Below are 111,618 nucleotides of genomic sequence, written 5' to 3'. Positions count from 1 at the left end.
CAACATCCTGCCGATCGACGTCACCGGCCGCCGTTTCAAGGACGCCCTGCCCAGCGCGGAATACTTGGAAATCGAAGGCGCCCCGCATGGTTTGCTCTGGACGCACGGCGCCGAAGTCAATGAGGCGCTGCTGGCATTCCTGAAGAAGTAGCCCAACCCAAACTGATGGGCCCGACGCACGGTTGTTCCGGCGTCGGGCCTTGTCATTTCCTGAGCCGCAGCTTCCGCGCCTTGGCGCCGTTCTGCAAATACTCCTGCTCCGTAGCGTCGGCAGCATAACGTTCCATCGCATGGAGCAGTCCGTACGTGAAAGCACTGTTGCCAACGTCAGGGGCCGAGCCCAGCTTCAGCAGTTCAGCGCGGGCCATCACGCTGTCCTGGTGTTCACCCAGTATCGACTGGACTTTATGCGCCGCATCCGCCAGCCGTTCGGCCCGCTTACCATGGACGCCCACCGCGGCCTCTGCTGCAAAGCGCAGCTTCTTGGCGGACTTCCGCACCTCATGAAACGCAGTGTCACGTTGAGGCCCGACGGCGGCGCCCACCGCGGCTTCGTGGCGTTCGCCAAGCCTCTTGGCGGCCTTGTTGACGAGCTTGGCGGTGGTCTTCGTGGCCCGCTTCTTTCCTTTGGGAGCCAGCGGCGGGGCGTCGATGAACGATTCCAACTCGTCCAGGAGCCTGAAATAGCGGGGGCTGTTCAGCCGGTTCTTGACCGCCGCCATGGCAGTATCCGCCCTGATGGCCATCCGTTGATCGAGGTGATCGTGCAGTGGACCCACAACGAGCTTTCCCGGGAGCTCCTCAAGATCGTTCCTGAGCCGGTGGTGCAGGACTTCAGTATCGCGATAACGGCCCAGTGTTTTGGCAAGCGACTTCAGCCCGGTCTCGACGCTACCGGAAGAATCTTTGGTGAAGAGATTGCGGTACGTGTGCAGCACCGACCGGATCCGGCGGATGATTGACCGCATTTGATGGACCGAATCATCGCGGCCCAGCCTCACGTGGGCGTCCTGAAGAAGGAGATCGGCAACTTGCGTTGCGAGGTAATCGAGGACAGGAACCACAGCGGCGCTCTTGCCTCCCGGTTTTTCCTGGTCGGCTCCCTTGGCTTCGGGCCAGGATTCACCCAATGCAGTGGCCAGCTTGGACGTTCGTTCGCTGGGCTTCGCTCCCGCCGCTGAGAGCTGTTCGGTCATGATGTCCAGCGGGTGGAGGTCCATGTCAGCTGCGCCGTCCTGCGCAGCCAGTTCCACCTCCCACTCCCTCCATCGCAGCTCCCGTGGCTCACCGACCACCACATGGGCGCTGACATGGTCATCAACAAAGTCAGCCACCCGCTCTCCGTTGCTGCCGTACAGGGCGTACGTGGTGCGGTCTGTGGTGAGGGTGGCGATTGCCGCCACTGCATGCCCACGGGTGTAGGCGAGAACACGGTCCATGATGTCCACCGGGACAGTCTCGGCATTACCCAGAGGCGCGTGGATCTCGGTTCTCTTGCCAGGGCCGAGCGGGAGTTTGAGATGCCAGCCGGCGTCCAGGCCTCCCGTGCGGCGCCGCAACGTTATGCCCCGGGCGGCGAGGGCCAAATGGCGGGTGTCAAAGTAGATGGCTTCCAGGCTGTGGCTGGTGGGGTCGCCAACTTTTCCAATCCCGTCGATCTTGTGGAGCGCCGGAAGCGGAGTTGATGCATCGGCGTCGAATTTCCGCTCGGCCTCCACGTTGCTGGACGTTGCCATGGCCGTCAGAACTCCTCACTCGTGGTTGTTTCCGGTATGCCAAGAGGGCCGGCCCGTTGTGGTGGCCGGCCCTCGTTGGAGCTATCTATTGGTGCTGTATCCAGTGTGGGTCAGGAAGAACCCCAGCGCTAGATGTCGATGGAGCGAGGACGGGTGGACTCACCCGTATCATCCACATCGCCACCTGACACCGTGCCACGCCAAGCCCCGGTGGCATGGCCCTGGGCTTCGATGAACTTCTTGAATTTGTCCAGATCTGCACCAACCCGCATGCCGTCCACGCCCAGGGCGGATCCAGCTTTCTCCGCTAAGCCTTCCGGCTCCCAGACAATCTCGACATCGACGCGTGTCCGGGCTGGCCCAAGGGGTTCAAAGCGCACAGTGCCGCCATTGCGAGGACCGTCAACACTGGCCCAACTCACCAGGGAGTCCGGAGCTTGCTCAATGATCTGGGCATTGTATTCGCGCTTCACACCTCCCACGTTGGTGGAGAAGTGAAGGGCCGTCTCATCGATCTGTTCAACGGCCTCCACCCCGTTCATAAACTCGGGGAAGGCTTCGAACTGCGTCCATTGGTTGTAGGCAACAGATACGGGGACATCTACTTCGATTGACTTATTGACGGTTGCCAAGGTTTTGCTCCTTCGATCGTGTCTCGGGTGCTGTTTCGTCAAGTGGGGCGGCGCGCCAGCCAGCTGGCTGCTTAACCAGTGGCGCGCCAGTTCAAGCGCGCCAGCCAAAGCTCTTAGCCGGCGTCAAAACTTTCTTCGTCATCGTCATTCGGTGACTGTTCCTGCGGGAGATCGTTGCCGCTGCCATCCGGCAAGTCCTCGGCACCGCCATCGGGCTGCAAGGATTGCTCGGCGTGCGACTGCTCGTCGATCCCGCCAAAGCGGCCTGCGCCGGGTTCCCCCGCGCTGTCTGAATTCTCAGGATCCAGATGGCTGAGGTTGGGTGCGCCTGTGGCGTACGTTTCGCCGTCGGGACTGTCTTGGCTCAAACCGGCTTCAGACAGGTCCTCTTCCACGCGGGGCTGGGCTTGCCCTCCGCCTGCTTCCTGCTCTGCGGTTGGGGTGCCATAGCCTCCCACTGCCTCTTCCGGTGTGGCGTCTTTCTTGTCCATGCGACCTGTCCTTTCCTCAGCGGTGAACGTGTTTATGGAACTCTTCGAACCTATAAGCGCAGTTGACGGGATGTCCATGCCTGCACGAAATTAATCAGCAATCTTAGCAATATCTGAATAAACGCGCTAAGGTACTGCCTCTGAAATCACGAGGGCTGCGGAATTTCACATCCCCCTTGGGGATCCAGTCCCGTGTAATTCAAGGGACCCGCAACGATATTCAACGCAATCGTCGCGAACTGCGAACACTGCGCCGGCGGAGCCGTGAAATAGCCCCGCTGCCCGGCGGCCACGGCCCCGATAACGAGCCATACCACCACCAGCAATCCAATGATTGAACCGATTCGCATCACTGCTCCAATCGCTGAACCAACACCCCCAGCTATTAGTAAGCATACTGACAAAACCCCTGGTAGCCAAAGAAGTGCGGCCGCGGATCGGGATTGCTCCCGCCGCGGCCGCACGTGGCCCGATCAATCCGTGGGATTGGTTTCGGTTGTCAGACCCCGGTTGTCCGCAGTCTTTCGTCCTTTTGTTCCGCCGGACCAGGCGGGGTGGCTGATTCGCTGGGACCAGCATCGACGGCGTCGTCCGGACTTTCCGACGATGCGTCACCGACTGAAGGCTGGCGGCCGGTCTGAGCTGATGCGGGATCCCGCGGGATGGGATTTCCCGGGGTTGTGGTTCCATCGCGAACCTGATCGAAACCGGCTACCTCACTTGGATCAGTTGTCATACGCGAGACCGCCCGCGGCCCAGAACCCAGCCAAGAACTGCCAGGACGAGCAGGATGATGCCAACCCACAGCAAGAAACTGAGAGCCTGGTTGAGTCCTCCAACCAGGAGCAGGATGATCGCAATAACACCGGCGATTATCAGGAGTGTGTTCATTGAGCTACGCGTCCCTTCAATAACTGTTGTTTATTCAGGAAGGCGTCCGCTGACACTCCGCTAACGGAGCGCCACCCATGCCAACGGGCACCGAATGGAGACATGCATCTCCATTTTCGTTACGCACCCACCCGGATAGGGTTCAAAATCGAACTGATGCCCGGGCGGAGCACGTTCACAGCATCATGATAAGCACCCTTTGGGTCGCCGCGAAGTAGTTTGGTCAGGAAACTTAGTACCCCTTTGTGGAGAAGGCCCCCAGGGCACGGCTGATTTCCAGGGCAGTCCCCGCAGCAGCCTCGCCGTACTCCTGATACTTCGCGGGCACAATCCTGCTTGAGGGCCCGGAGATGGAGATGGACCCGGCCGCCACACCGCCCGGGCCCAGCAACGGGACGCCGATCGAGGTAATGCCCGTGCTGAGACCCTGCTCATTGATGGAGTACCCACGGGCGCGGGTGTCCACGATCATCGCCCTGAGCACCGCGGGATCAACAACGGTTTGCGGCGTCAGCGCCTCAAGCGGCCCGGCCAGATACTCATTGACAAAGACCTCATCCGCGGCAGACAGGTAGGCCATGCCTGTGGAAGAGGCGTGCATGGGGAGCCGCGACCCCAGTGGCAGGAATGCCCGGAGGACGTGCTGGGTGTCCAGGCGCTCGATGATCAGCATGTAGCCACGGTCCGGCACCGCCAAGTGCACGGTCTCAGTGGTGTCCAACTGCAGCGCGTTGAGCGGGCCCATGGCGGCATCGCGGATCACGGAACCGCTGCTTCCACGGCTGGCTACAGCGAAGGCATGGTTGGTCAGCACCCATTTCCCGGCCTGCGCTTCTGACTGCGCAACCCAGCCAAGCTCGGCCAGCGTCCTGAGCATCCGGAGGACCGTTGCCTTGGGCACGTCCACCTCGCGGCTCAGCTCGGACAGCCCCGCAGGCTGGTTATCCGAGACGGCTTCCAATACGCGTATCGCCGTGACCACGCTCTGCGTACTCATTCATCCTCCCGCTTGACCGACTACTCCCAGTGCCCTACATTACAGGCGACTTCCCAAAATGAACCAATGGTTCATCCAGTGAACCGACGAAGTTTGATTGGAGAACGGGCTTATGGAATGGCAAATACTTGCCCTGGCCATCTTTGTGGGCGTCTTTGTCCTGGCAACACTGCGCAAGGTGCACATCGGAGTGCTCATGTTCGCAGCGGCTGCCGGGGTTGGCGTCTGGATGGCCGGGATGACAATCGACAAGGTGGTGGCGGGCTTTCCCATCGGAATCCTGGTCCTCCTGGTCGGAGTGACCTACTTCTTCGCGATCGCCCAGGCCAACGGCACCATCGACCGCATTATCGAAATGGCAATCACCAAAGTGGGTGACCGCGCCTTCTTTCTGCCGGTGGCCTTCTTTGCGCTGACCATCGGCATCTCGGCCATGGGTTCGCCCTTGGCCGGCCTGGTCATGGCGCCCATAGGAATGCCATTGCCCAAGAGATACGGCATCGACCGCATGCTCATGGGAATTGCGATCGGCTCGGGCCTCAGTGCCGGAGGATTTGCCCCCACCAGCCTCTTCGGAATCGTCACCTACGGCACGGCCCGGGCTGCCGGGATCGACCTCGACCCGTTGGTCCTCTTCAGCGTGGCGTTGGGCACCAACCTCTTGCTGTTGGCTACGGCTTACGTTCTGTTCGGCGGGTTCAAGCTACTCCACACGCGCACCGCTGACGGTTTTGGCACCACTGTGCCGCGCTTCAGCGCAAGCCGCCCGACGCCGTCGCACCCTTTTGAGCGTGAGGGCAACATTGCCCGGGGCCAGAAGGCGACCGCCAAAACCGTCCAGGTCCTGGAAGGCGGCGAACCGCCCACGGAGGCACCGGCGTCGAGCCTTCGGCTGAACCGCAACCAAATCATCACGGTGCTCTGCATGGCTGGCTTGGTGCTCACCGTCATCCTGATGTCCATCCTTGGCGCGAATCCGGACATCGGCGTCCTGTGCTTTGCGTTCGCCTCGGTCCTCACACTCTGTGATCCGCAATCGGGCAAATCTGCCGTCAGCAAGATCGACTGGTCCACCGTCTTGTTGGTGGGCGGGATCATCACGTTCGTCGGAGTCCTTCAGACCATGGGAGCCGTCGCCCTGCTGGGCGAAGCAGCCGGCGCCGTCGGAACTCCGTTGCTGGCCGCCCTGGTGATCTGCGCGATCGGCGGCCTGGTGTCAGCGTTCGCCTCCACCACTGGCATGCTCGCGGCACTGGTGCCGCTGGCCCTCCCACTGGTGGCGTCCGGGGACATCGCCGGGTGGGCTGTCATTGCCGCCTTGGGCGTGTGTTCTTCGATCGTTGACGTCTCGCCGTTCTCCACCGTAGGTGCCACGTTCGTGGCCACCGTCGACGCTGATGAGCGCCCCCGCATCACCAGACTCCTCACGCGGTGGGGGCTCTCCATGGTGGTGGCCGGTCCCCTATTGCTTGTTGGCGCCCTTGTTCTTCCGTCCAGTCTCTAACCAGTCCCACGCACGAAAGGTGCCTACCATGCTCAAACCACTTCGCGGAATCACCGTGATCGATCTCAGCCGAGCTCTCGCAGGCCCCTACTGCACTGCACTCCTGGCCGATATGGGTGCCAGGATCATCAAGGTGGAAAGCGTCAACGGGGGCGATACCGCCCGGCAGTGGCCTCCCTTCCAGGACGGGCACAGCCTCTACTTCGACTCCGTCAACCGGAACAAAGTGTCAGTGTGCCTGGACTTCTATTCGTCCGAGGGACAAGACATCCTCTCCGGCCTGATCGCCGACGCTGATGTTCTGGTGGAGAACTTCAAGCCTGGCACGCTGGAGAAAATGGGTTTCACTCCTGCCCGGCTTGATGAGTTGAACCCCGGGCTCGTAGTGGGCTCCGTGACCGGATTCGGAAACACCGGCCCCCTCAAGGACGACGCCGGACTGGATCAGGTCATCCAGGGAATGTCCGGGCTGATGTCCGTCACCGGCCCCGGGCCTGGCTCGGCTTATCGTGTGGGCGTGCCGATCGTGGACATCACCTCCGGAATGATCTGTGCGTTTGGCATAGTTTCAGCTCTCTTGGGAGCCCGGAACGGCGAACGCCCCGGCCGGGTGTCAACGTCCTTGTTGGAGACCGCCCTGAACCTGTCCGCGTTCCAAGGGCAGAAGGCACTGAGCCTGGGCGAAGCACCCACGCCACAGGGCAACAACCACCCCGTCATTGCGCCTTACGGCATGTTCGCTACGGCCACGGACTCGATCAACATCGCGGTGGGCAGCGACAAGCAATGGCGGGCATTCTGCGGCCTGCTCAGCGTTCCATCAGCAATGGAGGATCCCCGTTTCATCACCGGGGCGGACCGGTCAGCTAACCGCGATCAGTTGTCGGGGCTCGTCGAAACTGCCTTGGCGGCCAAATCCGCCGCCGAGTGGGTTCCGCTGATCAGCCAGGCCGGCATTCCTTGCGGCCCTATTTATGACTACACGCAGGCCCTCGCCTCGGAACAGGTCGCGGCTTTGGGACTCGTGCAACGCCGCGAGCGCCTGGACGGCTCCGAGCTCCCCCTGCTCCGCGGCCCCCTCAGCCTGGATGGCGAGGCCAGCGAGATCCTCTCGCCCCCACCGCTTCTGGGCGAGCACACCGCAGATGTACTGATGGAGTTTGGAATGACGCACGACGACGTCACCCGGCTTGAGCGCGAGGGCCGCATTGTGTGCGGGCCGGCAAAGATTGGAGCACAGCGATGACCGTCCTCTCCTCCACCGAAAGGGTCCGCAGCGGTGCTTCCAGTGCAGGCCGCATCTCCGTCTCCATCGCCAATGGTGTGGCCACCGTGGAGATCAGCAACCTGGCACAGCGGAACGCCCTGACCCGGGATATGTGCTGGGAGATCCAGGAACTGATGCCGCGACTGGAGGCAGACGCGGACGTGGCCGTTGTTGTGCTGCGTGGTTCCGGGGACACGTTCTGCGCCGGGGCCTCCATCAGTGAACTCTCTTCTGTGCTGGTGGATCCCCAACCGGACGGCACCTCCGTGGATCATCTCAGTGGGGCCGATGCCGCCATCGCTTCCCTCTCCAAGCCCTCCGTCGCTTTGGTGGATGGTGCCTGCATGGGCGGCGGCTGGCAGATAGCCTCAGCCTGCGACTTCATCATCGCCAACGAACGTGCGGTGATCGGGCTGACTCCGGCCAAAATCGGGATCATCTACCCTCGCCCGGGCATGGAACGGCTGGTCCGGTTGGTGGGGCAAGCCAATGCGAAGTACATCCTCCTCACGGGACGGACGTTCAGCGCAACCGAAGCCCGGGCACTTGGCCTGGTGGCCGACGTCGTTCCTTCAGCGTCCTTTGAAGAGAAGTCCGCGGCGCTTGTCAGTTCACTGAGGAGCCGCTCGCGGTTCTCCATGCATTCCATGAAGCGACTGGTGGACGCCACGGACGCCGCACCGTCCGACGCTGATCGGGAATGGGCTGACGCCTGGGCTGCCATGCCGGACAGTCCGGACATGGAGATCGGCATCAGCGCGTTCCTTAACCGTGAGCAGCCGCAGTTCAGGTGGCGGCCTGTGGATTGACTCAGCGCAGCTCGCGGAAGAAGGCCCGGACATCCGCGGTCAGCAGTTCTGGTTCTTCCAGCGCGGCAAAGTGGCCTCCCCTGTCCACGTCATTCCATCGGACCACGGTGTTCTCCTTCTCGACGTACTTACGGATGGCGTAGTCGTGGGCAAAGTTGAGGACGGCCGTGGGAACGGCCGTGCGTTCCTTGGAAGTACCCCAACCGCTGTCCTGCGCGTAGCCCGTGAGCGCGGCGGATCCTGCAGTTCGGGTGAACCAGTACAGTGACACGTTGGCAAGGAGGACGTCCCGGTCCAGGATCTGGAGAACGTCTTTTTCGATGGGCCACGTCCAAGCTTGGAACTTATCCATGATCCAAGCCAGCTGGGCCACGGGACTGTCGCTGAGCATGGTGCCGATCAAGCCTGGCCTGGTGGACTGGAGGGAAATGTACGCAAACTGCTGCCACATGAATTGCTGGATATCGTCAATAGCGTGCCGTTCCCTAGGGGTCAATCCAGCAAGTTCCAGGTCTGTGAGCGGGAGCTCCGGCAGGGGACCCGTTGTGCCGTTGACATGGACGCCGATGACGCGGTCCGGGGCCGCCCGTGCAATTTCGGGACCGATCCCGGCGCCCGCGTCTCCGCCCTGGGTGCCAAACCGCTCATACCCGAGTCTCGCCATGATCTCTGCGAAAGCTCGCGCAATATGCCCGTCGTCCCAGCTGGCATCGGATAGCGGGCTGGAGAAGGCAAATCCGGGAATTGACGGGATCACCACATGGAAGGCGTCCTTCGCATCGCCGCCGTGGTCCTGAGGTTCCGTCAGGGGGCCCACCAGTTGGAGGAATTCCAGGAAGGAACCCGGCCACCCGTGTACCAGGATCAGCGGTGTGGCGTCCGGACTACTTGAACGGACGTGGGCGAAGTGGATGGGTTGTCCGTCCACCTCGGTGATGAACTGCGGGATGGCGTTGATTCTCTGCTCCATGGCTCGCCAGTCGAAGCCGTCCCGCAGTAGTCAACCAATTCGCGAAGCCAGGTATCAGGGATACCGCGCGACCACTCCGCGCCCACCGGTGAAGGCCAGTTATCGCTGGCCTCCGGCAGCGGATGAGGGTAGCGGGCCTCGCTGAGGCGGCGACTCAATCCGTCGATTTCGGATTGAGGGATTTCGATGCGGAAAGGGCGAATCTCCGATGTTGTCATGCATCCATTCTTCCGTTGGATGCGGACACTTTCGGTCCTCTTTTGACGGTTTTATGGGGCTTCATCCTCTGGCGAAAAACGTGACCTGCACCTCATGCAGGCACAATCCGGGCACTCGCCGCGTTGTAATGGTGACGAGGGGAGGCCTCATGCTCATTGTTCTGACGGGAATTGACGGCTCAGGAAAAACGACGGCGGCCCGCGCCTTGGTCGATTCGGCTCGCGCTGAAGGACGGAGCGCCCTGCTGCTCAGTAATCACGCTGCCCGGAGGCGAATGTCGGTGCTCAGCGAGCGCTTCGGCTGGCAGTTGCCGCCACGCATTGCCGACTTCATCGAGACCGGCGTTCGCCTGTTCAACGTACTGGTCAACCACGCCCGCGCCCAGCGATTCGACGGTTTAGTGGTGATGGACCGCCACCTGCACTGCCAACTGGCGCTGCGCCAGGCCAATGGGTTGCAGCGGGGCCGGTTGATTCCTCGGCTACTCGAGAAACTCCCAACCCCTGACCTGCACGTGCACTTCGACGTCGATCCCCGCCTCGCCCACCAACGCGTCACCGCCCGCGGAACCGATAAAGAGTCCCTTGCCCATCTGGAGGCATTCCGGGAGGCATACCGTTCTCTACCTGAGTATGAAAACTTTGTTGAGGTGGACGCCGACGGCGAGCCTGGCGAAGTCTTGGCCCAGCTAAACCGGGTCATCTCGGTCGCAAGCGAAGAAGCGGCCTTCCCCCGCCTCTAAACCTGGCTTGACTTGCTCCCCGTCGCTTGCCGGGTATGCTCGGCCCATACCAACTACGCGTTCTTGGGGGAAAATTCGTGAGCACCAAAACCAGACGCAGTCTGCTGATCTTCGTGTTCGGATTCGGGACGTACGCTTCATTGATGCGGCCGGTGGGCGCTATTTATGCCCTGCTGATCGGCCTCGTTGTAGTTGCGGCTGTTTTGTATGTCGAAAGGCTCGTGCAGTCGAAACGTGCGCAAAGGAGTTCCTTGCGTGAGATACACGATCTTGGGCGGCGCTAAAGTTTCAAGACTGATTTCAGAAGCTGGGATCAGTCGCGGCTCGCAGAAGGTCATCGCCAGCGTCATGGGACTGGCTTGCGTCTTCGTCATCGTGACCGCCATTCCCAGCGGTGTACTTCTAGTCAGCGCAGGCCTGGTTGCGGTCATTGCCCTCCTGACAGTCTCAGTACTTCGCATCACGGTGACTATTGAAGCCACAGATCAGAACCTGACGGTCAGATGCCGACCGTTCTACTCCAAGACGATCCCGCTGCAGGACATCGTTGATGCCGCCCCTGCACCATCCAGTTCGATGATCGAAGGTTTCGGCGTCCGGTACTTGGGCCAGAGAACGTGGGGGCTGCTGGTCGGCGGTCCGGCCATCGTCCTGGAGACCCCCAGCCGCACCTGGCTGATCTCCACGCCGGACCCCGAGTTCACAGCCGCGTCCATCCTCGCCCACGCCCGCAAGTGATTGGCAGATAACGGCGGGTGGCTTTCAACTCTCGTCGCAGTAGTTTCGCAATGAATACACATGGTGGGGCCAACTCGAAGAGCACCGCTACTTTCAAAGGGGACGTGTAGCGTTTAGGGCACCTTCACCGGGCAGTTTTGCGGGCGGGTCTTACGGGAATCCGAATGGCCCCGAAGTTACGGGGATTTGGCTAGGAGCTTCTCCGGAGTGAAACGCGGACCGTGAAGGACCGGCTAACGGGCGCCCAATATAGCCGACTTCGTATGCGACATACGGATCCGGGCAAGTGTCTGACCAAGAGTGTTCAAAACCAAGGATGTGGTAACGCCAGACTTCCAACTGGCAGCAAAGCTATGCTGAGCCGGTGTCCTACGATTTCTTTGTTTACGGTTCAGAGGCGCTCAGCCACGACGACGTCGCTACGCGCATCAGCAACATTCGCGGGCTGAGCTTCGACCTTGCTGAAAGCGGGCCTTCGGATGCACAGACCTGGGGCTTTTTGGTCCACCGTGGCACTCGACGGAACTATAGTTTCACAGTCGAGGGTCCTTACCCTGACAGTGGGGAGGACATTGACGAACGCCAAGCAAGCGTCGTCATCCGCGGCATTAGGTACCGGTACGACATCAGCGTCGAGGGCGGCGGTCCTGCAACGGAAATCCCCCATGCCTGGGCTTTCGCGAAAAAGCTGGCCAAGGCTGTCAGCGGGGTGGCCATAGATGCGCAGACCGACGGGACGTGGCCGGAGCCAAAGGCGCCGCCGCTCACCGCTTACGAAGAGTTCTACGAGCATCTGGCACCCGGGGATTACCTCAACTCTGTCACCGCACAGTGGTACTTCGTTCAGCACGAGGACCCTGCTTTGCTGGGGCAAAAGTACTTAGACGTGTGCCGGGAGCATCTTCCGCAAGCCCTGCCCAGCAATTACCAACGAGGTCTCGGCAGAACGCCTTGGGAGCACCCGGACGACGACGCATCGTTTCTGGAGGCGCTGCAGTCCAACGTGATGCCGTGGCTGCGGGCAACGGGCTCGGGCTTTGTGCAGAACCTCGGATTCTCGAAGCTCGTCGACGACGTGGATGCGGCGCCAATGAACGTCGGAACCATATCTCTGAGCCTGTCAGCTTATGGAGGTGCGGATGCAGGCACAGTGTCCCGGCTGAGACCGTTCTTCCTGGCACTTGCAGAACGCCTAGAGGTCTTCTTTGCAAGCGCCGAAATTACACGAAGCCACGTGACCGCCGAAAAGGTAAAGCAGGCCGAGGAGGCTTCGAACCAATGGACTCGGGGCATGTGGCGGGGGCTTCCTGCGCACCCCGTCTGGTGGAGCTATTTCGGTCCACTCTACGCTGAACTTGTCAGGCCTCACATGACGGGCAACGTCGAGGAGGCGCACGGGGCGTTGTTTCACAGCTACGGCGACAAACCCCTCAACCGCGATGAAATCATGGCCCTACTCCCAGGGCCTACCTCCAGTTGGTTGCCCGAAGACCTCACCGCACCCTATGACTTCTGCCTTCCCCAGCAGCCGGTAGCTGCCACCATACCGTCCCCACTGAGGGCGCCATGAGTCGGCCCAACTGCGATTCAGACCCAAGGCCCGGCACCAATCCAGTAACTAGACCGTCGAGGCAACTCAGACGCGCGTACGGTGAGGGATCCCTTACCGGGCGGTCGTTCATCGGACATGCCCTAGCGGAGCAATAGGATCTTCAAATGACGGAGCGGCAACTAGAAGACGGCGAGGCCTTGATACTGTCGGTGCTTTTGAAGCGGGCAAACGATTGGAACGGCGGACCTGTTGATCTGAGCGCGCTGAGAGTATGCGACATGGATGACGGAGGAATGGGCAGCCTTGGCTTCGTTTCCGGCAAGAACCATCCCCGCTATGGACGAACTGTCGCGGAAGGATGGTTCAAGGACCTGGACGGAGTGCCCGTCGCGCTGGCGTTGTTCGTAGACCGGGACGAGGACCTCTTTGAGCTCGATAGTTGGAAAGTCGACTTCACGCCGCGATTGCGGCTGCCGCAGGATGAGACCGAAGTCCGAGACGGCCCGCCAAGCGGTAACTAGTCACGGGGCTTACACGCCCGGAAGAACAGGCAGCCGGGCCGCTTTCGGTCGACCAATTTCAATCCGCCCGGTAAGGGATCGGCTTACGGCGCCGTTTCAGTCGGTCGCCAGCGCCACCCCACCTTTTGAGCCTCGCTCACTCCCCACATTGTCGATCGTCTGCCCAGGTCAGTCCTCCAGCCAATTCGGCAGAGGGATTCCGAGCCGCTCAAGAAGCCGGACGACGGTGTCCTCCACGAATATGTCGTCTGGTTCTTCAACGGCTTCAGAGGCCATGAATGCCCTCAGTTCTTCCGGGGAGACAGTAGTACCAACCTCTCTGGAAGCCCAGGAGGAAAAGCTGTTCGAAACGGCCACTAGGTCCACGGGCTCGCTGGCATCCGGATTATCGAAATAGTCCCGCGGCTGAAAGCCCAAATAGAACCGGCCCGAGGCTCCCTCATCGGAACGGTAGTCGATCGTAGCTATGTCGCTGTCATGTACCGAAATCCGAAACAGCCAGTCATTCGACTCTTCGTTCCCGGACCACGACCCCGCTTTGTAAACGGATGTCTCGAAAATGCCCATGTAGGTTCCTTTTTAGCGAAAGAACACACCTTATCAAGGCCTTTTGGGTCATGGCCTGCGGAGGCTCATCAGAGCTTGCTGCGGCGCATCCAACTCATTCATCGAACGGAATATGGCTCCAGTCGGCCGCCTCGCGCCAGCCATCCCTGCCAAAGGACCACGCCGTGATGAGGTCATGAGCGGCGCGCATGTCAGCGACCACGGTGCCGAAGTGCTGGTCTGGGCTACCGTCGCGGAATTCCACTACAAACTCTCCAGCGTCATTGCGGATGGACTGGATATACGTCTGGCGGGTTGTGTCAGCTATGCGCTCGATGACCAGGAATTTTTTGTGTCCCTGCTCGATGTCCTCGAGCAGGAAAAACAGGGCGTCCTCGGAGGGATCCTCCCATGTCTCGCGGGACCCGTTCATTGCCTTCAATAGTGCCACCGCAGCTCACCCATTCTCTTATCTCGGGCAGTTGTCCCCACCCCTCGGGAAAGTGTACGGGCATTGCGGAATCGGCGTTGACGGCCTTCCTGTGTCCCCAAAGCGGGCACCTCTCCAGCTGCCCGGTAAGGGATCCTTCACCGGGCGATCGTCTATTAAGTCCGACCCTTGAGTGAAGCCCACTTAGCTGCTTGCCCCTAGTACGCGGCGTGAGGGTCTCCATCGAGTACTTCAGATCTGTCACGGGGCAGTCTCCTGCGAGGAGACGAATCTACTTTCCAGCTGTCGAGCTCAAAAAGGTCGTCGTTCTGGTCCAGGTTTAACCAGAGCATGACGGGCAGGCCGTCGTCATCCATGAACCAACCTTCGGCGACCGTTCTCCCGAACACCGGATCCAGGGTGCCCGAAGCGAATCGGAGGCTTCCCATGCCCCCGTCATCCATGTCAGAGACCCGAACTGCCCGAAGATCGACAGGCTGCCGGTCCCAATCTAGTTCTCGACCCAGCAGAACGGTGAGGATCAAGACCTCGTCCTCTTCTAGCCGCCGCTCCTTCATTTGATGATCCTAATACTCAGGTCTCACCAGGGCGTGCGTCCAGTGAACGACCCGTCCGTAAGCCGATCCTTCACCGGACGCGGGGTGGGTCAGCCATACACTGTCAGAATGTCGAAGAAATGGTCACCTCGAAGGACGTATAGAGAGGACCCGTCCGGTCCGGAAGAAGTAGTCCCGGGCCAACATTGGTGGAAAATACCCCATTCCATCCCACGGCTCGCCCGTCAAGAACCAGCCGCAGTTCGGTCAAACCCGTGAAGGTCATCTATACACAGGCCGCCTCCTTGGTCGAAGACCTGTCTCTCGAAGGTAGCGGTTGGCTCGAACTCGACACCGAATATACGGTGACCTCCCTACTGGCATATCCCAGCGGGCGGGTAGAGATACAGCTTCTTGTAGACGATCAAAGGAGCCTGGCTTGGGTTGATTCCAGAGCCGTTATGACCATTGACGGAGCAATTCCGGAAAGCTGGGAGGCCAGACTTGGGGACGGCGGTGTGCTCAAACTCGCACCGCATACATGGCTTGTGCCCGGATTCTGGGAGGACTATTACGACGGTGACCCCGATGCCGCCGAGACGGTCAAGGAAGAACTAGACAAGATCGCCGGCTGCCAAATGCACCCCGGCATGCCTGCCCTGAACGGGCCGATGACTTCACAGGAACTGCAATCCGCGGGCGAGCAGGTCGCGTCCGCCCAAGGAATAGACAGATGGAAGGGCTTGATGCTGGTGCTGCTCCATCACATCAGAGAACTACCGTCGCCTCTTGAGCTGCAGCCTGTCTTGGCCACAGCAGAAGCGTACTGGTTGCTGGGAAGGGGAATCCCCGAGACTCTGGAGACGGCCAAAGGCAAATGTTGGAACTACCTGGACGGATGCGAGACGCACAGGCATCCCACCAATCCAGGCACAAGGTTCGCCCGAGCACTGCTGTGCGTCCTGGAACCCCTGGGCGACGAGGACTCCCAGTCTGGTACAGCGGAATGGTTCGCGGGCGTGGTCTGGGACATCTGGTGAAGACCCTTGACCCTGCTATCCCAGACCGCCGGCAACGGCCGGCCGGTAAGGGATCGGCATGCGGGACACCAGGTGCTGCGTCTCGGAGTACGGTCGGTAGATGCGAACAGAACTCATTGATCCGCGGGATCAGACCACGCAGGTCGATGATCCGACCTACAGGGTGTACTTCTGGGCTGACGATGGCGGAGCTAAAGAAGAGTGGGAGCTTTCAGGAGCAGACCTTCACGAGGTACTCAAATGGATACCCACCCAAGCCAAAGGCCGATCGTACAGCCTCTGGGCAACTACGCGATCCCCGGGCGACGTTTGTCTTATCCGCCTGCAAGGCATCGATCTGGACGCGGACGCCGGATCTTGGCCTTTCTGGGCTCAACAAACGTACGGTTAGAGCACGCTGACCCATCCCGTAACGGGCGCTTGGAGTGCAGGGAGAGCTACCGGCTCCTGGGCAGATGTTCACGTTCACCTCAGGAGAGGTCGATTCTCTGGGAAGTCCCGTCCTTCAATCAAGGGTGGCATTGGCGTTTGTCTTTAGGCGGTTATTCGGCAACCGGCGAAATGCTGGAATTCCGATGAAGAACGGGTTCTCTGTTGTAGTAGTCTTCCCAGAATCCGGGGACGAGTTCCAGCTCAACGAATGACCTCACCATCTGCCACGACGAAAGCGAGACTTTGTGGGCCTCTTCAAAAAGAAACCCTCCCGGCAAGAAGTGGCCGATGAGGATCTGACCTTCTTCACAGTCTCTGAAGCTCAAGAGTTTCGGACGATGGCGCGCGAAGTCTTCGCCGAGCTGGGTTACGAGGTGCAGATTCACTCGGACCACGCCACTGATGCTGCTGGACGCGGCTATGGATTCTGGAATGTTGCCGCGTCGTGTCACAACGGACCGGAGTCTCAGTGGCGCGACATCATCCGCCTACATCTTCAGCGGGTTTTGGCGAGCTTCGAGGCGGCGGACCCTTTTGACGAGTTCACACCGGATGAGGTGTCCCGCCGGACGTATGCGCGTCTTTATGACGAAGCAAGCATTCCAAACCTCGACCACTATCCTCACAGCCAATTCGCTCCAGGTGTCGTCGAAATGCTGGCACTCGACCTTCCGGAAACAGTGGCTGTATTCAATCGGGATCATGCGACCACGTTCGGCGGCTGGGAGGCCCTCCGCGCACAGGGCATTGCTAACCTTCGTGCCCTCAACGACGAGCAGATCCATACTGTTCCAACGCAGGGTGACGGCTCGTTCACAGCGTTGCTAGGAGATTCCGTGTACACAGCGGGGAAGTCCATTCTGCTGCCCGGGCTTGCTGCCGAACTCACGGGACAATACCCAAGCAAGGACTTCGGTTGGCTGATGAGCGTTCCAAACCGCCATCAGTTGGTGTGGCACTTCATCGAAGGCGATAGCGTAATTGCAGCGCTCGATGGCATGGTCCGGTTCACGGCCTTGGGATACGGCGATGCTCCTGGTCCGGTGAGTCCTCATGTCTACTGGTGGAACGGGACAGGCTACGAGCAATTGACACAGCTCGCTGAGGACGGCAACCTATCCATCCACGTCAGCCCTGAATTCCATGCCGTCATCGAAGCGGCGATGTCCGCAACGGATAGCCCCTGAATTCAGTACAAGGTGCTCCATCAAGATGCCCGGTAAGGGATCCATAAACAGGACAAAGACAGCGCCTGTTAGCGTGGTCCGTTGTGGAACCCCTTGAAACTGAGCGCCGGGTCATTGATGCTGCCGAAGCCTTGGCGCGCAGCCTCGGAGACAACGACAATCACACCGTTGCGGCAGCGGTGATGGATGTAGATGGACGTATTCACCAAGCAGTGAATGTCTACCACTTCAACGGCGGCCCGTGCGCCGAACTCGTCGCCCTGGGAGTCGCGGCCGCAGCGGGAGCAAAGCAGCTTCTGACCATCGCCGCAGCTGGTGACCGAGGGCGGGGCCTGATCCCTCCATGCGGTCGATGCCGGCAAGTTCTACTTGACCATCATCCAGACATCCTCATCGCTGTGCCCTCCGAATCGGGCCCAGTTGTTCGGCCGGTCCTGAAGCTCCTGCCCGACACTTACTTCTACCCGGACGCCCGGGGGCGCCGTATCTTCCGGTTTAATAAGCGGTATCACGACGCCGTACTGTCCGGTGAGAAGACCACAACTATTCGCTGGGATGAACCAGTAACTGCCGGGCCAGCGACGTTCGTTTTCGAGGACCATCCCGAATCCGCGCATGTGGAGGGAGAGATCATCTCTGTCGAGCAGACGAGGTTGCAGGATCTCGACGCTGAGCACGTACGAGGATTGAAATCTCACTACCCATTGATGCCCGAAGACGCCGTGCTGTCGCGTGTCTCATTCCGCGTCCAGGCTGCACGGTAAAGGATCGACTAACGGACGTTCGGGATAGTGTCCAAAATCTGACTTTTGGAGGCTGGCCCCGGCTTGGGGCGACCCTGCATGCAGGTATGTTGTAGCAATGCGAAAGCGAAGCGGCGTTGGCCGCCGAACAGGTGAAGGGATCCTAATCCGGACGACTGTAGTGACAGCGTTCCCGTTCCCGTGAGCCACGACATAGTTTGCCCAAGATGCGGGCAAGACTGGGTCAAACCATACCGTCTTGTAAAGACGGGCGAACTCTTTCAGCTCTGTGTTGAATGCGACGCGATTTGGTCCATCGGGATTGAACCAAATCTGACTTCCTTTGGAACCTTCGACACTTTCATGCTGGTACGAGGTTTGTCGGAATTGGGGGACGAAGTCGAGGAAGTCCAGTGACGCGGCGCGGGGGAAACGATGCTGGCGGGCTGGAGCGAACACCCCTGCCTTATAAGGAACGCGTGTCCGTAGGAGGATCCTTCACCGGACACCGCGCTTCTAGGAGCTCCGGGCGCTAACGAGTCACTCCCGGCTGCCGTACTGCAATCGCAGAGTCGTTACGAATCGATGATCTCGACCAAATTGGTCGCGGATACTTCAAAGCGGTATTCCGCAGAGTCGACGTCCCTGACAACTACGATGTGGCCATCAAAGGATGCTTCCTCAACTACTTCTCTGAAGTGAGCCTGGCCTTTTTCCCCATCCGGCCCAATCAGCCACACGGAGGTTTCGCACACTAGTAACCAACATGGTCCAGCAACGAAAACCACGATGATGTCTTCCTCATCAAAGGGGATAACTTTTGGGTCTGCATCCTTATGTGAAGGCAGAACGATTATGCTTCTTGCCGACCATACATAGGCAATCTCACCGCTGATGCCGAAAGATACATCTCGCCAGCCAGGCACCACGAAGTCCCAACCATGGGCCCCGCGCAAAGTGATGGTCAGTTCCGTCCGCCGAATATCAGATGTCGGTGTCTGGACGATTGAGAACACCCTGCCGTTCGCCACGAATCTGGAGATCATTGGTTTCATTTTCGCTCTGTCTTTAGCCGATCCTTCACCGGACGCGTGCTAGAGGTCAGCAGCGGCGCCGTGCGACGTGAGGATAGTGCCGTCCGAGACCAGTGCCACGCGGATGGATGCAGCGTGGAGGTCGATTTTCCCGAGGTCCCCTTCAACGGTGTAGTGGTCTCCCTCGATGATGAGCGAGTCGATATTGCCGTAGTCAACTGAGCCGTCAGGGTCACGCGAAGGCCGGGAACTGAGCTGACCAGTCCAGGTCAAATCTGTTACACCATCGAACACCAGCACCCCCTTGCGGTAGCAGTATTGCTCTCCGGGGCGTGCCGGGGCATGAGAGGGGTGTTCCTCGGTCAGTACGAACTCCGCGGTGATGACAAGCTGCCCTCGGCTTGCGTTGATGTCCAATACCCAGCTGTCTTCCAGGTAGAAGCCCCTAAGAACTTCATGCTCAAAGTACCTTCCCAACGTCGGCCTCCCTACCCGCCATGTCCGATGAATCGCGCGGTCCGGTCAACTGTAGCGCTGGGTGCACAGCAGAGCACACGTAAGGCGATCCCTTACGGGGGCACCTTCTCAGCGAGGGCGGATCTCGTTGGTGACGAAGTTGATTCAACGATGGATCACGTCAGCAGGGTCAAGTCCCAACGACAAAAGATCGAATTCGATTTGGTCCAAAAATTCCTTGCACCCATGCTCAACATCCGCCCAATCGAGTGGATTGCTGACAACACCAGGACTGAATACTGACTCCATCAGCCATCCCGATGACGCTCGTTTCAGTGAAACCGTCCCCACCTCTTCGAAGGACATCGAGTCGAACACGAAGTCGCCTCGAGGGTTGGCGTTGAGCCAGACGACCAGGCTGCGAGCTAGTTCGACTACGGGAAAGGCTTGCTCTCGATAGAGCAGCACCGACCCTTCCGAGACGGTGAAATCGGCATCAATACCAACCAAGTAGTCAGCTTGGCTGGTTCCTCCGATGTTGTCAGCGTCTAAGTTTGCGTAAGTCATTCTCATCGTTGCCACGTCACCGTCTGAATCCACGGGTACGAAATTCGGCTCTGGATTCTCTCGCACGATAGATGGCCGGAGGCCCCGGCGCATTCAACTCTCCACGCGCCTGCGGTGCTGTCATCGTCTCGGAAGCGCTGGAAGTACACGAACACATGTTGTCACACCTGTGGAAGGTAGAAGCCGGCCAGCGCCCGGTGAAGGATCCTCCAGCGTGCAGCTGGCCCGGTCATTGTGGCTGGCTGGTATGGCAGCATGTGGTTATGAGCGCGCAGCTTGAAGTTCCAAGGCTTGAAGACCTGAATGATATCGGGGTTGGGGTCGAGCCGTCCGATCAGCCTGGGGTGGTCTCTCTGGTCGCGTGGGCGAACGACGGAAGCACCGTAACGCTTACCTGGGACGAGATCGCTGGGTCAGCGAGCATCCGCTGGCTCAACGGTGACGAAGTGCGCCTTGTTCTTGAACGAGAGACCCCGGTGAAGGTCAGTGTCCGAGACGAACGCGGGGTCATTGAGTTCCACGTCTGGTCCCGCTGGGAAGGAATGGCCGGCGAGCTGATCGTGAGGGTCGGCGAGCATGTGACGGTCCACGACACACTTCTACGTACATAAAAGCCGTCTTGCGTTCGGTTGGGGATCGTCTTGCGGACGGTCGTTCATCGGACATGCCCTAGCGGAGCAATAGGATCTTCAAATGACGGAGCGGCAACTAGAAGACGGCGAGGCCTTGATACTGTCGGTGCTTTTGAAGCGGGCAAACGATTGGAACGGCGGACCTGTTAATCTGAGCGCGCTGAGAGTATGCGACATGGATGACGGAGGAATGGGCAGCCTTCGCTTCGTTTCCGGCAAGAACCATCCCCGCTATGGACGAACTGTCGCGGAAGGATGGTTCAAGGACCTGGACGGAGTGCCCGTCGCGCTGGCGTTGTTCGTAGACCGGGACGAGGACCTCTTTGAGCTCGATAGTTGGAAAGTCGACTTCACGCCGCGATTGCGGCTGCCGCAGGATGAGACCGAAGTCCGAGACGGCCCGCCAAGCGGTAACTAGTCACGGGGCTTACACGCCCGGAAGAACAGGCAGCCGAGCCGCTTTCGGTCGACCAACTTCAAACCGCCCGGTAAGGGATCCTTCACCGGGACACCGGTCAAGGATCGACTTGCAGCGTTAGCCTGCCAAGCGAGTGGGACCCGATTATGGGAAGAGAGGCTTCTTGCCCGGTATGGCACACTCCAAGTTGACTTGTATCCACCAGTGTCGATCAGGGAAGCCCATGGAAATTGACGAGATTGGCAAAAAGTTCGCAGTTCATCTGGGTGTTACCGCTTCGCTTCGGGATCAGCTCAAGGCTGATGCTCGCTCGCACGGGATGATGGTTTTCGAACATGACCTGGCGGGACTCGCGGACGTCGAAGCGCTCTGCCAGTACCTCGCACGGGAGTTCATGTACCCCTTCCCGACTCGGGGACTTGACGCCGCGATATCACTGATTTCGGACCTTGAATGGTTCGGGAGCTCGCGAGGTTACTTGATACTCGTCCGCGGGGCTGACGACTCCTCACCCATCGCGGGTGACTTCGTGTCATTGTTTCCAAATATTCTCGATCGGTGGCGCACTCAGGAGGACATCCCCTTCATCGTCGCAATCGAGGAGAAAGGCGAACGCCTGAAGACTGCTTTGGCAGACGCCAATGAGTTCATGGACGGGGCTGGCCAGCTACCCTGGACCCAGCCAGGTATTGGTCGTGTCGATGTAGTCGTCCATTCCTGAGCGGCTGTGCCACGCGATCAGCCGTCTCGTGGGCGTTCCTCTCACTTCCAAAGCGGCTATGACAGCACTCAGCCGTTTGGGTTGACGGTCGCTCGTAGAAAGAGGTGCCCACATGGCGCCCCAAGCTGACAGGAGCGAAGCCGTTTATGAGCTCATACAATTGCCGTGCCCTCGGAATGAGCCGTGGCTCTTTGGCCACCGCCGAACGAGACGTCCGCCCAGGAATCTGGATCGACTTACTTTCGTGTCCGGTAAAAGATCCTTCACCGGGACACTTGAAGAGTGTCCGGAGAGCCACCGGCTTCCGGGCGTGCCGGTCTTGTCTTCTCGTGATGGCTGATGCTCTTTCGGCCGCTGTTATGCCACCGGGGATGTTTGAGGCGCCACGCTGGAAAGTTCCGGGCAACCTGTGCGCTGATTTATGGCTCGCCGGCGATTTCAGGCGCTGAATCAGAAAGCAGGACCGTCAGCTCCCTTGGCGCTTCACGGTTCTCTTTATCCTTCCGATTGGAATATTTTGGTTCCCGCTAACGATGCGCAGACCGGTAGCTATAGAATTCGCTGGTTGACGCGATGGTCGCGAACTGGATTTTGGGGGTTGAGCCGTTGGCTCCTCGAGGTTTTTCTATGCCGTTGTTCCGTATCTTCGGTTACCGGATTTATGCCATGCTCGCGGCTGCTGCCATGGCCTCGGTCCTTCTCGTCAGCGTCGCTGCTTTGCCCGCGCACGCGGACACGGTCGCGGATCGTATTCAGACTGGCCTGTTGCCACATGCCCTGGCCATGAACGAAACGACGAACAAGCTCTACGGCACTAACGAAACCCTTGGGACCGTGACGGTAATAGACGGTGCCTCGAAATCCGTTACGACCATTCCGGTCGGAAGGTACCCCCGCGAACTGGCCATCAATGAGGTCACGAATAAGATCTACGTTTCGAACAGCGGTTCTTCCTCTGTGAGCGTCATCGACGGTGCCACCGGTACCACCACGACAGTGCCGCTCCCAGGTAATCCTGATGCCATTACGGCAAACAAGCTAACCAACAAGGTCTACGTCTCAACTGCCGGCGCCAGCGGCATTACTGTTATTGACGGCGCCACCAACGCAGCGACGCCTCTCCCGGTTGCCAGCTCCACTTTCGCTGTCAACGCGAAGACAAACAAGATCTATGGTGTCAGCCGTGATGGCACTCAACTGATCGTGCTGGACGGGGCCACCAACGCCGTTACCACCACCATCCCTATCTGTAGTACCGGAGTCTACGGTTTGGCAATTAACGACGCCACGAACAAGGTCTATGCCACCTGCCCTTCAGCAGGGACGATCGTAGCCTTGGATGGCGCGACCAAATCGATCACAACCATCCCACTAGGCGCTAACAGCTATCCCATGCAACTGGTGATAAACCGCAGCAACAACAAGGTCTATGTTCTGGATCACACCCCGACCCCAACCATGATTGTCTTGGATGCCAGCTCCAACACTTTCGTGACTTCTCCAGCAGGGGACTCGCCGTTCTACATGGCCGTGAATGAGGCCACCAACAAGGTCTACGTCGGCAACCAATACAAGCAGGCCGTCAGAGTTTTCGACGGCACAACCAACGCTTCGGGACTCCTGCAGGGTTTCCGCATTCCCGGCCCCATGGCCGTGGACACGAAGCGAAACAAGATCTATGTCAGCGACATCCCAGTGACCGCCGATAGTGGTCAAAACACCAGCGGGATAGTTGTTATCGACGGTAAGAACGTCCCCCCGACACTGACCTCGGGTAAACCCCAGGCGAATGGCACCGTCGGCACGTACTACTCCTCTGGGTTTACTGCTGCCGGTTCGCTGACTCCGCAATTCAAACTAGCCAGCGGCTCCCTACCGCCGGGCTTGTCTCTCTCAGCTGGTGGGGGCCTCTACGGAATCCCGACGAAGCCCGGTACCTTCACTTTCAGTATTTCAGCCAGCAATGGTTACAGCCCCGACGCAACGAGTCCGGTATTCACCGTCACCATCAAGGCAGCGCCGATCACCCACGACTTCAACGGCGACGGTAAACCCGACGTTCTCTCACGCGACGCGAACGGAATCCTATGGCTTTACCCCGGGGACGGCGGCGGTGGCTGGCTGGCACGGGCCCGGGTTGGCCAGGGCTGGAACGAAATGGCATCGATAGTGGCCCCCGGTGACTTCAACGGCGACGGTAAACCGGACGTGATAGCCAGCGACACCACCGGAGCGTTGTGGCTCTACCCCGGCAACGGCCATGGCGGCTGGTTCCCGCGGGTCCAGATAGGCCAAGGATGGAACAACATGTCGGCCATCACCGCAGCAGGAGACCTGAACCTGGACGGAAACGCAGACCTCGTCACCCGCGATTCAAGAGGCGTACTTTGGCTCTATCCCAGCAACGGGAAAGGCAGCTGGCTCGCCAGGACCGATGTTGGGTCGGGCTGGAACATCATGACCGCCGTGATAGGGCCAGGCGACTTCAACCGAGACGGCTACCCCGACCTTCTGGCCCGCGACGGCAACGGCGGCCTTCGCCTCTACCAAGGGGCGATGACTTATTACAACGGCGGCCCGTGGCCCTACTACTCCGGTCCCACCCAGGTGGGCACGGGCTGGAACGACATGACCGCTATCATCGGGCCCGGCGACTTCAACGGCGACGGCTACGTGGACCTCCTGGCCCGTGACGCCACAGGATTCCTGTGGCTCTACCCGAGCAACGGCCCCGCTGGCTGGCTACCCCGCACCATGGTCGGCTCCGGCTGGAATACCATGAACCTGATCATCTAACCGCCCTAAATTGAACCGGCCACGAACACATCACGTGCCGTCCGCCTCCCCGAAAGAGAATGCTTCGCTTCCAGCCGAAGCCCACGCGTGGAACAGGTTGACCCCATCGCTGGTCCCTTCCCGGTCAACCCCAAGGCACCCCCTGATCCACCGAGTCTCCGGCACGTAACAGGACCACGAAAAACGCCCAAGAGGGAGCTCATCGAGGCAGCACCTCCGTCCGGTAAAGGATCCCTTTACGGGCGGGAGGCCGGCTCCACACGACTACCCTTGAGGCTCGGTCACAGTTGTTTGGTACAGGGCTTTTAAGAATAGGTACCCAAGGTAAATCCAATCGTCTGCTGTCGCTTGCTCGTCGGCAATGCGACTTAGACAGTCGGCGATCGGCACATCCGCAAAGGCTGGCAATAGGTGAGGAACGGAGTGTTCCTCCCACGCCGCGATAACACCACGGCGGCTTCCCGACTTTTCCATGCCAGTCCAGATGTCTCGTCCAGCCTCTGGCACGCGTACGTTGCCGAAGTCTCCCGCTCTGGGCCACGACTCCCAGGCACTGTTCAAAGCCGTTTCGAGTGCGGTCCTTTCGTTGGGCAGTCGTACTACGTTGTAGGCCAGGACACCTAGCGCCAAGCCCTCCGCTATCCGCCTTGTCTGTTGACGCGTTGTCACGGATCCCATTCCTGCTATATTCTCACCCGCCTCCATTGGCAGCGCCGCGGTCGGCTCCATCTGCGGGTGCACAGGGACCCTCCAACTGTCCGGTGGAGGGAAGAGAGGCTTTGTCCACTCTGAATCGCGATCCGGAGACTCGGATGTTGAAGGCCCATTCTCAGGCCAGGTTCTACTGCCACCCATCTTGCGTTGGATCGCTCTGAGGATCCTTATGGTTTCGTCGTCTTGATAGCCGGTGACGATAGACCAGTCCAGCCCAGCCCCAACTGTGCTGCTAGCAAAAGCAATCTCGGTTGACAGCAGGGCCCGGCGCCAGTCAGCTTTTGTTAGGGATCGTCCGGCCCGGATGAACGCAGCAATTCGCTCGCCGTCGGTAATCAAATCAGCAACGACACGAAAGCCCATAGCCAAGGCCATGGCCTCCGTGGGGGCCGCCGGACCGGCCCAGTCGGTCAGGCCCCGCCTCAGTACCTCGCGCTCATCCTCATCGAGGTCGAACTGAACCCTTTCATGCGCATTCACAGCTCATCCTCCATCACTTCGACATACTGCAGCCACAATAGCTCCGTAACAAGTCCGGCACGTGAGTGCGCCTGCACAGCCGGCAGCCACCATGGAACGTCCGGCAAAGGATCCTTCACCGGACGCGAATCCCGAATGGGAGATTGAGCCGTCCGGGTCAGCTTCCCTCAAATATTCAACAACGACTCGTCAAACCAGACATCTTCGTAGCCAGGCGCCAAGAGGAATCGCCACCCCGCGGGCAAAGCGAGATAGGGAACGACTTCAGGACACCAGGTCGTCAGATGCTCGACGTGCAACGGATCGAAGAAGTCATCCGCCGTTCCGAGATCTTCACCCCGCCAGATGAACCAGCCACTCGTCCCAGCAGCGGCTGGATGCCTCAGCCCGTTGAGGGGATGAACATCTGGCGACCGCACGTTCTTGGAGACTCCCACCTTAACGCCCGGCAACGGCGGTGTGGGGACAGCCCCGAACCTGGCGGTCAGCTGCGTCTGGGCGAAAAGGTTCGAATCGTGCATATCTAGCATCTTCGCCTATGAAAGCGCGCATAGCCCTGTCCGGTGAAGGATCCTCAACCGGACATTGCGCTATGACGGCTCATCCTCGGCTCGCGTGAACTGTTCAGAGTTGAGATGCCGGCAGCGCTATGCCCATTGCCGCGAGGCCCCCGCCCATGAGCATGTACATGAATCCCATGCCCTTTATCGTGGGTACGTCGGCGAACGTAAAGCCCTCTGGCCTGATACCGTGGCTCTCTTTATAGATCTTCGACCATGTGCTGGCGGTGCCATTGAGGTCCCGGAACACGTGCAGCCCAAACATGAAAACGAAGACGCCAGACACACTCATGCCGAGGGCAAACCAGTTCACCCGGGTTATCACCAGGAGAACGAAAGTTCCCAGGAAAAAACCGATGAAGCACCTCTGGAAGGTCCTGGCTGGCTGAGGCAGCTCGGTGAATAGCCGTTTGATCGCCCGTAGAGACTTGATGATTTACCTTTCTCGGATTCGTGGCTCTGTCGGATCTGGATTAGCTCTGAGAGTTCGAGTCGCGCACCGGTGGCCTGACTCTACCTTGAGACGTTATGGCCTCGCATCCCGACTGACCGCATCGCCAGATGTCCCAGCAGAGGATCCTTTACCGGACGTAAGAAGGCCTCTGGAACGGTTCTACCTATTGCTGTCCGGGGACCGCCGTTTTTCTTTGAGTGCTGCACGCAGGGTAGCGACGATCAGGATGCCCATTGCTGTTGCGGTGAACCATAGGCCCATTGAACCCTGAACGGCGAGAACTACGGAGACGATCAGGACTGCTACTGCAACGACGAGCAGTCCCCATCGTCCGGCGGTCATCTTTTCCCCAGTTCTGTGGGCTTTTGGATCATGCCATTGTCGAACCAAGCCAGCGGTACATGAGAGCATGCCATGCCGCGAGCCTACCCATTCGGGCACCTCCTGCAAGTCACAGCCGCAGGACGCTCCCCGAAGGGCGTCCTATCAGGGATCCCCTTACGGGACAACAGCAGCGTGTCCTGACTAATCGGAGTGTCACCCGGGTGCGTAAGCGCCAGCGCCGAACGATGATCGTCGTGGGGGGTGAACGTTCGTTCTTGCTGGCTCTTCAACATCCTGAGCGCTGGGGAATCCGCTTCCGCGACCGCCCCAGTTCAGTGTCAGCCACTTTAGTCCCTCGGGCGCATCAACGGCGGGTTCAGGACCGCGCGCGTGGGTTGGCCCGCCGTCGGACGCGCCTCGGGGGCGAGCCTGAACAGTGCAGCCGGGCGCCCGGCGTCGCCTGTTGTCATCCGTCCGGCTTCTTCCAGGAAGCCGGGCGTCCCGGTCGCTTTTCGGTGGAAGTTCCGCGGATCCAGGCGTGTGCCCCACACAGCTTCATAGACGGCCCGGAGTTGGGCGATGGTGAATTCCTCACCGCAGAAGGCCGCACCGAGCGGCGAGTATTCAAGTTTTGCCTTGGCCCTCTCCAGTGCGTCGTCCAGGATACGCGCGTGGTCGAAGGCCAATTCCGGAACCTCAGCAACCGGGTACCACGCGGCCTGTTCGGCGTCGCTGCCCGCCGCCAGCACCGGGAAGTCCGGCGCCAACAGCAGGTGGGCAACGGTCAGGACGTCACCACGGGGGTCGCGCCCCTTCGGGCCATAGCTTCCCAATTGCTCCAAGTGCCCGGGGAGATGTTCGACGCCGGTCTCCTCCGCCAGTTCCCGCCCCGCCGCCTCAAGCAGGTCCTCCCCTGCGAGGACGAAGCCGCCCGGCAGTGCGAGTTTGCCGCGGAAGGGCTCGATGAGACGGGTGATGAGCAGGACGTTCAGCTCGCCATCGCGAACAGTAAGGGCGACGACGTCGACGGTCACCGGGAAGCGCTCAGGCGCCGGATGGGATTCAGGCATGCATCAATCGTAGGTACTTATCGTCATGTTGACAATAATGCCGAGGCCGCTCTACTGTTTAGTTATCGTCAAATTGACGAGAACAAATGAAAGCGAGAACATCATGGCCATCATCAAGCGCTACCCCTGGATCAGCCACTTCCTTGGCAGTCCCACCGGCTATGTCGTCCACCTGCAGAAGGGCGCCGTCAAGCACCAGGGAGTTGGACAGGCATTTTTCTTCCGCCCCGCGAACTCCGTCCTCAGCGAGGTTCCCGTGGACGATCAGGAACTGCCCACCCTCTTCCACGCCATTACCCGCGACCACCAGGACGTCAGCGTTCAGGCCAACGTGACCTACCGCTTCATCGATCCCGTGGCCGTTTCAACCCGCCTGGACTTTGGACTGCAGTCAGCGGGCAAGGCGCCGGCAACCGGACGCGAGCAGGTGTCCACCATCATCGGCCAGCTGTGCCAGAGCCACGCGATAGACCAGATCGCCACCACCACGCTCGCCGAAGCCCTTGAACGCGGCGTCAGCCAACTCCGGCTGGTGCTGACCGACGCACTCCGTGCCGACGCGAGGCTCCAGTCCACCGGCATCGAGATCCTGGCCGTGCAGGTCCTCGCGATTCGCCCGGAGGCCGACGTCGAACGCGCTTTGCAGACGCCGGTTCGTGAGCAGCTTCAAGCCGAAGCGGACCGGGCTGTGTACGAAAGGCGAGCGGTCGCCGTCGAACGTGAACGCACTATCTCCGAAAACGAGATGGCGAGCCAGATCGAACTGGCCGTCCGCCGCGAGAACCTGGTAGCACAGGAAGGCGCCAACGCCCGGCGCGCTGCTGAAGAGAAGGCAGCCGCGGGACTCATCGAGGCCCAAGGATCGGCTGAACGAAAGGGCATCGGAGCTGCCGCCGAGGCCCAGCAAATCCGTCTTGTGGGTGAGGCCGCCGCAGCCCGGGAAGCCGCCACCATGGAGGTTTACCGGGGCATGGAACAAGCCACCCTGCTGGCCCTGGCGCTCAAGGACGCAGCCGGCAGCCTGCCGAACATCGGGAACCTCACCATCACTCCGGACCTGCTCAGCGGAGCCCTGGCCGGACTGTTCAAGGAACCCGCCGCAACCGCCGAAATCACCAAGTAAGGACCCGCCATGGCAACCCCGCGCATCGTCATCGTCCACCGGCGGACCGAACTTCAGGAACTCCTGGACCGCCATGCCACCCGCGGACAGGCCGAATTCTTCCTCAGCACCCGCGGCCGGGGAATCCAGGACGTTCAGGATCGGCATGACCGCCTGACTGACGCACTGGCAACTATCAGGGCCTCGGTACCGTCTGATTGGCGGCAAGCCGAGGTGGAACGCGCAGACCTCAGCCGCTTCCTGCTCACCGCGGAGGACATCATCGCCGTGGTGGGACAAGACGGATTGGTGGCGAATGTGGCCAAGTACCTGAACGGCCAGCCCGTGATCGGCATCGATCCCGAGCCCGGCGCCAACCCTGGCATCCTGGTCCGCCACACACCGGCTGCCGCCGCTGCCTTGCTCAGTGCAGGTGACGTCGGGCGGCTGCACTGCCAGGACCTCACCACCGTGACAGCAACCCTCGACGACGGCCAGCAGCTTTCGGCGCTCAACGAAGTTTTCATCGGGCATGCCTCACACCAATCGGCGAAATACTCCATCACGGCCCCGAGTTTCACCCAGGCGGGCGGACAGACCGAACGGCAATCATCGTCCGGCCTGATCGTGTCCACGGGCACCGGCGCCACCGGCTGGTGCGCCTCCATAGCCCTCGAACGCGGCGGGCGTACCTTGCCGGCACCCACCGATCCCCGGCTCGCGTGGTTTGTCCGCGAAGCCTGGCCCTCACCTGTCACCGGCGCCTCACTGACGGAAGGCGTCCTGGAAGCCGGGGAGGTTCTCCGGATGACCGTAGCGTCCGATCAGCTGGTGGTGTTCGGCGACGGCATGGAAGACGACCGGCTGACGGCGTCGTGGGGACAGGAAGTTGTGGTTCAGCTGGGGCGCACGCCGCTGCGGCTGGTGGTGTGATCCAACCGGCGCCCAGGAGGGTTGATAGGCATAAACTATCGATGCCCTCGCCCGACATTCCAAAGGACCCCAGGCCATGGACACGCGCAAGCTCAAATACTTCCTCGCCGTGGTGGATCACGACGGCTTCAATCGCGCTGCTGAACATCTCCTCATCGCCCAGCCATCGCTGTCCCAAACCATAGCGGGCCTTGAGAAGGAGCTCGGCGTTCCCCTTTTTCACCGCATCGGCAGGCGGGCTGTCCTCAGCGAAGCAGGCAAGGAACTGGTGGGCCCGGCCCGACTCGTGATGCGGGACCTGGACGCGGCGCAGTCCGCCGTTCAATCCCTGCGCGGGATCCGCAGCGGAAAACTGGACATCATCACCATGCCGTCTCCGGGCATAGAGCCCCTGACGTCAATGATTGCCTCCTTCACCCAACTTCACCCGTCGGTTCGGCTGAATGTCGGCGCCGCCTTCACTCCGGAAGAAGTCATTGAATCTGTCCGCAGCGGCAGTCACGAGGTTGGACTTGCCGGTTCATCGACTCCCATCAAGGTCCCCGGCGTCGAGGTCCTGGAGCTCGAGCGGCAACCGCTGATCCTGATCGTCAACCCGCATGCGGATACATTCCCCTCCACCGGCACAGCCATCCAGCGCGAAGAACTGGGCGGACACCGGCTCATCGCTAGTCAGCGCGGATCTCTGATGCGGTGGCTCGTGGACGACGCTTTGGCCCACGGGGTAGAGGTGGAGATCGTGGTGGAGGTGGCGCACCGGACGTCCATCCTGCCGCTGGTGCTGGCGGGCGTCGGGCATGCTGTGATGCCGTCGTCGTGGGCGCCTACAGCTCATAAGGCCGGGCTTCGGACTTTGCTGGTGGAGCCGGTGAATTACCTCGATGTGGCCGTACTCAGCCGGAAGGAGAACCTCACGCCGGCTGCAAAGGCCTTCCTGGAGGTGGCTGCCCACCACACTGAACGTGGCTCCGGAGCAGACAGATAGGCAGTACCTATCAGGCGTATCGAAACTAAGTCTTGGACGCCGCCTACCCCTCCCCCGTGTACTTGAAGAGGAAGAACAGTGTGACCCGCATAACAGGCTCACTGCTAACAAACTCAACGAGGAGGTAGGCATGAGCGCCACCCAGAAATTCAGCATCGCATCGATCCCCGCAGACGGTGTAGGTAAGGAAGTTGTTTCCGCGGGCCGCCGCGTCCTGGCAGCCTTGGCTGAGGACTCCAACGGCAAGTTCGCTTTCGACTGGACCGAGTTCCCCTGGGGCTCGGAGTACTACGCCAAGACCGGGCAGATGATGGACCCCAAGGGCTTGGAGGCCCTCAAGGAATTCGACGCGATCTACTTCGGAGCCGTCGGCTGGGAGAACGTCCCGGACCACATCAGCCTTTGGGGCCTGCGCCTGAACATCACCCAGAACTTTGACCAGTGGGCCAACATCCGCCCGGTCAAATTCCTCCCCGGAGTCCAGTCCCCGCTCCGCAAAGCAGACACCACCGAACTCGACTGGGTGGTTGTGCGCGAGAACAGCGAAGGCGAATACGCCGGACTGGGCGGCCGCAACCTGAGCGGTCGCGGCCCTGGCAACGAGGTGGCACTGCAGACCGCGCTGTTCACGGAGAAAGGTTGCGAGCGCATCATGCGGTTCGCGTTCGATCTCGCCCGGACCCGCACCGTGAAGAAAGTTTCCTCGGTCACCAAATCCAATGCCCAGCAGTACGGCATGGTCCTCTGGGACGAAACCTTCCAGCGCGTCGCCCTGGATTACCCGGACGTGCAGACCGAGAGCGTTCTGGTTGACGCCATGAGCGCCAAGTTCATCCTCAAGCCCGAGGATCTGTCCGTTGTGGTGGCGTCCAATCTGAACGCAGATATCCTCTCGGACCTCGGCTCTGCCCTCGCGGGCAGCCTGGGCCTGGCAGCGAGCGCCAACCTCAATCCGGAGCGCCGTTTCCCGTCCATGTTCGAACCTGTTCACGGATCTGCACCTGACATCGCCGGCCAGGGCATCAGCAACCCGATCGGTGCCATCGCCAGCGCCGCACTCATGCTGGACCACTTCGGCCTGCATGAGGAAGCACGCCGTGTGGAGGCAGCCATCGAAGCGGCCACCGGCTCGGGCCATCTGACCCGCGACGTCGGCGGCACCGCCACCACCGACGACGTCACCGAGGCCATCATCGCGGCACTCGTCACCACTCTCGCGACCGTCTGACCACAGACTTCACGTTCGACGGCGGCCAGCCCGCCGCCGTCGAACGTCACCTTCAGTTTTCCCTCCAGAGACATTCCACAACGAGGTAGGAATCATGGATCACAGCAGCACTGCCGGCGCAGCCGCTTCACGCACTAAGGCGCCAACAAAGACCCGCTGGTACAAACAGCTGTACTTCTGGGTACTGACCGCAATCGTCATCGGCATCCTGGTGGGGTGGCTGGCTCCAGCGGCCGGCATCGCCATGGAACCGATCGGCACCACGTTCGTTGATGCCATGAAGATGCTCATCGGCCCCATCGTATTCCTGACCATCGTGGGTGGCATCGCGAGTGTTGCCGACCTGAAAAAGGTGGGGATGACGGGTCTGAAGGCCCTGACCTACTTCCAGATCGGCACCATTTGCGCCATGGTTTTCGGTCTCGTGGCCATCAACATCTTCCGTCTGGGTGACGGCGTCAACGCGGATGCCAGCACCATCCAGACCTCGGACTCGGCCGCCAAGCTGATCGACGCAGGGCAACACCAGGAATGGTGGCAGTTCCTCACGCACATCATTCCGGAGAGCATGGTCTCGCCCTTCGTTGAAGGCAACATTCTGCAGATCATCTTCATCGCGGTTGTTTTCGGCATCGCCCTCAATGCCATGGGCAAGGTGGGGGCGCCTGTGCTGGATGGTATTCAGCGGCTCACCAGCGTGATGTTCAAGATCCTGGGCTTCATCATGAAAGCCGCCCCGCTGGGCGCATTCGGTGCCATGGCCTACGCCGTGGGCAAGTACGGTGTCTCCTCGCTCACCAGCATGGGTGGACTGATCGCGCTGTTCTACGTCACCTCAATCCTGTTCGTGGTGATTGTCCTTGGCTCCGTCATGGCGTTCCTCAAGCTGAACATCTTCACCATGATCCGACACCTTAAAGAGGAGTACATGCTCATCCTGGGCACCTCCACTGCTGAACCCGCCTTACCTGGGCTGATGCGCAAACTGGAGCACGCCGGGGTGAAGAAGGAAACGGTGGGCCTGGTTGTCCCCACGGGATACAGCTTCAACCTGGACGGCGCCGCCATTTACCTGTCCCTCGCGGCCCTCTACATCGCCCAAGCCACCAACACGGATCTCACCATCGGGCAGCAGCTGGGACTTCTGGCAGTCATGCTGCTGACGTCCAAGGGCGCTGCAGGAGTGGCGGGTGGCGGATTCATTGCTCTTACCGCCACGCTCACCACCCTCGGGACCATTCCCGCGGCCGGCATTATGCTCATCTTCGGCATCGACAAGTTCATGTCTGAATGCCGCGCCCTGGTGAACTTCACCGGCAACGCCGTCGCCACGCTCTTCATTGCCTGGTGGGACCGCACGCTCGACGCTGATCGAGCCCGCCGCGTCTTCCGGGGCGAAGCCGTTGAGCCGATGCCCGCAGAGGACCCTGTCCACGCGGAGGACGTCATCGACATCGACGATGACCTGGCTGAATACGGACACCACGGCCCCAAGCACCCCACCGCCCAGAGCGGCTCACCGGACGAGGGGCCAGCCAGGCACACCTCCCCATCCGACCGCCGCCCCGCCTACTCGGAGACCGTCTGACATGACCACCACCGTTCTTATTGCTCCCGACAAATTCAAGGGCAGCCTGACCGCTGGCCAGGTGGCCGAGGCCCTGGCTGAAGGGCTCCGCTCCGCGGGATCGCACGGCAACGGGACGGTCCACTGCGAGATCCTTCCCCTCGCAGACGGAGGTGACGGCAGTGTGGACGCCGCCATCGCCTCCGGCTTCGGCCGCCACAGCTGCGCCGTTGCTGGTCCCACCGGGCAGCCCGTCCGCGCGACTGTTGCGTTCGACGGCATCACGGCCGTTGTGGAGGTCGCCAACACCTGCGGATTGGCCGTCCTCCCCGGAGCTGTTCTGGAGCCGATGGACGCGACAAGCCGCGGTTTCGGCGAAGCTGTCCTGTTCACGTTGGGGCTTGGGGCATCCCGGGTTGTTTTGGCGTTGGGTGGCAGCTCCAGCACCGACGGCGGCATGGGCATGCTCACCGCTTTGGGCCTGCAGTTCCTCGACCTCTCCGGGCATGTACTGGAGGGCTCCGGCCGCTCGCTGTCCCAGGTTCACTCGGTGACCGGCTCGCTGGTCCCGGAACTTGCCGGCGTCGAACTCATCCTCGCCAGCGATGTCCACAACCCGCTGTGCGGTCCCACTGGCGCGGCTGCCGTTTTCGGCCCGCAGAAGGGGGCCACTTCCGCCGACGTTTCAACGCTCGACGCCGGATTGGCCCACTTTGCCTCGAAGCTCGCCGATTCAGGGGTTCTCCCGGCCGACGCTGTGGATCTGGCTCACCACCCTGGTTCCGGCAGCGCCGGGGGTATCGGCTTCGCGTGCCTGCTGCTCGGCGCGAAGCAGGTTTCCGGCGCGGACTATTTCCTGGACCTCCTGGACTTCGACGTCCGCAAGGAGGCCTGCGATGTGGTTATTACCGGCGAAGGCAGCATCGACGAGCAGACGCTGGCAGGGAAGCTGCCGGCCGCCGTCGCCCGCCGTTCCGGCACCCGGCAAGTCATCGCCGTCGCGGGTCGCTCGCTCCTGGCTCGGGAACAGTGGGCCGGGATGTCCCTGGAGTCGGTGTACGCATTGACTGACTACACAGACAGCGACTCCTCCAAGGACCCAGAGTTGTCAGGCGATTTGCTCCGGCAGATCGGGCGGGAGATTGGGGAGCGTGTGCTGGGGCGGGCCCGGGTCTGAGGCTCAGTAAGTCGTTAATCCATTCGGTGTATTATTGTGGCTGGTCCGCTTTCGCCGTGCGGGCGACTCATCTCCCGACTCACTCCGAGGAGCTTCCGTGAGCCATCCCCACCATGCAACGGAACAAAAAGACCCGGCCTATCACCACCCAGCCCCGGGCCGCGACGCCGCCCGGGCTTGGCTGGTTGGCCTCCTCGCCGGAGCTCTTGGGCTGGCCCCCTGGTGGATCACCGGTGCCAGACTCCCCGTGCAGAACCTGTGGGCGACCCAGGCTATGCCGGATCAGATGCCCCTCGGATTTCTGCCGCTGAGCCAATACGAACTGACAACCATCGTCGCGCTCCTCACTGTGGGCGGCGCAGCAGCCGGTTTCGCCGTTCGCATCTGGTCACCCGCCCGCCGTCGGCTCGTCACCTGGTGTGCAATAGGCGGCGTTTTCAGTGTCCAGCTCCTCGCCACGGCCCAGTCATTCTTGGTACTGAACCAGGGCCTCGCCCCCGGGAGTACGTCCGGCCTCTACTTCGGTGGGCTTTTGGCCGGCGTCATCGCTTCCATGATTGCAGCGCTGGTCGCCTTGGTGCTGATCGCTTCCAGGTCAACGGTCGCGACCACTATCGGATGTGGGCTCATGGCGGTCCCTCTCACATCCTGGGCCGTCGAATGGGTAGTCGGCGTGGTGGGATACATCAACGTACCCACTGCCGTGCCGACAATTGCCCGATGGGTGCCCGCGGTCCTGGTGGGCTGTGCCCTGGCGTGGTGCGGACTCCGGCCTGCCCGACGAATAGTGGCTTGGGTTCTCAACCTTGCGTTCCTGTGGGCGATTCCGGCCCTGTTCATATCCGTGCAGTACGTCCTGGGGACCCGGGTACTGGCCGGGGACCTCCAGGAGATGCTGCTGATGAGCAGGCAAATCCTCGCAGCAACGCTCGGCCCGGATGGAGGGGCTTTGCCCACCCTAGTGGTGGCATTGGCCATCGGCCTGGTGGGAGTTGGAGCGCATGCCCTCGCCTCACGCAGGGGCTTGGAGGGAGGTCCACGGGCAATCCCGGACTAACGGGCCGGAACGTCAAAAACAGATAGTGTTATCTCGGCTGGCAACCGCCCGGCTTTCAAAAGTAAGACCCGATGGGGGAATAGAGTGAAAAAGTTTGCGCTGCAGAGCGTCGGTATTTCGGCAATGGTAATGATGGCATTGACCGCTTGCGGCGGATCAACCGGGTCCACAGATGCCGCTTCGCCGGAAGCTACGGCGTCGCCCTCGCCAACAGCCGCCAAGCAATACACCAACGACGAACTGGTTGAGTTGGTCAAGCAGATCAAGCCCAAGTCCGGCAAGGAATTGACCGTCGCTTCCAGCGAAGAACTCGCCCAAGAGAATCCCATGAAGGCACTCATGAGCATGTTCACCATCGAACCAGCCGAGTGCAAGGACCTTGCAACTCTGGGAGGCAGTGAGACCCTCGCCGGTTCAACCACGGCTGCCGGCGCCGACTTGGACGCTGCATCGAGCGTAATGACCATGGTGACCCTGACGTCCGGGCTCGATAAGCAGAAGCTCCAGGACAGCATCGACAAGAACGGTGTCCAGGCCGAGAAGTGCGCGACGATGACTCTGTCCATGTCCGGTCAATCCATGAACGTCGCCACTGAAAAGTTCGACGGCATCAACACGGTCCCCGGTACTGTGGCCTACAAAACGGAAATGTCTACGGCCAGCGGTTCGGCACAAACCACCTACATGGCCTACGCCATCAAGGATGGGGTACTGATTTCCGCCACGGCATCCGGCAAGGGCGCTGAAGCCAACGGTGTAGCCACGGCAGGAGACCTCATGGAGCAGGCCGCCGCACTGATTAAATAGCAGTCCAGCACGCTCAAGGCCGCGACCCCCGCTGGGGGTCGCGGCCTTCTCTGTCTCCCTTTCTGGGCGGTGCTGCTATGCCGTGTAGTGAAGGCTGGTCAGAAGCGAGCGGAGATTGCTGTACTGCTCGGATTCCATCCAGCTGGCCGCGCTTTCCGGGGACATGGTGACGTCGATGTGGGCCATTGCTTGGGCTACACCGTTGCCCATGATGAGGAAGCTATTGGCCGAGTGGCTCTCTGGGCCTTCGGTCATGAAGGTTTCGGTCACGACGCCCATGAAGTAACGGGTGGTGGACGGATCGAAGGGGTAGTCGTCCTTGAACATGGCGAAGTACGAGGCACCATCCCGGCTGTCGAATGATGCGAGCTTCTGGGAGTCCAGGATGGTCCGGTTCACCGGGCCTGCGATGTTGCCTCCGGTAGCACCACTGGTGATGCGGGCAACGTTGTCCCCGGCCGCGTTGTAAATGTTGGCGATGAGCGAGTTCTCTTTGCCTCCCGGAAGATCAGCCAGCTCGTTGTAGTCGCCCTGCTCGATCTCCGCGCTCCAACCCGCCGGCAGTTCAAACGAAATATGCCCATCCGGGAATGTATAGCTGCCGGTCTGCGGAGTTGCCGGAAGCAGTGGTGCAACCGGGGTTACCACAGGTGCAAGGGACGGAGTGGTGGCCACCGGAGCCGGCGCCGCAGGTTTGGCCGCCATGGTGGGAGTTGTCGTGGTGGGAGTTGTCGGCACAGGAACGGGCGCCGGGCTCACAGGCGTGGCGATAACCGGAGCGGCCTGTGTTGGTGCCGGCACGGAGATCCGGACAGGCTCACTGACACCAGCCGGGGCACCGGCCCCTGTTGAGGGGAGGATTTCTTCCACCGGTTCGGCAGACGGCTGGGAGGAGGTCAGGAATTCCTCCGATGCCACAGACGTGATCGAAGTACCGGCATCCGGTCCTGTCGGTGAGCAAGCGGTGAGAGTGAGCGAGAGCGCGAGCACAGCGAGAGTTACATACTTTGCGTGATTGGACCGGTGGTACGTCATGGTCTGGGTTCCTTCCCCCTTGGATGGTCGAGCAGAACAGCTGCTCGACTATGTAGTTTCCGGGACAGGACCATTGATTACAGCGGGAACAAAAAACTTTTCCAAAGAGCGGGATTATCTGCTCCTTACCCTTCACATTTCAACCGTTGTCCCTCGTTGAGCCGCGGGGTAGGGTGACCGGACCGTCCACCCACATCACCGTCTGGAACAACTCTGGGAGAAACCATGACACATGTGAGACGTCAGTTGGCTGCTGTCACGGCAGCCTTGGCACTAACCGCAACAAGCGGCGCGATGGCCAGTCCGGCCTTCGCCGATCCCCGTGAAACCGAGAAGAACGCCACGGCCACCGGCTACGGAGGTGCCGTGAGTACCGTGGATCCCGAGGCCTCGGCCGCTGCCATCGAGGTCCTGAAGAAGGGTGGCAATGCAGCAGACGCCGCAGTCGCAGCCGCAGCAACCCTGGGTGTCACCGAGCCTTACAGCGCCGGCATTGGCGGCGGCGGCTACTTCGTTTTCTATGACGCCAAGACCAAACAAGTGGGCACCATCGACGGGCGTGAAACCGCTCCGGCGGGCATTCCGAACGATGCGTTCATCAACCCCGCCACCAACAAGCCGTACAACTTCACGCCCGACCTTGTGACCAGTGGTGTCTCAGTGGGTGTCCCCGGTACGCCGGCCACGTGGGAGCGCGCGCTGGAGCGCTGGGGGACGTTGGACTTGGGTGAGGCGCTGAAGCCCGCCATCAAGGTGGCCAACCGCGGCTTCGTGGTGGACCAGACCTTCCGCCAGCAAACCTTGGACAACGAGGTCCGTTTCGATGCCTTTACCTCCACCAGGGACCTGTTCCTTCCCGGTGGTGACGCTCCCGCCGTCGGAAGTGTCTTCAAGAACCACGACCTCGCGGCGACGTATCGGCTCCTGGCCAAGGAGGGCACCGACGCCTTCTATGGCGGCGCCTTGGCGGAGGAAATCGCCAAGACCGTGCAGGCTCCGCCGGAGACCAAGGAAACTAAACTTCCTGTCCCGGTGGGGTTCATGACCACCGAGGACCTAGCCAATTACAAAGTCCTGGACCAGGACGCCACCAAAGTGGAGTACCGGGGCTACGACGTTTACGGCATGGCTCCTTCCAGCAGTGGCGGAACCACGGTAGGCGAAGCGCTGAACATCCTGGAAAACTACGATCTCAAGGGCATGAAACCGGTGGATGCCCTGCACCATTACTTCGAGGCGAGCTCGCTTGCCTTCGCGGACCGCGGCGCGTACGTGGGCGATCCCGCCTTCGTCAATGTGCCCACCAATACGCTGCTGGACCCCGTCTTCGCGAAGGAACGGTCCTGCGACATTAGCCCGACGGCGGCAGCCGCCAAGCCTGTAGCCCCCGGCAACATCCAAACGTACGACGGCGCGTGCCCGGCCGCCGCGGCACCGCTCGCCAATGAATCGGACACCGAGAACATATCCACAACGAACCTGACTGTTGCGGACAAGTGGGGAAACGTTGTGGAGTACACGCTCACGATCGAGCAGACCGGCGGTTCGGGAATTGTTGTTCCGGGGAGGGGCTTCCTGCTGAACAACGAGCTAACGGATTTCAGCACGGTCTACGACCCGAAGGATCCCAACAGGATCGAACCCAACAAGCGCCCGCGTTCGTCGATGTCGCCGACCATCATTTTGAAGGATCAGAAGCCGTTCCTTGCCTTGGGCTCCCCCGGCGGTTCCACCATCATCACCACGGTGCTGCAGACCATCCTGAACCGCATTGATATGGGGATGACAGTGTCCCAGGCCCTCGCTGCGCCGCGAGCTGCGCCCCGGAATGGTGCCACTGTCAGTTCCGAGCCCGCCTTCATTGAAGCCTATGGACCGGCGTTGGAGTCGCTGGGGCATGACCTGGTTCCGGCCGGGGACGCGTTCACCTCGGCTGCAGAGATTGGTGCCGCAACGGCGATCGAATTCGGGAGCGACGGAAAGTTGACCGCGGCCGCAGAGCCCACCAGACGGGGCGGTGGGTCTGCAATTGTGGTCAAACCGGTCAAACCTGGCAGGTAAGCGGGCGTCAGTAGCCAGGTAAGAGGCCGCGAACCGTCGCTTGCAGCTTGGCCAGTCCAGCATCTTGCTGGGTGCTGACTGCGAACTTGAGCAGCCCCCGGCAGGCCAGCCCCGCGTCCGTCAGCTCACCACTCATCAGGAAATCAAACAGTTCGTCACTCGGAAGGAGACGCACAAAGCCCGCCTCGGAGACGTCCCACGATGGGTCGCCAACCAGGCGGGCTTCTGCTGCGATGGCCAAGTGCTTACGCCGGGAGGAGTTGGCGGACCACCACTCGGATCCTGCGTAGTAGACAGCTGACGATTCGTAGCCTGTTTCCTCTTCCAGCTCGCGTTGGGCTGCAGCTCCGGGGGCTTCACCGGATTTCACGTACCCGCCAGGCAGTTCCAGCAACGTCCTTCCCGGCCCTACGCGAAACTGCTCAAACAGGACGACGTCCGAGCCGCCCTCTGTGAAGGCCAGGACTGCGGCCGAGTCAGGGCCGGCAATCACGTCCCATTCGGAGACAGAGCCATCGGCTTCCAGATACGTGTCCCTATTAACGGTGACAAAGCCCTTGTAGGCCCGGGTACTCCACAGTTTGCGCCACAATTCGTCCGGCTCGGTCAAGATGGGCGGTTGTTCTTGAGCTCCCGGCTGTATCTCCACACCATGACCAACGATGCAGCCGCGACGATGATTCCAGAGACCATGGACCATGGAGATTGGCCTGAAGATGAGATGAAGATTGAGACGGCATAGGCGGCCAGCACCAAGGCCAGCAACAGCCATACCAGTGGTTTGCGATTCACGAATGTATTCCTTAATGAGATGGATGAACTGTCAGGCCAGATCGCGCTTCAGGAAAGCTCCGAAAGCTACTGCTGTGATTACTAGAAGCCAGCCCACAGCGCCCATGAAAGAGCCCAAGGCCGGTATGTTGACAGCTGTTTGGTTTGCCCAGTCGCTGGCCAGGACTGGGAAGTACTGAAGCTGCGGCCCCATCAGCATTCCGGGAAGCAGCAGGCTAAGGGGCACGGCGAAGAGGCTCACCAGGTGATTGCGGATGAGGGATCCGGACAGGAAGCCCCAGCCTGCTCCCATCCAGGCGAGGCCGGCGAAGGCCAGGATAGTGGGCGGGCGCACGTGCCATTCCTCATCCAGCACCTGCACGGCAAGGCCAAATATCAGGCCCATGAAGAGACCGCTGAGGAACCCCGTCAGAGTTGTGGCGATTGCCCGGGCGAGGAACGCCGGGCATCGCTGGAACAGCAAGACCCGCCGTCTGAAGCCTCCGGTGCGGTAGTCCGCAGTAAATGCGAACGAACCCACCACTGCGGACCCCGTCAGCGTGAGCGTCAAAGCGGCTTCGAGCAAGGGACCCTGGAGCCCTGCCAGCGAGACCCCATCCTCAAGACAGGCAGCAAGGAGCAGCAGGGCAATGAAGCCCAGAACCAGGATGATTCCCAGTGCCCACCCCTTCCACAGCCATGGGCGCCGCAGTTCAGACAGGAAAGCCGGCACCACGCTAAAGCTCCTTTCCGCGGAGGGACCACACTGCACCGCAGCCTGCTGCGAGCAGCCAACCAAGAGACACGAACACAGCCGGTGCAGGGTCAAGAAGGCCCTCGAATGGCACGGATGAGATGCCAGCCAACGCGCCGGACGGAAGCCATCGGGCCAGGTCGGGAGCGTTCACCATCAAGGGCAGTTCGACGGCGAGCGGAATCACCAAAGTGAGGATCGTCGTCGCGTAGTAGTGCTGAAATACCCAGCCGAGCGAGCAACCCCAAAGTGAAGCGAGAACCGAAGCCAGTAGCACCCCTGGCAATCTTCCAAGAGATTCGGGTGCCAGGAGCTGCCAGGCCACGTCCGGTGGCAGCGATAATGCGATGCTCGCGCCCCACACCCCGATTCCTGTGATGACAGTTCCAAGTCCCACAAGCAGCGCGGCAATGTATTTACTGACCATCACAGTGGCCATGCCGGACGTCACTACACTGCGCCGAAGCGTCCCGTAATACGCTTCCCTGGTTACCAAGTAGCTCCCTGCAAATGCTGCCACCGGTGCGATGCTCGCTGAGAGCGACCAAAAGATGCGGATGTTGTCCGCCGCCGTCAGAACGCCAGGGTCATGGGGCCATCCCAGGAAGTTGGCCACGAACCAGGGAACCACCGCGCTGAATGCCACGATGCCCAGAGTGGAGTACCCGCTGACGTACCTGAGGAGCTCGGAACGGACTCCACCTGTCACTTCCTCCAGGGCGCCTCTGGTTACTGTGTGCCAGCCAGGATTCTTCACTGGGCGCCCGCCAGGATCTTGAAGTAGGCGGCTTCAAGGCTGCCACCACCATGCGCTTTGGCCTCAGCGAGGGTTCCGCGGAACAGGACCTTTTGCTTGAGGATGACAACCTGGTCAGCCACCTGCTCCAGTTCCATCAGTTGGTGACTTGAAACCAGGGCGCTCCCACCAGCAACGGCAAACTCGCGCAGGAAGCGTCGCAGCCACTGGATGCCTTCCGGGTCCAGGCCATTGGCTGGCTCGTCAAGGACAAGCAACTGGGGATTCCCCACCAGCGCAGAGGCAATCCCCAGCCGTTGCCGCATGCCCAGCGAGTAGTCCCGGACCTTCTTGTTTGCTTCGCGCGCAAGATCCACCTGCACCAGCACCCGGTCCACGTTCTCCCGGTGGACCCCGGCAGCGAGTTGATGGATCTGCAAGTGCCGGCGTCCCGTCAGCCCGGGTTCAATGTCCATTCCGTCCAGGTTCACCCCCACCTTTCTGGACGGCCTCCTAAGGGACCGGTAGTCGACACCAAAAACCGATGCTCGGCCGGACGTCGCTTCCACCAGACCCGTAAGACCGGCGAGCGCAGTGCTCTTCCCGGCACCGTTGGGGCCGATCAGTCCCACCACCCGGCCCGCAGGCACGTCAAAGGTCAGCTCTTCGACGGCAAAATAGGCACCCCTCTTCTTGCTGAACCGCTCAAAGCTGGCGTGAATAGTCATGGCTGCCCTTTCGTGGAATCTGTGGATTGCCCGGCCTGACCCGGCCATAGGGGTGACGTGGTGATCGACGTCCAGAGCCACTCCCCCAGGCTTGTCTGGTGCTTACTGGCCACTTCCGCCCGCCCGGAGGACGAGAGATTTGTCCCTGATTCGAGCTCTGCAACGAAGGCAACGGACGGCAGGTTGTCACCCGCCAGCGCCACGGGGACCAGAGTGTCCAGGGGCGCCATGGAGTTCGACGGCGGCTGGCCAGTGATGGTGGCCCGGCCCAGATTCTCGTGAATGATCATTCCCTGCGACTGCAACGTGACGTGATCGCCGGATGACAGGGTCCCGTTGGAGCCCTGGACCGGCGTCACGATCTTCAATTGACCGCTCTGATAGGTGTAGCCAGCCACCGTCACCGGCTTCACGGGAATGACGGCCAAGAGCGCTGCGGCGGCCACCACCCCAAGTGACACCACAAGGGCTCGCCGCCAGAGTGGACTTCCATTTACTGCGGCCGCCCGAAAGAACCGGAGCACTCCCCGGCATGCCAACACCATCAGCAGGCAAAGGACAGCGAGGACAATGAGATGCTCTGCATAGCCCAGCTGCAGAAAGATGGGCAAGAGCCGCTGGAACCCGACCACCATGAAGGCAATTCCGGCAACAAAGCTGGCCAGCCCAAACCACGGAAGAAAGCCGGTGCTGCGGAAAGTGCTTTGGGTTCCGAGAAGCCGGAAGCTGACCACCTCTGACAGTGCCTCCAGCGATTTCTTCCGGAGGTGGGGAATGTCCATGGCAGACATGAGAGCCACGTAGCCATCCAATTTGATGAAGGGGAACAGGTTAAGCACTGCCACGGCATAGCAAATAACCGCATAGAGGACAGCGGCGTCCTTCACCGATGACTCCGGAAGCAGCGCTTGGGCAGCGAAAACCAGACTCCCAAGGCCAACGTGCACCAACGGTCCTGCGAGGGCCACCAGCACCCGTTGCTTTCTGGAGCCCAGCCGCCACCCATCCGTCACATCGCAGAAGAAGGCGGGAGAAAGGTAGAACAGCATGATTCCCACACGGCGGGGTGTGCCGCCAAAGTAAGTGAGCGCCATGCCGTGACCAAGTTCGTGGAGGAGCGTGGATACGAACATCGCCGCCACCACATACAGGTACGCCTCCACTGACAGGGGCGTTGAGAGGACCCGCCACATACTGGGACCGGCAATGACCGCCCCCACCAATCCGCCGAGCAGAAGCAACAGAGCCACGGCAGCCGTGGCGGGCCGGGCCATGGCCGCAACCAGGGGCCGGAGGAATTGCAGGATCGGAGCGGGGTTGAACAGTGTGAACTGCACCGTCAAGGGCGCCCTGAACTGAACCCGGCGCATCCTGGTTGGCCGCGCACCGGCGTCGAATATTCCGGTGTGCGCCAACTGACGGACGATCCCCATGATGTCCTGTGCCGTCCATGGCGATCCGAGGATGTGGGCGACCTGGACGGGATCCTTCTGCCCGTCAACCGTTGTAAGGACACTCGCGACGTCGGCGGAGACCCGTGCTTTCGGCACACCGTTGACGGCAACAATCCACGGACCGCCGTCCTTCAGGGGCTGGTCGATGGACGCCGACGGAGAAAGCTGCACGGGCCAAGCCGCCGCCGTGGCGTTGGTGGATACGGAACCTCTGACCCTGCTCATATCAAGGGATGCGGCGTGGAAGAGTGACCCGGGAGGAAGGCGCCTTTGGTCTCGTCCATTGTCAGAGGAATGGTGCCCGGACAGATCGCCTTGCCGGCAACCCACCCCATGTCCCGAATGGCCGGAGGAAGCCTGTGGGTGAGGCTCACCCAGTGTGTGTGGATGTCCCTTGCCGCCAGATACTCCACCAGGCCGTCTACGTCGCGGGGCATTTGAACGTCGGGAAACTCCGCGTCACGGAAGGAACGCACCCACTCGCGCAGCCCGGCAATCGCTGGCGTGGTGGTCCAGAAGTCCGCGCGGGAATCGTCGTCCGTCACAGCCGAGCCAGCCGACTCGGACGGTGTGCGGGAAAGGAATAGTTCACGGATCTGGAGGCCTTCCTGAAGAGCTCCCAGCAACGCGGATACCGGGTTGCTGGCCGCTTTGAGGCCTACCGCCCCGAAGTGGGTGTCATGGGCGATCACGCACACAGCTGTCACCAGCGGGCTTCCAGCAGGGGGAATGAAGCCCAAAACAGGATCGACGCCGGCAGCCTTGGCCGTTTCAAGGAGCAGGCAAAGGCTCTGCGCCTCCGACGTTGCCCGCAAAGGTACAGGAAGGGCAGTCGCGTCGAAACGATGCAGCGGTGTCTGTTGGCGCCAGGCTGACAGGAACGCGTCCCGCTCCAAAACTTCCGCGATGCCTGCGGCCTGGGCAAAGCTCTCAGTGGGCCCGGAGGCCGCACCATTCGGTGACGGATCGAAGAAGGCGTCCCATGGTTTCGGTTCTGCGCGGCCGGGACAGTAGTCCACCACAGGCGCCGGTATGTGGGAAACCTTCCCCGTCAGCAGGTTCGTGGCCCTGTACCAAGGAAATTCGTAGGCGAGCGCCGATCCCCGTCCCAGCCCTGCCGTGGCAAAGTCGATCCTTTTGTCCAAACTCTCCGCACGGGCAAGAAGGTGCTGGGAATCAGCGGGCACCGGAGCCAACGCAAACCGTTCCACGGCTTCCCCCGCACCCCGTGTGATGGAGGCGCGCTTCTTGACGTCAAAGGCCCCGACGGCGGAGGCGAACCCGGGCTGCGGGACCTGTCCATGTGCCAGCAAGCCAACCGTTCGCCATAATCCAACCTCGTTGGGTAGATAGACAGAAGATTCGGACACCAGGCCCAGCGAGGGATCGAGTGTTCGCACAGGATCGAGGCTCATGCCGCGCACACCCACAGCTCAACGTCGTTCAGGCCAGGGGTTTGGGTGGCGATGCGGACCGGACGGCGTTCCAGGATGGTGAGGCCCTCGGTTTTGATTTCCTCTTCAATGAGGCTGTTGCTAACAAAAGCGATGTCACTGCTGTACGCCGAGGACCGGTATGTGCCTCCTTCGCCGAAGCTGACGTGGATCATGGTAACGTGCCGGGCACCGTTCGCGGGGTCGCGGCTTTCGGTGGTGATCAGGAACGAGTCTTCACCGAACGCCGCTACTGAGGTGCCGCCGTCGTCGTCGTGCGCCTGGTGGCTGTCTGCGTTGAGGACCGTCAGGAGGAACTGGCCGCCGGGCGCCAAGCAGCCGCGCACCTTGCGGAACAGGTCCCGTCTGCCCTTCGGATCAAGGAGGGTAATGGAACTGGCACCGAGAACCACGCAACCGTATCCGCCGTCGAGCTCGAAGCTGGCCATGTCAGCCTCCATCAACTCCACCGAAGCGCCGCGGGGGTTGAAGGCTTTGCTTGCCACCTTCACTTTGAGCAGCGCGAGCATTTCAGGCGACGAGTCCACCGCTGTGAGGGGACGTCCCAGGGCAAGGAGGGGACGCGTGATCCGACCGGATCCAGCGGCCAGTTCCAGGATGGGTCCGGCAGTTTTGCGGGCCGCTGTCAGGATCTCGGGTAGTTCAGTGAGATCGTTGGCGGTGACTTGGTCGTAGAGGCGGGAGCCTGAAACGCTGTAGAGATCCTCGGGTGGATCTACGTGGCCCAGCACCCGCAGAATGGCGTCGGCGGTCTTATCGGTTGCAGTATTCATCAGCTCGTGTTCTCCGGGAGATTGATTGGGTTCCGGGGGTACACGCGGGTGGCGGTGGACTGTGGCACCACCCGCGTGCACTGGCTAAGTGGCGGCGATTCCGACGACGATGCCAGCGATGATGATGACGTCACCAACCCGGATGTACCACGGTGTATCGTCCGGGGTGTCGAGGTTCTCCAGCTCTTCGATGGACAGCTGCAGGTTCGAGTTTGCGATCATTGGTTCCTCCTTTCTTTGCTGTTGTTTGGACGGTGTATTTTGACGGCGGGCGTGGACAGCCCTTACGTGATGCTGACGGCGATGATGCCGATTGCGACTCCCTGGGAGACCCCGATGAACCAGTTCTGGAAATCCGGGGTGTCCATCGACTCGATCTCCTGGATGGAGATATTGAGCTGATTTTGCATGCGCTTTTCACCTCCCTTCACTGCTTCTTGAGTGGCGGCAACGCTGACGGTCAGGTGATGGCGACGGCGATGCCCACCAATGCCAGGCCTGCTGAAATGCCCTTGATTCGTTCGTCCCAGTCGTCCGGGACATCCATGGGCTCCAGCTCCTGAATGTGGAGGTCCAGGCTCTTGAGTGCGATGTTGCTGTTCATGTGCTCACCTCCTCTCCCCTGCCGAGTAGTTCGCCCGTTGGGCTTGGCAAGATGGGTTGTCCTCCCGCGGCGGCGTTGAGGACGTGGTGGATTTGTGCCGCGTCAATGCCCCGGAGCATGGGAAGCACCCCGCCCCAGTTGCTGACGGCGGCGGCAGTGGTCCGCACCACCGTTTCCTCGCTGATCGTCTGGAGCCCGGCAATGCCCCACCGCCACATCAGCTCGGTGACGCCCAGAACCGGGTTGGGGTCAAGATCAGGATCCGCATGTGTCACCGCGGACCAGAGACTGTGGAGGCGTTCGCGATCACCCCAACCGGTGGAGCCATTCTCAATCTCCTGCCAGATGGGACCGATCAACGATACCGTTGCGGCCATCTTCCGCTCGCCAGTGATGTAGGCGAGCTCGTTCGCCACATACCAGTGCTTAGCCCCGTAAGGGTTGCGGCCCATCAGTGCCCAGCCGGTATGTGTCTCCATGCTGAGCCGGGCGGCGGCCAGCCTCAGCTCAGGTGAATCATCGCGCGTGAGTCGTTGCCCCAAGCGGACCATCCGCTGGATGAGGACGTGACCATCGTCGTCGAAAATGCTGCTACCGCTGCCAATCATGGTGCCCGCCACTCTGAGCAGCGCCTCAAGCAGGCCTTCGAAAAGCAGCTGCCTGGGCAGCGTGGCGAGGTGTCCGGCGTCAAGCATCGCTGTGTCGCCTGCCAGGTGACGCGAGACAATCAGGCGGCGTCCGACGGCGGTGTCCAGGCACGCTACACCGCTGACTTCAGCGCCGGTCCCCACGGTGGACGGCAGGAGAATGGTTTTGGGCCGTTCTTTCGGGCTCGTAATGGGCGGCAGGACCAACAGGCCTGAGCGCTTGGCATGGCGCTCCACGAAGATGGCCAGGCTTGGGTCAGCTGTGAAAAGAACTGCGAGCTTTACCGCGTCCAGTACTGAGCCGCCTCCAAGAGCGGCAACGGTCTGAAGCCCGTTCTCACGGATGAAACTGCCCACCTTCCGGAGGATTTCCACCGTGACAGGTCCGGCCTTCAACTCCAGGACCGGCCCTCCCCTTAGGTCGCCCGCCAGCAGTTGCACACCGTGATCCATGAGGTGGCTGTCCACGACCACGCCGGTTCGTCCCCGGGTCACGTCGCCAATGTATTTGCCCGCTGTTCCGGCACTGACAATGATGCAGCGGGTCTTCCAGTTGTGGTCGGCAATCATGCGAACACCCCGTCACGTTCTGCTGCAGCCAGACCGGATGTGATCGCAGTGCTCAGTTCGTCGAAGTTCTCCTCGGTATAGATGAGCGCTGGCAGGAGTTGGATTCGTCCGGGGCCCGGCTGCACCATTGCTCCGGCCTGATGGATCCGCCGAACCACCGCAAGGACCTGGTGTGAAGGGAGAGTCGTGCCGTTGCTGGACAGAAGTTTGATTCCCCGCATACAGCCACGGCCTGTGGAATTTCCTACTCCGCGGGTCCCTTGAAGCTCCTCGATGAGCGTGCTCAAACCCACCGCCACTTGCTTGGTCAGGGTGTTGTGGTCCAGCCGTTCCATCTCTTCGATGGTGCTGAGGATGGCGGCGCACGTCACCGGGGTTCCTGCCTGCGTTTCCCCGTGAACGAAGACGGACTCGTGTTGGTCGAAAGCGTCGGTCACCCGCTGCGCAATCAGCAGAGCCGCGCATGCGCTGGTGCCGTTGGTCAGTCCCTTGGACGTAACGATGACGTCCGGCTGTCGGGTCCATTCGTCAGACGCAAACCAGCCATTCACCCTGCCGAATCCAGTGGCAACCTCGTCGGCCACCAAGAGGAAGCCGTGCTGATCGCGGTGCTTGATGACAGCTTCAATGAAGGCATCCGGCACCACGTCCGCGCCCGAGCCCAGAACGGGTTCCACCACCACCGCTGCGATCCTGTGACCCTCGCGTTCCATGAGCTGGGTGAGTTCTGCGCCGTCGTCAAAGCTGACATGCCGGATATTGCGCTGGTCAACGCCATACATGGCCTGACCCAATTCGTCTCCGCTCAGGGCTTGGCTTCCATATGTGAGCCCGTGGTAACTGCCCTTCAGGCCAACCACCAGCTTCCGTTCGGGCTGCCCGTTCAGGACGAAGTACTGGCGTGCCAGCTTCATTGCAGCATCGTTAGCTGCGCCTCCGGAGGTGGAGAAAACCACGCGCTGGAAGGAGTGCGATGGAAGGCTCAACAGTGCCCGGGAGGCTGCGATGGCTTGGCGATGGGCCGTGCGGAAAAGAGGAAGGTAGGACGCCCTACGCAGCTCCGCGGCCATGGCATCTGCGATGTGATGGTTTCCGAAGCCAAGGTTGGCGTTCCACAGGCCGCTCTTTGCACAAATCCGCTGCTGACCGTCGTCGAAAGCGACGTGAACGCCATTGGCGCTGATCGCCGTGTGACTCGACGCTGTGAAGTCGTGCTGGGTGACCAGGGGTACCCAGAGTGGAAGCTGCGTCCTGGGGGTGGGCAGGATCGGGACAACGGTCATCAGCGTGCACCGATGATGTCGATACCGAGCTGTTCAAACCGCGCCATCACGGCGCGTATAGATTCCTCGGCTAGCGCGACGGAGACTTTGAGGGCCGGGGCGGCCGCAATGGCAGCTATTTTGACGTCACGGAGGTTGGAAACCGCCTCGATCAGGGCGGCGGCATCCGGGCCGATCTTGAACAGCCGGCCTGTCTTGGTGTCCAGGAGGGTAAGTTCATCTCCTCGTTTGAGGATGAACGGAGCATCCGCCGACGGCAGGCCGTCACTGAGGGCCGCGCCGTAAAGGCTGGTTCCGAAACCGAGCAAGGTGGTGGTGGCACGGTCCTCGCGGGGAATGAACTTCCACGTGTCCAAAGCGGCCACGTATCGGGGGATCCAAGGTTTTGCGGCCAGTGATTCGTAGATGTCCCAGGGGTAGTAGACCGAGGCAACAGCGGACTCGGGCCGGAGGGTGACTGACCTGAGACGCAAGTCAGGCAGCACGTCACCCACCCTGCCGATCTTGGTTCCATAAGGTCCGCTGAGGATGGATCCGTCAAAGGTGATGTGGAGCCGGGTCAATACGAGGTTGTCCGTCAGGACCCCTGCCAGAAGCCCACGCTCAGCAAACACCGCGTTGACCTCGGTGAGCTGCTGTACAAAGTGCCCCGAGCGGCAGGCTTCCTCGGCGTCATCAAAGAACGCTTGCCAGTCCTCTTTGGTGGTAACTCTGACAACTGTTACCCCCACCAGGTTGACGAATGCTATGGCTACGTAGTCCTGGATCTCCAGGCTGAGGGAGCCGTCCACAAGGAGTTCTTCTCCGGCAGCATCGAATGCTCCCGAAACCGGGACGATGTCTCCGTCGGTGGTGTCCCCGTTGAGGACCAGGATGGAGGAGTCCTCGCCGGCAAGCGTCTTCGCGTAGTCCGTGTGCTCAGGATTCTCGACAAAAATCACGTGGTCCCGGATTCGTCCGGGGATGCCGGTGATCCATTGATCCACGGCGGCGGCAATGCTCTGTTGCTGACTCAGCTTCAATGACCCAACCCCCATTAGTTGTTCACGTTTCTCCGGAGCGGGCCCGGAGGTTTCCGGGTGCTCGTTCTGAGAAGGACACTATGGGCGGGTAAGCGGGCCACAGGCGGGAAAAATGAAACTAGGTGGCGAATGCGCCGAAATTAGGGGTGATTTGGAGAAATCTAGGTGCTGGTATGGGATGCCTAGGTGTTGCGCTTGGACCTCTTATTTTGCGTCCTCGAGCCAGGAGCGAGGTTGGTCATCAATTCCATTGGCTTGCCACGAAAGCACCCCAAACGCCCGTTAGCATGCCTCTATGGAATCCTTCACCTGGGCAAACACCTCCACTGATCATCCGGAGAAAACCAAAGTCGCTGTTCTGCTTCCCGGTTCCGGATATCCAGTGGAGGGTCCAGTCCTCTTCTGGATTGGTGAAATGCTCGGATCCCTCGGCTGGCATGTTCAGGCTGTCCGGTGGACTCCTGACGATTCGCCGGGTGCAGCCCCTCATGAATTTGCGGCCAATGCCGCGGAGCAGGCTTTTGCTGAAGTACCCGACGCCGATCAGCGGCTGATCGTCGCCAAGTCGTTCAGCACCTTGTGCATTCCTTGGGCCGAAAAAGCTCGCATCCCTGGGATCTGGCTGACACCCTTGCTCACAGATGGGAGCGTGCGAATCACCATCGATGCATCGTCTAAAGACGATCTGTTTATCGGCGGTTCATTGGACGGGCTCTGGGACGGAGGCCGCAAAACTGAGAGTGCAGGCACGTTCTTTGAGGTGCCAGGAGCCGACCACTCTTTGCAGATCTCGAACGATTGGAGGGCTTCCCAGCAGGCACAAGCCGAAGTGTTCGCACGGGTTGAGGAGTTTGTTTTGGGACTTGGCTAAGCCCCAACGTTCATCGGGCAGTGCAAAAGAGGTTGGATCGGGCGCTGACCTACGCGCCCTACCCAACCTCTTTCAAACTAGCGCCTCTACAGAACCGTGGTCCGCGACAGCGACAGGTCCTTTGTCTCGCGGAAGAACAGGACCACCACAACTGCGGACACCAGTGCCATGCCCATCAGGTAGAAGGCCGGGGCCAACGGCGAACCAAAGCCCGCTACCAATCCGGTGGCCACGAAGGGAGCGGTTCCACCAAACAGCACGTAGGCCAGTGTGTACCCGATCGCTGAGCCCGATGCCCGAACCGACGACGGGAACATCTCGACCAAAGCCGGAACGTTGGACGTACCGATCACGGCTACCAAGGCGCCCAGGACGCTCGTACCCAGGATCGCGAAGCCGAGGCCCAGCGGCATGATGGAAAAGGCCGGGATGGTCATCACCACGAAGCCAACGCAGGCCACCAACAGCATCCGCTTGCGTCCAAAGCGGTCGCTTGCCCGTGCAGCCAGCGGGCAAACCCCTGTGTACACCAACATGGTGATCACACTCGTGATCATTGACTCTGCCGAAGAGTATCCAAGGCTCGATGTCATGTAGGCGATCATGTAGCTGCTCATCAGGTAGTAAGCGATCGCGTTGGTGATGCTGTAACCGAAGAGTGTGAAGATCTGGCGGGAACACATGCGGATGGCGTCGCCCAACGGCCGCTTGGCCACTTCGCCCTTATTCTCCAGGCCACGGAACACCGGGGTGTCGTCAACCTTTGACCGTATATACAGGCCGATCAGTCCCAGCGGCGCCGCGAGCAGGAACGGAATCCGCCAGCCCCAGGCCTGCAAATCGGCAGGGCTCAAAGTGGCCGTGATGGCCGCACCCAGCAACGCACCGGCAACCGAAGCCAGTCCCACGGTGGCCGGGATGATGCTGGCGTACGTTGCCCGCTTGCCTTCCGGGGCGTACTCCACAATGAACGCCGATGACCCTGTGTACTCGCCACCTGTGGTGAAGCCCTGAACAGCACGGAACAGGAACAGAAGGATCGGAGCCCACACGCCGATCACCGCGAAAGTCGGCAGGATACCGATGCAGAACGTCGCCGCGCTCATGATCAGAACGCAGAGGCCGAGCATCTTGTTGCGCCCAATCCGGTCACCGTAGCGTCCAAAGAAAGCCGCCCCGAGCGGCCTGGCGATGAAGCCACCGGCGAAGATCGCCCACACGGCCAGAAGTGACGCCGTCGTGGAGTAATCCGGGAAGAAGAGTTTGGCGATGGTGACGGACATGACCGCATAAGCCGCGGAGTCGAACCATTCAACAAAATTTCCGACGGCGGCTGCCGCGGCGACGCGCTTAAGGCTCCGTCGCGGGGAAGACTCGGTGTCAGCAACTTTCTGGGTCATCGTATTCATGATTGTTGTCCTTCGGGGCGGGGAGAGGCTACAACGTGTGGGAGTTCGCGGAGCTGGGCCCGCTGGACTTTTCCGGTGGCCGATTTTGGCAACGCGGAGACGTATTCAATGAACCGCGGGTACGCGAAGCGGGAGAAGTTCTCCTTCACGTGCGCCACGATGGTTTTGCTCAGTTCCGCTCCCCCAGCGTGACCGGGCATCAGTTCGATCCAGGCCTTGATGGACTGGCCGCGGAGCTCGTCGGGCACACCCGTCACTGACACGTCCCGCACGGGATCGAGTTCGCGAATGACTGCCTCCAGCTCGTAGGGTCCAACCCGGTATCCGGAGGTTTTGATGACGTCGTCGGTCCTCCCCAGGAACCAGACATAACCGTCGTCGTCCGCGTAGGCCTGGTCCTTGGTGTGGTACCAGGCGCCCCCGAACGCTGTGGCGGACGCCTCCGGCATGTTCCAGTATCCCAAGGGAAATTGGGGGTTGGAGCGCGCCCGGAGGCAGATCTCGCCGGTCTCGCCCACGGCCACTTCCTGCTCATTCTCGTCCAGCAGGCGGACTTCCCATCCAGGAAGTGGACGCCCCATGGACCCGGGCTTCACCGGCACATCCGGGTAGTTCCCCAACAGCGGGTAAGACTCGGTGGAACCGTAGTAATCCAGCAGCGTAACCCCGTACTGCCCCTCGAACCACGTGATCAGGTCCGGCGTTAGCGGCTCATTGGACGAGCAAACTGTCCGCAGGGACAGCGGGAAGCGAGCACCGGCGTCGGGCACGTCTTCGCGCATTTTGCGCAGGAACGTCGGGTTGACCAGCGCGCTGGTGACGCGGTGGCGGCTCATGGAGACCAGCAGGGCTGCGGGGTCGAAGCCGCCGCTGGGCCGGAAAACCAAGTGCGTTGCACCAAGCCGGAGCGGGCCCATGAGCTTGGCCAACGACCATGCCCAGTCCCCCGCACCGTAAAACACGTCGCCGTCGCCGATCTTGTGGCAGTACTCGAACTCGTTGTGGCCAAGCAGCGTCCGGTGCGCGTGGACAATTCCCTTCGCCCGGCCCGTGGTGCCCGAGGTGTAGAAGATGAGGGCGGGGTCGTCGGCTTTGGTTTCGACGTCCTCGAATTCGGTGTCCGCTTCCTTGATGGCCGGCCCGTCGATGTCAATGAACGTGCCTTCGTAGTCCCCGAAGAGGTGCTTTGCGGACTCCTCGGCGATGATCACCGATGCACCGCTGTCCTCCAGTCGGAAACGGATCGGCTCAGCCGCCCAGAGCAGGGACATCGTCACCAGGATGGCGCCGGTCCGGAGCACGCCGAGGTACGCAGCCGGAGTGTCGGAACGCTGAGGGAGGAGGACGGCGACCCGGTCGCCCTTCTTGATGCCGGCTTTTTGCAGGGTGGCGGCGATCTGCCGGGAGCGGTCCTGGATTTCGCCCCAGCTCACCTCGCGTTGACCTTCGACGGTGGACTCCAGGATGAGTGCCCGCTTCTCCCTTGGGTGCCGGTCGGCGACGTCGACGGCCATGTTGTAGAGCTCAGGCACCTCCCAGCGGTGGCTGTTCCGCAGTTCGATGTAGCGGTCATGGGTTGCTGTGGTTGTCATGGTTCTGCCTCCTGCTTCTGCTTTGCGGGTTGGCGGCTTAGCGGCGGCCGGCGAGGAAGCGGGCCATCTCGCGCTGCGGTTCGCCGGTGCCGTAGGCCTCTCGGTGGACGCGCTTGGCTTCTGCCATGGCATCGGTGAGGTCGTCGTCTTCGAGGCTGCGCAGGCGGTTTTTGGTCAAACGGACCGCTCCCGGAGGAAGGAGGCTCAAGCGCGAGGCGAGGTCCTTCGCGTAAGCCAGCGTGCCGCCGTCGTCCGCCAAGTAATTAAGCAGGCCCAGGCGCTGGGCCTCGGCCGCATCCACCAGCTCGCCGGTAAGGACGAATTGGGAGGTCTTGGACTTGCCGAGGATGCTCCACATGGCCCAGATGCCGGTGATGCTGGGGATGCCGGAGAGGACTTCGGGCTGGCCCATGCGGACTTTGGAATCGCCCACGCGGAGGTCCGCGAGAAGTGAGTACTGGAAACCGGAGCCGGCGGCGACGCCGTTGACCGCGGCGATGGTGATTTGGTCCAGGTTGCGGACTGCCCGGTACAGGCGGTCGAAACCGTCGATCCAGGCTTCCGCTGACTCGTGATCCTCGGGGTTCATGGACGCGGTCTCGGCCAAGTCCTGTCCTGCGCAGAACGCGCGGCCGCTGCCGGTGAGGATGACCGTGCGGACTTCGTCGTTGCCCTTGAGGCCTTCCAGATAGTCGATGAGTTCGCTGCGCATGGCCTCGGTCCAGGCGTTGAGCTTGTCCGGGCGGTTGAGGGTGATGATGGCGGTGGGGCCGGTCTGTTCGAAGAGGACGTCCTGGGACATTGGGGAGTTTCCTTTGGCTCGTTGGGGCTTCTTGATTCCCATCTGACCATCAGCGAATGTGACCCGTCTAACATCAATATCTACTCGGCTTGATACCAAACTGATATGGTTCCGCGATGGACCTTCACCATCTCAAATACTTCGTGGTGCTCTCCGAGGAGCTGCATTTCGGGCGCGCGGCGCAGCGTTTGCACATGGCCCAGCCGCCACTCTCACAGCGCATCAAGGACTTGGAAAAAGAGCTCGGCGTCCTGCTGTTTCATCGTCGGCGCACCGGCGTGGAGCTGTCCGAAGCCGGGGCTTTGCTGCTGGAGCACGCGCGTGGGGTGCTGGATCACGTGGCCATGGCGCAGGAGTCGATGCGGCGGATCCGGCCCGGCGCTTCGGGCATCCTGCAGGTGGCGGTACCTCCGGACACGAACCCGGTTGCCCTGTCCACGATGGCTTCTTCGTTCAGCTCGCTTGCCCCTGATGTTCTACTCAACCTGCACGAGCTCACCACCGTTGAGCAGGTTGAGCGACTACGCGACGGCGAACTGGACGTTGCGGTGGTTCGGCACCCTTTGAGCAGCGTAGGTTTCGAACCGGGACCGTTGTTCTCGCGCGCGCTGGGGGTGGTGCTGAATGCTTCGCATCCGCTGGCTTCATTGGAGGCTGTGCGGCTGGGCGATCTGGCCGGGAGTCCGTTGATCATCTTCCCGCGCCACATGGCGCCCACCTTGTATGACTCGTTCCTGCACACGTGCCGCGACGCCGGGTACTTGCCTGCAGCGATTGTGCACGCAAGGAACCAGCACTTCACGCACGGGCTGATCTTGGCCGGACGCGGAGTGCACTTCAACGAGGAGCCGTGGACACCGTTGCCTTCGGGCATTGTGTGGCGGCCATTGGTTGGCGATCCGTTGGCTTGGCGGACGTCGGCGTTGCGGTTGAAGAGCCGACGGTCAGCTGAGACGGAGGCGTTTGTTGCGGCAGTCGGGGCGGGGTTGGAAGCGGGTGGGCACGGGTAACTATTGGCCTCCTGGTCGCAGCGATTGTCATTGCGGTTGACGCCGCACCTATCTCTCACCGCAAAACCAGACGCGAGGTCAAGGTTTGTCCGGCTTTGAGTGACCGCGACTCGGCCTTGCCACGGACGCCGGCACGCGAAGAACCTTCCATCATCAACGTCGAAACTATACCGCTAACGGTATGGTTTCGACATTTCAAGAGCACGAAATTAATGGCAAAGTAATACCGTTTACGGTAGATTTCTGACATGAGAACAACCTATCGAGGCGTTCTGCGTGAGATCGCTTACGACAACCACGGCTATGTCACCACCGCGGATGCAGTGAGCGCTGGCGTGCCCGCTGTGGAGTTGCCAAAGCTCACTGCCCGCGGCGGCCTCGATCACATCGGATACGGTCTTTACCGTCTGACTGACATTCCTCCGACCGACGACGACCAATTCGCCGAAGCGACCTTACGCGCAGGAGACGATGCCTACCTTCGCGGAGAATCCGTCCTGGCCCTCCTCGGCTTGGGAGACGTGAATCCTACGAAGATTACCGTAGGGACCAGCCGTCGTATCCGCCGCGCAATGCCCGACTATGTGAAGGTCACCCAGACGCAGACCGGAACGAAGGTTACACGCTACCGCGGGATCCGCGCCCAGCAGCTCAGCGAAGCTCTGCTGGAATGTCGGGGCCAGGTCCCCAACACGCGACTGCGAGATGCGGCAGTCAAGGCTCGTGCTGAAGGACTGCTGACCACGGCTGAGTGGAACCGTGTGCGCAAGGAGCTCGCCGCATGAGGTATGACAGCCCGCCCCGCAACCTCGCCGCTCTCAACCAGCGACTGAAGAACTTAGAGGTAGACGAAGCTCTCACCCTTCGCCGACGAACGACGATGGCTCTGGTCGTGATCGGACAAATGCTTCCCGAGGGTGCGGTGAAAGGCGGCAGCGCGATGGCACTGAGATACGGCTCCAGTACAAGGTTCACCCGCGACCTTGATGCCGCCCGTGCAGGAGGTCTCGCGACGTTCCGCACCGACTTCGAAGAGCGCCTTGAGGAAGGGTGGGGTGGCTTTACTGGGCGGCTGGCCGAGCGAAAAGCCCCGAAGCCCAAAGGGATTCCCTCGTCATACGTGATGAAACCATTCGATGTGAAACTCGACTACGAGGGGAAGCCGTGGTGCACAGTGCCCTTCGAACTCGGTCACAACGAGATCGGTGACGCTGACGATCCCGAGTTGACTCTGGCCCCCAGCATCACCGAAATGTTCACCTCTGTGGGCCTTCCTGCTCCAGACCCGGTAGCGGTAATGTCCACCGTCCACCAGATCGCCCAAAAGATACACGCGTCCACCGCCCCCGGTAGTGACCGCGCCCGAGACCTTGTGGACCTGCAGCTCCTGGGCGCACGCGAGAAGCTGGACCTAGCGATGGTCCGGGCCACTTGTGTTCGTCTTTTCGGCTACAGAAGGGCCCATGCCTGGCCTCCATCCGCTGTGGAGGGCACCGATTGGCCGACCCTCTACGCGGTGGCCGCCGAGGGCCTTGACGTCCTCCCTGATGTCACTCCCGCCGTCGAGTGGCTGAACAAGTTCATCGCCCGGATTGACCAAGCGTCGCCAACCGATCAAACGTCGCTGACTGAAGATTAGTAAGGCCCCGCCGATACTGTCAGCCCTTACGGCACTGACATGCGCCAGTTCTGGGCTCACGTCATCGCCGGAAGCTTGTCCAGGTCAGAGACATCGTTGCCGGGATCGTGACACCTTGAAGATGCACGCGCCAAAAGCTAATCTTCACGCATAGATAGTGAGGAATGCAGGGTTCGCTAGGAGCACGGCATGAATTTGCTGAGCCAGATACTCGCGGGGGCCACCGGCCTTGCGCTGATAAGCGTTGGCGTCCTGGAGATCTTCTTCCATGGTGATCAACGCTTCCACCGGATCTTTCTGATCCGACCAGACGACGTGCGGGCAGTACGGATGTGGGCGATGAACGTTGGCGCCTACAACATAACCTTTGGCCTTGGAATCGCGGTTGGTCTGTGGCTGGTGAACTTCTCCGGCACTCCCGCGAGTGGGTCAGCGATAATTATTTTCTGCTGCGCCTGCCATGTCTTCCTTGGTTTCTGGCTGTGGGTCACAGAGAGGCGGCTTCTGCTCAGCGCCATCGGCCAAGCACTCTTTCCCCTGCTCGCGATCGTTTTCTTCGTTGTCCTGCACTAGAACGGGGACGAATGTATCGGGAGCCCTAAGACTCAATCGCGGTAAAGGCTAGCCATGGCCTCGTTTGCGGGACCTGTCATCGTCGACGGACGCAATCCATCGCCAGGAAGTCTCGCGGTAGTGGCCGTCCAAACGAGACCCCGGAACGTCTCGTCGTCCAGGTCGTCATTGGGCGGGCGTCGAATGAACCAATCGAATCCGCGGGGTCTCGGCGGGATACCCGCCTCGGCCAGATAGATATCGCTGCTGATCAAAGCTGGCAATACTGCGTCCGGTAAGGGATGGCTTGCGGACAGTGGCGGTTGTAAACAGATCCCTCACCGGATGCTGAGGCCAAGCGGTATAACACGAAGGCACCCCTCTGCGAGTTCTAGAGCTGGGACTCGCGAACTGGATCTTGGCCACGGGAGGGGCCAAACTGTCGGAAGTATCTAATGGATGCTGGCATCCACATCAGCACGGAACCGGCAAACGTCAAGATCAGGACCCCTACTGTGAGCGGCGTCAGGACGACATTGAAAACTCCACCGAGAGCCAAAACAGCCAAGATGGAAAGAACTACCCTCGCCCAGCGTTGACCTCGAAGAAGTCCCAAAGCTGCCCGGATCTGAATAACCGTGAACAGAAGGAGGATCAGACCGCCAACGAGCACGACGACGACGCTTGCCTCCCGCGTGACAATCAAGGCGACTGGCTGAATGCAAGCTAGGATCGCGCTTGCCAGCCAGAGGTAACTTGATACTCGAAGGACCTTTGGGACGCTGCCTGCTGTCCTGTGGGCGACAGGATGGACCATCTTCGAATCCCTCAATCTTCAGTAGCATGTTGAGACGGCTAGGCCGCAAGGTTTCCAGAGTACATGCGAGCGACTATGTGTCCCTCACTCGTTAGGCGGGGGCAGTGAGCCACGCAGCGAACCGTTCTTATTCCTCAGCCTGTAGAGCAACGTCGTTGGTTCTGTCCAAATGACGACGCCTTTCCCGCAGATTCGAAGGCCCTCGTACAGTCGTAATTCCTCGCCTATTCGTATTCTGAACCAGGCGGGTGCTTCCTCGGGAAAGAGCGCAACTATCATGGCACGGCTGGATTGCCCGGGGCTGATGTTCTGACTGGAAAATCCGAACACCGGCGCAGCCGTCTGCTCACCGTTCGCCCAGCCCGGAAGACCCCGATTCGGCCGATAGGTGAACCGATTTCCAGGAGTGTGACCGCCTGGAAGGGCGCTCTGTCTGCCCCCGCTCTTAAAGAGATGCAGGTTGATTCCAAGCGCGAGGTATTAGTCGGATTCATGGGCAAACCTTTTGTATGGGACCACCACAACTTGAACGTCGTCCTCATAAAGGACCACGCCCGGATCGCTTGAGTAGAACGCACGGCAGGGGACGTCATGCCGGCGCAGAAGATCGATGTAGAAATCTATTCTGCTTATCAAGTGTGTGGCTGTGACTTTGAACCAGGCCTGTGCGCCCGGAGCTGCGTAGAACGACGCCCCAGGAGTTGCATAGGCCTCGTCGTAAAAGTTGTTGGCACTACGCCATTCACGCCAATTTTCGGGACTGAGGCTGCCCTCCTTCGCCAATCGGTTCGCCAGGGCGAAGATCCCAAGGTGTCGCCCTTTGGCGTCAGGTGTCGTCGATTGGTAGCGCACAAAGCGTTGTTCCATACCGCCTAGCCAACCATCAGCGCTATCGGTTCACAGGGATTGACTCAGCGGCGTCCGCAGTAGCCTTTCAGGCAGCCAGCCGCCCCTCCGGGCGTTGGCGCAGGGACATCAAGGCGAGCGCGTACAGCAATCCGCGGGCCACACCGAACAACCACGGAAACGGCAGGTCGAAGCCCAGCCAGAACACCGCTTCCACAGGTACGAGAGCCAGGCCTAGAACCAGCCCAGACCTGCGTCTGCTCCACGCCAGCCAAGCCGCCCACGACGCAGCCAACACCACGACCAGGAATGCCATCAGCAGGGTTACAAATGCCCACGGCGCAACTCCGTCCCATGGCCCCGCGTACATCGGGAACAAGTCCATGAACATCGGCAGGTACCCGTTTTGGAGGAGATGGATGCTGACTGGAATCGCTGGAACTCCGAACGCCGCAGCGTAGATCCAGGTCAGCACGGCCGCCACACGCGCCTTCTGCATTGCCTTCCTCGTTTCGATAATCCCTGATGAACCCGGCTCCGGATAAGTCCAGTGTGGAACAGAGCATTCACTGGCGGAAGTGGTATCCAGGAGCCGGCATTCCTAAGGAACAACGCCCCACAGACGTGGCACCTTCCGGTAGCTGAAGAGCGGCCGAGCTACCGGGAGTTCCCAATCACCTCGTACCGCGAGGGACTATCCATCATTCGCGGGGAAACCGAAGCAGTTCCGACTACTTGACCGAAATCCGTCATTCAGCCCAGCCGTACATCGCGGCGACCTCGGAGGTCTTGTTCCAAGCCCGCGACGGCGACAATCTCGCGAGGGCATGCAGCCATCGCAACACCGAGCGCCAAGGCAGGAGCAAACCACAGCATCAAAGAAATTGATTTGTTGGTCGGTCAGCAACCATCAATGTTCTGGCCAATGGGCCGCCCATGCAGAGGTTGAGGGTCTCTCGCAATACCGCACCAGGGCGTTATCCCCTGCCACGTCCCGTGAGTACCCCCAGCAGCTCACCATTATCCTGTTGTCGCAAACTCTGCGGGTTGAAACGAAGTGCGCTCCGGTACGAGCGTTCCAATTCCACGAGCGAGTTCACACCAAACCTCCTGACAGCCGTACCGTCACTGTTGGACACCGCGTCAACCAAAGCAAACGGCCAACCGTACAGAAAAAAGCAGTAGTGCGATCATTCCCGAATTCGTGACGCGAAAACCCCAATATTCCTTAAATATTTCGCTGGTTTCGCGAATTATCTAGGAAATAGGTTCCTTTCAAAAAGAATCTGAAACGAATGTCTGGCAAGGTGCTGACATGCACGACCGACTCCAATACACTGTTGGAAACGGCATCAATGCATAATTGCACTTTGCACAATTATGGATTGATGCGAAAGCTTCCCAAGCTGGAAGCCAAGGTTCGCGTATGTGATGGTTCTATTGAAGAACCTTGAACAGCGGAGTCCTAAATAGCATGGGGGATAAAGTGATACCTGACAGTACCGCCACGGAATGTGAATGTCTTGGCTTGGCTTGGCTTGGCTTGGAAAAGCTTTTTCTCCGCTACCGGTGGGACAATATACCCGGAGTCATCGAACTGGACGTATGCAGAGGTTCACATAAACGACTCGGTCTACAGCTCCGCAAGTGTCAGTAATAATGCAGCCCTCGGTACCACCATCCACGAAATGGGCCATATGTTCGGTCTCGCCCATTACAACAGCAACCCCTACAGCATCATGTGCCAGACGGGCTCTGGAAGACTCTCGCAAAAGTGACAGCAACGGATAACGATGCGATCAACAATTTGTACTGATCAAATGAACGGTCCGAAACGGTGGCACGAATCAACAATGACGTGCTTGCCAGGCTCTATCAACCAGAGAACCCAAGGAGGAGGGTCTACACAATGCAAAAGTTGAAAGCACCTATCGTGATAGCTGCAGTGCTGCTGCTCGGCAGCTCGTCGGCATGCGCCTCGGGAACGACCGAACCCTCCACCTCAGGGTCCAGCCCGCAGTCCGAGCAAACGAGCTCGCCACGCTCCAACGATGCTTATGCCAACATTCCCGCAGATCAGATACACCTTGCCGGCACAGATGTTGACTTTCTTTGGGAACCGAAAGATCCCTTCTACGGGTTCAACAAGTATCCCACTGTCGCCCGGGTCTACATCGAGTCTATCGACGGTGGACGCTCGTTCAGCCCTATCTCGAATCAATATGTATTCCCGCAAACTATTGGGAAAATGACCATCCGCGAGGTCTACAAGGGCGACGTTCAGCCTGGCGTCCAGGTGTCCTATTCGAGAGTTGGTGGAACCGTGACCTACGATGAATACTGGAACAGCTTGAACAAAGCGCAGCAGGAAAAAATACTGAGACTCAATGGCGGTACGAAGCCTACAGATGCGAAGTTCATCAAGGCAAAGATTACGGACGACGTTGACGTTGAGACTGGCAAAGAATATATCGCTCTGCTCTTGCCTCAATCCGACCAGAACGGATTATTGACAGAGTATTCCGTTCAGGGCTACGAGTTTGGCCTAAGGGAAGTGAAAGGCGATGGGGCCGAGGCGACCGTTCTAAACAATAAAACGAAAGAATGGGAACGTCTCAACAATTTCGTGAAGCTTCCTTAACCACCGAGACTGTCAAGCAGCTCAGTTGTTGATGCCCCTTAGACGTTAAACGTCTAAGGGGCATCTTTTTCCCGCAAGGGCTAACCCTCGAACCAACCCCGGGCCGGGTTGGACACCTCCGGAGCATCACGGAAAACGCCGGGCTGAGCAACCCAACGCACACCGTTGGCGATGACCTTCTGGATCTGCGGCTGGTGGTACACCGGGTATTCCTGGTCGCCGGGGCTGAAGTAGAAGATCCGACCCTTGCCGCGCGAGAACGTCACACCGGAGCGGAACACCTCTCCCCCGGTAAACGAGCTGATGAAGATCAAGTCATCGGGTTCTGGAATGTCGAACAGTTCGCCGTACATTTCCTGCTGCGGGATGACAATCGGGCTCTCAATGCCAGCTGCGATCGGGTGTGAAGGCTTGACCGTCCACACGAGTTCGCGTTCGCCTTCATTGCGCCACTTCAGCGAGCACGTGGTGCCCAACAAACGGGTGAAGATCTTGGCGAAGTGCCCGGAGTGCAGCACCACCAAACCCATGCCGCCGAGGACGTGGCGCTGTACGCGCTCCACCACCTCGTCTGCGACTTCCTCGTGCGCGATATGCCCCCACCACAGCAAAACGTCGGTCTGCTCCAGGACTTCCTCGGAGAGCCCGTGATCAGGGTCGTCGAGTGTCGCCGTCGAGATTTCGGAGTCCGGGTAGAAACCGCGCAGTCCGGCAGCGATGGCTCCGTGGATCCCTTCCGGGTAGATGTCGCCGATAGTCGCAGGCTCGTTGCGGGCCTCGTGGACGGCCTCGTTCCAGACAACAATCTTCAATTTGGAATCAGACATTTCAGAGCACCACTTCACGTTGTTCGAGGGCGGATTTGTAGCAGGCATCGAGCACCAGGGCCCGGCTGAGGGCAAGCGAACCGTCATGGCTTCCCCACACGGTCTCGCCACCGCGCACGGCGGCAATGAAATCGTCGACGACGGCCTGGTGGGCTCGCCCGGGTTCGGCCACCACTTCGAAGTCGGCGTTTTCACCGTCCTTCTCGGTGAAGACATGGACGTCCGCCACTGGGTTCTCGGAGGCGCCGACCGAGCGCAGGTCCGCGCCGCCGTCGGTCCCGTAAACGGTGAAGTCCATGAGGTCCTTCTCGTCGCGGTACGTGGCCCATCCGGCTTCCAGGATCAGTGTCCCGCCGCCTTCCAACCGAATGAACGCGGAGGCGAAGTCTTCCACTTCAAACTTGTGACTGGAGTTCGAGGCTGTGTACCGGGCGTTGCCGCCGAGGCCGCGCGGGCCGAGTTCGGAATGGGTCGACGCCGAGACGGCCAGGACTTTCGGCTCGCCGAGGAGGTGCAGCGAGTAGTCCAGCACGTGAACACCGATATCAGCCAGCGGACCGCCGCCGGCGAGTTCCGGGTTGGTGAACCAGCTGCCGAGCATCGGAATGCCTTGGCGTCGAAGCCAGGATGCCTTGGCGTAGTACGGGCGACCCAGCGTCCCGGCGTCGATCACTTCCTTGAGCGCCTGGACGTCGCCGCGGCGGCGGTGGTTGAACGCGACGTCCAGCACGCGGCCAGCTTTGCGGGCTGCGTCCACCATCTGTTGACCCTCGACGGCGTTGCGCGCCAGCGGCTTTTCGCTCAGCACATGAAGCCCCCGCTCAAGCGACGCAATGGCGATGGGCGCGTGCAGGAACGTCGGCACGGCGACGCTGACGGCGTCGAGGCCTTCAAGCTCGATCATGTCTTCCCAGCGGGCGAAGGCGTGGGGAATGCTGTATTCCTCCTTCAGCTGGGCAAGAAGGTCGGCTTCCATGCCCGCGACGGCGACGATCTCGACGCCGGGAATGTTGCTGTACGCCTTGAGGTGCTGCTGGCCGGCCCAACCGATGCCCACAACTCCCACTTTGAGGGTTGCGGACGGGGCCTGCTGCTGAATGCTCACGTTGTTCCTGTTCTTTCTGTGGTTACTAGGTTTGGGGTCAGCCTTTGACGGCGCCGGCCGTAATGCCGGAAACGATGCGTTTCTGGCATACAAGCACCAGGATGACGAGCGGGATGGTGATGATTACGGACGCGGCGCTGATGGTGCCGAGGGGTTGATCGAACTCGCTGGTTCCGCTGAAGAACGCAATCGCGACCGGCACTGGCCGGGCTTCGGGCGAGGTGGTCAGTGTGACGGCCAGGAGGAATTCGTTCCAGACTGAGATGAACACCAGGATCGCCGTCGTCGCCAGGCCGGGGACAGCCAGCGGCAAAATCACCTTGCGGAAGGCGACAAACGGTGTGGCCCCATCCATGTACGCGGATTCCTCCAGCTCACGCGGGATCTCCTTGAAGAACGACGTCAGCGTGTAGATCGCCAGCGGCAACGCGAATGTCAGCTTCGGGATGATGAGGCCCAGCAAGGTGTCGTACAGGCCGATCTCGCGCCAGATGGAGAACATCGGCGCCGCGATGGCGATGGCCGGGAACGTGGTGACCGAGAGGATCAGCGTCAGGATCATCGCCTTGCGGCGCATCTTCAGCCGGGCAAGCGCATAGGCGGCGAAGGACGCGAACACCAAAGCCACTGTTGTGGTCACGACGGCGATAATCACCGAGTTGCGCAAGGCCAGGAGGAACTCGGGGTTCTGGAAGACCACCAGATAGTTCTCCAGGGTCGGCTGGCTCGGGAAGAGCTCGCCTTGGGACAGGCTCGCGCCCTTCTTAAGGGAGGTGTTCACCAGCCAGTAGAACGGGATGAGCGAGAAAGCCATGACGGCCACTACGAACACCCACACCAAGGGGTGCAGTTTTGATTCCCCACGCAAGCGACGCTTAGGTGCCTTGCCCGCGGTGGCGAGTTCCGGCGTCGGGCGTTCTGCAGTCAGCGTGCTCATTGTTCCTCCTTCGCGACTTCGCGGATGTTGCCGCCGGCGAAGCGGACGTAAATGACCGAGACCACCATGACGGTGAGGAAGGTCAGGATGGACAGCGCCGATCCTTCGCCCACCAGCCGGTTTTCGCGCAGTTGCGTGTAGGCCAGCATGGACATGGATTCGGTGCCGTTGGCGCCGCGGGTGAGGACGAACGGCAGGTCGAAGACGCGGAGGGCATCCATGGTGCGGAAGATCGCGGCGAGGACGATCGCCGGACGCAGGAGCGGCAGGGTGATGTTCACGAAGGTCTGCCACTTGCTGGCGCCGTCGAGTTCCGCGGCCTCGTACGTTTCGGCGGAGATCACCTGCAGCCCGGCCAGGATGATGAGCGCCGCGAAGGGCGTGGTCTTCCAGACGTCGGCCATGACGATCACGGCCATCGCATAGCCGTGCTCACCGAGCCAGACGACGTCGCCGCCCGGCAGACCCAGTGCGGAGAGGACGTTGGTGACCAGGCCCATGTTGGGCTGGAACATCGTCTGCCAGGTGATGGCGCTGACCACGGTGATGATCGCGTACGGCAGCAGCACCACGGTGCGCAGGACGGCGCGGCCCTTGAATGCGAGGTTGAGCAGAAGCGCCATGGCCGTCCCGAGGACGAGTTCCAGGCTGACGGAGAGACCCGCGAAGAGGAAGGTCTGGCCGAACGCTGCCCACCACTCTTGGCTAGCGAGGGCGTTGATGTAGTTCTCCAGTCCAACAAAGCGGGACAGGCCGGCGGTGCGGACGCTGTACTGGTTCAACGAGAGCCAGATTGCGTAGCCGATGGGGACCGCCGCAACCAGCGCCATGATCACCAGCGACGGCGCGGTCATGCGGAACGCGAGCTTGCGCTCGGCGCGGTCGCGGCCGCTTGTCCTCGCTGGGCCGCGGCTGGGCGGGATTGTTTTGATGGCCATAGCTAGAAGCTCGCCTTGGCGGTGGTGATTTCCTCGGCCATCTTCTGCACGGCTTCCTCGGTGGAGGAGGTGCCGGAGAGGACGGCGTAGACGTTCTTATAAATGGCCTGCGAGATCTGCGGGTAGACCGGGGAGATCGGGCGCGGCTTGGCGCCCTTCACCGAGGCGAGGAGTTCCGTGGCGAACGGCATCTTCTGCAGTACCGCTGCGTCAGAGTAGGCGGCTTCGTTGACCGGGGCCTGCGAGTAATCCATGGCCACGTGCTTCTGCCAGTCCGGGCTGGTGGCGAAGTCGATGAACGCGACGGCCCCGGCCTGGTTGGTGGAGTGGGCCGAGATCGCCAGGTTCCAGCCGCCCAGCACGCCGGAGGCCTTGCCGCCTTCCCATGTGGGCAGCGGCGCGACGCCGAAGGTGGACGCCAGCGGTGTCGCGTTGAGCAGGCGGTAAACGTGCGGCCAGTTGCGCTGGTATCCGAAGTCGCCGGACTCGTAGGCCAGGCGGGCGGGGTCTTCGTTGTAGGTGAGGACGGCGCGGTCGGCTGAGCCGTTCTTGAGGCCGTCGCTCATGAAGTTCAGGACGTCGCGGGTTTCCTTGGAGTCGATCTTTACGTCGCCCTGGTCGTTGAGGACTTCTCCGCCTGCGCTGTAGAGCATTTCGAGGAAGTTCACTGTGAGGCCCTCGTACTGCTTGCCCTGGTAGACGTAGCCGTTGCCAGGAGCTTTGGCAGCTTCCGCGTAGAGCTGCTGCCAGGACTCGGGCTTGGCTACCTTGTCCTTCTGGTAGTAGATCAAGCCGGCGTTGGTGAAGAACGGCGAGCCCCAGTACTTGTCCTGGTACTTGGTGGTTTCCACAGTGGAGGGAATGAGCCGGTCCTTGTTGGCTTCCACCAGTTTGGTCTGATCCAGCAGCCAGCCTTGGGAGGCGAACTCGGAGGTCCAGATGACGTCAGTGACGAAGAGGTCGCACTCGGTGGACTTGCCCTCGAGCCGCTGCACGATCTGCGTGCGGGCCTCATCCGTGGTGGCGCCAATCTCCGTGTACTTGGCCGTGACCTTGCCATTCGCCTTGGTGAACGCCTCCGCTGTGCCCTTGTAGATACCGCTCGCGTCCTTGACGCCGCAGATGTTCACGGCACCGCTGGCACTAGCGCCCGACGCCGGATCGGCAGCTGCCGCTTGCTCGGCACCTTGGGGTGCGGCTCCCCCGCCGCACGCACTGAGCAGGAGGGCTGCTGCTACTGCTGTTGCTGCCAGGGCTTTTCTGTTTGTTGCGGCTTTGTTCTGGAGCGGGAGAGCAGGTCGGTTCAAGTCCACAAGTGGCTCCTTTGGGGTCTGTGGGCGGTGGTGTTCAGTGCGCGTTTTGGCGGTCCCGCGTCCTGAGGGTGGCTTCTTTGCCGGTGGTTCCTTTGATCCGTGGAATCGATTCCAAATGTTGTCTGGAAAAACGGCCTTGCGGCCGTGGAATCGATTCCAAAGTAGTGTGACAGGGACCACCGAGGGCTGTCAACCCTTTCTATTTCGTGGAGTCCCTGATGACGAGTTCGTGCGGGAGGAAGGTTCTTCCCTTGCGATGTGTGCCCTCGGCGGTCATGCGTTCCAGGAGTTCAGCGAAGGCGACTCGGCCCATTTCGTAGGCCGGCTGTCTTACCGTGGTTAGCTCTGGGACGCACATTTCTGCCTGGGCTGAGTCGTCGAAACCGGCCACGGCGATGTCCTCCGGAACCTTTAGGCCAGCGTCGGTGAGTTCGCGAACGCACCCTGCGGCGACGATGTCGGTTCCGCAGAAGACGGCGTCCGGGAGGTCTTTTGCTTTGAGGAGTTTTCTTGCGAGGGCGCGGCCGGAGTGGAAGCCGAAGTTTCCTTCTCCGAACAGTATCTGGGCCGGTTCCAGGCCTTGCTCCGTGAGCGCTTGGCGGAAGCCCTCTTCCCGGAGCCGGCCTGAGCGGGCTCCCCTATGTGCGAGCATGGCCACCTTCGTGGCACCCGTGTCGATCAGGTGCTTGGTGATGTCGTAGGCGGCCTGGCGGTCATCGATGGACACCCCGAATGCTGCTTCGGCATCGACGATTTCACAGACCTGGATCACGCTCATTTGCTCGGCCACTGTGTTGACGTCGTCGTCCGGCATCGTGGGCGAGAAGATAACCAGCCCGTCTACGGAACCGTTGCGCAGCATGTCCACGAGTTGCTGTTCGCGATCCAGGTCTCCGTCGGTCGCCGCTATGAGGCTGACGTAGCCCGAGTCGGCCGCAGCGTCTCCTACGCCGCGGAAGACTTCACTGATGACAAGGGAGTCCAGGTTCTTGGCCAGGGCGAGGACACGCATTGTGCGGTCTCTTCGGAGATCCCGTGCTGAGGCAAGAGGGCGGTAGCTGAGCTGGCGAATGGCCGCATTGACCTTGTCCTTGGCCGCCTCACTGACTGCCGAACTCCCGTTCAAGACGCGCGACACTGTCCCCACGGACACACCAGCAGTCCTGGCGACGTCCTGAACTGTCGGCCGACTCATTCGTTTGTCCTTCCGCGAGCAATGACGATGGACTCTGCCGCCACGCCACTTCCGCGCCCACAGGCGCTCCTTAGCATAGCTGGAGCATGGCGACCGATGTGGGCTGATGGGTCAGTCGAAGTTACACCGCTGGCGCGATCACTGAAAGCGGTCATAAGGGTAAAGACTCATGGATGGGGCGTGCCGTGCCACTACGCTACACAAAGAACCAGCACCACCTGCCAAAGTCTCAAAGGCGTGAACTCATCAACGGCGAGAAAATCAAAATGAGACAGTTTGCTCGGACATCGCAAACCACTGATACAAAGGCATATGGATTGACCATGACATTAGGAGAGGGGTCGCGTCTAAGGATCCATTGATGAGATGAACGCAGGGGGCCGACAGGTTGCTGTCATCCCCCCGTCATCGTGCATTTCACCGTGCGGGTCTTACGTACATGCCGGGGGTCGTGATTCGACGGCGTCCCGGATGCGCCTTCATGAATGCACGTTGAGGGACCGGCTTACGGCCCCAACAGTCCGGAAGCGCGGCTCCTGAGATCCCCACTGCGGTCCGTTGCAGAGTGTGGACAAGGTCGCAGATGATCACCCTGTGCTCATTGGGAGGCGCTAAGTAGCTCGCTGGGAAGCACATCATATGGGGGTGGGGCGTGGCTGCATGTCGATCTCTTTTGTCGGGTCTCGTTCTATCTGCGGTCGCTCTGACGGGGGTTCGGCGCCCCCGGCGAGCAATGCTTAAACACTGAAAACAAACAGTGCGATAGAGCGTCGAAACGCTTTGCAAAGAACGCCCAAGCCGAACATTCGGCTCGGCCATGGATGCAGCTTCGAAGGGTGATGAGCCGGATCTCATCAGGGCTGTTGGCGACGGCGGGAGTATCGGGTACAAGAAGGCCGACCTAGATCAGTGCCCGAAAACCCCCGATGAAGCCGTCGCGTTTGAAGCGAGCAAGAAAGCCCATGCTTCCAAAGGCCGTGTCCTGAACCTCTGTGCGGAGGACGGAAAGATCGTCATCGGCGGCACCAACACGGTCGGACGCTCACCGGATTCGAACCAATAATAGATCAACAGCAGTAGGTGCTGGCCTTCGTGACATCCAGGCGAGTCATCTGACAACTATTTGGCTATAGGCTTCCGGTCCCTGGTGGTCATCATCCCATCAAATGTCGTTGCCCTAGGTACGATAACGACGTACAGTGCGCCCGCCGTTGGTGGTGCGACACAATTGGATGAATGGGGCACTACCGGCATGGCATCGAAGCAGCAGTCACTTGGAGACGCCAAGTCGGCCAAGCTGGACGAGTTCTACACCCAGCTGTCGGACATCGAGAAGGAGCTGCGGCATTATAAGGCGCACTTCAAGGACAAGGTCGTCTACCTCAACTGCGATGACCCCCGTGAGTCGGAGTTCTTCCACTACTTCAGCTACAACTTCGAGAAGCTCGGCCTGAAGAAGCTGATAGCTGCGTGCTTCAAGAGCCAGGATGTCGACCTGTTCTCCATAGGTGACAACGAACGGGCCATCTACCTCGAGTACACCGGCGATAAGGACGGCGACCGCATCCCCGGGCGCGACGAAATAGAGGTGAAGTACTTCGACGGTGATGGGGACTTCCGATCAGCAGAAAGCATCGCCCTGCTGAAGCAGGCCGATATCGTCGTGACCAACCCTCCGTTCTCTCTGTTCCGCGAGTACGTGGCTCAGTTGATGAAGTACGACAAGCAATTCCTCATTATCGGGAACATGAACGCTGTGACCTACAAAGAAATCTGGCCGCTTATCCAAGAGGACAAGATGTGGCTTGGTGTCACAAGGACCGGCACAGGCCAGATGTGGTTTCGCGTCAACGATGACGCTCCAGTGAAGTCGGGACAGCGAACCGATGAGGAGGGCCGCCGCTACCAGACCATCGGCAACTCCGCATGGTTCACCAACCTCGATCACGCGAAGCGACACGAAGAGCTGACGCTGTTCAAGAGCTACAGCTCCGCCGACTATCCGACCTACGACAACTTCGATGCGATCGAGGTTGCGAAGACCGTTGATATCCCCATGGATTATGACGGAGTGATGGGCGTACCGATCACGTTCCTTGGGAAGTACAGCCCGGAACAGTTCAAGATCGTGGAATTAAGTAGGTACACCAAGACTCAGGGCATGTCGAAGGAATTCGTCGACGCCTACTACGCTTCCGGGCAGACGGGCCAGATCAGTGAGGGCCATCCTGACTTGTGCTACTACGACAGCAATGGTCGCCCAGTCGTTCCATATATGAGAGTGCTCATCCGACGTAAGGACGGGTCAGCATGAAAATCGATCTCAAGCGCCTTAAAGTCCGCGACCTCGTCAAAGATTACGAAGACAACGACGAGCTGGGCGTCCGTGCCTACGCCGGAAAACTCGACGTGCGTCCGCCCTACCAACGCGAGTTTGTCTACAAGGACAAGCAGCGCGATGCCGTCATCGAGACGCTCCGTAAGGAATTCCCCCTGAACGTCATGTACTGGGCTGTCCAGGACGACGGCACCTACGAAATCATCGACGGCCAGCAGCGTACCATCTCGATCTGTCAGTACGCCGAAGGCGACTTCTCGATCCAGATCGACGGTCATCAGCTGGCCTTCCACAACCTGCAGCCCGACCAGCAGGCCCAGATCCTCGATTACGAGCTCATGATCTACCTCTGCGAAGGCACCGACTCTGAGAAGCTCGACTGGTTCAAGACGATCAACATCGCCGGTGAGAAGCTGACCGACCAGGAGCTGCGCAACGCGGTCTACCACGGCTCGTGGGTGACCGCCGCGAAGAAGTACTTCAGCAAGAACGGCTGCCCGGCCTATGCGATCGGGTCCGACTACATGAGCGGGGCTCCTATCCGGCAGGACTACCTCGAGACCGCGATCGAGTGGATCAACGGCGGCGATACCGACGGCTACATGCGCGACCACCAGCACGACCCCAACGCCAATGCGCTATGGCTGTACTTCCAGAACGTCATGGCCTGGGTCAAGGCGACCTTCCCCAAGTGGCGCAAGGAGATGCGCTCTGTCCAGTGGGGGCCTCTGTACAACGTCTACAAGGACGCGAGCCTTGACCCCACACAGCTCGAGGCACAGATCAAGACCCTCATGATCGACGACGACGTCACCAAGAAGCCCGGCATCTATCTCTACGTCCTCAGCGGCGAAGAGAAGCACCTGAGCATTCGCGCCTTCACGGACAACCAGAAGCGCGAGGCGTACGAGCAGCAGGAAGGGATCTGCCCCAGCTGCAAGCAGCATTTCGAGCTCGCCGAAATGCAGGCCGACCACAAGACGCCCTGGAGCAAGGGCGGCAAAACGATCGCCGAGAACTGCGTCATGCTCTGCGCGCCGTGCAACCGCAAAAAGTGGGACGTTTAGGAAGCGCGATGACGACTGGCTACGAGCGTTACAGCAAGCACGCGGTCTGGGAATCCTTGCGACTCAAGAGGGAGTCGCTCAACGCGGCTCGGTTCGATAACGCAGAATCCGAGCAGTGGCGCGAGGACATCGTCGAGTGGCTCGACGAGGCGCTTAAAACGCGCGCAGCCCGCCAGCCCGCGCTCTATCTCAGCACCTTGGACACCCTCAGCGCGGCGCTCAACCAGCTCCCGGTCGACACTGCGGGATTCCAGCAGTTCATCGCATACCGCCAACACGACAACCATGCGTTCAGGCAGCTGGAACAAGCGCTTCGGGCGCTGCCGTTGCCTGCTCCGCGCGACTTGAAGACCTCCTACGTCGAGCTCCTCGACCAGGAAGTGAGCGCTCGGAACGAACGGCTCGGCGAACTGGAGCAGCGCCTCTCGCAGACGGAGAAGGCTCTGGAGCTGCGGCTGGCCGAGCTCGATAAGGTCACGACAGACGTCCAGGCACTGCGCACGGCGATCCAGACCGAACGAGAGGCCATCGCCGCCGTCAGCCAGTCCGCCGAAACCGAGATGCGCGATGCCTGGAAGGAAGCGCTCGACGCGTGGGGCAAGGACCGCGAGGCCGCCGACCTGGACCACGACACGCAAGCCCTAGCGAGCATCGCGACGCTCGCGGCGACGACCAGGGCCGGCGAAGCGCTTGCGGAGCACGCGGCCGGCGACCTCAGTGCCGCCGACTGGTACGTCCGGGCCAAGCGGGAACGCAGCGCCGCCCGCTTGATCCGCTTCGGTGCTTGGGCGGCGTTCCTCTTCGCCGGGGCCGTCGGCTTCTACATCGTCAACGAAGCCATCATCAAGAACTTCGACATCTCCGTCGGCGGTGGAATCCTCCGCGCCTCGATCGCGGTCGTCATCGGCGCGTTCGGCGGGTTGCTCCTGCGTGAGGCCGGCCGGCATTTCCGTGAGGCGGACACTGCAGAGGATGTGGCTCTCTCGCTCAGGGCGCTCGCTCCGTTCTACGCGAATTCGGACGAGGGCATCCGGCTGACCGCTCGCGTACAACTGGGAGACGCGGTGCTCGTGAAGAACGTGCTGTCGCGGTTCTCGCATCGTGATGCCGCGAAGCACGCCGGAGAGGTCAAGACCGAAGAACTGCCCGGACTGGTCAGGGAAGCCACCAGCGCCCTAAAGCTGGCCGAGAATGCCTCGGCGAAACCGTAAGTACCAGTCATATCAGCACAACCAGCAGCGTCCGCAGAGCTTTCCCCGGCAACGCCCTCCGACAGAACGAGACAGAGTGACCGCTTACGAAGACGTACTCGACTGGATCGCTACCCGACCTTGGTGGCAGCAACGGGCCCTGGCGCGCATCGCGAGCGGTGAAACGATCGGCGAGGCCGCGTACGAGGAGATCGCCAAGAGCCTGTTCAAGGAGCCGCCCGCTGCTCCGGAAGGGGGCTGGCTCGCATCGGTCACCGCCCCGCAGAGCACCAACGACGATCCGGTGCGGATCCTCTGCGTCAAAGGCGTGTCTAATGTCAACCGACTCGCGGAGAACCAGGAGCTCACGTTCGCGCCTGAAGGCCTGACCGTCGTGTACGGCAACAACGGCAGTGGGAAGTCCGGGTACGCGCGCATCCTGCAGTCTATGGTGCGTGCCCGCCACCGGGCAGACATCCTCCCAGACGTCTTCGCTGAGTCCCCGGGAGAGCAGTCTGGCGAGGTGACGTTCCTCGTCGCGGAAACCGAGTACGCCTCGTCCCTCGGGTCCACCGCCGATCCTGCTCTCGGGCGCGTCGCCCTCTATGACGAGCACTGCGGAGACACGTACCTCAACTCGGAAGCCGAGATCTCCTACCGGCCTTCGGCGGTGCAGCTTCTTGACGACCTCTCGACAGTGACCGCCGGCGTGCGACGTGTCATCGACGGGTGGAAGACCGAGAAGGGCGCGCCCGGTGCTTACCCCGTCGTCACCGATCCAGGCTCGGCAGCGACGTTCCTTCGGGCTCTCACGGCCAAGACGACGGGCGCAGAGATCGCCGCGGCCACCTCTTGCCCTTACAACGTCGATCAGAAGCTGAGCGATCAGGTCGAGGAAGTAGCTCGGCTTCGAACTGCTGATCCTGGGCAGGAGAAGCAGAAGCTGATTCGCACGGCCGATGCGCTAAATCTGGTCGCCGGTCACCTGTCCGGCCTCGACCGCTCGATCGGCACCGCGGTGCACGAGAAGCTCAAAGGGCTGCGTGAGAGCGCGAAGGTGGCCCAAGAAGCGGCGGACGCAGCGTCAATGACCACGTTCGGAGACGAGCCGCTCGCCGGCATCGGATCGCCGGTCTGGAAAGCGCTGTGGCAAGCGGCGGAGAACTACTCCCTCGTCGTCTACCCGGAGCACGACTTCCCGCACGCAGACGACGGAGCAGTCTGCGTCCTGTGCCAGCAGTCCCTCGACGGTGGAGGGAGGGAGCGGCTGAAACGGTTTCACGAGTTCGTCTCGGAAACGACGGCTAAGGACGCCGAGTCGGCCAAGAAGAAGCTCGAAGCGTTCCTCGCCTCTCTCGGCCGGCAGCCGGTCGAGAGCCAACCGGTCGCAGTCGCCATCGCAGCGGTAGAGCAGTCAGAACCGGGATTCGCCGCACGGGTCCAGACGCTGTTCGACGCATTCCGAGCGCGTCAGGCAGCCATGATCGCCGACGAGCAGCCGGCGGGCATAAGCGTCGCCGCGGAGGTCACCGCACTTGCCGCCCAAGCGAAAGGCCTCCGCGACCAAGCCGGCTCGATCGATGCCGCTGATTTCGCCGGACGTCTCGCTCAGGCCCAGACCGAAGAGAACCGGCTGCGCGACCAGATCGCGATGCGGGACGGTAAGCCCCTGATCGAGTCGGAACGCGCCCGCCTGCTCGAGCTGGCGGTGCTCAACGACAAGTTTTCCGAGACGAACACGCGCGCCATCACCGACAAGGTTGGCGAGCTGACGAAGAAGTACGTGACCGAAGAAGCCCGAGACCGCTTCACACGCGAAACGGACCGGCTCGAACTGGAGCGTGTCACCTTCAAGGCCACCAGGTCGCGCCAAGGAATGGGCCTGCTCCACAAGGCCGACTTCTTGAATGCGCGTGCAGGCGCGCGCCTCGGGGACGTCCTCTCCGAAGGCGAGCAGACAGCGCTCGGCTTCGCCGGATTCCTGACCGAAGTGCACTTCGACACAAGCAAGTCGGCGCTGGTGTTCGACGACCCCGTGTCCTCGCTCGACCACATGCGGCGAGAGGCGGTCGCCAACCGAATCGTCGACCTGGCGGGAGAGCGGCAGGTCATCGTCTTCACGCATGACATCGCCTTCACGATGGTCCTTCGCAAGACCGCAGAAGCAGCGGACGTCCCCTTCGCGACCCGCGGTATCGAACGCAAGCGCAAGATCGGCCCAGGGTTCACCACACTCAAGCATCCCTGGACGGCGCAGGACGCCGCGCAACGCGTGGACACTCTGAGGCAAGAAGTCTCTTCCCTGCGTCGCGACGAAGAAGGCATGTCCGATCCGGACTACCAGCGCGCCACCGAGGAAATCGCGGGTCACATGTCCCAGACATGGGAACGCATTATCAGCCAAGTACTGGCCGAACCGCTTGTGGACTATCGAGCCCTGGAGGTCCGCGTCGGGAAACTTAGAGTCATCGGCCGAGTTACTCCTGACGACATCAAGACGTACGATGATTCCTACAGCAGAATCTCAGGTTGGGCTTCCCGTCACGATCCCCACCCCGAGCTGAACTACACACCGCCATCGGTGGATACCCTCACGGCCGAGATTGTCGTGCTTGATACATGGCTGAAGAGCGTCAAGAAGTACCAATCGAGCTGACGCGTGTTGGGCGCGCGTCGCCGTCGCCACCCGCCAAACTTATCCTCTTGCCGTCCCCTGGGACGAGCTTGCGTTCATGAACATTCCAGCAGCGGCGATCGGGTACGCGATGGGTAAGAAAGTATCGTTCTTCCGCCTGAACCTTCGGCACCCCATCTCGCTGGCTTGACCGCCGTGATCTATGTCAGCAGATTGGGTCCGCGCCCATGTTCCAAAGTGCATCCTCATGAAGCAGATGAGGCTCCGGTACGCAGGAGCCTGTGCTGCGCCTTGCTCGCGGCTCAAGGGTAACGACAAACCACTGCCAATCGCCTTGCCTGGGCCGCGCATTTGCACTCCGACTGTCGCGCGTCGCTAAATGGAAGACTGTCAGGTCGCCTCCGGTACCCCCAATGAATAGCGCCAGCGAAGATCAAACCGAAGCCCGGCATGATCAACCGCACATTCTTGAACTCCTATTCCGGGTGGATCTGCCCCGGCAACGTGGGATGGGGCCGGTTCCGCGGTAGCGTAAAGGGCGTTGAGTCGGTAGAGGACCAATCTCGTACCACCCGGGCAGCGCTTCAATGGTTCTCCCTTAAGCATTTGGCTCCGGCTGTTACAGCGCGCCAACGCCGACTTTGAGCTCAAACCCGACCGCCCCACTGCAGCACGGAGGACTCCCATGGGCAGGAATGCCAGACTCAGAAAAGACAGAGCGAAAAAACGTTCGGCTGCTGCCTCACAGCTTCCTCCTCAAGCCCCTCTTGAGGCACTCCAGCAAGCCATCGAGGCCGTCGGAGATAAGTTCGGCACAGATAACAGGTGTGCGGATGCTGCTGCATTGCTAATTACTGTCGGCAAGTATCTGGGCTACAAACTCGAGCCCCGCCCCGTTTCTCTCATCGCTGCACAACCATCCAGCACTGATCCGTCGTTGAAGTATGAGGCTTACATTGGCCCAGCTGCTGCGCGCACAATGAGTGAGGAAGAGCGGGAAAGGGCGAATAAGGACCATCTCGGTGACGGGGAAAACCTCGGACACTTGGTCCTTACATGCGATGATCCCCCTCTTCTTCTCGATCCCAATTTACGCCAGCTGCGTGCGATGGGGTTTGACGCACCGAGCCTCCGCGCGCATATCCACACCAGCCGCCCCGAGAGCGGGACGTGGTATCTGCCGATCGGTGAACTCAACCTTGAACTGTTTTACATACTGGATGACGAGGCCAGCGTGCTGCTGGAAAACTTCGACGCTGCCGTAGCGGCCGCCTCGGTCGAAGCCAGGAGTCTTGCACAAGCGGTACAGGCTGGCTATACGGCGGAGCAGATTCGAGAAGTAGCCGCATACTAGAGAGGTGCTCGCACGAACCCAGAATGCTTTGGACCTCGTCGGGGGCCAGCAGGCGCGGAATCCTTGCCGTCACGGGAAGCTTCACCACCCGGCGCTGTTTCGCGGCCCCCCTTGCTGATGTGGTGCAGAAAGGGTTTCCACCCTCCCGAACGGGCGCCAGGCTCCCAGCACGTGATCAGCTCGCCCGGGTCAAAGCCATGGCGGGCGGCATGCTGATAGAAGATCGACACGGTAGAAGGCTTGCGGTTCACCGTTGCCTCGCCGCAATGGTGCCTGATCGTCGGAAGAACCGAAAAGGCCCGGCCACGCATGTCCGGCGGACGCCGCAGCCACCGGATAAACGCCCCCACGTCTTCCAGCGTCACCGCCTGCCAGTCGCGTCCGTATTCGTCTAGGAAAACGAACTAGTCCTTCAAATCATGGGCGTGGGCCTTGATCGTGTTCGGTGACCGCTCGGTATCTGCCAAATACCGCAGGTACCGCTCCGCCGGTTCCACCACGCCTCTCTCCGATCAGCGTAAAAGAGACGGCATTGCTTACTGGATCCAAACACCTTCGATACCCGCATCGCCGCTCCTGTCAGCTGCCTCGTGCACGGACAAGACGCAAATCCATCCACAACGAAGCAACCAGAGCCCCAAACCCGCGCGAGCTACATGACGAACGGACGCAGGAGGACTAAAGATATCGGTCGTTTCTGACTCGTGCTTCCCTTAGGGCAAGTGTCGGATCGGGTACCTTGAGATCCGAGGGGGTGCCGTTATGGCCGCAAATGAAAACGTTGTGAAAAACGCACACATGGTGTCGAAGGGCTACATCAGCGCTTGGGCAGACAAGAGGAACGTCGTCGACGTACTCGATCTTCAAGAGGGCCGAGGCTATCCGTCTTCTTATCTGAGCGCCACAGTCGTGAACTACGTCTACGACCCCAATTTCCTCACTCGAAACCTCGAGCAAGACTACTCACTTATTGAAAGTGCCGGCATCCCAGCCCTCGTTAAGTTGCGCAAAGACGAACCGTTGTCGGAGGCAGAAGCCAACGCCGTGATCGCCTTCCTGGACATGCACCTTGACCGAGGACGATACGCAGATCGGACCAAGGTCCGAGCCCCTGCCGTTGCACTGAGAACGGACGGACGGATCGAACACACGGAGCTTGCCCTCGGAGACGCGCTGCTCCTATCGCAGTCCTTCCAGGATGTACTCAGACTGACAGCCTTAGGACTGGAACAATGGCCGTGGCAGGTACGAGAAGCAACGAGCCTCGCCACCGGTGACGGCGCGGTCCTGCTCTGGCGGGCAACCGACGGTGCCCCAATCACAACTATCTCCTTCCCGCTCTCCCCCACACAGCTCCTCGTAATCGGAGAAGATCTCCCAGACAACATTCCCCTCAACCCACTGCTTGCACAGAACAGCAAACGGTGGATTGTCGGGGTCAGGGGATCGCTCGATTTCAGCAAGGCGGCGATCATCGCCGCTAAACGATCCCAAGAATGATCCTGCCGAGCAGCATGGGTCGTTATTGACTGCCTCATCTCGCAGCATATGCAGCCCCGTTAGGGGCTAGGTATTGTGCGGAGATGGCAGATTACGATGAAATTTTGTTGGACGTGGTCATCCGTTCCCTATCCGGCGCGCGGTACCCCATCTCGGACGCCCGGGAGTTGCTCCCGGACCGCCCGGGCCTATACGCGATCCACGCGCCGCGGGAAGATTGGACATTCCTTGGATTAGTGCATCGCACCGAAGTGCCGCTATACGTCGGCAAAGCGGAGGACAGCTTGGTCTCCCGCGACCTCAACACGCACTTTGCCGTGGACCCCGAGGCCACCGTGAAGACAGGATCATCCACTGTCCGCCGCTCCTTCGCGGCTCTTCTCCGCAAGTCACTGAACCTACAAGGTGTGCCCAGGAACAAACTCAAACCCGGATACTTCGCCCACTATGGGTTGGAGGATGAAGCCGACGGTCGACTAACTGAATGGATGCAGGGTCATTTAAGCCTCGCCTACTGGCAACTTCCGCGACATCCAAAATGCAAATTGGCGGATTTGGAAAAAGCAGTTCTGAAGCAATGGGATCCGCCGATTAACCTACAAAGCTCACCGACTAAACTGCCGCACCTGATGGCCGAGCGTGCAGCAATGAAAATTGAGGCCCGCGTCTGGGCCGAAGAAAATGGCCACTAACCGGTACCCACATCCGTCATCGTTACAACTCGGCAACTTCTAGGAAGGGGGCGGCCGGCACTGCGCCGTCGTCCTACTTCAAAAGCGGTCCTTTGGATAGTGCAGACGAAGGGCACCTACCATTAGGCCTGTAGCCATTCCCGGGCGAACTGTTCGAGCATGTGGTTCGGGACGATAACGGCGGGCTTGTTGACCATGCCCAGTCGGCGCAGTTCCATGACGCCCATGACCATCTCGGCGGTCTTTCCCGCACCGACCTGGTGGAACAGGCCAACAGCCGGTTCGGAGAGCATCCGCGCCACAGCGGCACGCTGGTGCGGGCGTGGGGAGAAGTCTTTGGTCATGCCGGGCAGGATCAGCCGTTCCCCTTCTGTGCTGTAGTCCCGGAGCACGATGGAGTTGAAGCGACGGTTCTACTCGTCGATGAGGCAGTTAACCCGCTCCGGTTCCTCCCACACCCATTCGCTGAACCGTTCCTGCAGCAGCTGCCTTTCCTGCGCCGCTGCAGTCTCGGTAGGGTTCAGGACCGGCGCTTGTCTTCATTTTCGTCAATGACCCGTACGGGCCTCTTTTCGAGAACCTGCTTGAGGATGTCCGAGGCGGGCTCCACTTCGTCCTTGCGCAACGGTTCCGGAATAGCCTCGGTCAGGGCCTGAGCGTTGGGAGCGAACCGTTCGTCCCGAACCAATACCTTGGCGTTCTTCGACGACTTCGCATAATCGGCTGCGTACTTCTTCGTGATTTCCCTACGAGTTGCCATCGACAGGTGCATCCCTCATCGTCACCGCCGTGCCCACAGCGGCCCGTGATTCCGCGAGCGTTTCTCAAATGAGGCACGCACCCCGTTTCGCGAGCACTATTCATGAGTCTCGTCACCCCCTTGACTCACACCCCCACCTTCCCTAAACTTTTCATAAAGCAGAATCTAAATTCCACAAAGCGGAAAATGAAGCCAAACACCAAGGCAGCAGCCAAGCAACCCGGAAGATAGATCAAAGCCCCTCCTCGGAAGGACCTACGATGACGTACACAGTGAACTGCTCCATCCTCCTGACGGAGCTGCCCTTGCTCGAGCGCCCCGCCGCCGCGAAGGCAGCCGGTTTTGACGCCGTCGAGTTCTGGTGGCCCTTCGAAACCTCCGTCCCCAGCGACGCACAAGTAACCGAATTCGAAACCGCCATCAAGGACGCCGGCGTTCAGCTCACGGGCCTGAACTTCAACGCAGGCAACATGCCCGGCGGCGACCGCGGCCTGGTTTCCTGGAAGGGACGTTGCTCCGAGTTCAAGGACAACATCGACGTCGTGGCCGGCATCGGTGAGCGCCTGGGCTGCAAGGCCTTCAACGCCCTCTACGGCAACCGCCAGGACGAGTTCACCCCTGAAGAGCAGGACGAACTCGCGGCCAAGAACCTCGCCGCAGCAGCGGAAGGCGTCGCCCGCATCGGCGGCACCGTCCTCCTCGAACCGGTCAGCGGCGCACCCAAGTACCCGCTCCTCACCGCCGAAGACGCACTCAAGGTAATCGCCCGCGTCAAGGCAGAATCCGGCGCACAGAACATCAAGCTCCTCGCCGACTTCTACCACCTGGCCGTCAACGGCGACGACGTCGAATCCGTCATCGAGAACCACGCCAAGGACTTCGGCCACATCCAGATCGCCGACAACCCCGGCCGCGGAGCTCCCGGAACCGGCACGCTCCCCCTCGGCGAATGGATCGCCCGCAGCCGCGAACTCGGCTACGACGGCTACATCGGCCTCGAGTACAAGGAACCGCAGGAATCGGCTTTCAGCTGGGCCATCCGCCAGCGCGCCAACGCCAACTAAGCACAGGGCGCCCAACTGAGTAGCAGATCAGGCCGTTCTGAGCGCTGAGAACTACGCGAACTGCTACCTAGTTGGGTAAGCACACCCGGGTTAAAACACTCGGACTCCAGACACACACAGACTTCCCCAGAAAGAGAACCACAATGAGCAACGTTGCAGTCATCGGCCTCGGAATCATGGGCCTCCCCATGGCCATCAACCTCGTCAAGGCTGGCCACACGGTCACCGGTTTCAACCGCAGCCAGGACAAGATCGACAAGCTCGTCTCCGAGGGCGGCCAGGGTGCCACCAGCATCGCGGACGCAGTCAAGGACGCCGACGTCGTCATCACCATGGTCCCGGACTCCCCCGATGTTGAGGGTGTAGTCAGCGGCAAGGACGGCGTCTTCGCCAACGCGAAGAAGGGCACCCTCTGGATCGACGCATCCAGCATCCGCCCGGACGTCGCAAAGCGCCTCTCCGACGACGCCGTCGCAGCCGGTATCCGCCCGCTCGACGCTCCCGTATCCGGTGGCGAGCAGGGCGCAATCGACGCCGTCCTGTCCATCATGGTCGGCGGCGAAGCTGCAGACTTCGAGGCAGCACAGGATGTCCTCAACGCAGTGGGCAAGACCATCGTCCACGTCGGCCCGTCCGGCTCCGGCCAGACCGTCAAAGCAGCCAACCAGCTGATCGTAGCCGTCAACATTCAGGTCCTCGGCGAGGCCATCGCCTTCCTCGAGGCTTACGGCGTAGACACCGACGCAGCACTGAAGGTCCTCGGCGGCGGCTTGGCCGGCTCCAAGGTCCTCGACCAGAAGGGTCAGAAGATGCTGGACCGCAACTTCGACCCCGGCTTCCGCCTGGCCCTCCACCACAAGGACCTCGGCATCGTCACCTCCGCAGCCCGCGAAGCCAACGTCGCTGTCCCGCTCGGCGCAGTCGTCGCCCAGCTCGTCGCCGCAACCGTCAACCAGGGCGACGGCGGCCTCGACCACTCGGGCCTCTTCAAGCAGGTCCTCCAGCTCAGCGGCCGTAAGTAAATACCCCGGCAAAAGGCACCTAGCAACAAAAGCAGGGAACCCGCCGTCGTACTTAAACGACGGCGGCTCCCTCACCACACCCAAAAACACCACAGACTTCGCCCGCAAGGGCAATAAACAAGGAGTACACCATGGCTAAGATGCGCACCGTTGATGCGGCAGTCGCCATCCTGGAAAAGGAAGGCGCCACCGAGGCTTTCGGCCTGCCAGGCGCAGCGATCAACCCCTTCTATTCCGCAATGCGTGCCCACGGCGGTATCCGCCACACGCTGGCCCGCCACGTTGAAGGCGCCAGCCACATGGCTGACGGTTACAGCCGCGCAGCTGATGGCAACATCGGCATCTGCATCGGCACGTCGGGCCCCGCTGGCACGGACATGATCACCGGCCTGTACGCAGCATGGGCGGATTCCATCCCCATGCTCTGCATCACCGGCCAGGCACCCGTTGCCAAGCTGCACAAGGAAGACTTCCAGGCCGTGGACATCGAGTCCATCGCCAAGCCGTTGACCAAGTTCGCCATGACCATCCTGGAGCCGGGCCAGGTTCCCGGCGCGTTCCAGAAGGCGTTCCAGCTGATGCGTTCGGGTCGCCCGGGCCCGGTTCTGCTGGACCTGCCCATCGACGTTCAGATGGCCGAGATCGAGTTCGACATCGACGCCTACGAGCCCCTGCCGGTGGAGAAGCCCAAGGCTTCCCGCAAGCAGCTGGAAAAGGCTTTGGACCTGCTGACCGCAGCCCAGCACCCGCTGATCGTTGCCGGTGGCGGCATCATCAACGCAGGCGCTTCCGCCCAGCTGGTTGAGCTGGCCGAGATCCTCAACGTTCCTGTTATCCCCACGCTGATGGGTTGGGGCGCCATCCCGGATGACCACCAGCTGATGGCCGGCATGGTTGGCCTGCAGACCTCGCACCGCTACGGCAACGAGACGTTCCTGCAGAGCGACTTCGTGATCGGCATCGGCAACCGTTGGGCCAACCGCCACACCGGCGGCCTGGACACCTACACGGCTGGCCGCAAGTTCGTGCACATCGACATCGAGCCGACCCAGATCGGTCGCGTTTTCTCGCCTGACTTGGGCATCACGTCCGACGCCGGTGCGGCGCTGGACGGTCTGTTGGAATTGGCTCGCGAACGCCAGGCTGCCAAGACCCTGCCGGACTACTCGGGTTGGGTTGCCGAGTGCCAGGAGCGCAAGGGCTCCCTGCACCGCAAGACCAACTTCGACAACGTGCCCATCAAGCCGCAGCGCGTGTACCAGGAGATGAACAAGGCCTTCGGCCGCGACACCACCTACGTGTCCACCATTGGTCTCTCGCAGATCGCCGGCGCACAGATGCTGCACGTGTTCGGTGCCCGGAAGTGGATCAACGCTGGCCAGGCGGGCCCGCTGGGTTGGACCGGTCCCGCCGCACTGGGTGTGGTTCGTGGAACCCCGGACGCCACCGTTGTTGCCCTGTCCGGTGACTACGACTTCCAGTTCATGATCGAGGAACTGGCCGTTGGCGCACAGTTCAACCTGCCGTACATCCACGTTGTGGTGAACAACAGCTACCTGGGCCTGATCCGTCAGAGCCAGCGCGGCTTCAACATGGAACAGAACGTTTCCCTGGCCTTCGAGAACATCAACAGCCCGGAGACAAACGGTTACGGCGTGGACCACATCAAGGTTGCCGAGGGCTTGGGCGTCAAGGCCATCCGCGTTGAGGACCCCAACGATCTGCCGGCCGCTTTCGACAAGGCCAAGGCACTGATGGGCGAGTTCAAGGTTCCCGTGGTTGTTGAAGTGATCCTGGAAAAGATCACCAACATCTCCATGGGCGTTGAGATCAGCGGCGTGAACGAGTTCGAAGAATTGGCAGAAACCGCGGCGGACGCACCCACCGCGATCCTGACCAAAGCGTAAGTAAGTAAAGGAAGGAGGCACCGGAATGCGTGTTGTCATCGCCCCGGACAAATTCAAGGGCTCGCTGTCCGCGCCCGACGTCGGCGAGCACCTGGCAACAGGACTGCTGGCGGGGTTCGGCCACGGTATTCAAGCAACACGCATTCCGGTGGCCGACGGCGGCGAAGGAACCATCGACGCCGCCATCGGCTCCGGCTTCACCCGCCGGACCACCACCGTCACCGGCCCGCTCGGCGAGCCGGTGAAGGCCGACTTCGCAGTGCGGGACCAGGAAGCTGTCATCGAAATGGCGGCAGCTTCCGGTCTCGCCCTCCTCCCGGACGGCCCCACGTCTGAAACGGCAAACACAGCAACCAGCATCGGCACGGGCGAACTCATCCGCGCCGCGCTGGACCTCGGCTGCCGCAAGATCATCCTGGGTGTGGGCGGCAGCGCCAACACCGATGCCGGTGCAGGCGTTCTGCAGGGCCTCGGCGCCGTGTTCCTGGACAAGAACGGCAACGAGCTCCCCGGCGGCGGCGCGGCCTTGGCCGAGCTTGACACCATCGACTTCTCCAACTTCGACGTCCGCGTTGAGGCCACTGAGTTCGTGTTGGCGTCCGACGTCGACAATCCCCTTTTGGGGGCCAGCGGAGCCCCAGCCATCTTCGGTCCGCAGAAGGGCGCGACGCCGGACGACGTCACCTCGCTCGATGCGGCACTGAGCCACTTCGTGGACGTCCTCGCAGCAACAACCGGGCAGCACGCCAAGTTCGCAGCCAAGGCAGAAGGCGCAGGAGCGGCAGGCGGCGTCGGCTACATAGCCATAGCAGCACTGAAGGCAGAGCGGCGGCCGGGCATCGACGTCGTGCTTGAATTCACTGAACTCGAGCAGCGGCTCAAGGGCGCCGATCTGGTGATCACCGGAGAAGGCAGCCTGGACGAGCAAAGCTTGCTCGGCAAGACCCCCATGGGTGTCTCCCGCGCGGCGCAGAGGAACGGGGTTCCCGTGATCGCAGTGTGCGGGCGGAGTACCCTAAGCCGGGAACAACTCACGGATGCCGGCTTCCACACGGTGCATGCACTGACCGATCTGGAAAAAGATGTTCAAAAATGTATCGCTGAAGCAGGTCCGTTGCTTGAACAATTAGGTAAGCACATAGGCGTGTACCTGGCGGAACGGACCGAAAACAAGGAGTACCTCAATGTCTGAAGCAATCGGCGCCTATGACCTCGTTATCCGGGGCCAGCGCATCCTGACCACCGCCGGACTCGCAGCACGCGAAGTTGGCATCCGCGATGGCGTCATCGTCGCCATCGAACCCCTGGGCAACGGCCTCACGGGCAACGAGGTCATTGAACTCGCAGACGACGAAACCCTCATCCCCGGCCTGGTGGACACCCACGTCCACGTCAACGAGCCCGGCCGCACCGAGTGGGAAGGCTTCGCCTCCGCCACGCGTGCCGCAGCTGCCGGTGGCGTGACCACCATCATCGACATGCCGCTGAACTCCATCCCGCCCACCACCACCGTGGACGGCCTGGAGCAGAAGCGCGTAGTCGCCAAGGACCAGGCGTTCGTGGACGTCGGATTCTGGGGCGGTGCCATCCCGGGCAACAAGAGCGACCTCCGCCCGCTCCACGACGAAGGCGTGTTCGGCTTCAAGTGCTTCCTCCTGCACTCCGGCGTGGACGAATTCCCGCACCTCGATGCAGATGAGATGGAAGAGGACATGAAGGAACTCAAATCCTTCGACTCCCTCATGATCGTGCACGCCGAGGACTCCCACGCGATCGACCGCGCCCCGCACCCCGGCGGCGACCACTACGAAACCTTCCTCGCCTCCCGCCCCCGCGGCGCCGAGAACAAGGCAATCGCCGAGGTCATCGAGCGCGCCCGCTGGACCGGCGCCCGCGCCCACATCCTGCACCTCTCCTCCTCCGACGCGCTGCCGATGATCGCCTCAGCAAAGCGCGACGGCGTCAACCTCACCGTTGAGACGTGCCCGCACTACCTGACACTCATGGCCGAAGAAATCCCCGACGGTGCCACGGCTTACAAGTGCTGCCCGCCCATCCGTGAAGCCTCCAACCGCGAGCTCCTCTGGAAGGGCCTGCAGGACGGCACCATCGACTGCATCGTCTCGGACCACTCCCCCTCAACACTGGACCTCAAGGACCTGGAAAACGGCGACTTCGCAGTGGCATGGGGCGGCGTTTCCTCGCTGCAACTGGGCCTGTCCCTCATCTGGACCGAAGCCCGCCACCGCGGCATCCCGCTGGAACAGGTTGTCTCGTGGATGGCCGAGAAGCCCGCCGCCCTGGCACGCCTGCACAACAAGGGCCAGCTCGCCCTGGGCTACGACGCCGACTTCTCCATCTTCGCCCCGGACGAAGCCTTCGTTGTGGACGTCACCAAGCTCAAGCACAAGAACCCGATCACGCCGTACGACGGCCGCCCCTTGGCCGGCGTCGTCCGCAAGACCTACCTGCGCGGAACCCCCATCGACGGCCAGAACCCCGGCGGCAAGCTGCTCCGCCGCGGCAACGTTTAGGTCAACCGCCATGGCAGTCAATGCCTACGGGCCACCGCCGTCGCGAGGACCCGCAGCACGCGGCCTCGCGGGTCGGCGGGCCGGCTCGAATCAACGGAACGGCCTGACAGCACACGGTCTGGCGCTCTGGGTCAACCCGGCCGAGGGCGACGAGATCGATCCTGAGGTCTGGGAGCGGGCAGCACGCCTTGTGCTGGCCCGCGCCATGAAACTTGCCCCGGAGGCGGAAGTCCGTATCTGGCCCGCCACCGGGGCAGAGCACTCCGGCGTCGGCGACACTTCCTGGGGCGGCACTCCGCAGGAAGCCGCCGACGCCGGTACCAACGAGACGCAGGCAAGCACGGTTACGCTCGCCGATGCCCTCGCTGAGGCGCGTTCGTCGAACCGTACGGCCGGGCAGGACGGCAGCGAAGAGGGCGGCAGCACCGCCGTCGAGCCCGTAACGTTGGCGAGCCGCCGCAGCCAACTTGCGGTAGACCTCGCCGCTGAAGTAGTGCTGCTGGACGGTGAGCCGGTTGCCTTTACTGGCATGGAATACAAGCTGCTCCGCTACCTCGTGGTGAACTGCTCCCGGGCCATCAGTCGTGAAGAATTGCAACGTTTTCTGGAGTCATTTGACCTCCCGGGCGCGGCATTTCGCTCGATCGACGTTTATGTTGGAAGGGTGCGGCGGAAGCTAGGCTCCGCCCGACACACCGTCGCCACCGTCCGTGGTGGCGGCTACCAGTTCGTGCCAGGGCCCTATGCCACAGTGCGCGGACCTGCGGAATACAGCATCTAAGTTCGCTGTTCTGTCTACTAGACAATCCGTTTTATGAATGACCAATGCCGGCTGTTTGCCGGTGAAACGTAAAGGATCGCCATGACCCAGAAACTCCTCGTCGGAACGCAAGCACCTGATTTCGCGCTTCTCGACGCCGACGGCACTAAGGTCTCGCTGTCCGATTACCGCGGACGCAACGTCATTGTGTACTTCTACCCGAAGGCAGCCACCCCCGGTTGCACCACCGAGGCTTGCGATTTCCGCGACAACCTCGCCAGCCTGCAGGGCAAAGGCTACGAAGTCATCGGAATCTCCCCGGACGCCCCGGAGGCCCTCGCCAAGTTCACCGGTGAATTCGCGCTGACCTTCCCGCTCCTGTCCGACGAAGACCACAAGGTTGCCCTGGCCTACGGCGCCTGGGGCGAGAAGCTGGTTGACGGCGAGATCCACGAAGGCCTGGTCCGCTCCACCGTCGTGCTGGACGGCGAAGGCACCGTGAAGCTCACCCAGTACCAGGTAGCTGCTCAGGGCCACGTCCAGGCTTTGAAGGAAGAACTGGGCGTCTAACCCTCTCTCACATCACGCGTGCTTGAGCGAATCCCTCTCTCACATAACCCGTGCTTGAGCGAATCCCTCTCTCACATAACTGCACAAAACGTGTAACGCCCGCCCACATTTGTGAGCGGGCGTTTCATGTGTCGTGACTAAACGTGACAAATACCCAGCAGCATTAGTTAATGGAGCCATGGTCTCAACCTCGTCCCCTCGCCATGCTGTCGTCGTCGAAGACGACGCTGACATCCGCGGCCTCCTCGTCCTCGTACTGGAGCAGCTCGACTTTGTGGTGACCGAAGCCCCTGACGGTCTCTCCGGCGTCGAGGCTGTCCGTAGAACCAACGCCGAATTGGTGACGCTGGACATCAACCTTCCGGACATAGATGGCATGGAAGTCTGCCGTCGTCTCCGCGAATTCTCGGACGCGTACATCCTGATGCTCACGGCCCGCGCCGATGAGATCGACAGGCTCACAGGCCTGGACACGGGCGCGGACGACTACATCAACAAACCCTTCAGCCCCAAGGAACTCCAGGCCCGCATCCGCGCCCTGTTCCGCCGTGCCGCCCGGACGCCCGCCACCCCCGCCGAGGACGCCGGCCAGAGCGATGAACTCGCCCGCGCCGCAGTGGTGCAGCAAAGCCTCCTGCCGCGCGAAACGGTCCGCCTCAACGGTTACGACGTCGCTGGCGCCTTCCGTCCTTCCCGCAGCGTGGGCGGGGACTTCTACGACTGGTACCAAACCCGCGACGGCATGCACCTTACTTTCGCCGATGCCATGGGCAAGGGCATGGGCGCCGCACTCATCGCCGCAACGGTCCGCGCAGTCATGCGATCCGTTGCGGACACCCCGGCGATCGACGCCGCTTTTGGTTCGGCCAGCGCCACCATTACCTCGGACCTGGACCAGTCCGGCTCCTTCGTGACCATGTTCCATGCGCGGCTGGACAGCGCCTCCGGAAAACTCAGCTACATCGACGCCGGCCATGGCCTTGCGCTGCACGTTCCAGCCGAGGGGGCGGCGCGGAGGCTGGTTTCCGCAGGCCCGCCTGTCGGCATCCTGGACGACCAACAGTGGCCTGCTTCGGAGCTGGAACTGGCGCCGGGCGATTCCCTGGTGATCGTCAGCGACGGCGTGCTGGACGCCCATAACTCCTTGGAAGAGTTTCAACGCAACGTGGAGAAGGTTGCACGCAACGGGGCTACTTCGGACCTTGTGTGCGCCGCTCTTCTCGAGTTGGCGCCGGCATCAACCGCTGAAGATGACGTGACCGCCGTCGTCGTTCGCAGAAAACCAAACGCAGGACTGTAAACAACAAAAAGGGGGGATTTTGTGACACGTTTCTGGACTCGACTGATCGTTCTTCTCACGGTCATTTTGGGCGTCAATTATGTGGCGTGGCGCTGGATGGCCTCCCTGAACTGGGACGCGTGGTGGATCGCCGTTCCGTTGGTACTTGCCGAGACGTACAGCCTGATTGACGTCATGTTGTTCGGCCTCACCGTGTGGAACATCAAATTCCGGAAACCGCCGCCCCCTGCCCCGGCCGACGCCACCGTGGACGTTTTCATCACCACGTACAACGAGCCCCTGGACCTGGTGATGACCACGGCTCTGGCCGCCAAGGACATCACCTGGCCGCACAGTACCTGGATACTCGACGACGGCGATCGGCCTGAGATGCGCGAACTCGCCGAAGCGAACGGGATTGGTTACGTCACGCGTGGCGCGGACTGGACACCTGACATGCCGCGGCACGCCAAGGCGGGCAACCTGAACAACGCCCTGATGGTCACTTCGGGCGAGTACCTGTTGATTCTCGACGCCGATCAGATCCCCGAGCCGGACATTCTGGACAAAACGCTGGGCTACTTCAACGACGACAAAGTTGCGCTGGTCCAGACACCGCAGTACTTCATCAACGTCCCCGCCGACGATCCCCTGGGCAGCCAGGCACCCCTGTTCTACGGTCCCATTCAGCAAGGCAAGGACGGCTGGAACGCGGCGTTCTTCTGCGGGTCCAATGCGATCCTCCGGCGGGAAGCCCTCATGCAGCTGGGGCTGGTGGGCTACGTCAAAGCCACGGAGAAGAGTATCCGGCGTGCCCTCGCTGCCTCCCGGACCGCCATCAAGAAAGCGCGGCGATCCTCCGAGGCAGAGAACCCGCTGGTGGCGCAGATGCTCAACGAGGTGGAGGCCGCAACGGAGTCCGCCCAAAGGGAACTCGAGGCCGGGGCGTCGTTGAGTGAGATCACGTACCGGGTTCGCCGCAAGGTGGACGACGCCGTGCGCACCCTCGTGGCCGCCGACTTCTCCGCACTCCAATCCGACCTCGAAGAGATCGCGGCCATGGAACTCGCCCACGTGGGCGAGTCCGGTGTGACCACTGTGGCGAGTGACGCCGTCGACCGTATGTCCGGGCGCGACTGGTCCCCCTTGGGTGCGCTCGAATCGGTCCACGCAGTCCTGGACGCCATTTCGGTGGAACGCACGGACGAAGCGCAGCCGATCATGCCGCTGGCCACCATCTCCGTCACGGAGGACATGGCCACAGCGATGCGCCTGCACGGCCTGGGGTGGAAGAGCGTGTACCACCACGAAATCCTCGCCAACGGCCTGGCCCCGGAGGACGTCAAGACCATGCTGACCCAACGCCTCCGCTGGGCCCAAGGCACCATGCAGGTCCTCCTCCGCGAGAATCCGCTGGTCCAGCGTCGGCTCACGTGGGGCCAGCGGCTCATGTACTTCTCCACCATGTGGACCTACCTCAGCGGCTTCGCAGCAGTGGTGTACTTCGCGGCGCCCATCATCTACCTGACGCTCGGCATCCTCCCGGTGAACAGCATCAGCTTCGACTTCTTCATCCGATTCATCCCGTTCATGGTGGTGAATCAACTCCTTTTCCTGGTAGCCGGGCACGGGATACCCACCTGGCGCGGGCAGCAGTACAGCCTCGCGCTGTTCCCCACCTGGATCAAGGCCTGTACGACGGCGGCGCGGAACGTTTGGTTCGGACGTCCCCTCGGGTTCGCGGTCACCCCCAAGGCACGGCAGAGCGGCGGCCCGAGTTGGAGCCTGATCAGGCCCCAGATCATTGTGGCTGTGCTTCTGGCTGTGGCGTTGGTTGTAGGCCTTATTCGGCTTCTTGCCGGAATGTCCGAGCCTCTGGGGACACTGGTGAACGTGGCGTGGGTTGCGTTCGACCTTGTGGTCCTGAGCGTTCTGGTCAAGGCAGTTTTGTACAAGGGCTTCGTGCCTGAAGGTGTCGGGCCTGAGCGCCCCGAAGAGAGGAATGCAGATGCAGTTTAGCTATGAGGTCAACGACTCCTACGCGGAGGTGAAGGGCGTAGGCCGGCTGAATATGGTGGCCGCGCCCAAGCTGCGCGAAGTAGTGGCCGAAGTTGTGGCCGCCGGCTCCAGCCGGGTTGTGGTGAACCTGGCAGAAACGGACTTCATGGATTCCTCCGGACTCGGCGCACTCATCGGTTGCCTCAAAGCCGCGCGTCAGGCAGGCGGTGACCTCCGGATCGCCGGCGTTCAGCCGCAGGTCAGGATGGTTCTGGAACTGACCAACATGGACAGGGTTCTCACCGCTTACCCCACCGCAGAAGCTGCATTCGGCGATGACTGAGGTCATCGCCCACCGGGGCTTCCATGGGCCGTCCAATGAAGAAGCCATAGAAGCCATCCACAATGAACTGGACGCTTTGTGGGACGATGCGTCCTTCGTTCCGGACATGGACCGGATGACCTTCGCTACGGCCGTGATCGAGGCTGCCGCGAACATCGTGCAGCATGCGTTGCCTGTGGCGGAGAAACCTGTGGAGATCGACGTCGACATCAGCGTCCAGCCCACCCGGTTGGTAGCTAGGGTCAGTGCACACCACGCCCGGGAGCCGTTCGCCGATGACATGCAGGCGTCCATGCCGGATTCGGAGGCAGAGTCCGGGCGCGGGCTGGCCCTCATTGAGGCCTTGGTGACCACGGTGACCTTCGAGCGCCAGGATGGCACCAACACCTGGATCCTCACTCGCGACACCTGATCCTCTCTCACCAAACGCGCCGATCCACCCGACCCTCTCTCACCAAACGCGCCGTGACCCGAACGTGAAGTGCAACGGGTTGTTCTGCCCATGGCCAAAGCGCAAATGAGCGTGACAGCATTCGGTGAGATCCGCCGTCGAGCACGTAACAACATTGGGGAAACGAAATGAACCGCCGCATGCACCGTAACGCTTGGGCGTTGGCCGCTGCCCTTGCGGTGGTGACTGTTGCTGCCGGCTGCAGCGACACCCCCGACGGACCCAAACGGGTGCCCAGTGAGGCGCCGCCCGTGACTTCCGAGCCAGCGTCGGTGGCCGAAAGCGCCGCCAAGTACAACGCCCTGACCACCGATCTTGTTGCCGCCCTGGAAGCCAAGATGCCGGCCATCACCTGGACCGTGGATGATCCGGCGCGCTTGAGCCGCGCCCAAGACGGCAGATGCACACTCTCCCCACGGAGCATGAAAAGCAGCGCAGACATCGTGGAGCCATCCAAAAACTTTGAGGACGTCTTTGGTGCAGCCGATCCGGTGCTGGAAAAGCACGGCTTCCCTGCCTTCGACGGAACCGACCCCGTGCCCGGCGGATGGGTGGTCACCCGCAGCGCTGATGCCGCAGGCGCTACGGTGACCATCGAATCAAAATCCCCGGCCTACCTCAGCGTCACTGTTCCGGTTAAGTCCGAGAAATGCGATTCCAACGAAATTCCTCAGGGGGACAGATAAATGCCCGGATTCTACGGTGCTGATATTGCCCAATTGCGGGCACTCGCCAAGACCATGTCGCGGCATTCGGAACGGATGACCTCGCTGTCCATGGAACTGGGCAACCTCATCAACAACGCTCCGTGGGATGGCCGTGACGCCGTGATGTTCCGCGCGTCGTGGGACTCCCAGCACCGTCCCATGCTGAAGAAGATCTCCAGCGAATTGCAGAACCAAGCCAAAGAGCTGATCCGCAATGCCGACGAGCAGGACAAGTCCAGCTCCGGTTCCTCGGGCTCCGATCGGTCCGATCGTTCCGGGCGGGGAGATTCGAACCCTCCCGGCGACCCAGGACCACTGGACCCGGACAAGCCCGACGTCGATGTGCCCGGCGATGTCCGCAACGACCCCGACGCCGGGGACCCCAGCGACATCAATCAAGGACAGATTGGCGACTGCTGGCTGTTGGCTGGAATCGGTTCGGTGGCCCAGGTGCTGGAGCGCGAGGGCAAGCTCGACGAATTCCTGGAAGAGCACATGCGTCCCGTGGGCGACCCGCCAACGCACTGGGTTGTCACGCTTTATGAAGACGGCGAACCCGTGGAAGTCACTGTGGAGGCCAAGTCGGTTGACGGCGGAGTCCGCGGCGCCGACGGCGAACCCAACTGGCTTTCCATCTACGAACGCGCGGCAGCTGAGCACCGCGGCGGGTCCTATGACGACATCGACGGCGGTTTCAGCAACGAAGCCATGGAGCTGATGACCGGGCAGTCCGCTGACAAGGACGGCGAGTTGAACTTTGATGACATCGAGGACAAACTCTCGGACGGACAGGCCATCTCCGTGGGAACTGAGGACGTCAAGGACGACGACTTCGACTGGGTCTGGGAGTCCGACGAAGTCAACCGTACCGACGTCGTGCCCAACCACGCGTACGTTGTGGTGGATGTGAAAACCAACGACGACGGCGAGAAAGTCATTGTCCTGGCCAACCCGTGGGGCCCCTCCGGCGGTTACATGGAAGGCGACGACGACCTCAAGTCCGGCACGCTGGAACTGACCGAGGACGAGTACAAAGAAAACTTTGACTCCGTATACTCCGTGGACGTGAAGTAAGGATGGCCGTGGAACAGCTGGTAACAGTCAAGCAAGGCATGCAGCCCACCTTCGACGGCGTCAAAGTGGGGGTGGTCAAAATCGGCATCGCGGATGGGGCTCCGGCCATCCAGTTCTGGATCCGGACCGCCGAGCAGCAACGAAAGCAGGCCTTCCGAGAAGGCCAGTCGGTCACCCTTCCGGGTGCTGGCCTGTTGACGGTCACCTCCATCCAGCCCGCGCTAGGCAGTACGGCTGCCTCCGCCACACTGACGTACGACGGCGGCCCGGTCACCGATTGAGCGTCGGCGCCGGGCGGGTGAGAGAGCGTCACCCAAAAACCCACCAAAGGTGAGGGAGCGTCACCCGAAAACCCACCAAAGGTGAGAGAGCGTCAGGCGTTCGCGATGGCCTCTTTGAGCGCGCCCAGCACCAGGGTCACCGAAGCACTGTTGGCGTTGGGGCCCATCATGCCGATGCGCCACACGGTGTCCGCGAACTCCCCCACACCTGAACCAATCTCCATACTGAAGTTCTCCAAAAGGTAAGCGCGGACGGCAGCCGAGTTGACGCCGTCGGGCACTTTGACGGTGGTGAGGCTGGGCAACCGGGCGCCCTCAGCGGCGAACAGCTCCAGGCCCATGTCCTGCAGTCCGTCCTGCAAGGCTGTACCAGCGGCGCGGTGCCGGGCCTGCACAACGTCCAACCCCTCGGCGAGGATGCGGTCCAGGGCGGCTTCAAGGCCGGCAATCATGGTGACCGGAGCGGTGTGGTGATAGGTCCTGGCACCGCTGGCCGCACCAACGTACCCGCCCAGCAATCCAATATCGAGGTACCAGGAGCGGGGATCCTTCACACGTCGCTCAAAGGCGCGGTCAGAGACTGTGAAAGGCGAGAGTCCCGGCGGCACACCCAGGCATTTCTGCGTTCCGGCGTAGCCGACGTCGATCCCCCAGTCGTCGGCCAGCAACTCCAGTCCGCCGATGGACGTCACCGCGTCGGTAATCAACAGCGCGTCACCCTTGCCTGCGCCGAGGGCCGCGATGTCAGAGAGCACTCCCACCGAAGTCTCTGCGTGGACGGCGGCGATGACTTTGGGGTTCGGATGCGCTGAGAGCACCCGATCGGCGTCCACAGGCTGGCCCCATTCGTGATCGACCCGGACCACCGTGGCCCCGCATCGCCGGGCAACCTCACACATCCGCGCCCCAAAAAGTCCGTTGACCGCGATCACTGCCACGTCGCCGTCGGACACGGTGTTCACGAAAGCCGCTTCCATCCCGCCGGAACCGGTGGCACTCAACGGAAGCGTCCGTGCGTTGGACGTACCCCACACAGTCCGAAGGCCCTCGCAGGTGTGGTCAAGCCGCTCGATGAACACAGGGTCAAGGTGGCCGAGCACGGGATAGGCCAACGCGGACATGGCTTCGGGGTAGCAATTGCTCGGGCCGGGACCGAACAGGAACCTGGACGTCAGAATGTCTGGCATGTGCGAACTCCTTCAGCTGGTTGAGGTCATTCTGCCCCACCCAACGATGAGGGGCCCACTCTGCGCGCCAAAACGCCCGTAGGGGGCGCAGAGCGGGCCTCGCAACGTTCCGGGCCGCTCACCCAGGATCCTCCAAGCCCAAACTGCTAAGGTTGCTCACCAACGCTGAGGCCGCCACGGATAGGGGACAAGAGTGACGACTGAAGGAAAAGAGTCGCCGGAAGCCGGAGTGCAGGGCGAAGTAAGCCAGGACCGCTTTGTCGCAGGGCAGGATCTGACGCGGTGGAAATCCCCGGTAGGCCGCTTACTGGCCGGAGGCGCGGAACGGATCACCCGGCTACTGGGACCTTATGCGGCCCTGGTCATCACCCTTGTAGTAGGGCTTGGCGTGGCCATGGCACTGGCTCTCGCCTTCGGTGAAGTGTACGAGTCGGTGACCGAGGCCGACGGCGTAGCCGGCTTGGACGATCCGGTCCTGGCTGCTGCCAAGTCGGTTCGATCGCCAGCACTGGATGTTGCTGTCACTGCTTATACGAATATCGGCGGCACGGTGGGCATGCCCATCATTGCGGTTGGAATCATGATCTTTCTGGCGGTACGGCGACGCTCATGGACGCCCGTCATCCTGATGCTCGCAGCCGGATTGGGATCACTGGCCATCACCGTCCTTGGCAAGCCGATCTTCGGCCGCAGCCGCCCGGATATGGCCGATGCGATTCCGCCCTACGAACATTCAGCGTCATTTCCCAGCGGCCACTCACTCAACTCGATCGTGATCGCCGGCATTGTGGCGTACCTGATCATTCTGCGGCTCAAAACGATGCGGACGAGGGTCATCACGGTGGCGGTCGCATCCGCGTTTGCCATCACCATGGGCTTGAGCCGCGTCTACCTCGGCCACCACTGGCTGACCGATGTGCTGGCGGCGTGGGCCATCGGCATCTCATGGCTGGCGTTGGTGATTACGGCCCATCGCCTCTATCTGACAGTGCGGACCAGGCGCCAGCACGCGGTAATCTCTTGACACCAAGCCGTTCACTCGGCTTAACTGAATTACGTATGCTGAAATAACAGTTCCATGATGCGGAAGCTTGAAGCAAAGGCTTCCTCCTGCACCAGCAGGGGTTCCGCATAGCCCACACCATGGATGCCAGCATTTTGCACGAGGATGACAAGCATGGAGCTTGCAGTATTCAACAGCGCTGACCGGGACGAGGCCATCAGGACCCTGACCCCTTGCCTGGATATCAGCCGCTGGGTAGAAGCCGTGGTTGACGCGCGCCCCTACGCCAGCGTCGACGAACTGCTGGGGCAAGCCCAGCGTGCCGCCGAACCCTTCACCCCCGCGGAGGTGGAGTCCGCCATGGCCCACCACCCCAGGATTGGTGAACGCCCCAAGGCACAAACCACCGAGGCCGCAATGTCGCGCTCGGAGCAGGCCGGAGTGGACCCGGGCGACAACCAAACAACCGCCGCCCTCGCCGAGGGCAACCGGGCGTACGAGGAGAAGTTCGGCAGGGTCTTCCTGATCCGTGCCGCGGGCCGCAGCGCGGAGGAAATCCTCAGCACCCTGCAGGAACGCATCACCCACACGCCCGAAGAAGAAGACACAATCGTGGCTGGCCAGCTGCGGGAGATCGCACTGCTGCGCCTCTCCGGACTGATCAGCGAAGGAGTCAACGCATGAGCGTTTCACAGGTAACAACCCATATTCTGGACACCGGTTCCGGCCGCCCGGCGGCGGGTGTCGCCGTCGTACTTTACGTCCGTGAAGGTGACGACTGGACGCTGGTGGCCAAGGGTGAAACCGACGCCGACGGGCGCATCAAGACGCTCGGACCGGAGCGGATTCCCGGTGGCGCCTACCGCCTGAACTTCGCCACGGGTGCCTACTACGAGGGCCTGGGCACGGAGACGTTCTTCCCGGAAGTGGACCTGAACTTCACAGTGTCCGACGCCGGCGAGCACTACCACGTGCCACTGCTGCTGAGCCCGTTTGCGTTCTCGACGTACCGCGGCAGCTAACTCCGGATTTTTGTACACATAATGCCCCTAAGGTGACTCCTTGGGGGCATTATCTGTACACAAACGCGGAACGGTAGGCTTTAACGCATGGCTTCAGAGGACACCACCCCCAACTCCACCCGACGCGAAATCACCGTTCGCAGGGCACCCAAGTTTGTTCCGTTCATGATTCTGGGCGCGGTGGTGGGCGCAATTGTGGCCGCGATCATCGCGTACGGCCGCCAAGCCGATCCCGCCTTTGATGCCGGCACAGTCTTCGGTTTCTTCCTGATCGTCTGCGCCGGTGGCGGCGTCATCCTGTTCTCCATCCTTGCCCTGGTCCTGGACCGCATCAGCGTCAAGCGCTCACAGCGCGCCGTAGTGGAAGCCGTTCCGGATTCAGTCCCGGATGAAGGACCAGAGCACGACGACGTCCGCTAAGGGGGCGGCCGGCCCGCTTCTTTGGTGGGCTTGCAGATGTGAGACACACCGCATTTTCGCGGGAACACGCCAGTTCACGGGGTCACATAGGCCGCGAGGGAACTTACCACGGCCACAACATGAGACAATCGACCAGTGGCACGTGGCGACGGAAAACTTTCTCATGATCTTCTCCCCGGCGAAAAAGGCCCCCAGGACGCTTGTGGCGTCTTCGGGGTTTGGGCTCCCGGTGAAGAAGTAGCAAAACTCACCTATTACGGGCTGTATGCGCTGCAGCACCGCGGACAAGAATCGGCTGGTATTGCTACCAGTGACGGCAAGCGCATCAATGTCTATAAGGACATGGGCCTTGTGTCCCAGGTCTTCGATGAGACAACCCTGAACACCCTTACCGGGCACCTGGCCGTTGGCCACTGCCGGTACTCCACCACCGGTGCAAGCCACTGGGCCAACGCGCAGCCAACCCTGGGTGCAACAGCAACCGGCACGGTTGCCTTGGCCCACAACGGCAACCTGACCAACACCGCTGAACTCCGGGAAATGATCCTTGAGCGCAACGATGGCCAGTTGACCGGTGAAATGAAGCAGGGAAACACCTCTGACACCGCATTGGTGACCGCACTCCTTGAGGGCGAAGAAGGCAAGACCCTGGAGCAGACCGCTCTGGAGTTGCTGCCCAAGATCAAGGGTGGCTTCTGCTTCGTCTTCATGGATGAGGGAACGCTCTACGCAGCCCGGGACACCTACGGCATCCGTCCGCTGTGTCTGGGCCGCCTGGACCGTGGCTGGGTTGTCGCTTCCGAGCAGGCTGGCTTGGCCACCGTTGGCGCAAGCTTCATCCGCGAGATCGAGCCCGGCGAATTCATCGCCATCGACGAGGACGGCGTTCGTTCGCAGCGCTTCGCCGAGGCAACCCCCGCCGGCTGCGTCTTCGAATACGTTTACCTTGCCCGCCCGGACGCAGCCATTGCCGGCCGCTCCGTGTACGAGGCCCGTGTGGAGATGGGCCGACAGTTGGCCCGCGAGAACACTCACGAGGCAGACCTTGTCATTCCGGTTCCGGAGTCCGGTACGCCCGCGGCCGTTGGCTACGCCGAACAGTCGGGAATCCCGTTCGCGCACGGCTTCGTCAAGAACGCATACGTAGGCCGCACGTTCATCCAGCCCTCGCAGACCCTGCGTCAGCTCGGTATCCGGCTCAAGCTCAACGCCTTGGAATCCGTGATCCGTGGCAAGCGCATTGTGGTGGTGGATGACTCGATCGTCCGCGGCAACACGCAGCGTGCCATTGTTCGGATGCTCCGCGAAGCCGGCGCCGCCGCCGTGCACGTCAAGATTTCCTCTCCCCCGGTCCAGTGGCCCTGCTTCTACGGCATCGACTTCGCCTCCCGCGCGGAACTGATCGCCAACGGTGCCACCATCGAGGAAATCTCCACGGCAATCGGTGCGGACTCGCTGGCTTACATCTCCGAGGACGGCATGATCGGGGCAACCCAGCAGCCGCGCGAACGCCTCTGTACCGCTTGCTTCACCGGCAAGTACCCCATCGAGCTGCCGCACGCGGACAAGCTGGGTAAGAACCTGCTGGAGCGCACGGACCTCGGCGGCCTTGAACCGGCCGCTCAGTCCGAGTCTGTGGACGATTCCGAGGACCCTGCCGGGAAGCCGGGCGCCACGGGTTGCGATCCCGGCCCCGACGCCGAATTCGAAAACCTCCTTACCGACGCTGATCGTTTGACCGACGCCGACAAGAAAGAGTCTGTATGAGCTCCGCAACACCCGCCGCTGAGAATAACTCCGGTATCACCTACGCCTCCGCGGGTGTCGACGTCGAAGCGGGAGACCGCGCAGTCGAACTCATGAAGGGCGCCATCAAGGCGACTCACAACTCGTCGGTGATTGGCGGCGTCGGCGGTTTCGCAGGCCTGTACGACGTCTCGAAGCTGCTGACCTACAAAAAGCCGCTGCTGGCCACGTCCACTGACGGTGTTGGCACCAAGGTTGCCATTGCCCAGGCCATGGACATCCACGACACCATCGGCTTCGACCTCGTTGGCATGGTGGTGGACGACATCGTGGTGGTTGGCGCCGAGCCGCTCTACATGACCGACTACATCGCCTGCGGCAAGGTTGTCCCGGAGCGCATCGCGGACATCGTCCGCGGTATCGCCGCTGCTTGCTCCGTAGCCGGCACCGCCCTGGTGGGTGGCGAAACCGCTGAGCACCCGGGCCTCCTGGGCGAACACGAATACGATGTGGCAGGTGCCGCTACCGGCATCGTCGAGGCCGACGCCCTGCTCGGCCCGGACCGTGTCCGCGCCGGCGACGTCGTGATCGGCATGGCATCCTCCGGCCTGCACTCCAACGGCTACTCCTTGGTCCGCCGCGTCATCAACCACGCCGGTTGGGCCCTGGACCGCCAGGTTTCCGAACTCGGCCGCACGTTGGGTGAAGAGCTCCTGGAACCCACCCGCGTCTACGCAGCTGACTGCCTGGACCTGGCCCGCACCTTCCCGGTGCACTCGGCCAACGCGGTTCACGGCTTCAGCCACGTCACCGGTGGTGGCCTGGCCGCCAACCTGGCCCGTGTCCTTCCGCAGGGCCTGGTGGCCACGGTTGACCGCAACACGTGGGAACTGCCCGCCATCTTCAAGCTGGTCTCCGAGCTGGGCAACGTTCCGCTGGCCGACCTCGAGCGCACGCTGAACCTCGGCGTGGGCATGGTTGCGATCGTGTCCGCTGAAGCCGCCGACGCCGCCGTGGCCCGCCTTAACGACCGCGGCCTCCCGTCCTGGGTCATGGGTACCGTTTCTGCAGACTCCGACTCCATCGACAAGACCGGCCCGGACTACGTCCAGGGTGCCAAGGGCGTCGACGGCGGCGCTGTCCGTTTGGTGAACGCCTACGCCTAAGCGGTTTATCGCCTCAAAGAGAGCGGCCGGGCTACTTGCCCGGCCGCTCTTTTGTTTCTCCTTTTACCCAACCACGTAGCAGATCAGGTGGTTTTGAGCGCTCTTGACGACGTGATCTGCGGGCCAGTGGGTTCCTCTAGACCTGGATCAGGCTCAAGACTCCGCCCTGCGGGTCCTGGATGGTGGCGAGGGAGCCTGTCTCGGGCCTTTCCTCCGGCTCCACCAGAACCTCTCCCCCGGCAGCAACCGCGGCCTCGGCAGCCTTGCGAACGTCAGCCACGCCGAAGTAGATCTGCCACGCAGCATCCTCGCCCTCACCGGCAGGGACAACGCCAGCCACCTCGTCACCGTTGACCATCAGGGTGCTGTAACTGCCGCCGTCGTCCTGGGGATACTCGGTGACCTCATGACCGAAAAGCTGCTGGAAGAACCCGACGGCGGCCTGTGGCTCGGGCGTCAACAGTTCAGCCCACGCCAACGCACCGGGCTCGTTGAACAGATGGCTTCCCAGATGCGTTCCAGCCTGCCAGATTCCGGTGGTTCCCCCGCCCGGAGCCTCAATGAAGGCCAAAACGCCTGTATCCGCCACCGTTTCCGGACCGAATTGGAGCTTGCCGCCTGCATGGACCGCATCCTCCGCGATCTCGTCAGTATCGGTGGCCGCAATATAGATGTTCCATTGGCCATGGGTTCCTGCGGCTTCCTGCAGGGGGTTCTGGGGAGCGATCACAGCCACCAGCTGATCGTTCACGAACGCCTGCGCGTAGCTTCGTCCGTCCGGCGTAGGCAGGTCCTTATAGCTCCAGCCAAAGATGTGCTGGTAGAACTCCTTGGCCGAGGCCACATCCCTGGTCTGCAGGTCCGCCCAGCAGGGCTCTCCGCTGGCGTAGTGTTTCCGTGCCGTCATGCTGAAATTCCTGTCATGATGCTGAAGGCCGCCCCTGCCGGATCCATGAGCACGGCCATACGGCCGATGCCCGGCACGTCGAAGGCCGGCGCAATGATGTGGCTCCCCAACTCCACGGCCTGTTCCACCGTGGCGTCAATGTCCACCACGTTGAAGTAAGTCATCCAGAACGGCGACAAGCCTTCGATGGGCAATGTGAGGGCACCCGCGATTCGTTTCCCGTCCACCAACAAGCTGGTGTACTCCCGAAGGTCACCGGCCGGCTCGCTGCTGCTGGTAACTCCCGTGACTGCCTCGTAGAAAGCCACCGCCTTAGGGACATCGTTGGTCTGCAGTTCATTCCAGATCATGGTGCCGGGCTCATTCACCAGACCGGATCCAGGATGGTTACCGGCCTCCCAGAATCCGATCTGGGCACCTGTGGGGTCTGTGGCGAAAAACATACGCCCGCTGCCATTGGGAACCGTGTCAGGAGGGAAAAGAAGGGTTCCTCCCGCGGCCTCCACACGCTGGGCGGCCTCGTCGGCAGAATCCACAGCGATGTAGTTGGCCCAATACGACGGCATCCCCTCCGGAGCGTCAGGCTGCTGCTGCATCATTCCGGCAACGTAGCGGCCCTTGAGCTTGGCCATGTAATAGGTCATGCCATTTCCGGCATCCCTGGCGTCCAGTTCCCAGCCGAAAAGGCGCCTGTAGAAACTCCTGGAAACGTCAATGTCGGTGGAGGAAAGGTCCACCCAACACGGTGTCCCTTGTTTGTAGCTTTCGACCTCCGGCATGGATTTCCCTTTCAACGCGCTCGAACCCCAGCCTACGCAAAAAAGGGCCCTCAGGGTACGCCAATGAATGACGTGCCCTGAGGGCCCTTTTCAAAAGATTTACGGCATCCGGAGATGCGCGATGACCTTGATGTACGACGGCGGTACGCAACTCAGTGCCAGCGGCACCTGTTGGTTGCGACAGCTATCCGATTCGGCGGGTGTCAACCTCGTCGTCATCGTCTTCCGCGTACTTGTCCTCATAAGCCGAATAGTCCGGCTCCGGGGGATCTTCGGGGAAGTGGCTCTTTACACGACTGGACGGACCCGTGAGCTCCCGCTCAAGTGCCGAATAGTCAGTGTTCGGGGAGTAGTACTTAATATCCCGAGCCTGCTTGGTAGCTTTTGCCTTTTGACGGCCGCGCCCCATGGCGTGACCCCCTTTTGTACTTGGACCGGAGGTGGTCACCTTGGCTATCGGTGAGGCCCCGGAATGTTTGGTCAATTTGTCGTATGTCTAGATTACATGCTTTCGGGGGTGCCTGCGCGCCACCGCCACCCCGCGTCCGGCCCCACTCCTCCGGAAACCACGGCCGAACACCTCCCAGAGGCACGAAAATTGGGTAGAGTCTGCCTCAATGCGGCTCCACAGCAGGAAGGCACACCCCGGAAAATGAGCCAGGACAACACTGCCCCACGTGACGGTTCACCACGCGACTCAGGCGAGGATGGGGTGCCCCCTGCGCCCACAACGCCTCCGGCGGCCGGTGAACAGCCCCCTGCGGCGCCCTGGGCCCCACCCTCGGGGCTCCAGCCGGATCCCGCACCGGAGATCGATCCCGACTTCGTACCGAACCCTGGGGAGCAACCTGATCCCGCCGCTCCTCCTACGGAATCGCAGCCGCCTTCCTACCCCGCGGCATACCCAGGACAGCAATTCCAGCAGCCGAATCCGGGCCAGTACCCAGGTCAGCAGCCCTACCCCGGGCAGGAATGGCAGCCCGAGCCTCACGGTGATCCGGTCAAGCGGCAGCGCCTGGTCATCGGCGGGATCGTTCTGGGCGTACTTGCCCTCATTGGGGTGGTGATCTGGGTACTGCTTAACCTGCTCGGTTCCCGCCCTGAAGCTGTGGCCCCCACTCCGAGTGTGGCAGCCACGCCCGGACCGCTCCCCCGGGATGCGAGCTCAAAGGACTTCCAGGTTGGTGACTGCTTTGCCGACTTCGATCCCAACGCCAGCGAGGCCAGGGCCGTAGCGTGCGACACGGAGCATTCGGCCCAGCTCATCGGAGTTCATGTCTACCCGGCCGACGATTCATTCCCCGGAACCAACGCCATGCGGGACAAGGGCCGCGAGGTCTGCAAGGCCTCCGTGGCAAAGCTCAACGCGGCAGCCGACAACTACGTGCTGCTGCAGCAGAACGTGTACCCGAGCACCACCAGTTGGGATCGGGGCGACCGCCGCGTTGACTGCTTCATCGTGGTGGATTCGGGCAACACCATCAAGGAAGACCTCCTCCAGAAGTAGCCCTCTCCACCAGGAGCTATTTCCGACGGACCGTGAGCCCTGTCCCTGCGGGGGCGCCGCCGTCGGAACCCGTGAGCGCTTCGAAGCCCTCAACGGTGAGTTCGTCCAAGTCAGCGGCGGTGTCCACCAGCACGGTGTCGCCGTCGCTGATTTCGCCTGCAAGGATCTCCTTGGCCAGCCGGTCGCCAATCTCGCGCTGGACGAGGCGGCGAAGCGGCCTTGCGCCGTAGGCGGGGTCGTAGCCGGACATCGCCAGCCAGGCCCGTGCACCGTCGGTGACCTCAAGGCTGAGCCTGCGATCCCGGAGCCGCTTGGCCAGCTCGGCCACGTGCAGCTCCACGATCCGGGCAAGCTCCTCCACGGACAACGGATCAAAGAGGACGATTTCATCCAGGCGGTTCAGGAACTCAGGCTTGAAGGATGCCTGGACCACGGCCGTGACGGCTTCCCGCTTGGCTTTGGCGTCCATGGTGGGGTCAACCAGGAACTGGCTTCCGGAGTTGGACGTCAGCACCAGGATGGTGTTGCGGAAGTCCACGGTACGGCCTTGGCCGTCGGTGAGGCGTCCGTCGTCGAGGACCTGCAGGAGGATGTCGAAGACTTCCGGGTGGGCCTTCTCCACCTCGTCCAGCAGTACCACGGAGTACGGCCTGCGCCGCACAGCCTCGGTCAGCTGGCCGCCTTCCTCGTACCCTACGTATCCCGGAGGGGCACCCACCAGGCGGGCCACCGAGTGCTTCTCGCTGTACTCGGACATATCGATCCGGATCATGGCCCGTTCGTCATCAAAGAGGAAGTCCGCAAGGGCCTTGGCCAGCTCCGTCTTACCCACGCCTGTGGGACCCAGGAACAGGAACGAACCCGTAGGACGGTTGGGATCGCTGATGCCGGCACGGGCACGACGCACGGCATCGGACACGGCCTGAACAGCTTTGGACTGCCCGATCAGGCGCTTACCGAGCTCTTCTTCCATGTGGAGGAGCTTCTGGGATTCCCCTTGCAACATGCGGCCGGCCGGGATGCCTGTCCAGGCAGAGATGACCTCTGCGATGTCGTCAGCGGTCACGTCCTCTGCCACCATGAGCTCCGGCTTCGAATCACTGCGGGCAGATTCTTCCTCGGCAGCGGCGCTCAGCTCGCGTTCCAGGGCAGGCAGCTCACCGTAAAGGATTCGCGACGCCGATTCGAGGTCACCTTCGCGCTGGGACTTGTCCGCGGCGGAACGCAGTTCATCGATCTTGGCCTTGAGGTCGCCGACGCGGTTGAGGCCGGCCTTCTCAGCTTCCCAGCGCGCGTTCAAGGCACTGAGTTCCTCGTTCTTGTCCGCCTTGTCTGCACGGAGCGCAGCCAACCGTTCCACAGACGCAGGGTCCGTCTCGCCTTGGAGTGCCAGCTCTTCCATGGTCAACCGGTCCACGGCGCGGCGGAGCTGGTCGATCTCCTCCGGCGCGGAGTCGATCTCCATGCGGAGCCGGGACGCAGCCTCATCCACCAGGTCGATTGCCTTGTCCGGCAACTGCCGGCCCGAGATGTAGCGGTTGGACAGTGTTGCTGCGGCCACCAGGGCGGAGTCAGCGATAGCCACCTTATGGTGTGCCTCGTAGCGCTCCTTCAGGCCGCGAAGAATACCGATGGTGTCCTCAACGCTGGGCTCGCCAACATAGACCTGCTGGAAGCGGCGCTCCAGGGCAGGGTCCTTCTCGATGTTCTCTCGGTACTCGTCCAAAGTGGTGGCACCAATGAGGCGCAGCTCGCCGCGGGCCAGCATGGGCTTGAGCATGTTTCCGGCATCCATGGCACTTTCACCCGTGGCACCGGCACCCACCACCGTGTGGATCTCGTCAATGAACGTGACAATCTGCCCGTTGGAATTCTTGATTTCCTCCAGTACGGCCTTCAGGCGTTCCTCGAACTCGCCGCGGTACTTGGCCCCAGCCACCATGGAAGCGAGGTCCAGGGCGATCAGCGTTTTGCCACGCAGGCTCTCCGGGACGTCGCCGGCCACCATGCGCTGGGCAAGGCCTTCGACGACGGCCGTCTTGCCAACACCCGGCTCACCGATCAGGACCGGGTTGTTCTTGGTGCGGCGGCTCAGGACCTGGACAACCCGGCGGATCTCGCTGTCGCGGCCGATCACGGGGTCCAGTTTGCCGGACCGGGCCACGGCTGTGAGGTCCGTACCGAACTTCTCCAGGGCCTGGAAGGTGTTCTCCGGATCCGGCGAGTTGACGTTCCTGTCGCCCCGGACACCCGGCAGGGCGGCGAGCAGCGCCTCATGGGAGGCGCCGGCGTCGCGCATTAACTTCCCGACGGCGTCACTTCCGGCTGAGAGGCCCAGCAGCAGGTGCTCGGTGGAGACGAAGGAATCGCCGAGTTTGTCGGCCTCGTTCTGGGCAGCCTGGATGGCCTGCATGGACTGGCGGGAAAGCTGTGCCTGCTGCACCGAGCTGCCGGAAGTCGACGGCAGCGCCTTGATGGCCGAACTGGCCTGCACGCTCACGGCATCCGGATCCGCGCCAGTGGCACGCAGCAGGGCCACAGCGACGCCATCGCGCTGGTCCATGAGGGCCTTGAGGAGGTGGGCGGGCTCAAGCTGCGGGTTGCCGGCGGTTGAGGCGTTCATGGCGGCCGCAGAAAGGGCCTCCTGGCTTTTGGTGGTGAATTTGACGTCCAAAGAGTGCTCCCTTTCTGGAGTTGAACCAATACTTTCAAAGTTGAGTCTACTACGCTCAACTTTGATTTTTGGCCCATTGTGTTCCATGTTTGCCCACGGCGAAACAGGTGTCCAGAGTCCACCCAAATCAGGGGTAAGTAGGCTGGGTCCATGGACACTATCTCCACCGCTGACGAACTCGAAGAGCTGATCGGGCTGCCGCTTGAGCGCGTCCGCCGGAAAGTACGGACCTCGCTCAGCGACTTCGACAGGCAATGGCTCGCGGCCAGCCCCTTCTGCGTGATCTCAGCGACGGATGCGCAAGGTCGCGTGGATGCGTCACCCAAAGGCGACCCGGCCGGTTTCATCCAGGTACTGAATGACCGCACCATCGCCATCCCCGAACGCCCGGGCAACAAGCTCGCGTTCGGCTTCCACAACATCCTGGAGAACCCGAACGTTGGCATCCTCTCCGTAGTACCGGGCCGCACAGACACCCTCCGGATCAACGGGACCGCACAGATTGTCCGCGACGCCGACTTCTTCGACCACATGGTGGTCAAGGGGCACCGTCCGCGTGCCGCCGTCGTAGTTTCTGTGGAGGAAGTGTTCACCCACTGTGGCAAGGCCTTCATGCGCAGCGGTCTGTGGCAGCCCGAGACCTGGGACACCGACGGACTGCCAAGTATCGCGGCCCCTCTCGCAGGCCTACACGCAGCCGGAAACTCCCTTGGAAGAACTCGAAAGCTATTACGGACCGTCGTACGCAGAGCGGATGTACCGGGACTAAGGGGCTCAGGCGGGATAGACGGACACCAGCGCAGATTTGACCACAAACCGCACGTCCATGCCCGGAACCAGCCCCAGGTCGGCGGACGCTGCGGGCGTGATGTCGGCGGACAGTGACGGGGCCGAACTGCCCCCGCCGGCACGGACCCGGATCTGGTCCCCATGCGGCTCAAGGTCCGTAATGGTGACGGCAAACGAGTTGCGGGGGCTTCCGTGGACGTCACCCAGGAAGACGGAAACGCTCGACGGCGGGAACGCCGCCACGCCTGCCTGGCCGGGCGAAGGTGACCAGCCGGAATCGTGCTGTCCAGCGAAAACCCGGCCATCCGGCGTCGTGATTCCATCCTCGGTGATGGTGCCGGTGACGAGGTTGAGTCCCGCAAGTCCGGCGGCGAAGTGGCTTCTGGGCCGTTCCAGGACCTGGCGCGTGGGGCCTTCCTCGGCGATGCGCCCCCTTTCCACCACGATCACGCGGTCGGCCAGCATGTAGGCGTCCAGGACATCGTGGGTGACGATGATGGCCTTGCGGTCCTTCAAAACCCGTTTGAGCACGCGGCGGAGCAGCGGTGCTGCATGGATGTCGAGGGCCGCCATGGGTTCGTCCAACAGCAGGAGTTCGGGGTCGGCCGCCAAGGCGCGGGCCACCGCCACGCGTTGGGCCTGCCCGCCGGACAGCTGGGCAGGCCTTCGTTTGGCGAGGGGCAGGGCGTCCACCTCGGCCAGCCAATGCTCCGCGGTTTCCCGCGCCGCCGTCCTGGAAGCGCCGGCACTCCGCGGACCGAACGCCACATTGTCCAAGGCGTTAAGGTGCGGAAACAGCAGCGCTTCCTGGGCCAGGAGCGCAGTCCCGCGCAGGTGGGGTGGGCTCCACAGGCGGGTTCCGCCGTCGAGCCTGAACAGCTCTTTGTCGCCGATTCGCGCCGCACCGGAATCCGGCCTCAACAGTCCTGAGATCACACCCAGCAGAGTGGATTTTCCCGCACCGTTGGGACCGAGGATGGCCACGGTTTCACCATCGTTGAGGCTGAGGGACATCTCGAAATTTCTGGCGCGGAGGCTCGCGTGCACCTCAAAACTCATGCGTGCACCTCCGACGGCGTGGTGCTGCGCTGGCGACCATAGCTGAGCCCCACCACGGCCACGGCCACCGCCACCAGGACCAAGGACAGCGCGACTGCAGCGTCGGCGTCGGTCTCCCGCTGAAGATAGATCTCCAACGGCAGGGTGCGCGTTACGCCTTCGAGGCTTCCGGCAAACGTCAGCGTCGCACCGAACTCCCCCAGGCTGCGCGCGAATGACAACACGGCCCCCGACGCCAGCCCAGGCAGGACCAACGGAAGTGTGACGCGTCGAAGGACCGTAGTGGGACGCGCCCCGAGCGTCGCAGCAACGGCCTCGTACCTGTTCCCGGCCGACCGCAGCGCGCCCTCCAAACTAACCACCAGGAACGGAAGAGCCACGAACGTTTGGGCCAACACAACGGCCGTGGTTGAGAACGCGATCTGGATACCCGCCACCTCCAAGGACTTGCCGAGGAGGCCCTGCCGCCCAAAGGTGTACAGGAGGGCGATGCCGCCGACGACGGGTGGCAGCACCAGCGGCAGCAGAACGAACGAGCGGAGAAGCCGCTGCCCGGGGAACTCGCCGCGGGCCAGCACCAACGCCAACGGAACTCCCAGCACAATGCAGAGCACCGTACTGGCCGCCGAGGTTCGCAAGCTCAACCCCAGGGCGGCCAGTGAAGATTCGGACGTGATCAGCGGGAAGAACTGGGGCCAGTTCACTTTGGCAAGCATCGCTGCCAACGGAAGCACCACCAGAAGCCCACCCACGGCTGCAATGGCATAGATCCAACGCGGGATGCCTTGATAGCCGGTGGCGCTCTTCATGTTCTCCTTACAGTGGTGCGGGTGCGCCGGTCAGGGTGCGCTCCCGTCAGGGTGCGCTCCCGTCAGGGTGCGCTCCCGTCAGGGTGCGCCAAATCCGGCGTCGCCCAGAACCTTCTTGCCTTCTTCGCTGGTGACGGCTGCGATGAAGGCCGCGGCCAGTTCCTTGTTCTGGCTGGAGCTTACCGTGGCGATCGGATAGGTATTGACTGCCTTGTCCGATTCCGGGAAGGGAATGCCCTTGACCCTGTCGCCGGCTCCTTTCACGTCCGTGACGTACACCAGACCGGCATCGGCCTCCCCCGACGTGACCTTGCCCAGGACATCGGTGACCGAGGATTCCTCACTGACGGGGCTCAACGTGATGCCACTGGCCTTCTCCACCGTGTCCGTTGCCGCCCCGCACGGAACCTGGCTGGCGCAGGTAACTACTTTGACGCCGGACTTGGCGAGGTCGGCAAAGGAAGAGATCGACGCCGGGTTGCTCGGCGGGACTGCGATCTCCAGGACGTTGGTGGCGAAGTTGGTGGCGCTACCGTCCAGCAGTTTGGCATCAGCCAGCTTTGTCATGTTCTTTGTGTCGGCAGAAGCGAAGACGTCGGCCGGAGCACCCTGGCTGATCTGCGTCACCAGGTCCGAGGAACCGGCGAAGCTTAGCGTCACCTTGGTGCCGGGATTTTTCGCCTCGAAATCCTTGGCCAGCCGGGTGAACGTGGATTTGAGGGAGGCCGCCGCGAAGACGGTTACAGTTCCGCTCAGCTGGGACGTGCTGCCGGAGCTGGACGGCGTTGTGGCCGGCGCCGGGGTGCCGCACGCCGCCAGTGCGCTGGTCAGTCCCACCGCGACCGTCATGGCCACGATGCTCTTCTTCAGGTGGAAGGTCCTCATATGATGCTCTTTCCTTGCGGAGTTTCGATAATGACAGTGGTGGCCTTGACCACGGCGGTGGCAACTGACCCGAGTTCCAGCCCGAGCTCACGGACGGCCTCGCTGCTCATCAGTGACACCACCCGGAACGGGCCACACTGGAGTTCCACTTGGGCCATGACCTTGTCCGCGGTGATGCCTGTCACCAGGCCAACGAAGCGGTTCCTGGCCGAACTTCCTGAACGCGAGGGGTCGTCAGGGAGGTGGGACTGGTCCCGGGCAAGTGTGGCAAGCTCCAAGCCGTCCACGGCCAGCCGGCCGGCTCCATCCTTCTGCGCGGTCAGCGTCCCGTTTTCCGTCCAGCGCCTCACGGTATCGTCACTGACGCCAAGGAAGCGGGCGGCCTCGGAAATTCGTATTTGCGGCATGGAATGAGTATAGTTCCGTTTTTGCGGTTCAGAAGCGTTGTTTGTTCCGCAAACGAAATATGACTTTGTGGGTGGCGTGCTGACGTCTGCACCTTTTACCGCCGTCTGCACCCCTTAGGCGTTCTCATCGCACCCGGTGCCGCACGACGCACCCGTAACCTCTGGTGCGCCTGGCGGAAAGTGATGGGCCACCGCTTTGCTCTAGCCGACGGAGACCCGCCGCCGTACCCTGATCTGGGGGAGAGTTTCATGTTCAAAGG

117 protein-coding genes and 1 pseudogene (1 of these 118 only partly in view) are annotated in these 111,618 nt (G+C 61.6%); 62 read left to right on the top strand and 56 right to left on the bottom strand.

Annotated features, from left to right (window positions below):
- Positions 1-151, top strand: the end of a protein-coding gene (locus BLW08_RS10645) for an alpha/beta fold hydrolase (protein ID WP_091325082.1). The gene continues 686 nt to the left of window position 1, outside the view; 151 of the gene's 837 nt are visible here — the last part of the coding sequence; the start codon falls outside the window, past its left edge; it ends in the stop codon at positions 149-151.
- Positions 152-203: 52 nt separating this feature from the next.
- On the opposite strand, the gene BLW08_RS10640 is transcribed toward BLW08_RS10645, so the two are convergent.
- The 5 genes from BLW08_RS10640 to BLW08_RS10620 form a co-directional block, all read right to left on the bottom strand.
- A complete protein-coding gene (locus BLW08_RS10640; RefSeq protein WP_091324977.1) occupies positions 204-1,736 on the bottom strand; it encodes a CYTH and CHAD domain-containing protein in 1,533 nt (510 codons plus the stop codon).
- Between the two features lie 128 nt (positions 1,737-1,864).
- Entirely contained in the window at positions 1,865-2,368 is a 504-nt protein-coding gene (locus tag BLW08_RS10635) for an SRPBCC family protein (RefSeq protein ID WP_091324975.1), read from the bottom strand.
- A gap of 113 nt (positions 2,369-2,481) precedes the next feature.
- Complete coding sequence (locus BLW08_RS10630; protein ID WP_254779820.1) at positions 2,482-2,859, bottom strand: hypothetical protein; 378 nt, start codon at positions 2,857-2,859, stop codon at positions 2,482-2,484.
- A gap of 732 nt (positions 2,860-3,591) precedes the next feature.
- Positions 3,592-3,750 carry a hypothetical protein gene (locus tag BLW08_RS23845; protein WP_175538650.1) on the bottom strand — a complete coding sequence of 53 codons (159 nt, stop codon included), beginning with the start codon at positions 3,748-3,750 and terminating at the stop codon, positions 3,592-3,594.
- Positions 3,751-3,982: 232 nt separating this feature from the next.
- Positions 3,983-4,747 carry an IclR family transcriptional regulator gene (locus BLW08_RS10620; RefSeq protein ID WP_091324969.1) on the bottom strand — a complete coding sequence of 255 codons (765 nt, stop codon included), beginning with the start codon at positions 4,745-4,747 and terminating at the stop codon, positions 3,983-3,985.
- Between the two features lie 112 nt (positions 4,748-4,859).
- Here BLW08_RS10620 and BLW08_RS10615 point away from each other — a divergent pair, with 112 nt between their 5' ends.
- The 3 genes from BLW08_RS10615 to BLW08_RS10605 are packed head-to-tail and all read left to right on the top strand — an operon-like array spanning position 4,860 to position 8,327.
- A complete protein-coding gene (locus tag BLW08_RS10615) occupies positions 4,860-6,251 on the top strand; it encodes an SLC13 family permease (protein ID WP_091324967.1) in 1,392 nt (463 codons plus the stop codon).
- Between the two features lie 28 nt (positions 6,252-6,279).
- The gene (locus BLW08_RS10610) at positions 6,280-7,497 is read left to right on the top strand and encodes a CaiB/BaiF CoA transferase family protein (protein ID WP_091324966.1); all 1,218 of its coding nucleotides are present in this window, start codon (positions 6,280-6,282) and stop codon (positions 7,495-7,497) included.
- Entirely contained in the window at positions 7,494-8,327 is an 834-nt protein-coding gene (locus BLW08_RS10605) for an enoyl-CoA hydratase/isomerase family protein (protein WP_091324964.1), read from the top strand. The genes BLW08_RS10610 and BLW08_RS10605 overlap by 4 nt, the downstream gene beginning before the upstream one ends.
- 1 nt (position 8,328) lies before the next feature.
- Here BLW08_RS10605 and BLW08_RS10600 read toward each other — a convergent pair whose 3' ends face one another.
- Together BLW08_RS10600 and BLW08_RS24130 are read right to left on the bottom strand one after the other, a co-directional pair.
- Positions 8,329-9,297: an epoxide hydrolase family protein gene (locus BLW08_RS10600; protein WP_254779819.1), complete on the bottom strand. Its 969-nt coding sequence runs from the start codon at positions 9,295-9,297 to the stop codon at positions 8,329-8,331.
- Positions 9,192-9,515: an epoxide hydrolase N-terminal domain-containing protein gene (locus BLW08_RS24130; protein WP_254779818.1), complete on the bottom strand. Its 324-nt coding sequence runs from the start codon at positions 9,513-9,515 to the stop codon at positions 9,192-9,194. The genes BLW08_RS10600 and BLW08_RS24130 overlap by 106 nt, the downstream gene beginning before the upstream one ends.
- Before the next feature lie 149 nt (positions 9,516-9,664).
- On the opposite strand from BLW08_RS24130, the gene BLW08_RS10595 reads away from it, so the two are divergent.
- The 5 genes from BLW08_RS10595 (at position 9,665) to BLW08_RS10575 (ending at position 13,069) form a co-directional block, all read left to right on the top strand.
- Positions 9,665-10,258 (top strand): AAA family ATPase, encoded by a 594-nt coding sequence (locus tag BLW08_RS10595; protein ID WP_091324962.1) that lies wholly within the window; start codon positions 9,665-9,667, stop codon positions 10,256-10,258.
- Between the two features lie 77 nt (positions 10,259-10,335).
- Entirely contained in the window at positions 10,336-10,542 is a 207-nt protein-coding gene (locus BLW08_RS23840) for a hypothetical protein (protein WP_175538649.1), read from the top strand.
- Positions 10,514-10,996, top strand: a complete 483-nt coding sequence (locus tag BLW08_RS10585; protein ID WP_254779817.1) for a hypothetical protein — start codon at positions 10,514-10,516, stop codon at positions 10,994-10,996. The genes BLW08_RS23840 and BLW08_RS10585 overlap by 29 nt, the downstream gene beginning before the upstream one ends.
- A 364-nt stretch (positions 10,997-11,360) precedes the next feature.
- Positions 11,361-12,566, top strand: a complete 1,206-nt coding sequence (locus tag BLW08_RS10580) for a hypothetical protein (protein WP_091324959.1) — start codon at positions 11,361-11,363, stop codon at positions 12,564-12,566.
- A gap of 146 nt (positions 12,567-12,712) precedes the next feature.
- Positions 12,713-13,069: a DUF6984 family protein gene (locus BLW08_RS10575; RefSeq protein WP_091324957.1), complete on the top strand. Its 357-nt coding sequence runs from the start codon at positions 12,713-12,715 to the stop codon at positions 13,067-13,069.
- A 168-nt stretch (positions 13,070-13,237) separates the two neighbouring features.
- On the opposite strand, the gene BLW08_RS10570 is transcribed toward BLW08_RS10575, so the two are convergent.
- From BLW08_RS10570 to BLW08_RS10560, 3 genes are all read right to left on the bottom strand, one after another.
- Positions 13,238-13,636, bottom strand: coding sequence for a hypothetical protein (locus BLW08_RS10570; protein ID WP_091324955.1), 399 nt, complete (start codon positions 13,634-13,636; stop codon positions 13,238-13,240).
- A gap of 94 nt (positions 13,637-13,730) precedes the next feature.
- Positions 13,731-14,048, bottom strand: coding sequence for a hypothetical protein (locus BLW08_RS10565; RefSeq protein WP_091324954.1), 318 nt, complete (start codon positions 14,046-14,048; stop codon positions 13,731-13,733).
- Positions 14,049-14,263: 215 nt separating this feature from the next.
- Positions 14,264-14,623, bottom strand: a complete 360-nt coding sequence (locus BLW08_RS10560; protein ID WP_091324952.1) for a DUF6984 family protein — start codon at positions 14,621-14,623, stop codon at positions 14,264-14,266.
- Between the two features lie 254 nt (positions 14,624-14,877).
- On the opposite strand from BLW08_RS10560, the gene BLW08_RS10555 reads away from it, so the two are divergent.
- From BLW08_RS10555 to BLW08_RS10540, 4 genes are all read left to right on the top strand, one after another.
- Entirely contained in the window at positions 14,878-15,642 is a 765-nt protein-coding gene (locus tag BLW08_RS10555) for a hypothetical protein (protein WP_139244876.1), read from the top strand.
- 100 nt (positions 15,643-15,742) lie between these two features.
- The gene (locus BLW08_RS10550) at positions 15,743-16,033 is read left to right on the top strand and encodes a hypothetical protein (RefSeq protein ID WP_091324949.1); all 291 of its coding nucleotides are present in this window, start codon (positions 15,743-15,745) and stop codon (positions 16,031-16,033) included.
- Between the two features lie 379 nt (positions 16,034-16,412).
- On the top strand, positions 16,413-17,261 hold the full coding sequence (locus tag BLW08_RS10545) for a hypothetical protein (protein ID WP_139244875.1): 849 nt from the start codon (positions 16,413-16,415) through the stop codon (positions 17,259-17,261).
- A gap of 83 nt (positions 17,262-17,344) precedes the next feature.
- Positions 17,345-18,025 (top strand): ASCH domain-containing protein, encoded by a 681-nt coding sequence (locus tag BLW08_RS10540; RefSeq protein WP_139244874.1) that lies wholly within the window; start codon positions 17,345-17,347, stop codon positions 18,023-18,025.
- Positions 18,026-18,579: 554 nt separating this feature from the next.
- Here the strand turns inward: BLW08_RS10540 and BLW08_RS10535 are convergent.
- The 3 genes from BLW08_RS10535 to BLW08_RS10525 all read right to left on the bottom strand — a co-directional run bounded on the left by BLW08_RS10535 (position 18,580) and on the right by BLW08_RS10525 (position 20,061).
- Positions 18,580-19,050 carry a hypothetical protein gene (locus BLW08_RS10535; protein ID WP_091324945.1) on the bottom strand — a complete coding sequence of 157 codons (471 nt, stop codon included), beginning with the start codon at positions 19,048-19,050 and terminating at the stop codon, positions 18,580-18,582.
- 48 nt (positions 19,051-19,098) lie between these two features.
- On the bottom strand, positions 19,099-19,515 hold the full coding sequence (locus BLW08_RS10530; protein ID WP_091324943.1) for a hypothetical protein: 417 nt from the start codon (positions 19,513-19,515) through the stop codon (positions 19,099-19,101).
- A gap of 144 nt (positions 19,516-19,659) precedes the next feature.
- A complete protein-coding gene (locus BLW08_RS10525; protein WP_254779816.1) occupies positions 19,660-20,061 on the bottom strand; it encodes a DUF7878 domain-containing protein in 402 nt (133 codons plus the stop codon).
- A gap of 263 nt (positions 20,062-20,324) precedes the next feature.
- Here BLW08_RS10525 and BLW08_RS23635 point away from each other — a divergent pair, with 263 nt between their 5' ends.
- The 4 genes from BLW08_RS23635 (at position 20,325) to BLW08_RS10505 (ending at position 24,628) form a co-directional block, all read left to right on the top strand.
- Positions 20,325-20,672, top strand: coding sequence for a hypothetical protein (locus BLW08_RS23635; protein ID WP_139244873.1), 348 nt, complete (start codon positions 20,325-20,327; stop codon positions 20,670-20,672).
- Positions 20,673-20,754: 82 nt separating this feature from the next.
- A complete protein-coding gene (locus BLW08_RS10515; RefSeq protein WP_091324940.1) occupies positions 20,755-21,111 on the top strand; it encodes a DUF6984 family protein in 357 nt (118 codons plus the stop codon).
- Between the two features lie 223 nt (positions 21,112-21,334).
- Entirely contained in the window at positions 21,335-21,832 is a 498-nt protein-coding gene (locus BLW08_RS10510; protein WP_091324938.1) for a barstar family protein, read from the top strand.
- A 627-nt stretch (positions 21,833-22,459) separates the two neighbouring features.
- Positions 22,460-24,628, top strand: a complete 2,169-nt coding sequence (locus BLW08_RS10505; protein WP_175538647.1) for an FG-GAP-like repeat-containing protein — start codon at positions 22,460-22,462, stop codon at positions 24,626-24,628.
- A 264-nt stretch (positions 24,629-24,892) separates the two neighbouring features.
- Here BLW08_RS10505 and BLW08_RS23835 read toward each other — a convergent pair whose 3' ends face one another.
- The 5 genes from BLW08_RS23835 to BLW08_RS10480 form a co-directional block, all read right to left on the bottom strand.
- Positions 24,893-25,822, bottom strand: a complete 930-nt coding sequence (locus BLW08_RS23835; RefSeq protein WP_175538646.1) for a hypothetical protein — start codon at positions 25,820-25,822, stop codon at positions 24,893-24,895.
- Positions 25,823-25,989: 167 nt separating this feature from the next.
- Positions 25,990-26,343 carry an immunity protein Imm33 domain-containing protein gene (locus BLW08_RS10495; protein WP_091324934.1) on the bottom strand — a complete coding sequence of 118 codons (354 nt, stop codon included), beginning with the start codon at positions 26,341-26,343 and terminating at the stop codon, positions 25,990-25,992.
- Positions 26,344-26,446: 103 nt separating this feature from the next.
- Positions 26,447-26,674: a hypothetical protein gene (locus tag BLW08_RS10490; RefSeq protein ID WP_139244872.1), complete on the bottom strand. Its 228-nt coding sequence runs from the start codon at positions 26,672-26,674 to the stop codon at positions 26,447-26,449.
- A gap of 321 nt (positions 26,675-26,995) precedes the next feature.
- Positions 26,996-27,178 (bottom strand): hypothetical protein, encoded by a 183-nt coding sequence (locus tag BLW08_RS10485; protein WP_091324930.1) that lies wholly within the window; start codon positions 27,176-27,178, stop codon positions 26,996-26,998.
- 329 nt (positions 27,179-27,507) lie between these two features.
- A complete protein-coding gene (locus BLW08_RS10480; RefSeq protein ID WP_091324928.1) occupies positions 27,508-28,230 on the bottom strand; it encodes an NUDIX hydrolase in 723 nt (240 codons plus the stop codon).
- 103 nt (positions 28,231-28,333) lie between these two features.
- Between BLW08_RS10480 and BLW08_RS10475 the strand changes: the two genes are divergently transcribed.
- The 8 genes from BLW08_RS10475 (at position 28,334) to BLW08_RS10440 (ending at position 37,086) form a co-directional block, all read left to right on the top strand.
- A complete protein-coding gene (locus tag BLW08_RS10475; protein ID WP_090823261.1) occupies positions 28,334-29,353 on the top strand; it encodes an SPFH domain-containing protein in 1,020 nt (339 codons plus the stop codon).
- A gap of 9 nt (positions 29,354-29,362) precedes the next feature.
- On the top strand, positions 29,363-30,265 hold the full coding sequence (locus BLW08_RS10470) for a diacylglycerol kinase catalytic domain-containing protein (protein WP_091324926.1): 903 nt from the start codon (positions 29,363-29,365) through the stop codon (positions 30,263-30,265).
- A gap of 76 nt (positions 30,266-30,341) precedes the next feature.
- Positions 30,342-31,250 (top strand): LysR family transcriptional regulator, encoded by a 909-nt coding sequence (locus BLW08_RS10465; RefSeq protein WP_091324925.1) that lies wholly within the window; start codon positions 30,342-30,344, stop codon positions 31,248-31,250.
- Positions 31,251-31,380: 130 nt separating this feature from the next.
- The gene (locus BLW08_RS10460; protein ID WP_091324923.1) at positions 31,381-32,478 is read left to right on the top strand and encodes a tartrate dehydrogenase; all 1,098 of its coding nucleotides are present in this window, start codon (positions 31,381-31,383) and stop codon (positions 32,476-32,478) included.
- Positions 32,479-32,572: 94 nt separating this feature from the next.
- The gene (gene dctA, locus BLW08_RS10455) at positions 32,573-34,066 is read left to right on the top strand and encodes a C4-dicarboxylate transporter DctA (RefSeq protein WP_091324922.1); all 1,494 of its coding nucleotides are present in this window, start codon (positions 32,573-32,575) and stop codon (positions 34,064-34,066) included.
- A 1-nt stretch (position 34,067) separates the two neighbouring features.
- Positions 34,068-35,222: a glycerate kinase gene (locus BLW08_RS10450; protein WP_091324919.1), complete on the top strand. Its 1,155-nt coding sequence runs from the start codon at positions 34,068-34,070 to the stop codon at positions 35,220-35,222.
- Positions 35,223-35,319: 97 nt separating this feature from the next.
- Complete coding sequence (locus tag BLW08_RS10445) at positions 35,320-36,279, top strand: hypothetical protein (protein ID WP_254779815.1); 960 nt, start codon at positions 35,320-35,322, stop codon at positions 36,277-36,279.
- Positions 36,280-36,363: 84 nt separating this feature from the next.
- Complete coding sequence (locus BLW08_RS10440) at positions 36,364-37,086, top strand: hypothetical protein (RefSeq protein ID WP_091324917.1); 723 nt, start codon at positions 36,364-36,366, stop codon at positions 37,084-37,086.
- Positions 37,087-37,161: 75 nt separating this feature from the next.
- On the opposite strand, the gene BLW08_RS10435 is transcribed toward BLW08_RS10440, so the two are convergent.
- Positions 37,162-38,121 carry a hypothetical protein gene (locus BLW08_RS10435; protein ID WP_254779814.1) on the bottom strand — a complete coding sequence of 320 codons (960 nt, stop codon included), beginning with the start codon at positions 38,119-38,121 and terminating at the stop codon, positions 37,162-37,164.
- A gap of 225 nt (positions 38,122-38,346) precedes the next feature.
- Here BLW08_RS10435 and ggt point away from each other — a divergent pair, with 225 nt between their 5' ends.
- Positions 38,347-40,182, top strand: coding sequence for a gamma-glutamyltransferase (gene ggt / locus BLW08_RS10430; RefSeq protein ID WP_091324916.1), 1,836 nt, complete (start codon positions 38,347-38,349; stop codon positions 40,180-40,182).
- A 7-nt stretch (positions 40,183-40,189) separates the two neighbouring features.
- Here ggt and BLW08_RS10425 read toward each other — a convergent pair whose 3' ends face one another.
- The 14 genes from BLW08_RS10425 to mpaB form a co-directional block, all read right to left on the bottom strand.
- The gene (locus tag BLW08_RS10425; RefSeq protein WP_175538645.1) at positions 40,190-40,792 is read right to left on the bottom strand and encodes an NUDIX hydrolase; all 603 of its coding nucleotides are present in this window, start codon (positions 40,790-40,792) and stop codon (positions 40,190-40,192) included.
- The gene (locus BLW08_RS23830) at positions 40,789-40,974 is read right to left on the bottom strand and encodes a SoxR reducing system RseC family protein (RefSeq protein ID WP_175538644.1); all 186 of its coding nucleotides are present in this window, start codon (positions 40,972-40,974) and stop codon (positions 40,789-40,791) included. The genes BLW08_RS10425 and BLW08_RS23830 overlap by 4 nt, the downstream gene beginning before the upstream one ends.
- 31 nt (positions 40,975-41,005) lie before the next feature.
- Complete coding sequence (locus BLW08_RS10420) at positions 41,006-41,689, bottom strand: hypothetical protein (protein WP_091324913.1); 684 nt, start codon at positions 41,687-41,689, stop codon at positions 41,006-41,008.
- Position 41,690: 1 nt separating this feature from the next.
- Positions 41,691-42,416, bottom strand: coding sequence for a hypothetical protein (locus BLW08_RS10415; protein ID WP_091325077.1), 726 nt, complete (start codon positions 42,414-42,416; stop codon positions 41,691-41,693).
- Between the two features lie 44 nt (positions 42,417-42,460).
- Complete coding sequence (locus BLW08_RS10410; protein ID WP_091324911.1) at positions 42,461-43,171, bottom strand: ABC transporter ATP-binding protein; 711 nt, start codon at positions 43,169-43,171, stop codon at positions 42,461-42,463.
- Positions 43,168-44,850, bottom strand: a complete 1,683-nt coding sequence (gene mpaP, locus BLW08_RS10405; protein WP_091324909.1) for a daptide biosynthesis intramembrane metalloprotease — start codon at positions 44,848-44,850, stop codon at positions 43,168-43,170. The genes BLW08_RS10410 and mpaP overlap by 4 nt, the downstream gene beginning before the upstream one ends.
- Positions 44,847-46,040: a YcaO-like family protein gene (locus BLW08_RS10400; protein ID WP_091325076.1), complete on the bottom strand. Its 1,194-nt coding sequence runs from the start codon at positions 46,038-46,040 to the stop codon at positions 44,847-44,849. Before BLW08_RS10400 ends, mpaP begins: the two co-directional genes overlap by 4 nt.
- Complete coding sequence (mpaM, locus tag BLW08_RS10395; protein ID WP_091324908.1) at positions 46,037-46,852, bottom strand: daptide-type RiPP biosynthesis methyltransferase; 816 nt, start codon at positions 46,850-46,852, stop codon at positions 46,037-46,039. Before mpaM ends, BLW08_RS10400 begins: the two co-directional genes overlap by 4 nt.
- A gap of 84 nt (positions 46,853-46,936) precedes the next feature.
- The gene (locus tag BLW08_RS23825) at positions 46,937-47,074 is read right to left on the bottom strand and encodes a daptide-type RiPP (RefSeq protein WP_166660325.1); all 138 of its coding nucleotides are present in this window, start codon (positions 47,072-47,074) and stop codon (positions 46,937-46,939) included.
- 62 nt (positions 47,075-47,136) lie between these two features.
- On the bottom strand, positions 47,137-47,262 hold the full coding sequence (locus tag BLW08_RS24265; RefSeq protein ID WP_256212758.1) for a daptide-type RiPP: 126 nt from the start codon (positions 47,260-47,262) through the stop codon (positions 47,137-47,139).
- Positions 47,263-47,312: 50 nt separating this feature from the next.
- Positions 47,313-47,456 (bottom strand): daptide-type RiPP, encoded by a 144-nt coding sequence (locus BLW08_RS23820; RefSeq protein WP_175538643.1) that lies wholly within the window; start codon positions 47,454-47,456, stop codon positions 47,313-47,315.
- Positions 47,453-48,673: a daptide-type RiPP biosynthesis dehydogenase gene (gene mpaC, locus BLW08_RS10390; protein WP_091324906.1), complete on the bottom strand. Its 1,221-nt coding sequence runs from the start codon at positions 48,671-48,673 to the stop codon at positions 47,453-47,455. Before mpaC ends, BLW08_RS23820 begins: the two co-directional genes overlap by 4 nt.
- The gene (mpaD, locus tag BLW08_RS10385; protein WP_091324904.1) at positions 48,670-49,956 is read right to left on the bottom strand and encodes a daptide-type RiPP biosynthesis aminotransferase; all 1,287 of its coding nucleotides are present in this window, start codon (positions 49,954-49,956) and stop codon (positions 48,670-48,672) included. The genes mpaC and mpaD overlap by 4 nt, the downstream gene beginning before the upstream one ends.
- Positions 49,956-50,978, bottom strand: a complete 1,023-nt coding sequence (gene mpaB / locus BLW08_RS10380; protein WP_091325075.1) for a daptide biosynthesis RiPP recognition protein — start codon at positions 50,976-50,978, stop codon at positions 49,956-49,958. The genes mpaD and mpaB overlap by 1 nt, the downstream gene beginning before the upstream one ends.
- 295 nt (positions 50,979-51,273) lie before the next feature.
- Between mpaB and BLW08_RS10375 the strand changes: the two genes are divergently transcribed.
- On the top strand, positions 51,274-51,849 hold the full coding sequence (locus BLW08_RS10375) for a hypothetical protein (protein ID WP_254779813.1): 576 nt from the start codon (positions 51,274-51,276) through the stop codon (positions 51,847-51,849).
- A gap of 86 nt (positions 51,850-51,935) precedes the next feature.
- Here the strand turns inward: BLW08_RS10375 and BLW08_RS10370 are convergent, their stop codons facing one another.
- The 3 genes from BLW08_RS10370 to BLW08_RS10360 are packed head-to-tail and all read right to left on the bottom strand — an operon-like array spanning position 51,936 to position 55,652.
- Positions 51,936-53,258, bottom strand: coding sequence for an MFS transporter (locus BLW08_RS10370; RefSeq protein WP_090823232.1), 1,323 nt, complete (start codon positions 53,256-53,258; stop codon positions 51,936-51,938).
- On the bottom strand, positions 53,255-54,850 hold the full coding sequence (locus BLW08_RS10365) for an acetate--CoA ligase (RefSeq protein ID WP_091324902.1): 1,596 nt from the start codon (positions 54,848-54,850) through the stop codon (positions 53,255-53,257). Before BLW08_RS10365 ends, BLW08_RS10370 begins: the two co-directional genes overlap by 4 nt.
- A gap of 37 nt (positions 54,851-54,887) precedes the next feature.
- Positions 54,888-55,652: an enoyl-CoA hydratase/isomerase family protein gene (locus BLW08_RS10360; RefSeq protein WP_091324900.1), complete on the bottom strand. Its 765-nt coding sequence runs from the start codon at positions 55,650-55,652 to the stop codon at positions 54,888-54,890.
- Positions 55,653-55,768: 116 nt separating this feature from the next.
- Here BLW08_RS10360 and BLW08_RS10355 point away from each other — a divergent pair, with 116 nt between their 5' ends.
- From BLW08_RS10355 to BLW08_RS10340, 4 genes are all read left to right on the top strand, one after another.
- A complete protein-coding gene (locus tag BLW08_RS10355; RefSeq protein ID WP_091324898.1) occupies positions 55,769-56,662 on the top strand; it encodes a LysR family transcriptional regulator in 894 nt (297 codons plus the stop codon).
- Positions 56,663-56,910: 248 nt separating this feature from the next.
- Positions 56,911-57,447 (top strand): type IV toxin-antitoxin system AbiEi family antitoxin domain-containing protein, encoded by a 537-nt coding sequence (locus BLW08_RS10350; protein ID WP_091324897.1) that lies wholly within the window; start codon positions 56,911-56,913, stop codon positions 57,445-57,447.
- Positions 57,444-58,301 carry a nucleotidyl transferase AbiEii/AbiGii toxin family protein gene (locus tag BLW08_RS10345; RefSeq protein ID WP_091324895.1) on the top strand — a complete coding sequence of 286 codons (858 nt, stop codon included), beginning with the start codon at positions 57,444-57,446 and terminating at the stop codon, positions 58,299-58,301. Before BLW08_RS10350 ends, BLW08_RS10345 begins: the two co-directional genes overlap by 4 nt.
- A 189-nt stretch (positions 58,302-58,490) precedes the next feature.
- Positions 58,491-58,874, top strand: coding sequence for a DUF1304 family protein (locus tag BLW08_RS10340; RefSeq protein WP_091324893.1), 384 nt, complete (start codon positions 58,491-58,493; stop codon positions 58,872-58,874).
- A 32-nt stretch (positions 58,875-58,906) separates the two neighbouring features.
- Here BLW08_RS10340 and BLW08_RS24125 read toward each other — a convergent pair whose 3' ends face one another.
- The 3 genes from BLW08_RS24125 to BLW08_RS10320 all read right to left on the bottom strand — a co-directional run bounded on the left by BLW08_RS24125 (position 58,907) and on the right by BLW08_RS10320 (position 61,015).
- The gene (locus tag BLW08_RS24125; RefSeq protein ID WP_254779827.1) at positions 58,907-59,128 is read right to left on the bottom strand and encodes a DUF5956 family protein; all 222 of its coding nucleotides are present in this window, start codon (positions 59,126-59,128) and stop codon (positions 58,907-58,909) included.
- Between the two features lie 1,022 nt (positions 59,129-60,150).
- Entirely contained in the window at positions 60,151-60,537 is a 387-nt protein-coding gene (locus BLW08_RS10325) for a hypothetical protein (protein WP_091324891.1), read from the bottom strand.
- A gap of 67 nt (positions 60,538-60,604) precedes the next feature.
- Positions 60,605-61,015, bottom strand: coding sequence for a hypothetical protein (locus BLW08_RS10320; RefSeq protein WP_091324890.1), 411 nt, complete (start codon positions 61,013-61,015; stop codon positions 60,605-60,607).
- 1,410 nt (positions 61,016-62,425) lie between these two features.
- On the opposite strand from BLW08_RS10320, the gene BLW08_RS10315 reads away from it, so the two are divergent.
- Positions 62,426-63,157, top strand: coding sequence for a hypothetical protein (locus tag BLW08_RS10315; RefSeq protein ID WP_091324889.1), 732 nt, complete (start codon positions 62,426-62,428; stop codon positions 63,155-63,157).
- A gap of 80 nt (positions 63,158-63,237) precedes the next feature.
- Here the strand turns inward: BLW08_RS10315 and BLW08_RS10310 are convergent, their stop codons facing one another.
- From BLW08_RS10310 to BLW08_RS10285, 6 genes are all read right to left on the bottom strand, one after another.
- A complete protein-coding gene (locus BLW08_RS10310) occupies positions 63,238-63,984 on the bottom strand; it encodes a ThuA domain-containing protein (protein WP_091324888.1) in 747 nt (248 codons plus the stop codon).
- Position 63,985: 1 nt separating this feature from the next.
- Positions 63,986-65,089, bottom strand: coding sequence for a Gfo/Idh/MocA family protein (locus BLW08_RS10305; RefSeq protein ID WP_091324886.1), 1,104 nt, complete (start codon positions 65,087-65,089; stop codon positions 63,986-63,988).
- A gap of 37 nt (positions 65,090-65,126) precedes the next feature.
- Complete coding sequence (locus BLW08_RS10300) at positions 65,127-66,026, bottom strand: carbohydrate ABC transporter permease (RefSeq protein ID WP_091324884.1); 900 nt, start codon at positions 66,024-66,026, stop codon at positions 65,127-65,129.
- A complete protein-coding gene (locus BLW08_RS10295) occupies positions 66,023-66,964 on the bottom strand; it encodes a carbohydrate ABC transporter permease (RefSeq protein ID WP_091324882.1) in 942 nt (313 codons plus the stop codon). Before BLW08_RS10295 ends, BLW08_RS10300 begins: the two co-directional genes overlap by 4 nt.
- 2 nt (positions 66,965-66,966) lie before the next feature.
- Complete coding sequence (locus BLW08_RS10290) at positions 66,967-68,277, bottom strand: ABC transporter substrate-binding protein (protein ID WP_091324880.1); 1,311 nt, start codon at positions 68,275-68,277, stop codon at positions 66,967-66,969.
- Between the two features lie 199 nt (positions 68,278-68,476).
- Positions 68,477-69,472: a LacI family DNA-binding transcriptional regulator gene (locus BLW08_RS10285; RefSeq protein ID WP_091324879.1), complete on the bottom strand. Its 996-nt coding sequence runs from the start codon at positions 69,470-69,472 to the stop codon at positions 68,477-68,479.
- Between the two features lie 817 nt (positions 69,473-70,289).
- Between BLW08_RS10285 and BLW08_RS10280 the strand changes: the two genes are divergently transcribed.
- The 8 genes from BLW08_RS10280 (at position 70,290) to BLW08_RS10240 (ending at position 80,248) form a co-directional block, all read left to right on the top strand.
- Entirely contained in the window at positions 70,290-70,535 is a 246-nt protein-coding gene (locus tag BLW08_RS10280; protein WP_091324877.1) for a hypothetical protein, read from the top strand.
- A gap of 189 nt (positions 70,536-70,724) precedes the next feature.
- Entirely contained in the window at positions 70,725-71,786 is a 1,062-nt protein-coding gene (locus tag BLW08_RS10275; protein WP_091324874.1) for an adenine-specific methyltransferase EcoRI family protein, read from the top strand.
- Entirely contained in the window at positions 71,783-72,877 is a 1,095-nt protein-coding gene (locus tag BLW08_RS10270) for an HNH endonuclease family protein (RefSeq protein ID WP_091324873.1), read from the top strand. The genes BLW08_RS10275 and BLW08_RS10270 overlap by 4 nt, the downstream gene beginning before the upstream one ends.
- Before the next feature lie 8 nt (positions 72,878-72,885).
- Positions 72,886-74,088 carry an AAA family ATPase gene (locus BLW08_RS10265; RefSeq protein WP_091324871.1) on the top strand — a complete coding sequence of 401 codons (1,203 nt, stop codon included), beginning with the start codon at positions 72,886-72,888 and terminating at the stop codon, positions 74,086-74,088.
- A 76-nt stretch (positions 74,089-74,164) separates the two neighbouring features.
- Positions 74,165-76,723, top strand: a complete 2,559-nt coding sequence (locus tag BLW08_RS10260; RefSeq protein WP_091324869.1) for an AAA family ATPase — start codon at positions 74,165-74,167, stop codon at positions 76,721-76,723.
- 664 nt (positions 76,724-77,387) lie between these two features.
- The gene (locus tag BLW08_RS10250) at positions 77,388-78,056 is read left to right on the top strand and encodes a hypothetical protein (protein WP_091324867.1); all 669 of its coding nucleotides are present in this window, start codon (positions 77,388-77,390) and stop codon (positions 78,054-78,056) included.
- Positions 78,057-78,818: 762 nt separating this feature from the next.
- Complete coding sequence (locus BLW08_RS10245) at positions 78,819-79,556, top strand: DUF4238 domain-containing protein (protein WP_091324865.1); 738 nt, start codon at positions 78,819-78,821, stop codon at positions 79,554-79,556.
- Positions 79,557-79,639: 83 nt separating this feature from the next.
- Entirely contained in the window at positions 79,640-80,248 is a 609-nt protein-coding gene (locus tag BLW08_RS10240) for a GIY-YIG nuclease family protein (protein ID WP_091324864.1), read from the top strand.
- A gap of 128 nt (positions 80,249-80,376) precedes the next feature.
- Here BLW08_RS10240 and BLW08_RS10235 read toward each other — a convergent pair.
- A pseudogene (locus BLW08_RS10235) lies at positions 80,377-80,927 on the bottom strand (hypothetical protein); the annotation flags it as partial.
- Positions 80,928-81,268: 341 nt separating this feature from the next.
- On the opposite strand from BLW08_RS10235, the gene BLW08_RS10230 reads away from it, so the two are divergent.
- From BLW08_RS10230 to BLW08_RS10165, 14 genes are all read left to right on the top strand, one after another.
- On the top strand, positions 81,269-82,072 hold the full coding sequence (locus tag BLW08_RS10230) for a hydroxypyruvate isomerase family protein (protein WP_024818157.1): 804 nt from the start codon (positions 81,269-81,271) through the stop codon (positions 82,070-82,072).
- A 71-nt stretch (positions 82,073-82,143) separates the two neighbouring features.
- A complete protein-coding gene (locus BLW08_RS10225; RefSeq protein ID WP_302846902.1) occupies positions 82,144-83,094 on the top strand; it encodes a 2-hydroxy-3-oxopropionate reductase in 951 nt (316 codons plus the stop codon).
- A 131-nt stretch (positions 83,095-83,225) separates the two neighbouring features.
- Positions 83,226-85,001: a glyoxylate carboligase gene (gene gcl, locus BLW08_RS10220; protein WP_043470691.1), complete on the top strand. Its 1,776-nt coding sequence runs from the start codon at positions 83,226-83,228 to the stop codon at positions 84,999-85,001.
- A 25-nt stretch (positions 85,002-85,026) separates the two neighbouring features.
- Positions 85,027-86,193, top strand: coding sequence for a glycerate kinase (locus tag BLW08_RS10215; protein ID WP_091324863.1), 1,167 nt, complete (start codon positions 85,027-85,029; stop codon positions 86,191-86,193).
- A complete protein-coding gene (gene allB, locus BLW08_RS10210; RefSeq protein WP_091324862.1) occupies positions 86,186-87,535 on the top strand; it encodes an allantoinase AllB in 1,350 nt (449 codons plus the stop codon). The genes BLW08_RS10215 and allB overlap by 8 nt, the downstream gene beginning before the upstream one ends.
- A gap of 10 nt (positions 87,536-87,545) precedes the next feature.
- The gene (locus tag BLW08_RS10205) at positions 87,546-88,316 is read left to right on the top strand and encodes a winged helix-turn-helix domain-containing protein (RefSeq protein WP_091324861.1); all 771 of its coding nucleotides are present in this window, start codon (positions 87,546-87,548) and stop codon (positions 88,314-88,316) included.
- Between the two features lie 81 nt (positions 88,317-88,397).
- Positions 88,398-88,865, top strand: a complete 468-nt coding sequence (bcp, locus tag BLW08_RS10200; RefSeq protein ID WP_091324859.1) for a thioredoxin-dependent thiol peroxidase — start codon at positions 88,398-88,400, stop codon at positions 88,863-88,865.
- A gap of 178 nt (positions 88,866-89,043) precedes the next feature.
- The gene (locus BLW08_RS10195) at positions 89,044-90,165 is read left to right on the top strand and encodes a PP2C family protein-serine/threonine phosphatase (RefSeq protein WP_091324857.1); all 1,122 of its coding nucleotides are present in this window, start codon (positions 89,044-89,046) and stop codon (positions 90,163-90,165) included.
- Positions 90,166-90,186: 21 nt separating this feature from the next.
- Entirely contained in the window at positions 90,187-92,163 is a 1,977-nt protein-coding gene (locus BLW08_RS10190; protein WP_091324855.1) for a glycosyltransferase family 2 protein, read from the top strand.
- Positions 92,153-92,485 (top strand): STAS domain-containing protein, encoded by a 333-nt coding sequence (locus tag BLW08_RS10185; protein WP_091324853.1) that lies wholly within the window; start codon positions 92,153-92,155, stop codon positions 92,483-92,485. The genes BLW08_RS10190 and BLW08_RS10185 overlap by 11 nt, the downstream gene beginning before the upstream one ends.
- A complete protein-coding gene (locus BLW08_RS10180) occupies positions 92,478-92,897 on the top strand; it encodes an ATP-binding protein (protein WP_091324851.1) in 420 nt (139 codons plus the stop codon). Before BLW08_RS10185 ends, BLW08_RS10180 begins: the two co-directional genes overlap by 8 nt.
- A gap of 179 nt (positions 92,898-93,076) precedes the next feature.
- Positions 93,077-93,622, top strand: coding sequence for a hypothetical protein (locus BLW08_RS10175; RefSeq protein WP_254779812.1), 546 nt, complete (start codon positions 93,077-93,079; stop codon positions 93,620-93,622).
- Entirely contained in the window at positions 93,623-94,717 is a 1,095-nt protein-coding gene (locus BLW08_RS10170) for a C2 family cysteine protease (protein WP_090823185.1), read from the top strand.
- 8 nt (positions 94,718-94,725) lie between these two features.
- Entirely contained in the window at positions 94,726-94,998 is a 273-nt protein-coding gene (locus BLW08_RS10165) for a hypothetical protein (RefSeq protein WP_139244871.1), read from the top strand.
- Between the two features lie 92 nt (positions 94,999-95,090).
- Here the strand turns inward: BLW08_RS10165 and BLW08_RS10160 are convergent, their stop codons facing one another.
- On the bottom strand, positions 95,091-96,185 hold the full coding sequence (locus tag BLW08_RS10160; RefSeq protein WP_091324849.1) for a pyridoxal-phosphate-dependent aminotransferase family protein: 1,095 nt from the start codon (positions 96,183-96,185) through the stop codon (positions 95,091-95,093).
- Positions 96,186-96,378: 193 nt separating this feature from the next.
- Between BLW08_RS10160 and BLW08_RS10155 the strand changes: the two genes are divergently transcribed.
- The gene (locus BLW08_RS10155; protein ID WP_091324847.1) at positions 96,379-97,209 is read left to right on the top strand and encodes a phosphatase PAP2 family protein; all 831 of its coding nucleotides are present in this window, start codon (positions 96,379-96,381) and stop codon (positions 97,207-97,209) included.
- A 29-nt stretch (positions 97,210-97,238) separates the two neighbouring features.
- Here BLW08_RS10155 and BLW08_RS24260 read toward each other — a convergent pair whose 3' ends face one another.
- Complete coding sequence (locus BLW08_RS24260) at positions 97,239-97,364, bottom strand: hypothetical protein (RefSeq protein WP_302846901.1); 126 nt, start codon at positions 97,362-97,364, stop codon at positions 97,239-97,241.
- Between BLW08_RS24260 and uraD the strand changes: the two genes are divergently transcribed.
- The 5 genes from uraD to purM all read left to right on the top strand — a co-directional run bounded on the left by uraD (position 97,363) and on the right by purM (position 101,542).
- The gene (uraD, locus tag BLW08_RS10150; protein WP_090823174.1) at positions 97,363-97,872 is read left to right on the top strand and encodes a 2-oxo-4-hydroxy-4-carboxy-5-ureidoimidazoline decarboxylase; all 510 of its coding nucleotides are present in this window, start codon (positions 97,363-97,365) and stop codon (positions 97,870-97,872) included. The genes BLW08_RS24260 and uraD overlap by 2 nt on opposite strands.
- The gene (gene uraH, locus BLW08_RS10145) at positions 97,869-98,210 is read left to right on the top strand and encodes a hydroxyisourate hydrolase (RefSeq protein WP_017199951.1); all 342 of its coding nucleotides are present in this window, start codon (positions 97,869-97,871) and stop codon (positions 98,208-98,210) included. The genes uraD and uraH overlap by 4 nt, the downstream gene beginning before the upstream one ends.
- 87 nt (positions 98,211-98,297) lie before the next feature.
- Complete coding sequence (locus tag BLW08_RS10140) at positions 98,298-98,630, top strand: hypothetical protein (protein WP_090823172.1); 333 nt, start codon at positions 98,298-98,300, stop codon at positions 98,628-98,630.
- Positions 98,631-98,765: 135 nt separating this feature from the next.
- A complete protein-coding gene (gene purF / locus BLW08_RS10135; protein WP_090823170.1) occupies positions 98,766-100,397 on the top strand; it encodes an amidophosphoribosyltransferase in 1,632 nt (543 codons plus the stop codon).
- Positions 100,394-101,542 (top strand): phosphoribosylformylglycinamidine cyclo-ligase, encoded by a 1,149-nt coding sequence (gene purM / locus BLW08_RS10130; RefSeq protein ID WP_062068092.1) that lies wholly within the window; start codon positions 100,394-100,396, stop codon positions 101,540-101,542. Before purF ends, purM begins: the two co-directional genes overlap by 4 nt.
- A gap of 136 nt (positions 101,543-101,678) precedes the next feature.
- On the opposite strand, the gene BLW08_RS10125 is transcribed toward purM, so the two are convergent.
- From BLW08_RS10125 to BLW08_RS10115, 3 genes are all read right to left on the bottom strand, one after another.
- Positions 101,679-102,449: a VOC family protein gene (locus BLW08_RS10125; RefSeq protein WP_091324844.1), complete on the bottom strand. Its 771-nt coding sequence runs from the start codon at positions 102,447-102,449 to the stop codon at positions 101,679-101,681.
- Positions 102,446-103,228, bottom strand: a complete 783-nt coding sequence (locus BLW08_RS10120) for a VOC family protein (protein ID WP_175538641.1) — start codon at positions 103,226-103,228, stop codon at positions 102,446-102,448. The genes BLW08_RS10125 and BLW08_RS10120 overlap by 4 nt, the downstream gene beginning before the upstream one ends.
- Positions 103,229-103,412: 184 nt before the next feature.
- Positions 103,413-103,637: a DUF3073 domain-containing protein gene (locus BLW08_RS10115; RefSeq protein ID WP_024818182.1), complete on the bottom strand. Its 225-nt coding sequence runs from the start codon at positions 103,635-103,637 to the stop codon at positions 103,413-103,415.
- Positions 103,638-103,880: 243 nt separating this feature from the next.
- Between BLW08_RS10115 and BLW08_RS10110 the strand changes: the two genes are divergently transcribed.
- Positions 103,881-104,735: a septum formation family protein gene (locus tag BLW08_RS10110; RefSeq protein WP_254779811.1), complete on the top strand. Its 855-nt coding sequence runs from the start codon at positions 103,881-103,883 to the stop codon at positions 104,733-104,735.
- Between the two features lie 16 nt (positions 104,736-104,751).
- Here the strand turns inward: BLW08_RS10110 and clpB are convergent, their stop codons facing one another.
- Complete coding sequence (clpB, locus tag BLW08_RS10105) at positions 104,752-107,409, bottom strand: ATP-dependent chaperone ClpB (protein ID WP_091324842.1); 2,658 nt, start codon at positions 107,407-107,409, stop codon at positions 104,752-104,754.
- Between the two features lie 150 nt (positions 107,410-107,559).
- Between clpB and BLW08_RS10100 the strand changes: the two genes are divergently transcribed.
- Positions 107,560-108,294: an MSMEG_1061 family FMN-dependent PPOX-type flavoprotein gene (locus BLW08_RS10100; RefSeq protein ID WP_254779810.1), complete on the top strand. Its 735-nt coding sequence runs from the start codon at positions 107,560-107,562 to the stop codon at positions 108,292-108,294.
- Here the strand turns inward: BLW08_RS10100 and BLW08_RS10095 are convergent.
- From BLW08_RS10095 to BLW08_RS10080, 4 genes are all read right to left on the bottom strand, one after another.
- Positions 108,184-109,257, bottom strand: a complete 1,074-nt coding sequence (locus BLW08_RS10095) for a sulfate/molybdate ABC transporter ATP-binding protein (RefSeq protein ID WP_091324840.1) — start codon at positions 109,255-109,257, stop codon at positions 108,184-108,186. The genes BLW08_RS10100 and BLW08_RS10095 overlap by 111 nt on opposite strands.
- Positions 109,254-110,066 (bottom strand): ABC transporter permease, encoded by an 813-nt coding sequence (locus tag BLW08_RS10090; protein WP_091324838.1) that lies wholly within the window; start codon positions 110,064-110,066, stop codon positions 109,254-109,256. Before BLW08_RS10090 ends, BLW08_RS10095 begins: the two co-directional genes overlap by 4 nt.
- A 78-nt stretch (positions 110,067-110,144) precedes the next feature.
- Positions 110,145-110,951, bottom strand: a complete 807-nt coding sequence (gene modA / locus BLW08_RS10085) for a molybdate ABC transporter substrate-binding protein (RefSeq protein ID WP_091324836.1) — start codon at positions 110,949-110,951, stop codon at positions 110,145-110,147.
- On the bottom strand, positions 110,948-111,358 hold the full coding sequence (locus BLW08_RS10080; protein ID WP_090823153.1) for a TOBE domain-containing protein: 411 nt from the start codon (positions 111,356-111,358) through the stop codon (positions 110,948-110,950). Before BLW08_RS10080 ends, modA begins: the two co-directional genes overlap by 4 nt.
- Between the last annotated feature and the right edge of the window lie 260 nt (positions 111,359-111,618).

It is taken from the genome of Arthrobacter sp. cf158 (assembly GCF_900106835.1).
Taxonomy (GTDB): Bacteria; Actinomycetota; Actinomycetes; order Actinomycetales; family Micrococcaceae; genus Arthrobacter.
This window is presented reverse-complemented; position numbering and strand designations above follow the sequence as displayed.

What these genes read in the sequence shown, in the direction of transcription:
- BLW08_RS10535 (WP_091324945.1), bottom strand. Translation starts at nt 19,050, where the DNA reads ATGATCTCCAGATTCGTGGCGAACGGCAGGGTGTTCTCAATCGTCCAG.
- mpaD (WP_091324904.1), bottom strand. Translation starts at nt 49,956, where the DNA reads ATGACCGTTGTCCCGATCCTGCCCACCCCCAGGACGCAGCTTCCACTC.
- mpaC (WP_091324906.1), bottom strand. Translation starts at nt 48,673, where the DNA reads ATGATTGCCGACCACAACTGGAAGACCCGCTGCATCATTGTCAGTGCC.
- BLW08_RS10470 (WP_091324926.1), top strand. Translation starts at nt 29,363, where the DNA reads ATGGCAACCCCGCGCATCGTCATCGTCCACCGGCGGACCGAACTTCAG.
- BLW08_RS10275 (WP_091324874.1), top strand. Translation starts at nt 70,725, where the DNA reads ATGGCATCGAAGCAGCAGTCACTTGGAGACGCCAAGTCGGCCAAGCTG.
- BLW08_RS23825 (WP_166660325.1), bottom strand. Translation starts at nt 47,074, where the DNA reads ATGATCGCAAACTCGAACCTGCAGCTGTCCATCGAAGAGCTGGAGAAC.
- BLW08_RS10175 (WP_254779812.1), top strand. Translation starts at nt 93,077, where the DNA reads ATGCACCGTAACGCTTGGGCGTTGGCCGCTGCCCTTGCGGTGGTGACT.
- BLW08_RS10350 (WP_091324897.1), top strand. Translation starts at nt 56,911, where the DNA reads ATGAGAACAACCTATCGAGGCGTTCTGCGTGAGATCGCTTACGACAAC.
- BLW08_RS10630 (WP_254779820.1), bottom strand. Translation starts at nt 2,859, where the DNA reads ATGGACAAGAAAGACGCCACACCGGAAGAGGCAGTGGGAGGCTATGGC.
- BLW08_RS10300 (WP_091324884.1), bottom strand. Translation starts at nt 66,026, where the DNA reads ATGAGCACGCTGACTGCAGAACGCCCGACGCCGGAACTCGCCACCGCG.
- BLW08_RS10205 (WP_091324861.1), top strand. Translation starts at nt 87,546, where the DNA reads ATGGCAGTCAATGCCTACGGGCCACCGCCGTCGCGAGGACCCGCAGCA.
- BLW08_RS10180 (WP_091324851.1), top strand. Translation starts at nt 92,478, where the DNA reads ATGACTGAGGTCATCGCCCACCGGGGCTTCCATGGGCCGTCCAATGAA.
- bcp (WP_091324859.1), top strand. Translation starts at nt 88,398, where the DNA reads ATGACCCAGAAACTCCTCGTCGGAACGCAAGCACCTGATTTCGCGCTT.
- BLW08_RS10495 (WP_091324934.1), bottom strand. Translation starts at nt 26,343, where the DNA reads ATGCACGATTCGAACCTTTTCGCCCAGACGCAGCTGACCGCCAGGTTC.
- BLW08_RS10565 (WP_091324954.1), bottom strand. Translation starts at nt 14,048, where the DNA reads ATGAACGGGTCCCGCGAGACATGGGAGGATCCCTCCGAGGACGCCCTG.
- BLW08_RS10570 (WP_091324955.1), bottom strand. Translation starts at nt 13,636, where the DNA reads ATGGGCATTTTCGAGACATCCGTTTACAAAGCGGGGTCGTGGTCCGGG.
- BLW08_RS10525 (WP_254779816.1), bottom strand. Translation starts at nt 20,061, where the DNA reads ATGACTTACGCAAACTTAGACGCTGACAACATCGGAGGAACCAGCCAA.
- BLW08_RS10110 (WP_254779811.1), top strand. Translation starts at nt 103,881, where the DNA reads ATGAGCCAGGACAACACTGCCCCACGTGACGGTTCACCACGCGACTCA.
- BLW08_RS10320 (WP_091324890.1), bottom strand. Translation starts at nt 61,015, where the DNA reads ATGCAGAAGGCGCGTGTGGCGGCCGTGCTGACCTGGATCTACGCTGCG.
- BLW08_RS10250 (WP_091324867.1), top strand. Translation starts at nt 77,388, where the DNA reads ATGGGCAGGAATGCCAGACTCAGAAAAGACAGAGCGAAAAAACGTTCG.
- BLW08_RS10435 (WP_254779814.1), bottom strand. Translation starts at nt 38,121, where the DNA reads ATGACGTACCACCGGTCCAATCACGCAAAGTATGTAACTCTCGCTGTG.
- BLW08_RS10355 (WP_091324898.1), top strand. Translation starts at nt 55,769, where the DNA reads ATGGACCTTCACCATCTCAAATACTTCGTGGTGCTCTCCGAGGAGCTG.
- BLW08_RS10480 (WP_091324928.1), bottom strand. Translation starts at nt 28,230, where the DNA reads ATGCCTGAATCCCATCCGGCGCCTGAGCGCTTCCCGGTGACCGTCGAC.
- BLW08_RS10485 (WP_091324930.1), bottom strand. Translation starts at nt 27,178, where the DNA reads ATGACCGCCGGACGATGGGGACTGCTCGTCGTTGCAGTAGCAGTCCTG.
- ggt (WP_091324916.1), top strand. Translation starts at nt 38,347, where the DNA reads ATGACACATGTGAGACGTCAGTTGGCTGCTGTCACGGCAGCCTTGGCA.
- BLW08_RS10490 (WP_139244872.1), bottom strand. Translation starts at nt 26,674, where the DNA reads ATGAGTGTGTCTGGCGTCTTCGTTTTCATGTTTGGGCTGCACGTGTTC.
- BLW08_RS10160 (WP_091324849.1), bottom strand. Translation starts at nt 96,185, where the DNA reads ATGCCAGACATTCTGACGTCCAGGTTCCTGTTCGGTCCCGGCCCGAGC.
- BLW08_RS23820 (WP_175538643.1), bottom strand. Translation starts at nt 47,456, where the DNA reads ATGAACAGCAACATCGCACTCAAGAGCCTGGACCTCCACATTCAGGAG.
- mpaP (WP_091324909.1), bottom strand. Translation starts at nt 44,850, where the DNA reads ATGAGCAGGGTCAGAGGTTCCGTATCCACCAACGCCACGGCGGCGGCT.
- BLW08_RS10545 (WP_139244875.1), top strand. Translation starts at nt 16,413, where the DNA reads ATGGCGCGCGAAGTCTTCGCCGAGCTGGGTTACGAGGTGCAGATTCAC.
- BLW08_RS10280 (WP_091324877.1), top strand. Translation starts at nt 70,290, where the DNA reads ATGGATGCAGCTTCGAAGGGTGATGAGCCGGATCTCATCAGGGCTGTT.
- BLW08_RS23845 (WP_175538650.1), bottom strand. Translation starts at nt 3,750, where the DNA reads ATGAACACACTCCTGATAATCGCCGGTGTTATTGCGATCATCCTGCTC.
- BLW08_RS10295 (WP_091324882.1), bottom strand. Translation starts at nt 66,964, where the DNA reads ATGGCCATCAAAACAATCCCGCCCAGCCGCGGCCCAGCGAGGACAAGC.
- BLW08_RS24265 (WP_256212758.1), bottom strand. Translation starts at nt 47,262, where the DNA reads ATGCAAAATCAGCTCAATATCTCCATCCAGGAGATCGAGTCGATGGAC.
- BLW08_RS10120 (WP_175538641.1), bottom strand. Translation starts at nt 103,228, where the DNA reads ATGCCGGAGGTCGAAAGCTACAAACAAGGGACACCGTGTTGGGTGGAC.
- BLW08_RS10640 (WP_091324977.1), bottom strand. Translation starts at nt 1,736, where the DNA reads ATGGCAACGTCCAGCAACGTGGAGGCCGAGCGGAAATTCGACGCCGAT.
- BLW08_RS10285 (WP_091324879.1), bottom strand. Translation starts at nt 69,472, where the DNA reads ATGAGTCGGCCGACAGTTCAGGACGTCGCCAGGACTGCTGGTGTGTCC.
- BLW08_RS10100 (WP_254779810.1), top strand. Translation starts at nt 107,560, where the DNA reads ATGGACACTATCTCCACCGCTGACGAACTCGAAGAGCTGATCGGGCTG.
- BLW08_RS10615 (WP_091324967.1), top strand. Translation starts at nt 4,860, where the DNA reads ATGGAATGGCAAATACTTGCCCTGGCCATCTTTGTGGGCGTCTTTGTC.
- BLW08_RS10505 (WP_175538647.1), top strand. Translation starts at nt 22,460, where the DNA reads ATGCCGTTGTTCCGTATCTTCGGTTACCGGATTTATGCCATGCTCGCG.
- BLW08_RS10310 (WP_091324888.1), bottom strand. Translation starts at nt 63,984, where the DNA reads ATGTCTGATTCCAAATTGAAGATTGTTGTCTGGAACGAGGCCGTCCAC.
- uraD (WP_090823174.1), top strand. Translation starts at nt 97,363, where the DNA reads ATGGAGCTTGCAGTATTCAACAGCGCTGACCGGGACGAGGCCATCAGG.
- BLW08_RS10195 (WP_091324857.1), top strand. Translation starts at nt 89,044, where the DNA reads ATGGTCTCAACCTCGTCCCCTCGCCATGCTGTCGTCGTCGAAGACGAC.
- BLW08_RS10475 (WP_090823261.1), top strand. Translation starts at nt 28,334, where the DNA reads ATGGCCATCATCAAGCGCTACCCCTGGATCAGCCACTTCCTTGGCAGT.
- modA (WP_091324836.1), bottom strand. Translation starts at nt 110,951, where the DNA reads ATGAGGACCTTCCACCTGAAGAAGAGCATCGTGGCCATGACGGTCGCG.
- BLW08_RS10170 (WP_090823185.1), top strand. Translation starts at nt 93,623, where the DNA reads ATGCCCGGATTCTACGGTGCTGATATTGCCCAATTGCGGGCACTCGCC.
- BLW08_RS10090 (WP_091324838.1), bottom strand. Translation starts at nt 110,066, where the DNA reads ATGAAGAGCGCCACCGGCTATCAAGGCATCCCGCGTTGGATCTATGCC.
- BLW08_RS10515 (WP_091324940.1), top strand. Translation starts at nt 20,755, where the DNA reads ATGACGGAGCGGCAACTAGAAGACGGCGAGGCCTTGATACTGTCGGTG.
- gcl (WP_043470691.1), top strand. Translation starts at nt 83,226, where the DNA reads ATGGCTAAGATGCGCACCGTTGATGCGGCAGTCGCCATCCTGGAAAAG.
- BLW08_RS10400 (WP_091325076.1), bottom strand. Translation starts at nt 46,040, where the DNA reads ATGAGCCTCGATCCTGTGCGAACACTCGATCCCTCGCTGGGCCTGGTG.
- BLW08_RS23635 (WP_139244873.1), top strand. Translation starts at nt 20,325, where the DNA reads ATGAGCGCGCAGCTTGAAGTTCCAAGGCTTGAAGACCTGAATGATATC.
- BLW08_RS10450 (WP_091324919.1), top strand. Translation starts at nt 34,068, where the DNA reads ATGACCACCACCGTTCTTATTGCTCCCGACAAATTCAAGGGCAGCCTG.
- purM (WP_062068092.1), top strand. Translation starts at nt 100,394, where the DNA reads ATGAGCTCCGCAACACCCGCCGCTGAGAATAACTCCGGTATCACCTAC.
- BLW08_RS10265 (WP_091324871.1), top strand. Translation starts at nt 72,886, where the DNA reads ATGACGACTGGCTACGAGCGTTACAGCAAGCACGCGGTCTGGGAATCC.
- BLW08_RS10325 (WP_091324891.1), bottom strand. Translation starts at nt 60,537, where the DNA reads ATGGAACAACGCTTTGTGCGCTACCAATCGACGACACCTGACGCCAAA.
- allB (WP_091324862.1), top strand. Translation starts at nt 86,186, where the DNA reads ATGTCTGAAGCAATCGGCGCCTATGACCTCGTTATCCGGGGCCAGCGC.
- uraH (WP_017199951.1), top strand. Translation starts at nt 97,869, where the DNA reads ATGAGCGTTTCACAGGTAACAACCCATATTCTGGACACCGGTTCCGGC.
- BLW08_RS10185 (WP_091324853.1), top strand. Translation starts at nt 92,153, where the DNA reads ATGCAGTTTAGCTATGAGGTCAACGACTCCTACGCGGAGGTGAAGGGC.
- BLW08_RS24130 (WP_254779818.1), bottom strand. Translation starts at nt 9,515, where the DNA reads ATGACAACATCGGAGATTCGCCCTTTCCGCATCGAAATCCCTCAATCC.
- BLW08_RS10460 (WP_091324923.1), top strand. Translation starts at nt 31,381, where the DNA reads ATGAGCGCCACCCAGAAATTCAGCATCGCATCGATCCCCGCAGACGGT.
- BLW08_RS10240 (WP_091324864.1), top strand. Translation starts at nt 79,640, where the DNA reads ATGGCAGATTACGATGAAATTTTGTTGGACGTGGTCATCCGTTCCCTA.
- BLW08_RS24260 (WP_302846901.1), bottom strand. Translation starts at nt 97,364, where the DNA reads ATGCTTGTCATCCTCGTGCAAAATGCTGGCATCCATGGTGTGGGCTAT.
- BLW08_RS10465 (WP_091324925.1), top strand. Translation starts at nt 30,342, where the DNA reads ATGGACACGCGCAAGCTCAAATACTTCCTCGCCGTGGTGGATCACGAC.
- BLW08_RS10550 (WP_091324949.1), top strand. Translation starts at nt 15,743, where the DNA reads ATGCGAACAGAACTCATTGATCCGCGGGATCAGACCACGCAGGTCGAT.
- BLW08_RS10610 (WP_091324966.1), top strand. Translation starts at nt 6,280, where the DNA reads ATGCTCAAACCACTTCGCGGAATCACCGTGATCGATCTCAGCCGAGCT.
- BLW08_RS10575 (WP_091324957.1), top strand. Translation starts at nt 12,713, where the DNA reads ATGACGGAGCGGCAACTAGAAGACGGCGAGGCCTTGATACTGTCGGTG.
- BLW08_RS10315 (WP_091324889.1), top strand. Translation starts at nt 62,426, where the DNA reads ATGCAAAAGTTGAAAGCACCTATCGTGATAGCTGCAGTGCTGCTGCTC.
- BLW08_RS10360 (WP_091324900.1), bottom strand. Translation starts at nt 55,652, where the DNA reads ATGTCCCAGGACGTCCTCTTCGAACAGACCGGCCCCACCGCCATCATC.
- BLW08_RS10080 (WP_090823153.1), bottom strand. Translation starts at nt 111,358, where the DNA reads ATGCCGCAAATACGAATTTCCGAGGCCGCCCGCTTCCTTGGCGTCAGT.
- BLW08_RS10510 (WP_091324938.1), top strand. Translation starts at nt 21,335, where the DNA reads ATGGAAATTGACGAGATTGGCAAAAAGTTCGCAGTTCATCTGGGTGTT.
- BLW08_RS10375 (WP_254779813.1), top strand. Translation starts at nt 51,274, where the DNA reads ATGGAATCCTTCACCTGGGCAAACACCTCCACTGATCATCCGGAGAAA.
- dctA (WP_091324922.1), top strand. Translation starts at nt 32,573, where the DNA reads ATGGATCACAGCAGCACTGCCGGCGCAGCCGCTTCACGCACTAAGGCG.
- mpaM (WP_091324908.1), bottom strand. Translation starts at nt 46,852, where the DNA reads ATGAATACTGCAACCGATAAGACCGCCGACGCCATTCTGCGGGTGCTG.
- BLW08_RS10600 (WP_254779819.1), bottom strand. Translation starts at nt 9,297, where the DNA reads ATGGAGCAGAGAATCAACGCCATCCCGCAGTTCATCACCGAGGTGGAC.
- BLW08_RS10365 (WP_091324902.1), bottom strand. Translation starts at nt 54,850, where the DNA reads ATGACAACCACAGCAACCCATGACCGCTACATCGAACTGCGGAACAGC.
- BLW08_RS10620 (WP_091324969.1), bottom strand. Translation starts at nt 4,747, where the DNA reads ATGAGTACGCAGAGCGTGGTCACGGCGATACGCGTATTGGAAGCCGTC.
- BLW08_RS10605 (WP_091324964.1), top strand. Translation starts at nt 7,494, where the DNA reads ATGACCGTCCTCTCCTCCACCGAAAGGGTCCGCAGCGGTGCTTCCAGT.
- BLW08_RS10560 (WP_091324952.1), bottom strand. Translation starts at nt 14,623, where the DNA reads ATGAAGGAGCGGCGGCTAGAAGAGGACGAGGTCTTGATCCTCACCGTT.
- BLW08_RS10370 (WP_090823232.1), bottom strand. Translation starts at nt 53,258, where the DNA reads ATGAATACGATGACCCAGAAAGTTGCTGACACCGAGTCTTCCCCGCGA.
- BLW08_RS10230 (WP_024818157.1), top strand. Translation starts at nt 81,269, where the DNA reads ATGACGTACACAGTGAACTGCTCCATCCTCCTGACGGAGCTGCCCTTG.
- BLW08_RS10215 (WP_091324863.1), top strand. Translation starts at nt 85,027, where the DNA reads ATGCGTGTTGTCATCGCCCCGGACAAATTCAAGGGCTCGCTGTCCGCG.
- BLW08_RS10115 (WP_024818182.1), bottom strand. Translation starts at nt 103,637, where the DNA reads ATGGGGCGCGGCCGTCAAAAGGCAAAAGCTACCAAGCAGGCTCGGGAT.
- BLW08_RS10595 (WP_091324962.1), top strand. Translation starts at nt 9,665, where the DNA reads ATGCTCATTGTTCTGACGGGAATTGACGGCTCAGGAAAAACGACGGCG.
- BLW08_RS10095 (WP_091324840.1), bottom strand. Translation starts at nt 109,257, where the DNA reads ATGAGTTTTGAGGTGCACGCGAGCCTCCGCGCCAGAAATTTCGAGATG.
- BLW08_RS10410 (WP_091324911.1), bottom strand. Translation starts at nt 43,171, where the DNA reads ATGACTATTCACGCCAGCTTTGAGCGGTTCAGCAAGAAGAGGGGTGCC.
- BLW08_RS10340 (WP_091324893.1), top strand. Translation starts at nt 58,491, where the DNA reads ATGAATTTGCTGAGCCAGATACTCGCGGGGGCCACCGGCCTTGCGCTG.
- BLW08_RS10345 (WP_091324895.1), top strand. Translation starts at nt 57,444, where the DNA reads ATGAGGTATGACAGCCCGCCCCGCAACCTCGCCGCTCTCAACCAGCGA.
- BLW08_RS10245 (WP_091324865.1), top strand. Translation starts at nt 78,819, where the DNA reads ATGGCCGCAAATGAAAACGTTGTGAAAAACGCACACATGGTGTCGAAG.
- BLW08_RS10270 (WP_091324873.1), top strand. Translation starts at nt 71,783, where the DNA reads ATGAAAATCGATCTCAAGCGCCTTAAAGTCCGCGACCTCGTCAAAGAT.
- BLW08_RS10140 (WP_090823172.1), top strand. Translation starts at nt 98,298, where the DNA reads ATGGCTTCAGAGGACACCACCCCCAACTCCACCCGACGCGAAATCACC.
- BLW08_RS10125 (WP_091324844.1), bottom strand. Translation starts at nt 102,449, where the DNA reads ATGACGGCACGGAAACACTACGCCAGCGGAGAGCCCTGCTGGGCGGAC.